General features: G+C 60.1%; 90 protein-coding genes and 1 riboswitch (2 of these 91 cut by a window edge). Of the genes, 43 read left to right on the plus strand and 47 right to left on the minus strand.

Going from position 1 to position 115,343, the window contains the following annotated elements; genetic code table 11:
- From HDF15_RS08145 to HDF15_RS08175, 7 genes are all read right to left on the minus strand, one after another.
- Positions 1–763, minus strand: the 5' portion of a protein-coding gene (locus HDF15_RS08145) for a TlpA disulfide reductase family protein (RefSeq protein ID WP_184254491.1). The gene continues 302 nt to the left of window position 1, outside the view; 763 of the gene's 1,065 nt are visible here — the first part of the coding sequence; the start codon lies at positions 761–763; its stop codon lies off the left edge, out of view.
- A gap of 492 nt (positions 764–1,255) precedes the next feature.
- Positions 1,256–1,621, minus strand: coding sequence for a cell division protein ZapA (locus HDF15_RS08150; protein ID WP_184254493.1), 366 nt, complete (start codon positions 1,619–1,621; stop codon positions 1,256–1,258).
- Positions 1,622–1,652: 31 nt separating this feature from the next.
- A complete protein-coding gene (locus HDF15_RS08155; RefSeq protein ID WP_014263637.1) occupies positions 1,653–1,919 on the minus strand; it encodes a hypothetical protein in 267 nt (88 codons plus the stop codon).
- 192 nt (positions 1,920–2,111) lie between these two features.
- Positions 2,112–4,232, minus strand: a complete 2,121-nt coding sequence (pheT, locus tag HDF15_RS08160) for a phenylalanine--tRNA ligase subunit beta (RefSeq protein ID WP_184254495.1) — start codon at positions 4,230–4,232, stop codon at positions 2,112–2,114.
- A gap of 34 nt (positions 4,233–4,266) precedes the next feature.
- Positions 4,267–4,605, minus strand: a complete 339-nt coding sequence (locus tag HDF15_RS08165; protein WP_409254870.1) for a four helix bundle protein — start codon at positions 4,603–4,605, stop codon at positions 4,267–4,269.
- 80 nt (positions 4,606–4,685) lie between these two features.
- On the minus strand, positions 4,686–5,789 hold the full coding sequence (pheS, locus tag HDF15_RS08170) for a phenylalanine--tRNA ligase subunit alpha (protein ID WP_184254499.1): 1,104 nt from the start codon (positions 5,787–5,789) through the stop codon (positions 4,686–4,688).
- 461 nt (positions 5,790–6,250) lie between these two features.
- The gene (locus tag HDF15_RS08175; RefSeq protein ID WP_311733060.1) at positions 6,251–7,765 is read right to left on the minus strand and encodes a UbiA family prenyltransferase; all 1,515 of its coding nucleotides are present in this window, start codon (positions 7,763–7,765) and stop codon (positions 6,251–6,253) included.
- 434 nt (positions 7,766–8,199) lie between these two features.
- Here HDF15_RS08175 and HDF15_RS08180 point away from each other — a divergent pair, with 434 nt between their 5' ends.
- Genes HDF15_RS08180 through HDF15_RS26425 form a run of 6 tightly spaced genes read left to right on the plus strand, consistent with a single transcriptional unit; the run spans position 8,200 to position 18,101 of the window.
- The gene (locus HDF15_RS08180) at positions 8,200–9,444 is read left to right on the plus strand and encodes an efflux RND transporter periplasmic adaptor subunit (protein ID WP_184254503.1); all 1,245 of its coding nucleotides are present in this window, start codon (positions 8,200–8,202) and stop codon (positions 9,442–9,444) included.
- On the plus strand, positions 9,441–12,770 hold the full coding sequence (locus HDF15_RS08185; protein ID WP_184254505.1) for an efflux RND transporter permease subunit: 3,330 nt from the start codon (positions 9,441–9,443) through the stop codon (positions 12,768–12,770). The genes HDF15_RS08180 and HDF15_RS08185 overlap by 4 nt, the downstream gene beginning before the upstream one ends.
- Positions 12,767–15,898 carry an efflux RND transporter permease subunit gene (locus tag HDF15_RS08190; protein WP_184254507.1) on the plus strand — a complete coding sequence of 1,044 codons (3,132 nt, stop codon included), beginning with the start codon at positions 12,767–12,769 and terminating at the stop codon, positions 15,896–15,898. The genes HDF15_RS08185 and HDF15_RS08190 overlap by 4 nt, the downstream gene beginning before the upstream one ends.
- Positions 15,899–15,933: 35 nt before the next feature.
- Positions 15,934–17,454 (plus strand): efflux transporter outer membrane subunit, encoded by a 1,521-nt coding sequence (locus tag HDF15_RS08195; protein ID WP_184254509.1) that lies wholly within the window; start codon positions 15,934–15,936, stop codon positions 17,452–17,454.
- A 47-nt stretch (positions 17,455–17,501) separates the two neighbouring features.
- Complete coding sequence (locus HDF15_RS08200; protein ID WP_184254511.1) at positions 17,502–17,786, plus strand: type II toxin-antitoxin system ParD family antitoxin; 285 nt, start codon at positions 17,502–17,504, stop codon at positions 17,784–17,786.
- 3 nt (positions 17,787–17,789) lie between these two features.
- Positions 17,790–18,101, plus strand: coding sequence for a type II toxin-antitoxin system RelE/ParE family toxin (locus tag HDF15_RS26425; RefSeq protein WP_184254514.1), 312 nt, complete (start codon positions 17,790–17,792; stop codon positions 18,099–18,101).
- 363 nt (positions 18,102–18,464) lie between these two features.
- Here the strand turns inward: HDF15_RS26425 and HDF15_RS08210 are convergent, their stop codons facing one another.
- On the minus strand, positions 18,465–19,397 hold the full coding sequence (locus HDF15_RS08210; RefSeq protein WP_184254516.1) for a glycerophosphodiester phosphodiesterase family protein: 933 nt from the start codon (positions 19,395–19,397) through the stop codon (positions 18,465–18,467).
- A gap of 131 nt (positions 19,398–19,528) precedes the next feature.
- On the opposite strand from HDF15_RS08210, the gene HDF15_RS08215 reads away from it, so the two are divergent.
- Positions 19,529–20,968, plus strand: coding sequence for a hypothetical protein (locus HDF15_RS08215; protein ID WP_184254517.1), 1,440 nt, complete (start codon positions 19,529–19,531; stop codon positions 20,966–20,968).
- Between the two features lie 23 nt (positions 20,969–20,991).
- Positions 20,992–22,089, plus strand: coding sequence for an ACP S-malonyltransferase (locus tag HDF15_RS08220; protein WP_184254519.1), 1,098 nt, complete (start codon positions 20,992–20,994; stop codon positions 22,087–22,089).
- Positions 22,090–22,243: 154 nt separating this feature from the next.
- Here HDF15_RS08220 and HDF15_RS08225 read toward each other — a convergent pair whose 3' ends face one another.
- A complete protein-coding gene (locus tag HDF15_RS08225) occupies positions 22,244–25,072 on the minus strand; it encodes a pitrilysin family protein (protein ID WP_184254521.1) in 2,829 nt (942 codons plus the stop codon).
- Between the two features lie 132 nt (positions 25,073–25,204).
- Complete coding sequence (locus tag HDF15_RS08230; RefSeq protein ID WP_184254523.1) at positions 25,205–25,840, minus strand: YceH family protein; 636 nt, start codon at positions 25,838–25,840, stop codon at positions 25,205–25,207.
- A 162-nt stretch (positions 25,841–26,002) separates the two neighbouring features.
- Between HDF15_RS08230 and mnmG the strand changes: the two genes are divergently transcribed.
- The 3 genes from mnmG (at position 26,003) to HDF15_RS08245 (ending at position 30,161) form a co-directional block, all read left to right on the plus strand.
- A complete protein-coding gene (gene mnmG / locus HDF15_RS08235) occupies positions 26,003–28,135 on the plus strand; it encodes a tRNA uridine-5-carboxymethylaminomethyl(34) synthesis enzyme MnmG (protein WP_184254525.1) in 2,133 nt (710 codons plus the stop codon).
- A 145-nt stretch (positions 28,136–28,280) separates the two neighbouring features.
- Positions 28,281–28,832 carry a peroxiredoxin gene (locus tag HDF15_RS08240; RefSeq protein ID WP_184254526.1) on the plus strand — a complete coding sequence of 184 codons (552 nt, stop codon included), beginning with the start codon at positions 28,281–28,283 and terminating at the stop codon, positions 28,830–28,832.
- Between the two features lie 327 nt (positions 28,833–29,159).
- Positions 29,160–30,161, plus strand: coding sequence for an SPFH domain-containing protein (locus tag HDF15_RS08245; RefSeq protein WP_184254527.1), 1,002 nt, complete (start codon positions 29,160–29,162; stop codon positions 30,159–30,161).
- A gap of 434 nt (positions 30,162–30,595) precedes the next feature.
- On the opposite strand, the gene HDF15_RS08250 is transcribed toward HDF15_RS08245, so the two are convergent.
- Complete coding sequence (locus tag HDF15_RS08250; protein WP_184254528.1) at positions 30,596–31,156, minus strand: TetR/AcrR family transcriptional regulator; 561 nt, start codon at positions 31,154–31,156, stop codon at positions 30,596–30,598.
- Positions 31,157–31,354: 198 nt separating this feature from the next.
- Between HDF15_RS08250 and HDF15_RS08255 the strand changes: the two genes are divergently transcribed.
- The gene (locus HDF15_RS08255; protein WP_184254529.1) at positions 31,355–31,900 is read left to right on the plus strand and encodes a carboxymuconolactone decarboxylase family protein; all 546 of its coding nucleotides are present in this window, start codon (positions 31,355–31,357) and stop codon (positions 31,898–31,900) included.
- 28 nt (positions 31,901–31,928) lie between these two features.
- Here HDF15_RS08255 and HDF15_RS08260 read toward each other — a convergent pair whose 3' ends face one another.
- Positions 31,929–32,126, minus strand: a complete 198-nt coding sequence (locus HDF15_RS08260) for a hypothetical protein (RefSeq protein ID WP_184254530.1) — start codon at positions 32,124–32,126, stop codon at positions 31,929–31,931.
- A 162-nt stretch (positions 32,127–32,288) separates the two neighbouring features.
- Positions 32,289–33,455: a response regulator gene (locus HDF15_RS08265; protein WP_184254531.1), complete on the minus strand. Its 1,167-nt coding sequence runs from the start codon at positions 33,453–33,455 to the stop codon at positions 32,289–32,291.
- Between the two features lie 1,695 nt (positions 33,456–35,150).
- Between HDF15_RS08265 and HDF15_RS08270 the strand changes: the two genes are divergently transcribed.
- Together HDF15_RS08270 and HDF15_RS08275 are read left to right on the plus strand one after the other, a co-directional pair.
- Entirely contained in the window at positions 35,151–35,810 is a 660-nt protein-coding gene (locus tag HDF15_RS08270) for an OmpH family outer membrane protein (protein ID WP_184254532.1), read from the plus strand.
- Positions 35,811–35,924: 114 nt separating this feature from the next.
- Positions 35,925–37,193, plus strand: coding sequence for an isoaspartyl peptidase/L-asparaginase (locus tag HDF15_RS08275; RefSeq protein WP_184254534.1), 1,269 nt, complete (start codon positions 35,925–35,927; stop codon positions 37,191–37,193).
- A 260-nt stretch (positions 37,194–37,453) separates the two neighbouring features.
- On the opposite strand, the gene lepA is transcribed toward HDF15_RS08275, so the two are convergent.
- The gene (gene lepA / locus HDF15_RS08280; RefSeq protein WP_184254536.1) at positions 37,454–39,256 is read right to left on the minus strand and encodes a translation elongation factor 4; all 1,803 of its coding nucleotides are present in this window, start codon (positions 39,254–39,256) and stop codon (positions 37,454–37,456) included.
- 192 nt (positions 39,257–39,448) lie between these two features.
- On the opposite strand from lepA, the gene HDF15_RS08285 reads away from it, so the two are divergent.
- Both HDF15_RS08285 and HDF15_RS08290 read left to right on the plus strand, forming a co-directional pair.
- Positions 39,449–41,257, plus strand: a complete 1,809-nt coding sequence (locus tag HDF15_RS08285) for a lytic transglycosylase domain-containing protein (RefSeq protein WP_260330933.1) — start codon at positions 39,449–39,451, stop codon at positions 41,255–41,257.
- 250 nt (positions 41,258–41,507) lie between these two features.
- The gene (locus tag HDF15_RS08290) at positions 41,508–42,317 is read left to right on the plus strand and encodes a hypothetical protein (protein WP_184254540.1); all 810 of its coding nucleotides are present in this window, start codon (positions 41,508–41,510) and stop codon (positions 42,315–42,317) included.
- Between the two features lie 203 nt (positions 42,318–42,520).
- On the opposite strand, the gene HDF15_RS08295 is transcribed toward HDF15_RS08290, so the two are convergent.
- The 10 genes from HDF15_RS08295 to HDF15_RS08340 all read right to left on the minus strand — a co-directional run bounded on the left by HDF15_RS08295 (position 42,521) and on the right by HDF15_RS08340 (position 48,396).
- A complete protein-coding gene (locus tag HDF15_RS08295) occupies positions 42,521–43,078 on the minus strand; it encodes a peroxiredoxin (RefSeq protein WP_184254542.1) in 558 nt (185 codons plus the stop codon).
- A 93-nt stretch (positions 43,079–43,171) separates the two neighbouring features.
- Positions 43,172–44,071 (minus strand): LpxI family protein, encoded by a 900-nt coding sequence (locus HDF15_RS08300; RefSeq protein ID WP_184254544.1) that lies wholly within the window; start codon positions 44,069–44,071, stop codon positions 43,172–43,174.
- Positions 44,068–44,367 (minus strand): helix-turn-helix transcriptional regulator, encoded by a 300-nt coding sequence (locus HDF15_RS08305; RefSeq protein ID WP_311733063.1) that lies wholly within the window; start codon positions 44,365–44,367, stop codon positions 44,068–44,070. The genes HDF15_RS08300 and HDF15_RS08305 overlap by 4 nt, the downstream gene beginning before the upstream one ends.
- Positions 44,364–44,555, minus strand: coding sequence for a type II toxin-antitoxin system RelE/ParE family toxin (locus tag HDF15_RS08310; protein ID WP_260330934.1), 192 nt, complete (start codon positions 44,553–44,555; stop codon positions 44,364–44,366). The genes HDF15_RS08305 and HDF15_RS08310 overlap by 4 nt, the downstream gene beginning before the upstream one ends.
- 24 nt (positions 44,556–44,579) lie before the next feature.
- Positions 44,580–44,957, minus strand: coding sequence for a DNA-binding transcriptional regulator (locus tag HDF15_RS08315; protein WP_260330935.1), 378 nt, complete (start codon positions 44,955–44,957; stop codon positions 44,580–44,582).
- Positions 44,890–45,264, minus strand: coding sequence for a type II toxin-antitoxin system RelE/ParE family toxin (locus HDF15_RS08320; RefSeq protein WP_184254546.1), 375 nt, complete (start codon positions 45,262–45,264; stop codon positions 44,890–44,892). The genes HDF15_RS08315 and HDF15_RS08320 overlap by 68 nt, the downstream gene beginning before the upstream one ends.
- 32 nt (positions 45,265–45,296) lie before the next feature.
- Entirely contained in the window at positions 45,297–46,082 is a 786-nt protein-coding gene (gene lpxA / locus HDF15_RS08325; protein ID WP_014263606.1) for an acyl-ACP--UDP-N-acetylglucosamine O-acyltransferase, read from the minus strand.
- A complete protein-coding gene (fabZ, locus tag HDF15_RS08330) occupies positions 46,079–46,618 on the minus strand; it encodes a 3-hydroxyacyl-ACP dehydratase FabZ (protein WP_260330936.1) in 540 nt (179 codons plus the stop codon). The genes lpxA and fabZ overlap by 4 nt, the downstream gene beginning before the upstream one ends.
- 113 nt (positions 46,619–46,731) lie before the next feature.
- Positions 46,732–47,574, minus strand: a complete 843-nt coding sequence (locus HDF15_RS08335; protein ID WP_184254550.1) for a hypothetical protein — start codon at positions 47,572–47,574, stop codon at positions 46,732–46,734.
- Positions 47,575–47,583: 9 nt separating this feature from the next.
- The gene (locus tag HDF15_RS08340; protein WP_184254551.1) at positions 47,584–48,396 is read right to left on the minus strand and encodes an SDR family NAD(P)-dependent oxidoreductase; all 813 of its coding nucleotides are present in this window, start codon (positions 48,394–48,396) and stop codon (positions 47,584–47,586) included.
- A gap of 70 nt (positions 48,397–48,466) precedes the next feature.
- Here HDF15_RS08340 and HDF15_RS08345 point away from each other — a divergent pair, with 70 nt between their 5' ends.
- On the plus strand, positions 48,467–48,868 hold the full coding sequence (locus tag HDF15_RS08345; protein ID WP_184254553.1) for a DoxX family protein: 402 nt from the start codon (positions 48,467–48,469) through the stop codon (positions 48,866–48,868).
- 453 nt (positions 48,869–49,321) lie between these two features.
- On the opposite strand, the gene HDF15_RS25805 is transcribed toward HDF15_RS08345, so the two are convergent.
- Genes HDF15_RS25805 through HDF15_RS08355 form a run of 3 tightly spaced genes read right to left on the minus strand, consistent with a single transcriptional unit; the run spans position 49,322 to position 50,792 of the window.
- Positions 49,322–49,564 carry a hypothetical protein gene (locus HDF15_RS25805; RefSeq protein ID WP_260330937.1) on the minus strand — a complete coding sequence of 81 codons (243 nt, stop codon included), beginning with the start codon at positions 49,562–49,564 and terminating at the stop codon, positions 49,322–49,324.
- Positions 49,515–49,829 carry an MmcQ/YjbR family DNA-binding protein gene (locus tag HDF15_RS25810; protein WP_260330938.1) on the minus strand — a complete coding sequence of 105 codons (315 nt, stop codon included), beginning with the start codon at positions 49,827–49,829 and terminating at the stop codon, positions 49,515–49,517. Before HDF15_RS25810 ends, HDF15_RS25805 begins: the two co-directional genes overlap by 50 nt.
- An 18-nt stretch (positions 49,830–49,847) precedes the next feature.
- Positions 49,848–50,792: an aldo/keto reductase gene (locus HDF15_RS08355; protein ID WP_184254554.1), complete on the minus strand. Its 945-nt coding sequence runs from the start codon at positions 50,790–50,792 to the stop codon at positions 49,848–49,850.
- A 117-nt stretch (positions 50,793–50,909) separates the two neighbouring features.
- On the opposite strand from HDF15_RS08355, the gene tyrS reads away from it, so the two are divergent.
- The 6 genes from tyrS to HDF15_RS08385 all read left to right on the plus strand — a co-directional run bounded on the left by tyrS (position 50,910) and on the right by HDF15_RS08385 (position 58,690).
- Entirely contained in the window at positions 50,910–52,202 is a 1,293-nt protein-coding gene (gene tyrS, locus HDF15_RS08360) for a tyrosine--tRNA ligase (protein WP_184254556.1), read from the plus strand.
- A gap of 519 nt (positions 52,203–52,721) precedes the next feature.
- Positions 52,722–53,438 (plus strand): YoaK family protein, encoded by a 717-nt coding sequence (locus HDF15_RS08365; RefSeq protein ID WP_184254558.1) that lies wholly within the window; start codon positions 52,722–52,724, stop codon positions 53,436–53,438.
- Between the two features lie 26 nt (positions 53,439–53,464).
- A complete protein-coding gene (locus tag HDF15_RS08370; protein WP_184254560.1) occupies positions 53,465–54,883 on the plus strand; it encodes an NAD(P)/FAD-dependent oxidoreductase in 1,419 nt (472 codons plus the stop codon).
- 55 nt (positions 54,884–54,938) lie between these two features.
- Positions 54,939–56,270 carry a hypothetical protein gene (locus HDF15_RS08375; RefSeq protein ID WP_184254562.1) on the plus strand — a complete coding sequence of 444 codons (1,332 nt, stop codon included), beginning with the start codon at positions 54,939–54,941 and terminating at the stop codon, positions 56,268–56,270.
- 66 nt (positions 56,271–56,336) lie between these two features.
- Positions 56,337–57,098, plus strand: coding sequence for a MerR family transcriptional regulator (locus tag HDF15_RS08380; RefSeq protein WP_260330939.1), 762 nt, complete (start codon positions 56,337–56,339; stop codon positions 57,096–57,098).
- On the plus strand, positions 57,095–58,690 hold the full coding sequence (locus HDF15_RS08385; protein WP_184254564.1) for a lipid II flippase MurJ: 1,596 nt from the start codon (positions 57,095–57,097) through the stop codon (positions 58,688–58,690). Before HDF15_RS08380 ends, HDF15_RS08385 begins: the two co-directional genes overlap by 4 nt.
- Here HDF15_RS08385 and iscX read toward each other — a convergent pair.
- The gene (gene iscX, locus HDF15_RS08390) at positions 58,687–58,908 is read right to left on the minus strand and encodes a Fe-S cluster assembly protein IscX (RefSeq protein ID WP_014263592.1); all 222 of its coding nucleotides are present in this window, start codon (positions 58,906–58,908) and stop codon (positions 58,687–58,689) included. The genes HDF15_RS08385 and iscX overlap by 4 nt on opposite strands.
- Positions 58,909–59,383: 475 nt before the next feature.
- On the opposite strand from iscX, the gene HDF15_RS08395 reads away from it, so the two are divergent.
- The gene (locus HDF15_RS08395) at positions 59,384–60,460 is read left to right on the plus strand and encodes a radical SAM protein (protein ID WP_260330940.1); all 1,077 of its coding nucleotides are present in this window, start codon (positions 59,384–59,386) and stop codon (positions 60,458–60,460) included.
- 91 nt (positions 60,461–60,551) lie between these two features.
- Here the strand turns inward: HDF15_RS08395 and HDF15_RS08400 are convergent, their stop codons facing one another.
- Together HDF15_RS08400 and HDF15_RS08405 are read right to left on the minus strand one after the other, a co-directional pair.
- Positions 60,552–61,226, minus strand: coding sequence for a DsbA family protein (locus HDF15_RS08400; RefSeq protein ID WP_260330941.1), 675 nt, complete (start codon positions 61,224–61,226; stop codon positions 60,552–60,554).
- Positions 61,227–61,276: 50 nt separating this feature from the next.
- Positions 61,277–61,426 (minus strand): hypothetical protein, encoded by a 150-nt coding sequence (locus HDF15_RS08405; protein ID WP_184254568.1) that lies wholly within the window; start codon positions 61,424–61,426, stop codon positions 61,277–61,279.
- Between HDF15_RS08405 and HDF15_RS08410 the strand changes: the two genes are divergently transcribed.
- The 6 genes from HDF15_RS08410 to HDF15_RS08435 all read left to right on the plus strand — a co-directional run bounded on the left by HDF15_RS08410 (position 61,419) and on the right by HDF15_RS08435 (position 67,547).
- Positions 61,419–62,909, plus strand: a complete 1,491-nt coding sequence (locus HDF15_RS08410) for a DNA recombination protein RmuC (RefSeq protein ID WP_184254570.1) — start codon at positions 61,419–61,421, stop codon at positions 62,907–62,909. The genes HDF15_RS08405 and HDF15_RS08410 overlap by 8 nt on opposite strands.
- A gap of 550 nt (positions 62,910–63,459) precedes the next feature.
- A complete protein-coding gene (locus HDF15_RS08415; RefSeq protein ID WP_014263586.1) occupies positions 63,460–63,702 on the plus strand; it encodes an acyl carrier protein in 243 nt (80 codons plus the stop codon).
- Positions 63,703–63,705: 3 nt separating this feature from the next.
- Positions 63,706–64,962, plus strand: a complete 1,257-nt coding sequence (fabF, locus tag HDF15_RS08420; RefSeq protein WP_184254572.1) for a beta-ketoacyl-ACP synthase II — start codon at positions 63,706–63,708, stop codon at positions 64,960–64,962.
- Between the two features lie 73 nt (positions 64,963–65,035).
- Positions 65,036–65,716 carry a hypothetical protein gene (locus tag HDF15_RS08425; protein ID WP_184254573.1) on the plus strand — a complete coding sequence of 227 codons (681 nt, stop codon included), beginning with the start codon at positions 65,036–65,038 and terminating at the stop codon, positions 65,714–65,716.
- Between the two features lie 82 nt (positions 65,717–65,798).
- On the plus strand, positions 65,799–66,728 hold the full coding sequence (locus tag HDF15_RS08430) for a hypothetical protein (RefSeq protein ID WP_184254574.1): 930 nt from the start codon (positions 65,799–65,801) through the stop codon (positions 66,726–66,728).
- A gap of 240 nt (positions 66,729–66,968) precedes the next feature.
- A complete protein-coding gene (locus HDF15_RS08435; RefSeq protein WP_184254575.1) occupies positions 66,969–67,547 on the plus strand; it encodes a BON domain-containing protein in 579 nt (192 codons plus the stop codon).
- Positions 67,548–67,584: 37 nt separating this feature from the next.
- On the opposite strand, the gene yiaK is transcribed toward HDF15_RS08435, so the two are convergent.
- Entirely contained in the window at positions 67,585–68,604 is a 1,020-nt protein-coding gene (gene yiaK, locus HDF15_RS08440) for a 3-dehydro-L-gulonate 2-dehydrogenase (RefSeq protein ID WP_184254576.1), read from the minus strand.
- 186 nt (positions 68,605–68,790) lie between these two features.
- Here yiaK and HDF15_RS08445 point away from each other — a divergent pair, with 186 nt between their 5' ends.
- The 8 genes from HDF15_RS08445 to HDF15_RS08480 all read left to right on the plus strand — a co-directional run bounded on the left by HDF15_RS08445 (position 68,791) and on the right by HDF15_RS08480 (position 87,669).
- On the plus strand, positions 68,791–70,236 hold the full coding sequence (locus HDF15_RS08445) for a metallophosphoesterase (RefSeq protein WP_184254577.1): 1,446 nt from the start codon (positions 68,791–68,793) through the stop codon (positions 70,234–70,236).
- Between the two features lie 52 nt (positions 70,237–70,288).
- Entirely contained in the window at positions 70,289–71,185 is an 897-nt protein-coding gene (gene prpB, locus HDF15_RS08450) for a methylisocitrate lyase (RefSeq protein WP_260330942.1), read from the plus strand.
- Positions 71,182–72,342, plus strand: a complete 1,161-nt coding sequence (prpC, locus tag HDF15_RS08455; protein WP_184254581.1) for a 2-methylcitrate synthase — start codon at positions 71,182–71,184, stop codon at positions 72,340–72,342. Before prpB ends, prpC begins: the two co-directional genes overlap by 4 nt.
- A gap of 276 nt (positions 72,343–72,618) precedes the next feature.
- Positions 72,619–74,067: a bifunctional 2-methylcitrate dehydratase/aconitate hydratase gene (locus HDF15_RS08460; RefSeq protein WP_184254583.1), complete on the plus strand. Its 1,449-nt coding sequence runs from the start codon at positions 72,619–72,621 to the stop codon at positions 74,065–74,067.
- 70 nt (positions 74,068–74,137) lie between these two features.
- Positions 74,138–76,111 carry a hypothetical protein gene (locus HDF15_RS08465; RefSeq protein WP_184254585.1) on the plus strand — a complete coding sequence of 658 codons (1,974 nt, stop codon included), beginning with the start codon at positions 74,138–74,140 and terminating at the stop codon, positions 76,109–76,111.
- 17 nt (positions 76,112–76,128) lie between these two features.
- Positions 76,129–78,528, plus strand: a complete 2,400-nt coding sequence (locus tag HDF15_RS08470; protein WP_260330943.1) for a VIT domain-containing protein — start codon at positions 76,129–76,131, stop codon at positions 78,526–78,528.
- The gene (locus tag HDF15_RS08475; RefSeq protein WP_184254589.1) at positions 78,512–85,933 is read left to right on the plus strand and encodes a hypothetical protein; all 7,422 of its coding nucleotides are present in this window, start codon (positions 78,512–78,514) and stop codon (positions 85,931–85,933) included. Before HDF15_RS08470 ends, HDF15_RS08475 begins: the two co-directional genes overlap by 17 nt.
- Complete coding sequence (locus tag HDF15_RS08480; protein WP_184254591.1) at positions 85,930–87,669, plus strand: hypothetical protein; 1,740 nt, start codon at positions 85,930–85,932, stop codon at positions 87,667–87,669. Before HDF15_RS08475 ends, HDF15_RS08480 begins: the two co-directional genes overlap by 4 nt.
- On the opposite strand, the gene HDF15_RS08485 is transcribed toward HDF15_RS08480, so the two are convergent.
- From HDF15_RS08485 to HDF15_RS08525, 9 genes are all read right to left on the minus strand, one after another.
- On the minus strand, positions 87,666–88,097 hold the full coding sequence (locus HDF15_RS08485; protein WP_184254593.1) for a hypothetical protein: 432 nt from the start codon (positions 88,095–88,097) through the stop codon (positions 87,666–87,668). The two genes, HDF15_RS08480 and HDF15_RS08485, sit on opposite strands and share 4 nt — an antisense overlap.
- A 72-nt stretch (positions 88,098–88,169) precedes the next feature.
- Complete coding sequence (gene kdpC / locus HDF15_RS08490) at positions 88,170–88,751, minus strand: potassium-transporting ATPase subunit KdpC (protein ID WP_184254595.1); 582 nt, start codon at positions 88,749–88,751, stop codon at positions 88,170–88,172.
- Between the two features lie 9 nt (positions 88,752–88,760).
- Positions 88,761–90,800 (minus strand): potassium-transporting ATPase subunit KdpB, encoded by a 2,040-nt coding sequence (kdpB, locus tag HDF15_RS08495; RefSeq protein WP_184254597.1) that lies wholly within the window; start codon positions 90,798–90,800, stop codon positions 88,761–88,763.
- 9 nt (positions 90,801–90,809) lie between these two features.
- On the minus strand, positions 90,810–92,597 hold the full coding sequence (gene kdpA, locus HDF15_RS08500) for a potassium-transporting ATPase subunit KdpA (RefSeq protein ID WP_184254599.1): 1,788 nt from the start codon (positions 92,595–92,597) through the stop codon (positions 90,810–90,812).
- 16 nt (positions 92,598–92,613) lie between these two features.
- Positions 92,614–92,700 (minus strand): K(+)-transporting ATPase subunit F, encoded by an 87-nt coding sequence (gene kdpF, locus HDF15_RS26430; protein ID WP_184254841.1) that lies wholly within the window; start codon positions 92,698–92,700, stop codon positions 92,614–92,616.
- A 231-nt stretch (positions 92,701–92,931) separates the two neighbouring features.
- Positions 92,932–94,296, minus strand: a complete 1,365-nt coding sequence (locus HDF15_RS08510; protein WP_184254601.1) for an outer membrane beta-barrel protein — start codon at positions 94,294–94,296, stop codon at positions 92,932–92,934.
- A 135-nt stretch (positions 94,297–94,431) separates the two neighbouring features.
- Entirely contained in the window at positions 94,432–95,523 is a 1,092-nt protein-coding gene (locus HDF15_RS08515) for a glycosyltransferase family 4 protein (RefSeq protein ID WP_184254604.1), read from the minus strand.
- A gap of 6 nt (positions 95,524–95,529) precedes the next feature.
- The gene (locus HDF15_RS08520) at positions 95,530–96,948 is read right to left on the minus strand and encodes a hypothetical protein (protein ID WP_184254606.1); all 1,419 of its coding nucleotides are present in this window, start codon (positions 96,946–96,948) and stop codon (positions 95,530–95,532) included.
- Positions 96,949–97,370: 422 nt separating this feature from the next.
- A complete protein-coding gene (locus tag HDF15_RS08525) occupies positions 97,371–98,513 on the minus strand; it encodes a histidine kinase (RefSeq protein WP_184254608.1) in 1,143 nt (380 codons plus the stop codon).
- 126 nt (positions 98,514–98,639) lie between these two features.
- Between HDF15_RS08525 and HDF15_RS08530 the strand changes: the two genes are divergently transcribed.
- Positions 98,640–100,088 (plus strand): ATP-binding protein, encoded by a 1,449-nt coding sequence (locus HDF15_RS08530; RefSeq protein ID WP_311733066.1) that lies wholly within the window; start codon positions 98,640–98,642, stop codon positions 100,086–100,088.
- A gap of 255 nt (positions 100,089–100,343) precedes the next feature.
- Here the strand turns inward: HDF15_RS08530 and HDF15_RS08535 are convergent, their stop codons facing one another.
- Positions 100,344–101,384 carry a ribonucleotide-diphosphate reductase subunit beta gene (locus HDF15_RS08535; RefSeq protein WP_184254610.1) on the minus strand — a complete coding sequence of 347 codons (1,041 nt, stop codon included), beginning with the start codon at positions 101,382–101,384 and terminating at the stop codon, positions 100,344–100,346.
- An 87-nt stretch (positions 101,385–101,471) separates the two neighbouring features.
- A complete protein-coding gene (locus HDF15_RS08540; protein WP_184254613.1) occupies positions 101,472–103,940 on the minus strand; it encodes a ribonucleoside-diphosphate reductase subunit alpha in 2,469 nt (822 codons plus the stop codon).
- Positions 103,941–104,043: 103 nt separating this feature from the next.
- A riboswitch (cobalamin riboswitch) is annotated at positions 104,044–104,235 on the minus strand.
- A gap of 212 nt (positions 104,236–104,447) precedes the next feature.
- Between HDF15_RS08540 and HDF15_RS08545 the strand changes: the two genes are divergently transcribed.
- The 4 genes from HDF15_RS08545 (at position 104,448) to HDF15_RS08560 (ending at position 111,338) form a co-directional block, all read left to right on the plus strand.
- On the plus strand, positions 104,448–105,098 hold the full coding sequence (locus HDF15_RS08545; RefSeq protein ID WP_221314340.1) for a TetR/AcrR family transcriptional regulator: 651 nt from the start codon (positions 104,448–104,450) through the stop codon (positions 105,096–105,098).
- A gap of 233 nt (positions 105,099–105,331) precedes the next feature.
- A complete protein-coding gene (locus HDF15_RS08550; protein WP_184254617.1) occupies positions 105,332–108,523 on the plus strand; it encodes an efflux RND transporter permease subunit in 3,192 nt (1,063 codons plus the stop codon).
- Positions 108,520–109,899 (plus strand): efflux RND transporter periplasmic adaptor subunit, encoded by a 1,380-nt coding sequence (locus HDF15_RS08555; RefSeq protein WP_184254619.1) that lies wholly within the window; start codon positions 108,520–108,522, stop codon positions 109,897–109,899. The genes HDF15_RS08550 and HDF15_RS08555 overlap by 4 nt, the downstream gene beginning before the upstream one ends.
- Positions 109,899–111,338 (plus strand): efflux transporter outer membrane subunit, encoded by a 1,440-nt coding sequence (locus tag HDF15_RS08560; RefSeq protein WP_184254621.1) that lies wholly within the window; start codon positions 109,899–109,901, stop codon positions 111,336–111,338. Before HDF15_RS08555 ends, HDF15_RS08560 begins: the two co-directional genes overlap by 1 nt.
- Before the next feature lie 96 nt (positions 111,339–111,434).
- Here the strand turns inward: HDF15_RS08560 and HDF15_RS08565 are convergent, their stop codons facing one another.
- From HDF15_RS08565 to lepB (HDF15_RS08585), 5 genes are all read right to left on the minus strand, one after another.
- The gene (locus HDF15_RS08565) at positions 111,435–111,743 is read right to left on the minus strand and encodes a type II toxin-antitoxin system RelE/ParE family toxin (protein ID WP_184254623.1); all 309 of its coding nucleotides are present in this window, start codon (positions 111,741–111,743) and stop codon (positions 111,435–111,437) included.
- Entirely contained in the window at positions 111,740–112,021 is a 282-nt protein-coding gene (locus HDF15_RS08570; RefSeq protein WP_184254625.1) for a type II toxin-antitoxin system ParD family antitoxin, read from the minus strand. Before HDF15_RS08570 ends, HDF15_RS08565 begins: the two co-directional genes overlap by 4 nt.
- 51 nt (positions 112,022–112,072) lie before the next feature.
- On the minus strand, positions 112,073–113,746 hold the full coding sequence (locus tag HDF15_RS08575; RefSeq protein WP_184254626.1) for an AsmA family protein: 1,674 nt from the start codon (positions 113,744–113,746) through the stop codon (positions 112,073–112,075).
- Positions 113,747–113,929: 183 nt separating this feature from the next.
- Positions 113,930–114,781 carry a signal peptidase I gene (lepB, locus tag HDF15_RS08580; RefSeq protein ID WP_184254628.1) on the minus strand — a complete coding sequence of 284 codons (852 nt, stop codon included), beginning with the start codon at positions 114,779–114,781 and terminating at the stop codon, positions 113,930–113,932.
- A gap of 89 nt (positions 114,782–114,870) precedes the next feature.
- Positions 114,871–115,343, minus strand: the 3' portion of a protein-coding gene (gene lepB / locus HDF15_RS08585) for a signal peptidase I (RefSeq protein ID WP_184254631.1). The gene runs 388 nt beyond the window's last position; only the last 473 of its 861 coding nucleotides appear in the window; its start codon lies off the right edge, out of view; it ends in the stop codon at positions 114,871–114,873.

A 115,343-nucleotide genomic window follows, 5' to 3' on the forward strand; every position in this document is an offset into this window, starting at 1 on the left:
CGAAGGAGTCGAGCATCGACTGGATGTAATCGGAGTCGCGTTTGCAGTAGGTGCACCACGTCGCCCAGAAGTCCACCAGGACGACCTTGCCCGCGAGCGAGTCGAGCGATACGGTCTTGCCGTCCATCGTCTTCGCTTCAAAGGCCGGGACAGGCTCGCCGCGGGCCAGCGATACGTCCTTCGCAAAGCGCTGGGCACGGGCGCACTCTTCCGGGCTGGTGCCGCTGGCGGCAGCGCAGGCCGTGAACTCGCGGCTTGCCTCTTCGTCGTGCTTCATCTCGGCCAGCACATGACCGTGCAGCATGCGCACGACCTCGTCGCCTGGATCGTCCGTCTCTCCCTGCTTCAATGCCGCTTCGGCCTGCTTCAAGGAGTTCGCCGCGTGTTTGGGATCTTTGTCGATTGCGCCCTCGCCCTCGGTCTGGGCAAAGTACAGCCGGAACCAGGCCAGACCTTCGCGAAACTCCGCTTCAGCCTTCGCCTTCGTATCCGGCGACTGCGCTGCGAGCTGCGCGGCTGTGCCCGCCGAATCCTTGTACAGCTCCATGTTCATCTGCACCCGTGCCAGCGCATCCAGGCACGGCAGGCAATGCCCTCCGGAGGCCTTCAAGGCAGTGTGATAGCTATCCATGGCAGCAGAGAGCTGCTTGCCCTGCTCGTACTTTCCGCCGTCGGCAAAGGATTTCTGCGCGGCATCCGGCACCTGCGCGGAGATCGTTCCAACCGCAAACGACAAGACAAGACCTTGCAACATCCGATTCATCACACACTCTCCGTGTGCGAGCATCATCCCGCGTTGGAACGCGGTTCGCAAGAACCTTTTTTGAATATCTGCGGAATAGGTGAGTGGCGAAGGATAAAGCTTGCAAAGGTTCAGCGTCAGAGGCCCGATTCATACCAGCCTGAAGCAATTTCTTTTGTCTTATTTCTCTATCGCCAGGGTGTGTCATCCCCATTGCGCATAGCGCGTTCCGTGACGCTTCAGCGTCACGGAGACGGAGGGAGCCGTAGCCTTTAGGCTACGGAATAAAGCCAGGCAAGAATTGGGCTTTAGCCCCGGGCCTTTTGTCCGCAGTCGAAAGAAGGCCCGGGCCTAAAGGCCAATTCTCGATTAGCCCTGAATTCAGGGGCCTAAAGGCCCCTGCTCCCTCCGTACCGCGACGCTAAAGCGTCACGGTTGGCGCTACGCGCTGTTGCGAGCTACTCCGCTCAGGATGACGATTCTGGGGTGATACGGGAGAGCGCAAAACCTGCTTTAGCCGGCCTTGCGCTCGGTCAGCACTTCATCCAGCATGCCCATCAGCGATCCCGCGCGGGTTCGCGTTGAGCTCTGCGCCTGGTTCAGGCTGCTGTTCAGGGTGTCGAACCGCGCGCGTAAGGCCACCAGTTCATCCGCGATGTTCAGCGCTGCCAGCACGGCCACGCGCAACGAATCGACCGTCGCGCCATGGGCGGAGACAGCGCGCATCTTGGCGTCGACGATTCCTGCAAGCTTCTCGATGTAAGCAGGGTCGGTGCCCCGCAGTTGATAGACCTGGTCGTAGATTTCAACCACGACCGCGCCTGCAGCCTGCGCCGCCAGCTCGGACCGTGAAACCTCCGCCGCACTTCTTTGTTGCATCTCCGCCAACGCTACTCCTAGCCCTTAGTTCCTAAAGAAGTTCATCCATCTGTGCGAGCATCTTCTCCACGCGCAGCTTCACAGCCTCACGCTCGCGATTCAGGCTCTCTACCTCTGCCTGCGCGCCGCTGGCAGTAGCCAGCTTTTCGCGGAGTGAAGCTGCCTCGGTACGCGCTGCGTCACGTTCGGATTCGGCAACAGCGCGAGCTTCGCGCTCTTTTTTGATGAGCTCGACGGTCTGCAGTACCTTCTGTTCCAGCGCCTGGAACTCGTCCACGCTGATGGTCGATGAACTCATCTTTTCCGTTGCCTCCGAACTTACAGTAAATCAGGTCGAAGTATAGCGATTTGCGTAGTGGATTTGAGGCATGGAATTTGAAGGGGAACCTTTTTGAATCCTCCCTGCGCCCGGCAAGGCGTCTGGGAGGAGGTAAAAGTGAGAAGTCACAAGTGGTAAGTGGCAAGGGAGCACTTACCACTTGCCACTGCACTATGCGCGTTGTACTCCGCCCAAACCAACCAGCGCGCTCACCGTCTTCTCCGACCAGCCCCCAAGATCTTCCTCGGTCAGCGTGCGTTCGTTCGACTGGAATACCACTCGCACCAGGGCCGAGTAGTGTCCGGCGGCAACCGCCTTGCCCTTGGCGTCTCGGAAGATCTCAACCGGCGCGGTGCGCTGCGTCTCGGAGATGCCCAGACCGCGCAAGGCTTCCGCAATCTGCTCCCAGCGCACGGCATCCGGGAAGACAAACGAGAAGTCCCGCTCGACAGCCTGGTAGCGCGAAATCTCCCGCGAGACCGGCTGGCGCAGCGTACGGAGCAACAGGAGTTCCGCTCGGACCTCGGCAAATACGCAGGTCTGACGCAGCTTGCGGCGCTGCGACTCAGCCGTGCTCAGTTCTCCGAAGACCGCGACGACTTCGCCCTCCAGCAGAGCTCGCGCTCCGCGGCCCGGCTCGATCCATGCCGGAAGCGATTCGGCGTCGAACCGAACAGATCCTGCAAACTTCGCGAGCAGACGCTCGAGGGCGCCCTTCATCTCGTAGAACAACGCATCCTGCGCGCTGTACAAAGAAGTGGCAACAGCCGCTCCGGTCGCACCCAGCGCGAGTCCTGTGTGTTCCTTCACTTCGGCGGTCGAGCCGGTAAAGACCGTGCCCATCTCGAACAAGCGCACGTCCGTTACGTCGCGATGCAGGTTGTGAGCCAGCATCGTCGCCATGCCCGGCACCAGCGACGGCCGCAGCATTCCGGCCTCTTCGCTGAGCGGATTGCCCATGGCCACCGCACCGGTCTTCGCGTCCCCGAACGTCGTGGCCTCTTCAGCGGAGGTGAACGTGCTGGAGATCGCCTCGCTGAAGCCCAGCGAGCGCAGGGTCTCGCGAATTGTCCGCTCCTGCTCCGCGTGCGGCTGTTCGACGACCGTACCGGCAAACGCGGGCAGCGTATCGGCGAATTTGTTGTAGCCGTAGACGCGCGCCACCTCTTCGATGAGGTCGATCTCGCGTTCGAGGTCGAGCCGCCAGCTCGGCAGTTGAACGCCGTACTCGCCTGCGACCGCACCCGTCGGCGTAAGCACGCAGCCCAAGGCTCCGAGGTATTGCTCGACGACGTTTTCACTTAGCCCCGAGGTGTTCTCACCACCGCTCCACGCCGCATCTTCGAGCGTCGTGCCCAGGTGCCGCTGCACCTCGCTGACGCGAAGCACAATCGGAGCGCGCTCGGCGGTCTTTGCCTGCAGCTCCGGGACGATCACATCCACAAGCGGGCCAACGACCTCGCCGCCTGCCTGCTCGACGACCAGGCGTGTAACCAGATGGTTTCCTAACGGCGCAGCATTGAAGTCCGCTCCGCGCTCAAAGCGATGGCTCGCGTCGGTATGAAGTCCATGGCGGCGCGAACTCGCGCGAATCGTCGCCGGATCGAACCAGGCAGCCTCGACGAGGATGTTCTTCGTGGTCTCGGTTACGCGCGAGTCCCATCCACCCATCACACCTGCCAGTCCCAGCGCCTTCTTTTCGTCGGCAACCACGAGATCATCCGTCACCAGCGTGCGCTCGGTGCCGTCGAGCAGCCGCAGCTTCTCGCCAGCCTTCGCACGGCGGACGACGATGCCGCCCTCAAGGGTGTCGAGATCGAACACGTGCGTGGGCTGTCCCATGGCGAGCCAGCCGAAGTTCGTCACATCGACCGGTGCGGAGATCGGCTTCTGTCCCAGCGCGGCGAAATACTCGGCGACCAGACCCTTTGCAGGGCCAACCGTAACACCACGAATCACCCGAGCGGTAAAGCGTCCGCACAGGTCGCGGGCTTCGATACGCACCGGGAAGCCTTCACCGGCAACAGCTTCAACGACCGGAGCAGCAATGCTTTCGCTCAAAGGAACAAACGGCACGTCATAGATCGCTGCGGCCTCGCGAGCGACACCGTAGTGATTCATCGCATCGACACGATTGGTCGTGATGTCCATCTCGTAGCGCGCACCGCCGCACGAGGCTTCGAACTCACCTTCAACCGCAATACCGCGTAGCGTAAGGTCTTCGGCGAGTTGCCGATCATCAACCGGAAGCTCGGGAAGATACGACCGCAACCACTTCGTCAGGATATTCATAAATAGCGAGTCAGCGAGTCAGCAAGTCAGCAAGTCAGCTGTTTGCGGCTGCGCCGTTTTCTTCCTCCAGTGTTTTCAGTAGCCCGTTGATAATGCGTGCCACTTCATTGCAGTCTGCAAGCAGGGCGGCGGCCACTTCCCGAACACAAAATTTCAAATCGATTGCGAGTTCCAACTGTGTCTCTAATTCAAACAAGGACCCACGCGCCTGCGCGAGGAAGAGTCGAAAACTGCGATCTGTCAAACGCCCGTGGCCTTCCGCGATATTACTTGGCACTGAGACAGCAGCTCGTCTCATCTGAGAGATGAGGCCGTATCGTTCAGAGTCCGGAAACACTGCGGTCAGCGTATAGACCTTCTTCGCGAGGGTCATAGCCTTCTGCCAGGTAATCAAGTCTCTGAAGTGCCGTGTCCTTCGCTGACTTGCTGACTCGCTGACTCGCTGACTCGCTCTCAAGCGAACTGCTCCAAAAAGCGCATGTCTCCGGAGTACAGGAGACCGATGTCTGAGATGCCGTACTTCATCATGGCGATACGATCGACGCCCATGCCAAAGGCGAAGCCGCTGATGCGGCGCGTGTCATAGACCGGATCGCGGCCCAGTTCGATGCGCCGCTGGTTCACCGCCTCGAACACCGCAGGGTCGACCATGCCGCAGCCCAGCAGCTCGATCCAGCCGGAGTGCTTGCACTTGCGGCAGCCCTTGCCGCCGCAGAAGATGCACGAGATCTGCACGTCCGCGCTGGGTTCGGTGAACGGAAAGAACGACGGGAAGAAGCGCGTCTTGACCGCGGAGCCGAAGAAGGCCTTCATCGCGTGATCGAGCGTGCCCTTCAGGTCGCTGAAGGTGATGTTCGTATCCACGCACAGACCTTCGACCTGGTGGAAGACCGGCGAGTGCGTGGCGTCAGCGGCATCGTTGCGATGCACCTTGCCGGGAATGACCAGCCGCAGCGGCGGAGCCTGCTCCAGCATGGAGCGGATCTGTACCGGGGAGGTGTGCGTGCGCATCAGCAGACGCTCGCGCAGCGGTTTGCCCTCCTGCTCGGCGACGACCAGCGTGTCCTGTGTGTCGCGGGCCGGATGGTTCGGCGGAAAGTTCAGGCTCTCGAAGTTGTAGAAGTCGCTCTCGACCTCCGGCCCCAGGCCCACGGAGTAGCCCATGCGCTGGAAGACGCTGACAATCTCGGCCATCGTCCTGACCAGCGGATGCTCGACCCCGAGGCGCTGTGCACTGCCGGGCAGAGTGACGTCCAGCCCCGCTGCCGTCGGCTTTGGGTCCAACTTGAGAATAGCGAATGTAAGAGAGCCTTCGATCTGCTCCTTGAGCGCGTTGAAGCGCTGGCCGATGAGCTTCTTCGCCTCGGGTGGCGCGGCTTTGAGCCAGGCATCCGAGATCGCCTTCAGGTGACCCTGCTTGCGGCCGAGCCATTCCAGACGGAACTGCTCGGCGTCGAAGCCGGGAGCGGCTACCGTGGCGTCAGCTTCGCTGCGAACGGCGGCGAAGGCGGCATCCAGAGATGCCTCAGTGAAATCTGTAAGTTGCGGAATATTCAACGGTTTTCCTTACGTCGAACTCTCATTCTAAACCGGCTCTAGGGCGTGCCATCAAAATTGCCGTTCGAGATAAAGATTGAGCCGTGCAAATCGCTTCTTGTGACTAGTTCCGGAAGGGCCCGGCTTCAGCCGGGCCGTAAGAATTGGGCATCGTCTTATTTCGATTCTGCCTAAGGCCGGAGCGAAGGCGAAGCCGGAGCGACTGAATTGCCTTCCTCATTAGCCGCCAAGAAGGTACAGGAATCACCAAGTATCCCGAGGCTGGGGCGGCTTGTTTCGCCACGACGAAAGAAAGCAATTCAGGTCGTTGCGGCTGCGCCTCCACTCCGGCCTTCGGCAGAAAGGTAGGCTCCTACGGAGCAGCCCTTGCGGCCTGGCTGAAGCCAGGCCCTTCCGGTTCGTGCTTCAACAAACTACTTGCACCGTTCGATTTCACGCCGAGGTCAGCGGGATGACACACCTTACAGTGCCCACCAGATGACGGCGGCCATCAGCACGCCCAGCAGCAGGCTTCTCTTGTCCGTAATCGCAAAAACCACGGGATCGTCGTGCATTTCGCCGCGGCTGGCGAGCATCCATACCTGGCTCAGCCAAAGCAGCAACACCGGAACCACCAGCCAGAGACGGATGGGATGGTTGTAGAGCAGCTTGCTCTCAGGATTGTTGATATATAGCGTCATGACGACAACCGCCGCATACGCCGCACCGGTTCCCAGGGCACGCAACTGCTCCAGATCACTGACGAAGTAGCCTCGCCCGTTGGGAACCATCTTCCCGCTGGCCTGCAGGCCTTCCAGTTCGCTGAAGCGCTTGACGAAGGCCAGCGACAGGAAGAAGAAGACACTGAATCCCGCCAACCAAGCCGAGACCGGAACTCCGGTCGCGCCGCTTCCGGCAAGAATGCGAATCGTATACAGCCCGCTCAGCACGAAGACGTCCCAGAGCAGCTTGCGCTTCAGATACAGGGAGTACGTCAGGGTCGTTGCCGTATAAAGAATCAGCCAACCCAGAAACCTGTAGGGCTGGGCCAACGCGTAAGGCCCGGGAGCCGCAGACACGATAAAAGGCAAGGCAATCGCCAGCGCCAGCCCTGCCGTCAGCATCAGCACGACCATCGCGGCGCCCGAGATCGCCGACAGATCGCCGGCCGCAAAGGGGCGACGGCGTTTGCGAGGATGCTTCCTGTCGGCCTCTATATCCAACAAATCATTGATGATGTATGTCGCCGAAGCACATAGGCCGAAGCTCAGGAAAGCGGTAACGGCCCCGGCGAAGGTGCTCGCGAAGTTATCCGCGTTCCAGGCGTGCGCCAGCAGCAGGGGGACGAAGATTAAGGTGTTCTTGGCCCACTGGTGCAACCGTATGGCCTTCAGCCAGCTCTTGAACCTGGGCGTGCGGTCATCAAAGACTGCCACAGGAACGGTTCCCGCTCGCCGCATCGCGGAGACCAGGGCGCTGTCCGGGTTGGCTACCATCGGCGACTCACAGGCCGCCAGCACCTCGGCGTCGGGCCGGGCGTTGCCGATGTAGCAAAAATGGCTGGCGAAGCTGTCACGAAACGCCGCCAGCTTGTTGCCGCCAGCGAGATTGGTCGCGCCGTCCGAAGCCAGGACGCCCCGGAAGATCCCGAGATGCGCTGCGACGCGATCGGCCAGGGCACGGTCGGCCGCCGTAGCCAGATAGAGCTCACGGCCTTCAGCCGCCTGCTGACGAAGCCACTCCAAGAGAGGAAGGTTGTAGGGCAGATGCTCGACATCCAGCTCCACCGCCGAGGTCACCTGCCGCTTGAAGGCGGCTTTTCCCTGGGCGATCCAGCCAGGAATACGCCATAGATCCTGAGGGCGCTGGCGCGCAATGGCCAGCACCGAGTCGACGAGCGTGTCGGACCTGACCAGCGTGCCGTCCAGATCGACGCACACCGGCAACCCGGCGGACAGAACCGGGGGCGTATCCCTGTTGCCTCCCTGATTCGTCACTTCTTCGCCACGCTCCCTGTCTTGAGGCATTGCCGCAGCCCGATTATCGATTTCCTGCAATTTCGCGTTGGAAACCTTCAGCTACCCCTCTGCGTCACTATACCTGCCAGTATGATCAAAGTGTTGCAGGCTGGCCCAAAACAGGCAACACTTGGAGCTTTTCGGCACTGGCTCAACCACAACCTGCTTCACCCCGCATTTTTAGAAATATCCACCGCAGTCGTGACGTACACGGAATGACCGTCCTTCGTTGTAACTCAACCCTATGAAGTAGTAGTCAGTGATAAAAGTTGCTTCCTGTCTCAGGTGTCTGGCAATCTCGGATTGAGACTGATTCAGGCTTTGCAACTGCTGAAAGGGCTCATTCGTCTTTCATATGAAAGACAAAACTGCGTAGTACGATATGATCCTTCGTCCTTGGTCAGGAGACACCGTTGCAATCTGATTCGAATGAGCGCCCGATTATCGGCACCGATCATCAACTACCCGCCCCCCCACCAGAAAAGCCCAAACAAAGCGGAGTGGTGAGGTTGATCGTATGGGTCCTTTTACTCCTCATCTTCGGTGTGGGATTCTTTCTGGTTCTGCGTCACCACGATGAGCCGAAGCCCGCAACCGGGCGCCACGCCGCCGGCGGAACCGCGACGATCACCACCGTCACGGCACAGCAGGGAAACATCGGGGTCTATCTCGATTCCATCGGAACCGTCACGCCCGTCTACACCTCCTCCATCACCAGCCAGGTGAACGGCATCGTCACGGCAGTGCACTATAAAGAGGGTCAGCTCGTGCGCAAGGGCGATCCGCTGATCGATATCGATTCGCGAATCTATCGCGCCAGCCTACTGGAAGCGCAAGGCACCCTGGAGAAGGACCAAGCCGTTCTCGCGCAGGCGCAGATGGACCTGGAGCGCTATCAGGCTGCCTGGGTCAGGAATGCCATTCCCAAGCAGACGCTGGACGATCAGGAAAAGATCGTTCTGCAGGATCAGGGAACCGTCAAGAACGATCAGGGAACCGTCCAGTTCGACCAGATCCAGGTGGACTACTGCCACATCGTCGCCCCCTTCACCGGGCGGGTTGGTTTGCGGCTGGTGGATCCGGGCAATGTCGTTCAATCGACCGGCGGCACGACCCTCGCGGTGATCACGCAGATTCAGCCGATCACCGTCATCTTTACCATCCCCGAAGACAACCTCGGACAGGTACAGCCTGCGCTGCGCAAGAAGGCCAAGCTGGACGTGGATGCCTATGACCGGACGGGCCTGAAGCAGATTACGAGCGGCAGCCTGCTGACCCTGGACAACCAGATCGACACGACGACCGGAACCGTAAAGGCCCGCGCTTCGTTCGACAACAAGGACTCTGTTCTCTATCCCAACGAGTTCGTGAATACCCGCCTGCTCGTAAACACCCTGCAGAACGCTACGCTGGTGCCGACCTCGGCCATTCAGCATAACGGCCAGGTGGCGTTTGTATACGTCATCCAGGACAACCTCGCCCACCTGAAGAACGTCAAGGCAGGTGTGACCGACGGCGATACCACCGAAGTCACCGGCATCAATCCGGGAGATGTTCTGGCTGACAGCAGCTTCGACAAGCTCCAGGACAAGGCCAAGGTCGTCATCTCCAAACAACCGGTTCCGACCAGCGGCGCCACTGGGAGTACCGCTCCTTGAGTCCTTCACGCCCATTTATTCTCCGTCCTGTTGCGACGGCGCTGCTGATGGCGGCAATTCTGCTGGTTGGCATTGTCGGTTATACGCAGCTCCCCGTCTCCGCGTTGCCGGAGGTCGATTATCCGACGATCCAGGTGCTCACGTTCTATCCGGGCGCAAGCCCGGACGTCATGGCGACCACGGTCACCGCTCCGCTTGAACGGCAGTTCGGCGAGATGCAGGGCCTGAGCCAGATGACCTCCACGAGCGCCGGCGGCAACTCGGTGATCGTGCTGCAGTTCAACCTGAGCCTGAACATCGATATCGCGGAAGAAGAGGTACAGTCGGCGATCAATGCCGCGCAGAGCTTCCTCCCCGCGAACCTGCCGGCACCGCCGATCTACAGCAAGACGAACCCCGCCGACGCTCCCGTACTGACCCTGGCGGTTACCTCCAACACAATTCCCCTCTCGCAGGTGGAAGATCTCGTCGACACCCGGCTGGCGCCTAAGATCTCGCAGCTTAGCGGCGTAGGCCTCGTCAGCATCAGCGGCGGCCAGAAGCCGGCCGTTCGTATCCAGGTCAATCCGACCGCGCTGTCTTCCTACGGAATCAACCTCGAAGACCTCCGCACGGCGGTCTCGCAGTCCAGCGTCAACGCCGCCAAGGGCAACTTCGATGGCCCCCGGCAGGATTACCAGATCGACGCGAACGACCAACTCGTTACCAGCGACGACTACAAGAAAGTTGTAGTGGCGTATCGCAATGGCGCACCGGTCATGCTGACCGACGTCGCCAGCATCATCGATGGCGTGGAAAACACTACGCAGGCAGCCTGGATGAACCAGACGCCGGCCATCATCCTCAATGTGCAGCGACAGCCCGGCGGCAACACCATCAGCGTCGTCAAGAGCATCAAGGCCCTGCTGCCACAACTGGAAGCGAACCTGCCCAAGGGCATACAGGTCACCACACTCACCGATTTGACGACTCCCATCCAGGCGTCCGTCGATGACGTTGAGTTTGAACTGATGCTGACGATCGGACTGGTCGTCCTCGTCATCTTCCTCTTCCTGCGCAATCTGTACGCCACGATCATCCCGAGCGTCGCCGTGCCCCTGTCGCTGGTCGGCACCTTCGCGGCGATGTACGCCCTGGGATACAGCCTCGACAACCTATCGCTGATGGCGTTGACCATCTCGACAGGTTTCGTCGTCGACGACGCGATCGTCATGGTGGAGAACATCTCGCGCTACCTGGAAGAGGGCGAATCGCCGATGCAGGCCGCGTTGAAGGGCGCCGAGCAGATCGGCTTCACCATTCTCTCGCTGACGGTCTCGCTGATCGCCGTGCTGATTCCGCTGCTCTTCATGGGCGATGTCGTTGGCCGTCTCTTCCGCGAGTTCGCCGTCACCCTGGCCGTCACCATCGTGATCTCCGCCGTGGTCTCGCTGACGCTCACGCCGATGATGGCTTCGCGCATCCTGAAACACGATCCCGAGGCTACCCAGGGACGCTTCTATCAGGCATCAGAGCGTGTCTTCGAGTGGATGATCGCGTTCTACGGACGCACGCTGAGCTTCGTTCTACGGTTTCAGACAATCACTCTTTTCGTTGCACTCGCGACGCTGCTGCTCACGGTCTACCTGTACATCATCATCCCCAAGGGCTTCTTCCCTGTACAGGACACCGGCGTCATCCAGGGCATCTCGCAGGCTCCTCCCACCATCGGCACGAAGGCCATGGCGAAGAAGCAGCAGGACCTGGCCAACATCATTCTTCAGGACCCCGCGGTTGAGAGCCTGTCTTCCTTTATCGGCCCCGACGGCACCAACACCACGCTCAACAGTGGTCGCATGTCGATCAACCTCAAGCCACTCGAGCAGCGCAGCCTGAGCGCTTCGGACGTCATCCGCAGACTCCAGTCGAGCCTGAGCAAGGTAGACGGCATTCAACTCTTCATGCAGCCGGTGCAGAACATCACGGTCGATGACCGCGTCAGCCGCACCCAGTATCAGTACACGCTGGAAGATCCCGACCAGAACGAACTCAACGACTGGACGGCCCGCTTCGTGACGAAGCTGAAGCAATTACCTGAGCTGGAAGATGTGGCTACCGATCAGCAGATGGGCGGCCTCGCCGTATCCCTCGTGCTGGATCGTCCCACGGCTTCCCGCATGGGCATCGCTCCTACGACCGTCGATAACACGCTTTACGACGCCTTCGGTCAGCGGCAGATCAACACGATGTACACGCAGTTGAATCAGTACCACGTGATTCTCGAGGCCCAGCCGCAGTTCCAACTCGACCCCAACAAGCTGAATCACCTGTACATCCAGTCCAACGCCTCTTCAGGGGCCAGCGGAGCGGGCGCTTCCACCTCTTCGGGGAACGGCTCCACTTCAGCCGGATCGAATGCCCTTACCGGCTCCGCGCTCTTCACGCCTTCCGCCAATACCCTCTCACCGGCAGTCAACGCTCTTACTTCGAGCACGGCGGCTTCCAGTGGCGGCGCGACCTCGGCCGGTACGACCAGCTCGTCCTTCGGCAGCCCCGTTCCGCTCAGCGCCTTCTCGCACTTCGAGACCACGACCGAAGCGCTCTCCATCGCGCACCAGGGACAGTTCCCGTCGATCACCGTCTCCTTCAACCTGGCTCCGAATGCCGCTCTCGGCGGCGCCATCGACGCCATTACCAAGGTACAGAAGGACATGCACATGCCGGCCAGCGTACAGGCCGACTTCCAGGGTACCGCCGCCTCTTTCAGGAACTCGCTCTCCAACGAGCCGCTTCTGATCCTTGCAGCCCTGGTGACCGTTTATATCGTTCTGGGTGTTCTGTATGAGAGCTTCATTCACCCCATCACGATTCTGTCGACACTTCCTTCGGCCGGTGTAGGAGCCTTCCTTTCGCTCATCCTCTTCCACCAGGATCTGAGCGTCGTGGCCATTATCGGTATCGTGCTGCTCATCGGTATCGTTAAGAAAAACGGCATTATGATGGTGGACTTCGCCCTGGAGGCGGAGCGGCACCACGGGAAGAACTCTACCGAAGCGATCTACGAGGCCTGCCTCCTGCGCTTCCGTCCGATCATGATGACGACGATGGCGGCGCTGCTCGGCGGCCTTCCGCTGGCGTTCGGGCACGGCATCGGATCCGAACTGCGCAGGCCTCTCGGTATTGCGATGGTGGGCGGCTTGATGCTCAGCCAGGTACTGACGCTCTACACGACCCCGGTTATCTATATCTTCTTCGACAACCTGGCGAAGCGCTTCTCGCGCAAGCCCAAGGAAGACCACGTTGAGCCCCACAACGGCGATGCCCCTCAACCGGCAGGCCTGTCATGAGTCTCTCCACTCCGTTCATCCATAGGCCGGTAGCCACAACGCTGCTCACGATTGCCGTGGCGATCGCCGGAGCCATCGCGTTCCAGGTGCTGCCGGTCTCCCCCTTGCCCCAGGTGGACTTCCCTACCATCTCTGTCGGTGCCAGCCTTCCGGGCGCCAGCGCCGACATCATGGCGTCGTCCATTGCGACCCCCCTCGAGCGGCAGTTCGGCCACATCGCCGGCGTGACGGAGATGACCTCGTCCAGCAGCCTGGGCGCGACCTCGATTACCATCCAGTTCGACCTGAGCCGCAATATCGATGGCGCGGCGCGCGATGTGGAGGCAGCCATTAATGCTGCCCGCACCTATCTGCCCACCAACCTGCCCAGCAACCCGACGTATCGCAAGGTCAATCCGGCCGATTCGCCGATCATGATTCTGGCCCTGACGTCCGACGTCTACGGCCCGGACAAGCTCTATGACGAAGCTTCCACCGTCATGGAGCAGAAGCTGTCGCAGATTGAGGGTGTGGGACAGGTGAGCGCCGGCGGCGGTGCCCTGCCCTCGGTCCGCGTCGAGGTCAATCCAACCAAGCTCGCCAGTTACGGCCTGGCCATGTCGGACTTGCAGTCTGTCCTGAGCCTGCAAAACACCAATCTCGCGCGTGGCCAGATCACCAATGGCGACGCCAGCGCCGACATCATAGTGAACGGCCAGATCTCGCATGCCGTGGAGTACCAGCCGCTCATTGTCGGGTACCACAACGGGACGGCGATCCACCTGTCCGATGTGGCCGATGTCGTCGACTCCGTGCAGAACGTGCGCGCCGGTGGCTACCTGAACGGCAAACGCGCCATCGTACTCATCGTCTTCCGGCAGCCGGGCGCCAATATCATCGATACGGTCGACCGTATCGATGCGCAGATGCCCTCGCTCCAGGCTACGATCCCGCGGGGCATCACCATCACGAAGGTCCTGGATCGCACCACAACGATTCGCGCCTCGGTCGATGACGTCGAACAGACGCTGATTCTGTCCGTCTGCCTGGTCATCGTGGTGGTGTTTATCTTCCTGCGCAACGGCCGGGCGACGCTCATTCCTGCCGTGGCGGTTCCGGTTTCGCTGATCGGCACCTTTGCGATCATGTACCTCTGCGGTTACAGCCTCGACAACCTGTCGCTAATGGCCCTGACCATTTCGACCGGGTTCGTGGTGGATGACGCGATCGTCGTGATGGAGAACATTACACGCCATATCGAAGACGGCGTGAAACCCTTCGCGGCAGCGCTGAAGGGGGCACAAGAGATCGGCTTTACCGTGGTGTCCATCAGCATCTCGCTCATTGCGGTCTTTATTCCACTGCTACTGATGGGCGGAATCGTGGGCCGTCTCTTCCGCGAGTTTGCCGTGACGCTCTCTACCGCCATCCTGGTATCGATGGCCGTCTCCCTGACCACAACGCCCATGATGTGCGCCTATCTCCTGAAGAGCGAGCACGACAAAAAACATGGCCGCCTCTATATGGCGATGGAGGGAGCTTTCGATTGGGTCCTGAACATCTATCGAAAGAGCCTGCATTGGGTGCTGGGAAATCCGGGGCTCACCCTCACCGTTCTGTTTTTGACCATCGCGCTCAATGTGGTCATCATCCTCAAGATCCCCAAGGGCTTCTTCCCGCAACAGGACACAGGTACGCTGTCGGGAGCCATTCGCGGACCCCAGGATGCTTCCTATCCGGTGATGAATGCCTCTCTGCTACAGGCTGAGGAAGTCATCAAGAAAGATTCATCCGTTCAGAACGTGATCGGCTTTACCGGGGGCCAGGGCGCGACCAACACCGGAAATATCTTCGTCATTCTCAAGCCGTTGAATATCCGGAAGATCGGCGCCCCGGACATCATCAACCGCCTGCGCGCGCCGCTGAACAAGCTGACCGGAGCCTCTACCTTTCTCCAGGCATCGCAGGATCTACGCATCGGTGGCCGCTCCAGTAATGCGCTCTATCAATACACGATCGAAGCCGACAATGTGACCGACCTCCAGACCTGGGGACCGAAGCTGCTGGAGCAGATGACGCATCTTCACGGCCTTCAGGATGTGAGCTCCGATCAACAGAACGGCGGTCTCGACGAGTTGCTGTCCTACGATCGCGTGACGGCGGCAAAGCTCGGCCAGACGGCCCAGTCGCTGGATAATGGCCTGTACGGAGCCTTTGGCCAGTCGGAAGTTTCGCTCATCTATACGCAGTTGAACCAGTACTATGTTGTGCTCGAAGTCGCCCCGCAATACTGGGCCCACCCAGAAGGGTTGGAGAATATCTACTTCCACGACGCCTCGAGCAGCAGCAAGACCGCAAGCGGCAACACGCCGCTCTTCACCATGGCCAGAGCCAGCGCCAATACGACTCCCCTGGCGCTCAACCATACCGGGCTCTTTCCTTCGGTGACGGTGTCGTTCAATCTCGCGCCGGGCGTTTCGCTCAGCGAGGCCACACTGGCCATCGAGCAGATGCAGCAGAAGCTCGGTACGCCCTCGTCGATTCAGGGCTTCTTTGCCGGAACGCTGCAGGCCTACCAACAGTCGCTCGGCACCGAGCCGGTGCTGGTGTTGACGGCCCTGATCGCGGTCTATATCGTTCTGGGCGTACTGTATGAGAGCCTGATGCACCCGCTCACCATCCTGTCCACCCTGCCTTCGGCCAGTGTGGGCGCCATGCTGGCGCTGATGCTCTTCAAGGAAGACCTGAACGTCATCTCGATCATAGGCATCGTTCTCTTAATCGGTATCGTTAAGAAGAATGCCATCATGATGATCGACTTCGCCCTGCAGCAGGAACGCGAAGGCGGAATGAATACGGAAGACGCCATCTTCGAAGCCTGCATGCTGCGTTTCCGCCCGATTCTGATGACCACCATGGCGGCCCTCTTCGGCGCTCTTCCCCTGGCCTTTGGAACAGGCACGGGATCCGAGCTTCGCCGGCCGCTGGGTATCACCATCGTCGGCGGCCTGATCGTCAGCCAACTGCTTACGCTCTACACGACTCCGGTCGTCTACCTCACACTCGACAAGCTGCGTCTTCGTATGTCGGGCAAAGAGCACGACGATTTTCATGCCACGGATGGCCTCGCGGCCTCCGCATCAGAGTAATTTGAAGAATCTGAAGAATTAATGGATAGGAAACTATGACTACCTTCCGTCAATATGCCGCTATTACCTCTGCTGCCGCAGTCCTGCTGCTGGCAGGCTGCAGGGTCGGCCCCAAGTATCACGCGCCGCCTGCGATCGCACAGGCCCCTCCGGCCACCTACAAAGAATCGCCAACGCAGTTTCCCGGCTCCGATGACTGGAAGGTCGCACAGCCGCAGGACGCCATGCTGCATGGCAAGTGGTGGGAGATCTACAACGACCCCGAACTCAATGCGCTTGAAGACAAGCTGAACATCGACAACCAGAACATCAAGCAGTTCTTCGAGAACTTCATGGAAGCGCGAACGCTGATCGCACAGGCCCGCTCCCAGCTCTATCCCACGGTCGGCACATCGCCGGCCTACACTCGTTCCGGCACTTCTGCGAACCTGACAACGGCAACAACAGCAGGCGCTGGGGTCAATCACACCTCAACCCTCGCATCCCTTCCCTTCGATGTCTCCTGGGCGCCGGACCTGTGGGGCAAGGTACGCAACACCATCAGCGAGCAGCAATATGCAGCCCAGCTAAGTGCTGCCGACCTGGAGAACGAACGTCTTACCGAGCAGGCCACGCTGGCGATCACCTTCTTTGAGATTCGCGGTCAGGACGCCTTGCAAGGCGTTCTGGACCAGACTGTAGAAGCCGATAAAAAGGCGCTGGACCTGACGCAGTCGCAGTACGACACTGGGGTTGGCGATAAGATCTCGGTCGTCGAGGCCAGGAACACGCTGCAGAACGCCCAGGCGGCGGCGACTAACGTCGGCCTACTGCGCGCGCAGTACGAGCATGCCATCGCCGTGCTGATCGGAACGAACCCGTCCAGCTTCTCCATCCCTGTAAAGGCCCTGGACGCCGCTACGCCCGCCATTCCTATCGGGGTTCCGACTCAGTTGCTGGAACGCAGGCCGGATATCGCCGCAGCAGAGCGGAATATGGCCTCGGCCAACGCCCAGATCGGGATAGCCTATGCCGCTTACTATCCCACGTTGACGCTTAGCGCTTCGGGAGGTCTTGAGAGTTCCGCCTGGAGCCATCTCTTCGACTGGTCAAGTCGCTTCTGGTCGGTTGGCCCAGCGGTATCCGAGACCATCTACGATGGCGGCCTGCGCCGCGCCACCGTCAACCAGTTCATCGCCACCTACAACGCGGACGTCGCCAGCTACCGCCAGACGGTTCTTACCGCGTTCCAACAGGTGGAGGACTCTCTATCTTCAACACGCATCCTGTCCCGCCAGATTCAACAGCAGCAGGACGCTGAAAAGTCAGCGCAGGAGTCTCTCAACCTGGAGATGGGACGCTACACCACGGGTATTGATCCTTACATCGATGTCGTGACAGCGCAGACCACGTTGCTATCGGACCAGCAGACCCTCGCCACGCTGCACACGCAGGTGATGACGTCCTCGGTGCAGTTGATCGAGGCTCTCGGCGGTGGATGGGATCGTTCGCAGTTGCCTACGCCTGCGGATGTGTCGAAGAAGTTGACCAAGGACGAGACGACGATTCAGAAGTAACTATGCGTGCTAACGAAGGCGCATAATTAATTCAGGAGACCTCCGCGATGGCTATGTTGCGCCAGTTGAACATCACGCTCCCTGAAGAGACCCTGCGTATGATCGAATCCAAAGTTGCGTCAGGCGAGTACAAAGATCCCAGTGATGTAGTTCTTGAAGGGCTCTCTCATCTGGAAGAGCATGACAAGGAACTTGAGCATTGGCTTCGTACTGAGATAGTCGCGCGATGCGAAAGCATGACTGCAGATCCCTCCCGAGGATTGACCCTTGAAGAGGTGCGTGCGGATCTCGCCGATGACGAAGTTTTTGAAGAATTCCGTAAGGCAAGTTGATTCTTGTATCGAATCATCTTTGCACCTGAAAGCCGTGATGATCTTCGAGAGCTTCGGCGCTACATTGCCAGGGAAGCTTCGCCGCGCATCGCGGCAAGGTACGTCGATAGGCTCTTAGTATTTTGCCAGGGATTATCGCTCGCACCACACCGTGGTGAACAAAGGATCAGCACGCGGCCAGAAATACGAACGATTGGTTTCGAACGCCGCGTGTCGATAGCATTCCTTGTCTCCGACGAACAGAAACTCGTAACGATCTTGGGTTTCTTTTATGGTGGTCGAAGCGCTGAGTCATTAGCGAGGAAAAAGCCCTAATGTCCCTACCCAAGCTTTTGCTAACAGAGGGCTGAAGGCCGGACATATCGGTAATACCACTGATAGATCGGGTCTTCAGCCCTTTATCTTTGGTATCTGAACCACCACAGAAATGTCATCCTGAGCGAAGCGTCCCTGCCTTTGGGGACGCGCAGTCGAAGGGCCCCGAAGGTTGCAATCTTGCCCATACCCTTCACACCTTTTAGATCTCAAGCGCTCGAGCCTGGACGTTCGTGCTGGAAAGGGTCTAGCAGCAAGGGCAAGATCGAGTCCCTCGGGGTCCTTCGACTTCGCGCCTCGCAAAAAGCGCGAGGCGCTACGCTCAGGATGACGTCTCTGTGGGAACGCTAACGAGACAGCTAGCTACGGGTGCAACGGCGGGTTCTGCGCGCGCAACCACCGCAGAAGACCCGCCGGATCGTCCGTGATGATGGCATCCACATGCGCGTCGGCCATCTTCTTCCAGCCCTCTTCCGTATTCACCGTATAGGGAGCGACCTGTACGCCTAGCTTGTGGGCTGTCGCAACTTCCTCGGGCGTTACCAGGCTCTGGTCCGGGCTCAGGATCTCCGCTCCGGTGATCCTGGCGATATGCGCGAAGCTCTTGTCCGAGTCCGTGATGCCCATCATCACGTCATACTTCGACTGCCCGAAGAGCGCCGACAGACGGATCTTCGGGTCCAGCTTTCGCATCGCTACCAGCGTCCGGAAGTCGAAGCTCTGCAGGATCACGCGCGACTCCAGATGATGCCGTTTCACAGCCTCGTCGATCATCTGCACGAACACCTCTGGAGAGGGGGTGATCTCCGGGCGGTTCGGGAAGATCTTCGTCTCGACGTTGTACTGGAAGTTCCCCTGCGAAGCGAGATTCAGCACCTCTTCAAAGGTAGGGATGGTCGTATGCGGAACCGCTACCTGATGCGGGAACGCCGGCAGCGTCTTCGATCCGCAGTCGTACTTCTTCAACTCGGCCAGCGTGAGCGAGTGAATCAAGGTTCCCGGAGGTACTGCGGGTCCGATGCACTGCCGTTCGTTCGCCAGGGCCTCCGCCATGCGCGGATCGTCCGAGTGCACCTGCGTCAGATAAGGCGAGTGCGAGACGACCAGGACGTTGTCCTTGGTCACGGCCAGGTCCAGCTCGAGGACATCGGCTCCCTGCTGGATGCCGTACTCAAACGACGGGATCGAGTTCTCCGGCCGCGCCGCGCGTCCTCCGCGATGGGCATGAACCAGGATGGTCTGAGCGGGCACAGGAATGACTCCAAGAAGCAAAAGGGCTGCAAATTTAGTGAACATGCGGAAAGCTTCAGCCCCTTCCGTTACAGGGTGATTAACCGTCTGTCTACAGCCTTCGGCAAAATCTATCATCCCGGCAGGACAATGGGCTACGATCTACGAAACGCCGTTTCCCGGCGTCCGATGAGAACATGCCCAGGCGACCTTATCTTCGCGGCCCGTCTCTGCTGGCGGTGCTCCTCGCCGTGCCGCTGTATGCGCAGACGCATCGCGTGGCGGCCCCGGAACGCGTAACGCGGGCCGTTGCAGTCTACGAGTGGACGGGCGATCTAGCCAAGCCCACGGCTGCCCGGCTTGTCCCGGTATCTCTGTTCATTGACGGCCATCTCGAAGATGCAGGAGTGTATCTCACGCGGCCTCTGCCCTTCGCGCTGCAGACAGGCACCGTGTATTCGGTCGAAGAGGCAGGCCGCTCCGAAGGCACCGTTGGACTCGACTACGCGCGCGACGTCGTCACACGGCGCTCTGCTACGGACGACAACCCGGTAAGCGCCTGGTTCGGATATGGCAGCTTTGTGCCGACACCTGCCGAGCCCAAGGCCCCTGCCCTGCATGCCTCTGCGCATCCTGTACCGGTTGTCAGCAGCTCAGACCCCGACCGGCCGCACTTTGTCACTAGATCTTCCTCGGGCAGTACGCCCGCCAGCACAGGTTCGGATACGTCAAAGCCGGCGGAGGACGATCCCGACAGACCACACATGAAGCGCCGAACGGACAGCACCTCCGACACTCCCGCTACAACCTCAACAGGCAATGTCCCCGCCGACGATCCCGACCGCCCCACCCTGCGTCATCGCGACCCCAAGCAGGACGCCCAGCGTCGCAAGGCAGACAGCGGTTCAAGCGTTACCGGCATGAACACCTCGCTGAACGACGACCCCAACCGCCCGACGATGCGCCGCGGGAAACCGGCAGGGATCACCCCACCGGCTGAACTCAACAACCTGCCGCCCAATCTGCACCAGGTCGCTGCCGTCTCCGATGCGGCGAACCGCGAGCCTCATCTCTTCACCCGCGAATGGACCGCTCCCACAGAGCGCGCCGAAACCACCCTTCAGTTCGAGGCGCTGGCCCAACCGCGCCTTGCAGCCTACATTGAAACCAATCACCTCAGCCTGCCTGCTCCCCCTGCCGTACCTGCGGCAGCGCCTAAACTATCGCCAAAGAAAAATCCTCGTCGCAGCGTGGCGAAGCCATCCACACCGCAACCGCCCCCGCCGATTGCGCTCTCCAGCGAGCAGCTCACGCCCTACACGCTGAGCTACGATGGCCTGCCCACGTTCGTCTATACGGCAGAGGCGACCCTCGCTACGGGTGGACCGGTCTATCTCACGCTGGTCGCGCAACGTCTGCCCTCGGGCGATCTGCAGATCGCCCTCAGCTCCGTCACCGATGCCGGGCATCTGGATCGAACGCCCTGGATGCGGCTGGTCGACGCCGTCGATCCCGACGCCGGACATCGCGCCAGCCTGCTCTTCGAGCTGCGGGCGCAATCGACACGGCAGTTCGCGCTCTACCGCCTGACCTCTGCCGAGGCTGAACAGCAGTTCGTCAGCGGCGTGATTCAGTAACGCCGAATCGCTACACTAAGAACATGACTGTCGAAACTCCCGCATCGCAGACCGAACGCAAGATCGCACTTCTCTTCCCCGGACAAGGCTCACAGACCGTCGGCATGGGCCGTGCACTGTACGACACCTTCCCCGCAGCTCGCGCGGTCTTCGAAGAGGCCGATGACGCCCTCGGCTTTGCGCTCTCGAAGGTCATCTTCGAAGGCCCGGAGGACGAGCTCAAGCGCACCGAGCACACCCAGCCCGGGATCCTGACCGTCTCGATCGCAGCCCTGCGCGTGCTGGAGCCGGAGTTGAAATCTCGCGGCCTGTCTATCGCATTCGCCGCAGGCCACTCCCTCGGGGAGTACTCCGCGCATGTGGCCGCAGGCACCTTCGGCTTCGACGACGCAGTGCGCACCGTGCGACTGCGCGGACAGTACATGCAGTCCGCCGTGCCTGCGGGCCAGGGAGCCATGGCCGCCATCCTCGGCCTGCCCGTGGAGCAGATCAACGACATCTGCGCGCGCGTCGCCGACGACCTGACGCAAGCTCCGCCCCAGGACCCCGGCAATCCCAGCACCCAGGCCGCTGCTGCGGTGGACGCCCTTGCCGATCCCAATAACCCGGCCAGCACCCCGGTCGAAGCGGCCTCACGCGTCAGCGCCGTCGTCGCCCCCGCCAATATCAACTCACCCGATCAGATCGTGATCTCCGGCACCACGGCGGCTGTCGAACGCGCCGCCGAGCTCTGCAAAGAAGCCGGAGCCAAGCGTACCGTGATGCTTTCGGTCAGCGGACCCTTCCACTCCGCGCTCATGCAGCCCGCGCAGGACGAACTCACCAGCCGTCTGGAATCCATCGCCTTCAACGATCCTGTCTTTCCTATCGCGGCGAATGTGGATGCCCGCCTGATGACTCGCGGTTCCGAAGTTCGCGACGCGCTCATCCGGCAGGTGACTGGAGCCGTGCGTTGGGTGGAGTGCATCCAGTTGCTCCAACAGAGCGGCGCGACGAACTACATCGAAGTCGGCCCGGGCAAGGTGCTCAGCGGCCTCAACCGTCAGATCGACCGTGCGCTCGCGACGACGAACGTCGAAGATCCTGCGAGTTTGGAAAAGACGCTGGCCGTGTTTGCTTAGCGCATTACGTTTTTCGTCGTCATCCTGAGCCTACGGCTCAGGATGACGACGAAAAACAAGATCTCGGACACATAACATCCTCTTCAAAACATGGTGCATTCAAACAGAGAGGCGCGCCCCGGGGGGCGCGCCTCTCTGTTTGCCGCAACGGCCGCTACTTCGCGTCCGTCACCAGCTTTCCATTGATATCCCGCACCTCGACCGGTCCGAGGCCTGCATCCTTCAACTGCGGTTCGATCTTGGCACGATCACCCGCAGCCACGATGATGAGTTCGTCCGGATGCACGTCCTCCTTCGCAACCCGCTCCACCTCCGCCGCCGTTACCGCGCGATACTTCTCGGGCAGCGTGGCGTAGTAGTCGAGAGGACGGTCATAGAGGAAGATCGAACCCATGGACGAGGCGATGGATCCGGTGGTTTCAAACTGCCCGGGCAGGGACTGGATGCGGGCCGTCTTGGCTTCGTTCAGTTCAGCTTCCGTCGGTGGTGTGGAGGGGAAACGCCTGATCTCGGTCATCAGCTCCTTGGCTGCCGGGCCCGTAACGTCGGTACGAACCAGACCGCCAGCCTGGAAGGGGCCGCCGCCGCGATACAACGAGTAATTGGAGCTGGCCCCATAGGTATAGCCATGGACCTCGCGCAGGTTCATGTTGATACGGCTGGCGAAGCTGCCACCGAGCACGTAGTTCATCACCTGCAGGGGCTGGAGATCCGGCGAGTTGCCCGGTACACCGAGACCATAGGCGATGAGCGCCGACTGCGGAGCACCCGGCTTATCCACGATGACGACATGCGTAGGCGTCAGGGTAGGCGCGGACGGCAGCGTAATGGCCGCTGTCGCCTTGCCCGTCCACTTGCCGAAGTACTGCTCGGCGAGCTTCCTGGCCTCGGCAGGCGTAACGTCTCCCACCAGGACCAGCGCGGAGTCGGCCGGGCCGTAGTGGTCCGCGTAGAAGCCGGTTACGTCATCACGCGTAAGTCCGGTGACACTCTCGTTCGTGCCGGTCTGGGAGTGGCCATAGGGCTGGTCTCCGTAGACCAGCTTGGGGCCGACGCGCTGCGCCATAGCCGAGACGGAGTCCGTCTCCTGCTGGATGCCGATCAGACGCTGCTTGCGCAGCCGATCCAGATCCTCGACCTTGAAGGCAGGATGCTCGACCACATCCGACAGGAGATCGAAGCCTTCGCGGGTGTGATTGGTGAGCACCGTCATCGAAGCAGTGGAGCCGTCCATCGAGGAGCCGACACCGATGCGCGTACCGATACGCTCCTGCGCATCCGCGAGCTGCTTGAGGTCACGCGTGGTTGTCGCCTCGCCCATGGTCTGGGAGGTCAGCGAGGCCAGGCCTTCCTTGCCGGACGGATTATTTTCACTGCCGGCACGCGCGACCAGGGTGGCCGAGAGCACAGGAAGCGATCTTTCCTCGACCACGTAGACCTTCAGGCCGTTAGCAAGGGTAAAGGTTTGCGGCACGGGCAGATGCACGGTGACCGGAGGACCAGCCTTGGGCACCGTCTTACGCCACTCCTGCGCCGTCTCGAATTCGGGCTTGTAGGGATTGGTGATCTTTACATTCGCATCGGTGTCTTCGGGGCTGCGCGGCACATCGTCGAGCACCTTTTTGCCGGGGACGCAGTAGACCACGACAGCGGTGTCCTTCGTAAGATACCGGGCTGCAGCCCCCTTGGTGCTGGCAACGGAGACCGCCTCAGCCGCGGCGATATCCTTCGGCAGATAGCCGGGATCGCCGGTGTACTGGTTGTACTCGTCCAGGGTGTCGGCAATGCCTCCGAAACCGCCCAAACGCTGCAGACCGTTGATCTTCTGCGTGAGGCTGCCGGCCTTCGCGGCCTCCACCTCGGCTGCTGTGGGACCTTCAGTCTGAAGCTTGGCGATCTCTGCCCAGACGGTGGCTTCAAGGTCTTCCAGCTTTACACCGGGCCTGGCCGTGACGGAGCACTCCGCGGTACCGTTGAGTTTGTTGGGGCGGCTGTAGCAGGTGACGCTCTGCGCAACCTGCGTCTTGTAAACCAGCGCCTCATCGAGACGGCTGGCCTTGGCGCCACCGAGCGCGAAGATGGCCGCCTCGACGTCATAGGAGCCAGGCGTATAGGCCGCAGGGGTGAGCCAGGCGATCGTGAGCTGCGGCAGCTTGACCGTATCGGTAACGGTCTCGCGACGCTGCGAGGTGATCGGCGGCGTCACCACGGTGACGGGATCGACCTTTGGACCCGCCGGAATCGGGCCGAAGTACTTCGTCAGCAGCTCCTTGAGCTTGGCGGGATCGAAGTCGCCGGCGATGGCGATCGAAGCGTTGTTCGGCGTATAGAACTGCTGGTGGAAGTCGCGGATGTCGGCGATGCGGGCGGCTTCGATGTCCGCATGCGAGCCGATCACGTCTCCGTAGTAAGGATGTCCCTTGGGATAGAGCAGGTGCGCGACAGCTTCGTCGGCAGCGGCGTAGGGACGGCCCTCACCCTGGCGACGTTCGTTGCGGACGACGTCGCGCTGGTTGCGCAGCAGATCGCGGTTCAGGCCCTCCATGAGGAAGCCCATGCGATCGCTCTCCAGCCATAGCCCGAGTTCAAGCTGGTTGGCCGGCAGCGTCTCGAAGTAGTTGGTGCGGTCGAAATCGGTGGTTCCGTTGACGTCCGTCGCACCCGCGCCCTGCACAAACTTGATATGGGCCTTCTCACCGACGTGCTCGGAGCCCTCGAACATCATGTGTTCGAAGAGGTGGGCAAACCCCGTGCGGCCGGGACGCTCATTCAACGGCCCCACGTGGTACCAAAGGTCTACCGCGACCAGCGGCAGCCGGTGATCTTCATGCGTGATGACCTTTAGCCCATTGGGCAGAGTGTAGGTCTCGTATTTGATCTCCGGCAGCTTGAGCTTGCTGTTTGTCTGCGAGATTGCAGACCCGCCTATCGCAAAGCACACGGCCATCGCCGCTGCCAGGCCCTTCTTTAAGTCCATTGACATCACGATTGCTCTCCTAGGAAAAATAGAACTCCACAGCCCAGACGTAGCAGACACCACGAAATGCGCGTTCTTCAGAATAAGCCGATAGCCAATAGACGGTCTTCAGCACAACAGGTCATGACAAAGAAAAGATTATTCCTGGCCAACCGTGCCGGAACCTTCAAGGGCCGTTAGCCGCTCCTCCAGCGAGCGCACCAGCTTCTCCAGCTCTTCCACGCGCTGCGAAAGATCTGCATGGGGAGCCTCGCTTTCGCGCGGTATGAACGCCGTAGCCTCACTAACCGCTCCCGACAACAGGTGCGCCCACCGTACTTCGCGTGCGCCGGGCTGCCGTTGCAGGCTGACCGTGAGTGGCTCCTCGCGTGTGGCCAGCCGCTCCAGTGTTGCAATCACTGCCGCGTTGTCGTCGAACGAGTACAGCCGCTCCGCCCGGGCGCGCAGCTCCGCCGAGGTCTGCGGCCCGCGCAACAACAGCAGGCAGATCACGGCAAACTCGTCGCGACGCAGGTTCAGGCCATCGCGCGTGCGGTTCTCAAACTTTGAAACGCGCGTATCCGCCAGAGTTCTGACCAGCCCCAGGCCCTCAAGATCGAACAGGGCCGTGCGCACGTCTGCCTCCCCGAGTTCCATGACCGGATCGCGACTGCTCTTCTGGTTGCAGGCGTTCACCAGCGCGTTCAAAGAGAGCGGATAGTACTCCGGCGTGGTGATCTCTTTTTCCATCAACGCGCCCAGCACACGTGCCTCGACTACATTCAGTTCGACCATGCCTCCATGCTACCGAAGCCAAGGCTTTAAACGCAGAGGGCTCAGGGGCCAGGGCTCAGGGGCCAGAATGCTTGCTGAACCCTGAACCCTGAACCCTGGGCCCTGGGCGTTTAAAGCCTCGGTACCGGAGAGACGGCATAAGTCCCGTAAAATAGAAGTGCTGTGAGTTTCTCGGAACAATTCGACGTTCTCGTCGTGGGCGCAGGCCATGCCGGCTGTGAAGCCGCGGTTGCTGCTGCCCGCATGGGCCTGCGCACGGCACTCTTTACCCTGAACCTCGACCTGATCGCGCAGATGTCCTGCAACCCCGCTATCGGCGGTGTTGCCAAGGGCCACCTGGTGCGCGAGGTCGACGCTCTCGGCGGCATCATGGGCGAGGTCGCCGATGCCTGCGGCATCCAGTTCCGTCTGCTCAACACCTCACGCGGCCCCGCCGTCTGGAGCCCCCGCGCCCAGTGCGACAAGGCCCTCTACCGCGTGAAGATGCGCGAGAAGCTCGAAAGCATTCCGAACCTGTTTATTAAGCAGGCGGAAGTGGTCGATCTGGTGATCGTCAGCGAGTCTGCGGACCAGCAAGTCAGCAAGTCAGCGAGTCAGCAAGTCAGCGAGTCAGCCTTGAAGGGGACGGGCTTCAGCCCGTCCGTTCAGGCCATTCCTGTCGTAGGGGCTTTAGCCCCGGAGGGAAGGCCCCGGATTACTGGGGTCAAGCTTCGTGACGGCCGCACCATTGCTGCGCGCTCGGTCATTGTTACCACCGGCACCTTTCTCAACGGCCTCATCCACTGCGGTGAACAACAGTACACCGCAGGACGCTCCGGCGAGCCCGCCAGCGTGCTCCTCGGCGAGTCGCTCAAGAAGCTGGGCCTGCGCGAGACTCGCCTGAAGACCGGCACGCCTCCGCGCCTCGATGGCCGCACCATCGACTGGGGCAAGTTCGAAGAGCAGCCCGGCGACACTGACCCCACGCCCTTCAGCTTCCGCAGCGCTCCTACGGATGGCGAACCTACGTGGACTCCCCCCCTGCGCCAGATCTCCTGCCACATCGCGACGACTACGCCTGAGACGCTGCAGCTCATCCGCGACAACGTGCACCGCTCGCCGATGTTTACCGGGCAGATCGAAGGCATCGGCCCGCGCTACTGCCCGTCGATCGAAGACAAGATCGTTCGCTTCCCCGATAAGACCTCACACCAGTTCTTCCTCGAACCCGAGGGCCTGAACACGCACGAGGTCTACATCAACGGCATGAGCACCTCGCTCCCGATGGAGGTGCAGGCCGCCATGGTGCACAGCATCCCCGGTCTCGAAAACGCCGAGATGCTTCGTCCCGGCTACGCCATCGAGTACGACGCCATCGACCCGACCGAGCTCGACCGCACGCTGCGCGTCAAGAAGTTCGAGGGCCTCTACCTCGCCGGACAGATCAACGGGACCTCCGGCTACGAAGAGGCTGCCTGCCAGGGACTGATGGCCGGCATCAACGCGGCGCTGCACGCCAAGGGCACTGCGGAGACCTTCACCCTCGACCGCACCGAGGCTTACACCGGCATCCTGATCGACGACCTGATCTCCAAGGGCACCGACGAACCCTACCGCATGTTCACCTCGCGCGCCGAGTTCCGCCTGCACCTGCGCATCGACAACGCCGACTCACGCCTGACCCCGCACGGCCGCCAGCTCGGCCTCATCGACGACACGGCCTGGGGCAACTTCGAAGCCAAGCAGGCTCGCGCCGCGGCCTTCACACGCCTGCTCGAGACCACCCGTCTGACCGACGGCGACCTGCAAGCCCTCGAAGCTCAAACCCTCGTAGCTCTTAGCTCCTCAGAGCCCTCCACGGCACAGACCTACACCCGTGGCGACCTCTTCTCGCAGCTCCTGAAGCGTCCGGCCATCACCATCGAGCAGCTCCTCCCCCTGCTGGTCACGCGCATGGGCACGGTCTCCGAGTTTGCTCCCTGGCTCTCCGCACTCACCGCGGCTAACTACCCGCAGACGCTTCCTGCCTGGGTTCGCAATGAGATGAAGACGGTTGAGACCGGCATCAAGTTCGCCGGCTACCTTGCACAGCAGCAGCGTTCGATGGAGCGCCTGCGCAAGGACGAGGCGCGCGCCATCCCCGACTGGTTCGACTACCGGGCCTGCTCCGGCCTCTCCCGCGAGATGGTCGAAAAGCTCAGCCGGGTTCGTCCCTCCACGCTCGGCCAGGCCAGCCGCATGTCCGGCGTCACCCCGGCGGCAGTCACACTCATCCAGTGCCTTCTCGAAATAGAACTCCGCGGCCGCACCGCCTGAACGCTACCCTTCCTGCGTTTGTGACAGTCTAAACGCAATCGACGCGGCTGACTGAACGGCGCGTAGATAGGGCCAAAGACTTTACAATTCCCCACTTATCACTTGCCGAGATGCGGTTCAAATAGGGTTTTCTATAGGAGTTCTTATGACGAGTTTTCGTTCGATTGCAGTATCTGCGTTTGCCTTGTTTCTAGTCGGTTCACCTGCCGGCTTGTCCCGAGCACAACATGCGCCCACGAGCGAAACGCTGCACGCACCAATATTAAAAAGTGAGGCAATCCAGGCTCCACGGTTCATATTTCGTGATATGGACGGCAAGACGCACCGCCTATCAGAGTTTCGGAACAAAGTAGTAGTGCTGAATTTCTGGGGCACATGGTGCCCGGGGTGCGTGCTGGAGATGCCGACGTTACAAGCGCTGTACGATCGTTATCACGCCGACCCCAAAGTGGCCTTCCTGATCGTTTCCGGGTTGGACGCCCCGCAGAAAGTTAAGACATTTCGGGAAACCAGGCAATACACACTGCCCATGTATATTTTGGAGAACGACCCGCGCCCCAAGGGACTGGATGGGGGTGCCTGGCCAGCGACGTATCTCATCTCGGGCGATGGGATCATCCGTGCTGAGTTGCAAGGTAGCGGCAATTGGGCTGATCCATCGGTGCCTAAGCTTATCGAGCGATTGAAGAAAATGTAAGGGCCAGGTCGATAGGAGCCAGCTCGTAAGGTCTAACCAGTTCCAAATGATCTGTTTCATTCAAGTGCCCTGGATGACACTTTGCCTTTCATCCAGGGCGCGCAGGTATAGATCACATTAAAGGATCGCGTAGCCGCATCGGCTCCCCCTGGCTCCTCCGCACACCAGTTTCATAAGATCGAGCTGAAAATCGCGCCCCGCTCCGGTCACTCTCGAATAAACCTCCTGTTACCTTTCAGTAACACTTCAAGTAGTCCTTGAGCGGGGTGTTAACTCTCCTGGTTCCTCCAGGGAGTATGCTTGGGCTCGTACCGAAAGGGTTCTTTCATGCCGCTCGTTGTGATCTTCTTCGCCATCATTGTGTTCTTCTTGCTGGTCACTCTTCTCAAGACCCTCTATACCGTCCGTACCGCGACCGCCGGCGTCGTCGAACGCTTCGGCAAATTCAATCGCATCACGCGACCGGGACTGCACTTCCTTATCCCGTTCGGCGAGCGCGTCTACTTCGTCGACCTGCAGGTCAAGCAGGCACAGTTCTCGGTTGAGACCAAGACTCGCGACAATGTCTTCGTACAGATCCCCGTCAGCGTGCAGTACGTCGTGCTCGACGACAAGATCTACGACGCGTTCTACAAGCTCAGCATGCCGCAGAAGCAGATCGAGAGCTTCGTCTTCAACTCGATCCTCGGCCACGTGCCCAAGCTCACGCTCGACGAGACCTTTGAGCAGCAGTCCGGCATCTCCGTCGCCGTCAAGGTCGAGCTCGACGCCATCATGTCCGGCTTCGGCTTCAACATTCTCACCGCGCTGGTCACCGACATCATCCCCGACGTCAAGGTGAAGGCCGCGATGAACGACATCAACGCCGCCCAGCGCGCGCAGGTCGCGGCACAGGCCCGCGGCGAAGCTGAAAAGATCCTCAAGGTAAAACAGGCCGAGGCCGAAGCGCAGTCGAAGGCGCTCCAGGGTCAGGGTATCGCCGCCGAACGTCAGGCCATCATCGACGGCCTCTCGGCTTCCATCGAACACTTCCAGCAGGGTGTTCCGGGCGCTACCTCCGAAGACGTCATGGCGCTCGTTCTGCTCACGCAGTACTTCGATACGCTGCGTGACATCGGCACCCGTGGCGGCACCAACACGCTCTTCCTGCCCAATAGCCCCGGCGCAGCCAGCGAGTTCCAGACGCAAATCCTGGCAGGGCTGCGTGGAGGCCACACACCCGCACCGGGTATCGACGCAGCGCGGGCTGTCCTTCCGCCACGTCCTACGAATCCGCCAGCCCCGCCGGTAGGGACTCCCGGGACGCCTGATCCTTATACCGGGCAGTAGTTCTCTCTACGCCACCGCTGTTTTGCCTCGCCTCTGTTTTGAAGGGGCGGGGTTGAACAGGCACGGAAAAGTCCGCATTTGATCTTTAGGGCCAAGGGCCCATTTCATACCAGCCTGGGGCAAAGCGAACCCAGGGTCACCACGCAATAGCGTGGTGGCTTGGGAGCGACGCCCCAGGTTAACGCCGGAGTAGAAGTTGAGGGCTGTAAGCCCGACTCATCTTTTGTGCAGACACGATGAATCGGGCTTACAGCCCTCTGCCTTCTTGAAGACCCTGCACCTGGGGCTACGCTTGCAGCGAGCTAGAAACCGCTCGCTGCTGCGCTCCACCCCAGGCTGGGATGAAACGGGCCCTTGGCCCTAAAGATCGAGACGCTCTTTCAAGCTAAGTGTTTTCCGCCGCCTCTGAAGCCCCGCCCTTTCAAAACAAAACATTAGGCTTCCGTCAAAAGATCCGGCAGGAGCTTGAGCGTCCGTTGAAACGGCGCGTTGTCGCCAAGGGCTCGCGCGACGACCAGCGAGCCTTCAATCCTTACGATGGCCTCTTCTGCGCGGAGACGAGCGAGGCTGAGCGACATACCGCTCTCCCGCGCGATCTCTGTAAAGGCCTTCAGCCATGCCTGCGTCACGTTGCGCAACATCGTCTTGAGATCTTCGCCGCCGCCTGCAATGGACAACATATTGATAGCGCATGGCTTGGAGCCATCGCAATAGAAGTCGCGCAGCTGCTCCACAACCACCGTGACACGCTTGCGTGGAGGGCCTTCAGCCTTGAGAGCGGGAAAGAGATGCTGTTCGAACCCCTGGACTACCCGAGTAGCCACCGCCATCACAATCTCTTCTTTGCCGCCGGGATACCGGTAATAGAGGCTGGCCTTTTCCAATCCGGTCGCTTCGGACAACCGGCTCAGGCTTACCCCCTCGTATCCATAGGTACGGAACAAGTCCAAAGCCCGGTCCAGGAACTCTTCGTCGCTGATCGTTCGGTGTGCCATGGCCCTTCCCCCAGTCTTTAATGTATTCCGATCGTTCGGTTGACACATTTAAACCTGTCAGGAATTTGATGGCACTCGCCACGAATCGGTTCTAATCCGCTCCCAAAAGAAAATGAGAAACTTTTGTAACTATACCGATCGTTCGGTATCTAAAGAGATGAAACATAGACCAGCCCACAGGGCTTCAGGAGAAACACCATGTCACGTCTCAATACAGTCGACCCGAACAACGCAACCGGAAAAGCAAAAGACCTGCTCGATGCCGTAAAGGGCAAGCTGGGAATCGTCCCCAATATGACCAAGGTGATGGTGAACTCGCCTGCCGTGCTGGAAAGTTATCTTGGATTCAGCGGAGCACTCAACGGCGGCCTGCTCGATGCGCAGACGCGTGAGCAACTTGCCCTGGCGGTCTCACAGGACAATCGGTGCGACTACTGCCTCTCCGCTCATACCGCGATTGGAAAGATGGTGGGACTGACCCCGCATCAAGTCCTCGAAAGCCGCAAGGGCAACGGAACTACGCCACGCATCACGGCGGCACTGGTCTTCGCCAAGCGCGTCCTTGAGACTCATGGTCAGATCGGCGAGAGCGACCTGACGGCCGTACGCGATGCCGGTTTCAATGACGGCGAGATCGCGGAGATCATCGCTCACGTGGCGCTCAATGTCTTTACCAACTACTTCAATATCGCTACCGAAGTGGACATCGATTTTCCGAAGGTCTCCTTCAACGAAGTCGCCTAAGGTCTGTGAAGGATAGAGGCAGGGGCGGCTACTTCGCCTCCCCTGCCTTCTCCTTCGCAATCTGCTCGGAGTGTTGGTGCGCTTCCATCGAGTACTCTTGCGCGCGCCTGGACTGCTCATGAGCGGCAAGATGGTCGTTCTGATTGTGCGAAGCGGCTGCGGCCTCGTGTGCGTGGGCGGCCTGCATATGGCGTTCGGCAGCCGCTGAGTGTTGGGTGGTTGGCATGGAAGAGTCTCCTTGCCTGCTTGGATGCCGTTCTATCAAGACGCGGTTTCTCCACTGCGAACAGGAAGCAGGTTCCCTTCGGGAATGACAACCAGAAAAGCAATAGCGCTTCATGCTGGCATCTCTGCCAGGCATGAAGCGCTGTTTGCTGTTTCTTAGTTCCTAGTAGTTGTAGTTAACTTCTTCGCCCTCTTCGACGCTGTATCTCCGCAGAAGATTCGGCAGGTTCTGCGAGAATGCTGCGCGAGGCATGACCGCATCGCAGCCAGCCTCTACGGCCTTGGCCTTGAGGTCGCCCTGCAGATGCGAAAGGAATCCTACGATCGACACCGAGCGCTTCAACTTGGTCTTGAGCTTCGGAATCAGCGTGAGCGGCTTCGCATTCGTGTTGTTCAGGTCGAAGACAATCAGAGCAGGCTTGTTCTCATCGCCGCCGCTGGTCAACGCTGCAATCGCCTCTTTGTCGTTCTTGAGGAAGGCAACCTTGACTCCCTGCTTGCGTGCCGTCTCCTGAATCTTGGCGATAAAGAAGAGCTCTTCGATGAAGAAGTAGATGTGCGTCTGTGCATCCTCAGGGATCGGGATTGGACGCGGCATCGAGTGATCGATGGGCTGCGAATCGCCCTGATGACGATGGCCTCCACGCCGGCCATTGGAGTGCATCTGAATGGTCGAAGGCGGGCCGTCTGCAAAGTTGCCATTCACTTCGCGGTAGCTGTGGTCCATCGGACCAACAAAGCCGCGCTCTTTGCGCTGCTGCTGACCGCCGCCACTCTTACCTTTGCGCTTGAAACCACCGCCATTGCCGAAGTTGTCCGGACGATAGCCGTTGCTCTGGCCGGTGCTGGCGGGGGCCTCTGCGCGAAAGTCGTTGCCGGGGTTTTCGCTGCGGCCTGGACGGCGTTCGCGATCACGGAACTTCTTCTTCCAGCGCTTGGCGCCAGGTCCCTGGCCCTGCGGCTGGCCAGCGCCCTGGCTTTGACTGCCCTGGCTGTTCTGGTTTTGCTTGCGAGGCTGCTGCGGTTGTTGTTGCGGCGCAACGGCGGCGGCGAGGGCAAGGCTCTCGCCTTCCATCACGATGGGAACGACCGGCACCGGCGAACCTTCGCCGTCGGCCGCGACCACGCCATCAACACCTGCAACTTTAATCTTCCGCTTGCGGCGGCGGCGGCGGCTGCTCTTGCTCAGTCCCATGCCGGGAGGGGCAGACGCTCCATTGTTACCGTTTTCGCTGCTGTCGTTGCTGTCGAAGTCGTTGCCGAAATCGCCACCGTCGAAGTCGTCCGCCGCCTGATGCGACGGAGCGTCCATTACATTCTGCTCTGACATGGTGCTGTTGGTTCCCCTTGCAATTGGGTGCTTGAAGCGAACTCTTCGGAGACAAAGCCCATGCACGATTCCGCGTATCCGGCATCCCGAAGAGGGAGCGGACGACAGACAGCCCGTGGGTAGTTCCTAGGAGACGGTCTCAAACGTTGACTCAAATTAAAGGCCTGAACATCGTTGCCGATCGGTGGTTTCCAGCGTCGGAATGCCTCAGACACTGCTCTCACCCGGCCCATTCGCCAGCCTTGGCGAACGGTTTTGTGCATTGCATCGCTGCTTCTCTGCCCTGTCTCAATTCAGGGCTGTGCGGCATCGAGAGGAGTCCGGCCAAATCCTGCCTGGACTCAAAATCCCTTACCTATTGTCCTTACCTGTCCCTATACCGTCTTTTGTATCCGGCTCAATCCAGCAAGCGCACAGCTCATTCCGGTTGATTTGCCAGAAGGCCAACCCGCATAACCCGAGGTGTAAAACCTCCGGCGTTTCGCTTCATCCTCCGGCGTAAACCGGCAACCCTCCGGATAAAGCCCCATCCGCGTGCCAAACATAGCGATACTACGCCCGGAACTCAAGATGCGCAAGCCTGTTCTGCCGATCAAACCTATCTTTTCGAGGAAAGTGCACTCCAGAAAGGTGTTAGGCCGCTTATTGGAGGCAAATCGCGGTACAACATTTGATGGGTTTAGGAGGTTGCAGGACGCAAGAACATCACTTCAACAACTTCATAAGGTGCAGAAAAAGTCCGTATTTTGATCTTTAGGGCCAAAGGCCCGTCTCATACCATCCTGGGGCAAAGCGAACCCAGGCCAACACGCGACAGCGTGGTGGTTCGGGGCGCGTCGCCCCAGGTTAGGTGCAGGAGAAAGAGTTGAGGGCTGTAAGCCCGGCTCAGCTTCTGTGCAGGGCACGATGAATCGGGCCTACAGCCCTCTGCCTTCTTGTTGATTCTGTACCTAGGGCTACGCTTGCAGCGAGCGAGAACCGCTCGCTGCTCCGCTCCACCCCAAGCTGGGATGAAACGGGCCCTTGGCCCTAAAGATCAGACATCTTCGGCACGGGTAACCTGTGCCCTTAATGAAACACTGATTTTGGTTCTTAAAGCCCTCGGGCCACCTCCCCTCCCCGGAAGATGGCCCTCAGCTTCTAACGGCCAGTCACTGGCCTCCCTAAAGTGGCTCCGCCTGAAGCAGAACCGGTTCGGAGGGTGGCGCATCTCTAATCATCATTAGGTGCGACTTCATGCCCTGATCCCGAACATCCAGCCTTACACTTTGCATCGGGAGGTAAAACCTTCCGTGCCGAAGTGCATGCTTCGAACACTGAGATATAAAGCAATCTTCGTGCCAAACCCGAATACCCTTTATTTCAAGGGAATTCGAGAATACCGGGAATGATTTCTATCCAAAATCCGGAGATAGCCCTACCCGTGCTCCGTTTTTCGGAAGAATTGCCTAAAAAGGCACGTCAACCTGGGTCTTTTCGGACGTTGACCATGCCAGAGGCCTCTCCTATAATCAGAGACGCTGAACTGGAACATTTGGACGGCAGCCAACGGCACTCTGCGCCCGCAACTCTCTCCTTTCAACAGTCAGAGATATTGAACCGAACTGCCGATTCCCGATCCAACGCTTTAGCCATCGATCTCTCGACGAATAAGCCAACCAATCTCTCCATCCTGTAAGGAGTCTCAAACACCGCATGAACCGCACCCTTGTTTTCGCTACCGCGCTGGCTGCAGGCCTGGCCACCACCAACCTCTTTGCGCAGGCTCCTGCTGCGCCCGCCGCCGCACCTGCTGCTGCCGCTGCTGCTCCCCAGGCTATTCCTGCCAAGGTTGCCATCATCGCCTTTGAGCAGGTCGTCGTCGCTACCAATGAAGGTCAGCGCGCCGTCGCTGAAGTTCAGAAGAAGTACGAGCCGAAGAAGAGCCAGATCGAGACCCAGGGTGCCGAAGTCGACTCCCTCAAGAAGCAGCTCCAGGCCCTGCCGGCAAGCGCTTCCGATGATCAGCGCGCTTCGCTGATCAAGAGCATCGACGTCAAGGACAAGGCCCTTCAGCGCGATGCCGAAGATGCTCAGAACTCTTACCAGAGCGACCTGCAAGAGGCCTTTGGCAAGGTAGAGCAGAAGGTTGGTCAGACCGCAGTGAAGTACGCGCAGGATAACGGCTTTACGCTGCTGCTGAACCGCTCCGGCAACCCCCAGGTTCCCGATCCCATCCTGTGGTTCGCACAGACCACCGATATCTCGCAGGCTGTCGTCAACGCCTACAACGTAAGCTCGGGTGTAGCCGCTCCTGCTCCGTCGGCTCCTTCGGCGGTTCACCACACGACACCAGCCGCCGCACCGAAGAAGTAGTTCGGCAGCAGCAAATAGGTAGCAAACAAGAACGGGGGCCTTCGGGCCTCCGTTCCTGTTTCTGCTCGGTGATACCCTTCTTCCTACATTCGAGAGATTTGGAGTCCTCCCCCTTTGACGACGCGACGTAATTTTCTTTCCCTTGGCGCCCTGAGTGCTGCCGGATTCTGTGCCTCTGAACGCGAAGGCCACGCCACTCCCGCAGAACAGGTCAAGCAACTCAAACCACCGGCAAAGCCGGTCATCATCACCCGTGTGACGGGAGACCAGACGATTCAGCAGGCGTATCAGATGCTGCTCGACGGCACCGACACATTGGATGCCGCGCACCACATCTGCCTTGGCCGGGAGAACGATCCGACCGATCACAGCGTCGGTCTCGGAGGCCTGCCGAACGAAGATGGGATTGTGGAGCTGGACTCCTGCTGCATGCACGGACCTTCACGACGCGCCGGTTCCGTGGGCGGCGTTCGCAATATCAGGAACGTCTGCCTGCTGGCGCGCAAGGTCTTCGAACATACCTCGCACGTCATGATGGTGGCCGAGGGCGCGGAGAAGTTCGGCCTCGACCTCGGGTTTGCCAAAGAGAATCTGCTGACCGAGGATGCCCGCAAGATCTGGATGCTCTGGAAGGAGAACCATTCGACGATGGACTGGTGGGGAGTCCCCATGGCCGATCCCGCGTGGAAAGATCCCTACGAGGGCCGCCCTGCTCCGAAGCCGACGATGGACCTGCACGGGCTCTCGCAACTGCGCCCCGGTCCCGTGCCGCGCCATCCTACGCCGGAGTGGCAGGCCACGATCCAGGCCCGCATGCGGCAGCTTACTGAAATGGCTGCCGACCTCAACATCGAGCCGGACAAACGCCTCTTCGCCGCCGAACAGATTCTTTGGCCAACGACCGGCACCATTCATGTGTCCACGATCAATACGAAGGGCGAGATGTCCGGCGCGACAACCACCTCGGGGTTGGCCTGGAAGCTGGCGGGCAGACTCGGCGACTCGCCCATCCTTGGAGCAGGAAGCTATACGGATCAGGATGTAGGCTCAGCCGGGGCCACCGGAACAGGCGAAGAGAACATCAAGGTTGCCGGAGCGCATACCATCGTCGAGCTGATGCGGCAGGGATGGAGCCCCAAGGAAGCGGGCCTGGAGACTCTGCGGCGCATCGTGCGCAACTACAACGGCGACATGAGCAAGGTGCGCTATCTCGACATGGAGTACTACATCCTGCGCAAGGATGGCGCCTATGCCGGGGTGTCGCTGTGGAGCACGGGAGCGACCGGGAAACCACGAGCCTTTGCCGTGCATGATGGCAGCTATCGTGTCGAACCCTGTGCTGCGCTGCTACAGGGATCGATTACGGAGTGGCCGCCGTTTTAGGAGGCCACCGATCAAGTGTTACAGAGATGAATCACCCCAGAATTGTCATCTCGACCGAAGCATGACGGCTTTATGTCATGCGCAGTGGAGAGACCTGCAGGCTTGCTCGAGCGGACGATCGGGCCTGTACAAGCAAACTGCAGGTCTCTCCACTTCGGCGCAAAAGCGCGCCTTCGGTCGAGATGACAAGGTATGGGCATGGTTGAAAGAACGCATTCACACGAAGGGTCGAAAGGTTCTAGCTCTTCGCCCTATCCCGCTTACTCTTCGCCGACCTTCAGCACCGCCAGGAAGGCCTCCTGCGGGATATCGACCTTGCCGATGCGCTTCATGCGCTTCTTGCCTTCCTTCTGTTTCTCGAGCAGCTTGCGCTTACGGCTGATGTCGCCGCCGTAGCACTTGGCGATCACGTTCTTGCGGATGGCCGTCACTGTCTCGCGCGCGATGACCTTCGCACCGATCGCAGCCTGGATCGCTACCTCGAACATCTGGCGCGGAATCAACTCGCGCATCTTCGAGACCAGCGCCTTGCCGCGTTCGTATGCGGAATCGCGGTGCACGATGATGCTCAGCGCGTCGACCGGGTCGCCGCCGATGAGGATGTCCATCTTCACCATGGGCGAGACCCACGAGCCGGCCAGATGGTAGTCGAGCGAAGCGTAGCCGCGGCTGACGGACTTGAGGCGATCGTAGAAGTCGAGAACGATCTCATTCAGCGGAAGCTCATAGGTAAGCATCACGCGCGTCTCCGAGACGTACTCGAAGTTCTGCTGGCGTCCACGCTTGTCTTCGACCAGCTTCAGAATGCCGCCGACATACTCTTCGTTGGTCAGGATCTTCGCCGTGATGACGGGCTCTTCGATCTGCTCGATCTCCGTGCTGTCGGGCCAGCGCGAGGGATTGTCCACATCGAGCACGCTGCCGTCAGTCAGGGTGATCTTGTAGCGCACACCGGGTGCGGTGGTGATGAGGTCGAGGTTGTACTCGCGCTCCAGGCGCTCCTGGATGATCTCCAGGTGCAGCAGGCCGAGGAAGCCGCAGCGGAAGCCAAAGCCCAGCGCAGCGGACGACTCCGGCTCGAAGTTGAAGCTCGCGTCGTTGAGGCGCAGCTTCTCGAGCGCATCGCGCAGCAGCGCGTGCTCGTGCGAGTCGACGGTGTAGAGGCCCGCAAAGACCATGCTCTTGATGTCTTCAAAGCCCGGCAGGGCCTCGGCGCAGGGTCTGTCAACGTGCGTAATGGTGTCGCCGACCTTGGTATCCGCGACGTTCTTGATGGTCGCGACAAAGAAACCGACTTCCCCGGCGCTGAGCTCTTCGAGCACCACCGGCTTGGGCGTCATGACGCCCATGGAGTCAACCTCAAACTGGCGACCGTTGGACATGATCTTGATCTTGTCGCCCTTGCGCAACCGGCCGTTGATGATGCGGGCCAGCACGATCACACCACGATAGGCGTCAAACCAGGAATCAAAGATCAGCGCCTGCAGCGGGGCCTCCGCATCGCCCTGCGGCGGCGGCAACAGCGTAACGACGGCTTCGAGGATGTCCTCCACATGGAGGCCGGTCTTGGCGCTGACGGCGACGGCGTCGCTGGCAGGAAGCCCGACGGACTTTTCGATCATCGCCTTGGTGCGCTCGATGTCGGCGCTAGGGAGATCAATCTTGTTGATGACCGGGATGATCTCCAGGCCACCGGCGATGGCGAGGTAGGCATTCGCAAGCGTCTGCGCTTCGACGCCCTGCGACGCGTCGACGACCAGCAGCGCGCCCTCGCAGCTGGCGAGCGAGCGTGAGACTTCATAGCTGAAGTCGACGTGGCCGGGCGTGTCGATGAGGTTGAGCTGATAGGTCTCGCCGTCCTGCGCCTTGTACATCATGCGCACGGTGTGGGCCTTGATCGTGATGCCACGCTCGCGCTCGAGGTCCATGGCGTCGAGTACCTGTGCCTGCATCTCGCGCGAGGTCAGCGAGCCGGTAAGCTCCAGCAGGCGGTCGGAGAGTGTCGATTTGCCGTGGTCGATGTGCGCGATGATCGCGAAGTTGCGGATGTACTTGGGGTCCATGCTGTCCAGAGAGGCAAAAAGCCTTGAACCTCTAGGCTAACATCGCGTGACCGCAATCAGGTCGTACTCTTTGCGCTATCGGCCCGTAAAGCGTCGTGGTGTCTTCGGTGCGCATAAAGAAAATGTATAACTTTCGACAACGGCTGAACCGAACGACTGTTGCCACGTCCAACCCGTACAATGAAAAGGTTGATGGCGATCGAGCGACACACCTCCTTTCTGCGGCGACGGACCCTCGCTCTGGCCTGCGCGCCCGTGCTGTTTGCGCTTGCCCATTCGTTGGCCGCACAGACTCCAGCCGCACAACCAACGGCGCAGCAGCAGGCCCAGGCTCAACAGCTCGCGGCCTCGCAACAGCATGCGCAGAAGGTGCAGGACATCATCGACCGCGCGGAGAAGAGCTACAAGTCCGGCGTGGACAACTACAACAACAATCGCCTCGACGCTGCGCGCCAGGACTTCGACTTTGCCGTCGACACCATGCTCTCCAGCGGCATGGACCTCAAAACCGACCCGCAGCTCTCCGACGAGTTCGACCAGCTGCTCTCGGCCATTAACTCCCTGGAGATTCTCGCGCTCAAGCAGGGCAACGGATTTTCGCCCACGCTCGACGCCGCGCCCATTGACGCTGCTTCGGATGTCACCTTTCCGCCGGCTGACCCCGCCCTCCTCGGCCGGGTGACCAATGAGCTCAAGACGACGACCTCCGATCTTCCGCTGGTACTCAACGACTACGTTGCAGGTTGGATCAGCGTCTTCAGCAATCAACCGAAGTACCACGGCTATCTGAAGCGCTCGCTGGAACGCGCGGGCAAGTACAAGGAGATGATCTCCAAGATCCTGCGCGACAACGGTGTTCCCCAGGATCTTATCTACCAGGCCATCACCGAATCCGGATTCCAGCCACAGGCTCTCAACCGCAGCTCCGGTGCCGGCGGCATGTGGCAGTTCATGCCCTTCGGCAGCGGCACCTATGGCCTGGTACGCAACGGCTACTTCGACGAGCGCTTCGATCCCGAGAAGTCCACCATCGCCTACGCGAAGTACATGAAGTACCTGTACGCGCAGTTCGGCGACTGGTACCTCGCGATGGCCGCCTACGACTGGGGCCCAGGACGCGTGCAGCACCTCGTCAGCCGTACCGGCTATGCCGATTACTGGGAGCTCTATCGCCGCGGCGGCCTGCCTGCGGAGACCAAAGCGTATATCCCCGGTCTCATCGCCTCCATCATCATGGCCAGAAACCCCGCGCAGTACGGACTCACCGATCTGGTGCCCGATGCGCCCGTGCTCTTCGACACGGTGACCACGAGCTATGCGATCGACCTGAGGCTCGTCGCCGACCTTACCGGTTCGACGGTGCCGGAGATCGTCGCGCTGAATCCTGCGCTGCTGCGCCTCACCACCCCGCGCGATATTCCCTACGACCTGCACCTGCCGCAGGGAACCCGCGACGCCTACCTCGATCGCCTCAAGGAAATTCCCGAAGACAATCGTGCAAGCTGGCGCTTCCATGTCGTGAAGGAAGGCGAGACACTCGACCAGATCGCGCTCTCACTGCACGCGCATTCCGCCGAGATTGCTACGGCCAACGACATCACCCCAGGCAAGCCGATTGAAGACGGTGACGAACTGGTTATCCCCATCTCTGCCTACAGCTCTTCGGCTGGACAGCAACACTACACCGTACGTCGCGGCGACACGCTGGTTACCGTTGCCGATCGTTTCGGCGTAACGGTCGAGCAGCTCCGCACCTGGAACCGCCTCTCGTCGAACAGCGTCACGCCGGGCCGTTCGATCAATGTCGCGGAGCCTGTGCGTCTGGCCCCAGGCTATTCCAGCCGCTCACGGCGCGGCCGCAACTCAACTCGTGCAACCCGCGGCGGCAGATCTTATGCCTCTACTCCCGCTCACGGAACGAGCTCGCGTTCTCATTCTCGAAGCTCCTCGGCTGCTGCTACGAGTTCCAGAACGAGCGCAAAGAAGAGGCATGCACGCTGATCCGCGACCTGTTTTTTGAACGCGGTGCGAGTGAATTGGAATGGCCACTTTGAAAAAAAATCACCTGCACCAAAAAAGGTGCTTGCTATTTCCCTACGCCGGGCGTAATCCTGTTGCTACGATTCGCGCGAAGGGAGTGGCAAGTTTAGCCTTCTCTCCGTTCGAGATAAAGCACGACGAGCAGTTCGAAATCTAGAGTCAAGCGGCAGAGGCGATGCACAACACACGCCATCAGCCAGGGAGAAAGACGATGTTGCCGGAAGAGGAAACGATCAAACTTTACGCCGCCGCCTACGACGAAGACGAAGACGAGAGCACACGCGACTTCGACGATCTCGATGATGAGGACGACGAGGAAGAAGAAGAGGAACTCAGCGCCTCCGTCGAAGTCGTCTTCGACGAACCGAACACGCACGCCGAAGAGGCCGAACTCTTCGCCCTGCCCTCTACGCCCGTCGCTCCCTACGAGCCGCCGACACATCTTTCGTTTGAACCGACACCTGCACCTGCCGAACCCGTGGTGAGCACGCCGAAGAAGGCTCCTGCCAAAAAGGCCGTGGCGAAGAAAGCCATCAAGAAATCCCCGGCAAAAAAGGCTGTTGTAAAGAAGGCTGTGAAGGCTCCCGCGAAGAAGGCCGTTGCAAAGAAAGCTCCCGCCAAAAAGGCAGCCCCCGCAAAGAAGGCTGCAAAGAAGGCCCCGGCCAAGAAAGTGGCCGCGAAAAAAGTTCCCGCAAAGAAAACCGCGGGCAAAAAGATTACAAGTTCTGCCGCGAAGTCATCACGTGCTCTGCGCGGCGGTAAGGCTGCCTTGAAAAAGGCAGTTGGCAACAAGAGCACAATCACCAAAAAATCAACTATGAGAGGTAAGACCTTGGCAACTGTAAAGAAAGCTGTAAAGAAAGCTGCAAAGAAAGCCGTCAAGAAGGCCCCCGCAAAGAAGGCCGTCAAGAAGGCTGTTGTAAAGAAGGCTGTGAAGGCTCCCGCGAAGAAGGCCGTCAAGAAGGCTGTGAAGGCTCCCGCGAAGAAAGCCGCAGCAAAGAAGACGGCTGTCAAGAAGTAAGCCGTCCCCAACCGCAGTACAGGCAAGCAAAAGCGCCCGGCAACCTCTCACGAGGCCCGGGCGTTTTTGCGTCTGTTGCTTAGAGCATTTTCACTGTTACGGGGAACCCCAAAACGGGCGTGCTGTGGCGCTTTCATTGGGGAAAACGCCCATGGCGGTCGAAGCCTCGCACGACACCTACAGTGAAATGCTCTAGGTGGAGCTTACTTGCTGGCCTGGATCGCCGCGAGAACTTCGTCGCTGTGTCCCTGGATGTCCTTCACTTCCCACTCCTTCACGATCTTGCCGCTGGGGGAGATGAGGAACGTATCGCGCATCGCGATCGACATCGGGCCGTCCTTGGTCTGGAAGGTCTTCACAGGTACGCCATAGGCGTCGACCACTTTGTGCGCGGGGTCGGCCAGCATCTTGAAGGTGAACGAGTCCTTCGTGCACCACACCCGGTGGCTGTCGACCGTGTCGAGCGAGACGCCCAGCACGACGGCGTGCAGCGCCTCGTACTTCGGCAAATCGCGCTGGAAGTTATGCGCTTCCAATGAGCAGCCGCTGGTCTGATCCTTCGGATAGAAGTACAGCACAACCCACTTGCCCTTGTAGTCCGCCAGCGAAACCGGCGAGGCATCCTGGGAAGGAAGGGTAAAGGAAGGGGCGGACGTACCAATCGCCACTGTGTCTTTTGCAAACGCGGTAGCCGTACCGAACGCCATCAGCGAGGCGAGCCCCATGGCAAGTCCCGTCACGATTCTTTTGGAACGAAGCATAATCAATCTCCTGAAGGGCGCGCCTCTTCACTCCGGATGCGCTGCCACCTTCAGTTTACTCGCCGGTCCCGAGGCCTCGCCTGCCTATCAATGTCATTCCTTTGTCATGGAGGACGTCTGCCCCGGACCTGAAGCACCGATGATCGCGATACCTGCTGCGTCCGCTGCCGCCACCATGGCCTCGCGGTCGAAGAGCAGGGTCCGCCCCGCCTCAATGCACAGGCAGGTTGCCCCAGCCGCCTGCATGGCCTGGATGGTCGGCAACCCGACGACCGGGACATCGAAGCGCATATCCTGCTTCGGCTTGGCGACCTTTACGACCGTCAGACGGCGGTCCAGCGTGCTGGCCTCATCTTCGAGCGTCCGGAAGAGCGCACCGGCACGTGCAATGGTCGCGTCCGTGCCCTCCATGGCCTCTACAGCGACGCAGGCCCCCGCGGCGATCACTACGGTCTGTCCCAGGTCAAAACCCGCGATACCGCGCGCTACGCGCAAGCCGTAGTCAATGTCACCGCGCTCCGTCTCATCGGGAGCACGTGAGGTAAGGACACTCTCAACCGCGAGCATGGGCTCCAGGAACGCCGTCGACGACATCAGCGTGATGCCCTCATCCTCCAGCACCTTCGCCACCGCGCCGAGCAGCATGTCCGTATTGCGCGTCCGCAGGTTCAGCAGCAGCTTCGCCAACCGCCAGTCGGGGCGGATGCTCGAAAAGATCTGCTTGTGCTTCACCTGGCCGGCCATCACAGCGCGCGACACGCCCTCGCGCTGAAACATCTCGATCAGCTTCGACAGTTCACCCAGAGAAAGCCAGTGCACACGCACGAACTCAGGCTCGCGCGCCGCGCGTTCGTTGATCTCGAGGTCGGTCTCTTCCTTGATGGCCGCGACAACGACGCGCAGGCCGTGGGCACGCGCGGCGTCGAGCAGCAGAAACGGGAAGCGTCCGTTGCCGGCGATGAGACCGAGGGTTTGGTCCTGTGCGGTACTCATGCTGCTTTCAGTTCGAAATCCACGCGACGGCCAAGGGCCGTTGCCATGTTTATCAATGCGTCGATCGAAAATTTGTCGATCTTGCCCCGCAATAGATCATTGATCCATGACTGGGAGACGCCGCAGCGTTTCGCAGCCACTACCTGCGTCCAGCCATGCTCCCGGATAATGGTTCGAAGCTGCAGCATGAGTTTAGATCGTGCCTGAAGATTCGCCGCCTCTTGGGGAGAGAACCCCAATGCATCCCAGACGGATTCGAACTCTTCGATCACAAGAGGCTCTTCAACTACCTTCACTCTCTCATTAGCTGTTCGAGTCGCGCGCGCGCCAACGCGAGATCTTTTTGGCTTGTCTGCTGCGTCTTTTTTTGAAAGGCGTGCAGCACGTACACCGCCTCGGCCAACTTCGCGAGGTAGATCACTCGATACGTTCCTGATTCGACCCATACTCGTATCTCCTCTACGCCTCTACCGATGGCAGGCATCGGTTTGGAGTCGCTAGACTGTGTTTACGCGACCCAATCAAGCCCATTCTTCTCGACCAGCGTCAGTAGCTTGAGAGATGCCCCTCTGGGTTTTTTCTCCCCACGCTCCCATTGCGAAATCAAGTTTGTCGACAGTCCGAGGTGATGCGCAAATACAGCCTGACTCGTATCTTCACGCTTCCGCAGCTTTTCAATCTCCTTCGGGGCAAACGGTTTGATCGGCGTAAGGCACGATATATCGAACTCGCGCATCGTCTTCTTCGACATCACGCCAGCCTTATGGAAGTCCTCTGCTGTCTGATGAACGGCAGCTGAAACCTTCGAACGATAGGTTTTATCGGCCGGAGCAGATCTCTTCGAGAGCGCCGGCTTCGAGGAGACGCCTGACTTCTTCTTCATCATATTGAAAGATCTCCTTTGCAAGTTTGCGAAACTGAACGAGTTCACTTCGGTCGATGTTGTCTCGCTCGTTTTTTGCGAAACCATACGCAAACGTCAGACGCTTCTCTCTACGAAGCAAAACGATCGTTCTGAACCCGCCAGATTTCCCTTGCCCCGGACGGCGCAAGCGCTGCTTAAAAACGCCGCCGCCCAAATCCGCGTCAATTGAGCCCAGAGACATATCATTCGCCACTTCACAAAGATCAGCATCTGCGATGCGGTTCTTCCGACAAAACTGCGCGAAGGTGCGACTCTTGAAGACGCGCATGATGGGACTATAGCACGGAGTGTTATAGCTAGCTACTTAATCACGCCGCGCTCGCTCGACGCCACAAACTCCGCCAGATACTTCACATGCTCGCCGCCCGCACCCTGCGCGAGCATGTCGTTGATGCTTTCGAGAGCCTGGGTTGTGTTGAGTTTGCCGCTGGTGAGCAGACGCATCGCCGTGGAGAGTTCGCGAAGCTGTTCCGGCGTAAAGCCACGCCGCTGCAAACCCACCTTGTTCAGGCCATAGGCATGATTGTTGCGCTCGATCGACGTCAGCGAGTACGGCAGGACATCCTGCGTGATCGTCGTTCCGCCGCCGATATACGCGTATTTGCCGATGCGGCAGAACTGGTGCACCGGTGCCATCGCGCTCAAGGTAACGTAGTCTTCGACCGTGACATGACCCGCCAGGGTTGCGCCATTGGGCAGGATGCAGCCGTTGCCGATCGACGAATCGTGCCCGATATGCACGTACGCCATGATCAGGCAGCCCGAGCCGATACGCGTTACGCCGCCGCCGCCGTTCGTGCCGCGCGAGATCGTCACGTACTCGCGAATCGTGTTGCCGTCGCCGATCTCCACGCGCGTTGGCTCACCCGCATACTTCAGGTCCTGCGGTGCAACACCCACGCAGGCGAAGGAGAAGATGCGATTGCCCTTGCCCAGCGTCGTGTGGCCGTCCAGCACGACGTGCGAGACAAGCTCACAGTCCTCGCCCAGCACGACGTTTGGCCCCACCGTGCAGTACGGCCCCACATGACAGCTCGCCGGGATGACGGCGCCTTCGGCAACGATCGCACTGGGATGAATGCTCAAGCGTTCGTTCCCTCGGACTTCTCCGCAGCCTTCGGTTTGCGCATACGCGGCACGAGCTGACAGGTAATCGTCGCGTCCGCGACAACTTTGCCATCGACGGTACAGACGCCCTGCATCTTCACCGCACGCGAGCGCCAGTTCAACACCTTGACCTCGATGCGAAGCTGATCGCCCGGCAGTACGGGGCGGCGGAAGTGCGCCTCTTCGATGCCGGTGAACACCATCAACTTGTCTCCGCGGTCGGGAATCTCGGTCAACAGCAGCGTGCCGCCAGCCTGCGCCATCGCTTCGATGGTCAACACACCAGGCATGATGGGATAGTCAGGAAAGTGGCCGACAAAGTGCGGCTCGTTCACCGTCACGTTCTTGATCGCAACGACGCGGGTTCTGCGCTCTATCTCGATCACGCGATCGATCAACAGAAACGGATAACGGTGCGGCAGGAGGGACATGATTTCGACGATGTCCATGGTCGTCTTTTCGGCTGCTGCGGGTACTGCGGTCTCGACCGTAGTCGACGTAGGGGAATCACTCATAGCGTCGCTCAGAATATCATTCATTCCTATGCCTTCACCTCTCGGAAGCTGCCATTTCAAGGCATTTAGCATGGAGGTGACGCTGGATCCCTGACTGCACAGCCATTTAACGCTTATTTCGCCTTCTTCTCCAAAGGCCTGTCCGGATCGAACAAATCCGCCGAGAGTTTGCTGTTGTAGACCACCTTGGTCAGAAAGCGCTGTGTCACCATGTCGCCGTTGTGCAGGCGTGTGATGATCAACGGCGTCATAATGCCCTGCACCGGTTGGTAGCCGTCATACTGCTCCTCATCGACGTCGTGGTCTCTGTAAGTCGCGTTGCGCCACTCGAAGGTGCGGCTCAGTGGCAGGTGCGTGGATTCGTCCATGTCTATCGTCACCGCATCGTTGCTGGCTGTCAGCACACTCACCTTATCAGCGAGCCGCCGACCCACCATGCTCGTTCCTTCATACGTGACCAATACGTCAGGTTGATGCAGCCAGTCCTTCACGACCACCTCGAGCTTGTGCCTGCGCCGCCGCTGGAAGTCTTCGACATCGTCCTTCGGCAGCTCTTTCTTGCCGCGAAAAGTGATCTCGTACCCGTTGTCCAGCGTCCACACCTCGGCGATATCGCGCTTGGAGGTCGGAATGAAGACACCCATCTTCGACACGATCACCACACGATCTCCAAACGGCTGCGCGCGTGTGTACTCTTCGAACTCCGAGACGTACGGGTTCGCCTGGCCCTTGTAGAACGTCGCGCCCTTGCCATAGGTGATCCAGTCCACGCGATTGAGCCAGGCATCGCCCCCCAGTGCCGTGACCATCTGATCGAGCAACTTGCGGCCTCGGTTCTCTCCCTGCGCCTCAGGTGCGGACTGTGCGCTGGGAATCGCCGAAGCCTGGGCATAGGCCTGCACGGGCAGGCTTCCGAGCATCAGCAGAGCGATTGCGATCCATCCAGGATTTTTCATAGGGCTAACCTACCCAACCAATACAGCACCACCGTTGACATTGAACACCTCTCCCGACACGAACCCGGCCCACGGCGTACACAGAAACAGGATCGGCCCGGCAATCTCCTCTGGTTCCGCGGCGCGGCCGAGCGGAATGAATCCCAATGCTTTCTGGGATGCAATGGGATCGCTCAGGGTTCCCGCCGACATCTCCGTCCGCACCCAGCCGGGAGCCACGCAGTTGCACAGGATTCCCTGCGGCGCGAGTTCGCTCGAAAGGCTCTTGGTCAGCGAGAGCAGCGCGCCCTTGCTCGCGGCGTAGTCCGCATGAAAGGCCTCGCCGCGCTGCGCTGCTGTGCTCGCGACCAGGACGATGTGCCCTCTCGCTGCGCCGGGCTGCGTGAGCGGCTGGGGAAGCATTTGGGCCACGCCCGCCTGCACCAATCCGAAGACGCTGTCGAGATTGATCCCCAGCGTCCCTCGCCACTGCGCCAGGCTCATCGTCGCAATCGGCTGATCGTGCGGAGGCCAGATGCCGTGGTTCACGATGAGGCAGTCCAGCCGCCCGAACAGGCCGCTGGCTGCGGCGATCAACGCCTGGCCATCCTCGACGGTGGCAAGCTCCTGCCGCACGGCACGGCATACGGTTTCGCCGCCGCACTCGGCCACCAACTCGGCGGCCTGCTTCTCTGCCGAACGATAGCTGAACACCACCCGCGCTCCGGCCTGCCGCAGCAGCCGCACGGTCGCCGCTCCAATGCCGCGCGACCCGCCTGTTACCAACGCCACTTTCCCTTCAAGAGAAAGCGCGACACCTTTGATTTCCTGTGAGAAACTCATCTGGCAGTTGTAGCAGGACAAGCCTGCGTCTTCAAAAAGCGTCAGAACTTCAATTCACAGGAGCTCGCCGATGAAGTACATCGTTCTCGTCTCACGCCTTCTGCTCGGCCTCGTCTTTGTCGTCTTCGGTGCCAACAGCGTTCTGCATTTCATGGGTGGTTCCTCCATGCCTCCGGGGGATGCCGGGGTCTGGACAGGCCTGATGATGGCCCACCACTACATGAACTTTGTGGGAGTCCTCATGATCGTCGGAGGCCTGCTCCTGCTGGTCGGACGCTTTGTCCCGCTGGGCCTGACGATCCTGGCGCCCATTCTCGTCAACATCCTGCTCTTTCACTTTCTCTTTATGAGGCAGGGGGTCTCCATAGCTCTGGTCTGCACGTTCCTGGAACTCATCCTGCTCGTCGCGTACCACCGCAGCTTCCACTCGCTGTTTGCGCCAAATCCTGAGATCGACACGAACAAGCTGTAAGGCTCGGAACTAACGATGCTAACCGCTGTCGGATCTACCGTGGCCCCTTCGACAGATCTCCAGGCGGGGTCATCCGAACTGATCTTCGAGCTAGAGATTGAGCCGTGCAAGTAGCTTTCTGAGTCAAGATCCGGAAGGGCCCGGCTTCAGCCGGGCCGTGAGAGTTGGGAACCCGTTTCTTTCCGCTCTGCCGAAGGCTGGAGTGGAGGCGCAGCCGGAGCGACTGAATTGCTTTCCTCAATGTCGCCAAGGATGTCCAAGGCTCACCAAGGATGTACCCCTTGCTGGAGCGGTTTGTTTCGCCACGACCAAAGAAGGCAATTCAGTCGCTCCGGCTGCGCCTCCGCTCCAGCCTTCGGCAGAGAAGTGCGGCCTTTGGCCGGCTACTTACGGCATGGCTGAAGCCATGCCCTTCCGATCCCTACCTAAACAAACTGTCTGCACGGTTCGACTTCACTTCAAAATAGTTTGATCTCTGGCCTTGCGCGTGCGTGATTTCTTGGGCTTGTCCGCCAGCAGTTTTCTCCGCTCGGCGATCAGCTTCTCCTGCTGTTTCGCCGGTAGCGCCATCACCTCGCGCGTGCGCTTTGGCAGTTTGGCGAAGGTAATGGCATGGGCCCCGCGCAGTTCGTCCTCCCACTCGGGGTTACGCAGGGCGCTCCACCGCTCTACCGCAAGCCAGTGAATGCGAGCCATGTAAGGGCGCGGGAAGAAGGCCCTCCCGCTCCAGCAGCTCGGCATAGCGTTCCGGCCCGGCGGAGTACATCGCCACACCTTTGGATAGACCCTCGCCAAGATCGATCAACGCGAACATCTTGCCGCCGATAGCCTTGTCTCCAACCCAGTAAACCAGGTTGTCGCCCCACTGCATCGTCTCGACGGCATGCGGCAGAGACAGCAGAAACTTGCGTGCGCGTTCGACATCCATGCGCAGAGTATAGAACTGGAGGACCTGAGGCATGTCATCCAGTTTCGGCTTTTATGTTGATTTAACTCGTGGAATAAAGCCCGGGGAGCCGGTATTCACCACGTCATTGAGTCTTTGCCGGGTCTGAATGCGATTGATCGCGTTAAATGCGTCTTCCGGAAGGGCGGAGACGTCAAAGTTCTCTCTTGCCCGGTCCGCAGTCTTGGGCGTAGTAAGCAAAGCCGTGCCGCGTTGCACCGCCCAGGCCAGCAACACCTGTGCGGGCGTCTTTCCAATTCGTGCAGCGATTGCCGTAATGACTGGATCTTCGATCAGCCCCGGCCTCATTCCATGGCCCAGAGGCGCGAAGGCCAAAAACACGATGCCCTTCTCCTTGCAGAATTCCAGAAGCTCCGTCTCCGGAAGATACGGATGGGCCTCGACCTGGACTACGGCCGGCTTGATCCTCGCTGCTTCGTAGAGGGGCAACAGTCCATCCAGAGTGATGTCGGACAGTCCGATGGCCCGGCATCTGCCGTGGTCCACAAGACTCTCCATCGCCTTCCAGGTGTCAAGCAACGTCACACCGCGGTCGTAGATGACGTTGCCGTTTTCATCCCGCGGGTCCTGCTCGTCTCCCGCCTGAAACGCAAAGGGAGTGTGGATGAGATAGAGATCCAGATAGTTGAGCCTGAGCCTGCCCAGACTCGCCTCGAAGGCCGGTTCCACACGCTCGGGCCGATGATTGGAGTTCCACAGCTTTGTCGTAACGAAGAGGTCTTCGCGCGTAATCCCTCCTGCGGCAAGTCCTGCCTGCAGGGCCTCGCCTACCTCACGCTCGTTCCGGTATCGCTCCGCACAATCGAAGTGCCGAAATCCCGCTTCCAGCGCATCTCTGGTAGCACTTATCGTCACGGCGGCATCGGGAATCAAGGTTCCAAACCCGAGTGCAGGCATGTTGCCGGCTCCGTGGTTGAGCGGCATTGTCCTATTCCGAAAATCAGAAGATTCGATCATGATGAACCTGCTCTCCCCGAGGCGCTAATGAACTAACTGATGTTACGCGGTCCGGCGCTACGGCGACCATCTGATAAACAGGCGCTGGAACAGATTCTCTATACTTAAAGCCACCTCATGCCGACCGAAACACAAATCGCCTTTCTACCTGTCCCCGAGCAACTCGACCTCATCACCAAGGGCGCAGCCGAGATCATCCCTCCCGTCGCCGCCTCTGCTCCGGATGCCCTCGCCGCACGGCTCGAAGAGTCTCGCAAGACCGGCGTGCCGCTGCGCATCAAGGCTGGGTTCGACCCCACGGCGCCCGATCTGCACCTCGGCCACACCGTGCTGATGCGCAAGCTGCGCCACTTTCAGCAGCTCGGCCACACGGTCATCTTCCTCATCGGCGACTCTACCGCTCTCATCGGCGACCCCACGGGCAAGAACCAGACGCGCAAGCCCCTGACCCGCGAAGAGATCGACGTCAACGCCGAGACCTACAAGGATCAGGTCTTCAAGATCCTCGACCGCGAGAAGACCGAGGTCCGCTACAACTCCGAGTGGCTGGACCAGCTCGGCTATGCGGGCATCGTCAAGCTGGCGGCGAAGTTCACCGTCTCGCAGATGCTTGAGCGCGAAGACTTCCACAAGCGCTTCCAGGAAGAACAGCCCATCCACGTGCATGAGTTGCTCTACCCGATGGCGCAGGGCTACGACTCGGTCGCGCTGAAGTGCGATGTCGAGCTCGGCGGCACCGACCAGAAGTTCAACCTGATGCGCGGCCGCGACCTGCAGCGCGACGCCGGCCAGAAGCCGCAGATCATCCTGATGACGCCGATCCTCGAAGGCCTGGATGGCGTACAGAAGATGTCCAAGTCGCTCGGGAACGCCATCGGCATCAAGGACCCCGCGCCCGACATGTACGGCAAGCTGATGAGCATCAACGATGAGCTCATGTGGCGCTACTGGACCTTCCTCACCGACCTGCCGCAGTCGCAGATCGACGCCATGCGGGAGTCTGTCGGGAAGGGCGAACTACATCCGATGCAGGCAAAGAAGAACCTCGCACACGCCATCACCGCCGACTTCCACACGGCCACTGAAGCCGATGCCGCCGCCGAAAGCTGGGCGACGCAGTTCCAGCAGAAGGGCGTCGCTGAGGACGTGCCGGAGGTTGCCGTATCGTTGAGCGCTGAAGGCCTGCACACGCCTCCCGTCGAGGGCACCAGTGAGTTGCGCATCGCGAAGCTGCTGCAGCTCGCAGGTCTCGCGGCCTCTGCCGGCGAAGCCACCCGCAAACTCGGCGAAAATGCCGTCTCGATCAACGGCGAGAAGTTCAACGGCAAGACGCTGGGCAAGGAATCGCTCGGCGAAGCTCCGACCCTGCGCCTCGGCAAGAAATCCGTACGGGTGAAGTGGGTCGCATAATTTAATTACTGGACCTTGCTTTTCTTTCCACCACTCCGCGTTAGCACGGAAGAAGAAAAGGTAAGCCTTTTGCACGAGCCGTGAAATACCACGGGTACAAGCCCCAAAGGGGCGGTATATCCCAGCCCAGGGTGGAGGCGGCTGGCGAGCGCTTTTGCTCGCCGTGTCGCCGGAACCCTGGGTCAAGCGGCAAAGGAGATCTAGCCCTGAAGGGGCGACCTATCGCGGCTGCATGATAGGTCGCCCCTTCAGGGCTCTACCTTTTCTGGGGCCCGTAACCCAGGGTTCCGGCTGGCGAGCAAAAGCGCTCGCCGCCTCCACCCTGGGCTGGGATATATCGCCCCTTCGGGGCTGGCTTCCGTGACCCTTAGGGGCTTGGTCCCGGGGTACTTCGCGGCTCTCACGTAGATCCTGCAAACCACAGGTCCTACAACTTCTCATGAAACAAACTTCACATGAAATGGCGTCACTGCACTCGCATGCTCCCTTCATAGCCGACGTATGATCGTGATGAACACCATGCCCTTGCGCAGACTCACAGGCCGTAACCGCTCCACCGCCGCCAACTGGCAGCTTGCGGCCCTGCTTGCCTTTACTGCCGGTACGGTCGATGTGAGCGGTTATCTGGCCCTGCGCCAGTTCACCTCGCATATGTCGGGCATCGTCGCCGCGATGGCTGCGGACATCGCCACGCGCGGCCTCGATATTCTCCTGCAGCCTGCGGTCGTGCTCGGTTGTTTCCTGGCCGGAGCAGCCTTCTGCGCCATCCTCGTCAACTGGGAGAGGAGGCGCAATCGCGAGAGCCTCTTCGCCGTCCCTGTGCTGCTCGAAGCGCTGCTGCTGGCCTCGCTCGCGTTTCCGCTCAAGGGACACCACATCCTCCTCACACTGTGCGTGCTCAGCTTCAGCATGGGCCTGCAGAACGCCATCATCACCAAGGTCTCGCACGCTGAGATCCGCACCACGCACATTACGGGAATGGTGACCGACATCGGCATTGAGCTTGGCAAAGCCCTCTACTGGAACCGGACGACCGGACGCGTTCCTGTGCACGCCGAGCGCTCTCGCCTGCTTCTGCTCACCATGCTGGTGACACTCTTCTTTACCGGCGGGACGCTGGGAGCCTTTGCCTACCCGCACGTCGGATTCCTGTTGATGCTCCCGCTGGCCGCCCTGTTGGCCGTGCCTACCATCCTCCCCATCGCCACCGACCTGCACCTTCTGTCTGCCAGCTAACAGACGTATGATCGTGGAGGAACACCATGCCTCTGCGGACGGCCAACATCATCGGCTCCGGACCCAACGGCCTCGCCGCGGCGATCACGCTGGCGCAAGCTGGAGTAGCCGTCACGGTCTACGAGCGCAACCAGCAGATCGGCGGCGCCTGCTCGACCGCTGAGGTCACGCTACCCGGCTTTCATCACGACCTCGGTTCGTCGGTCTATCCGCTCGGCATCTGCTCGCCGTTCTTTCGCAGCCTGCCACTTGGGCAGCATGGCCTGCGCTGGATCGAACCCGACGCCCCGCTGGCGCATCCCTTCGACGACGGCACCGCTCTCACGCTCGAGCACTCCCTCGACGCCACCGCCGCCCAGCTCGACCCGCACGACGCCCGCACCTGGCGGGCGCTGCTTGCCCCCACCGTGCGCGACTGGCCGAAGATCATCGACGACATCATGCAGCCGCTGCTGGGCCTTCCCAGCCACCCTGCCGCCATGGCCAACTTCGGTCTCGCCGCCGCACTGCCCGCGCAGGCGCTCGCCCGCAATGTCTTCCGCGGGGAGCAGACCCGTGCCCTCTTTGCCGGATGCGCCGCGCACTCCGTGCTGCCGCTGACGCGCGTCGCCAGCTCCGCGACAGCCCTCGTACTCGCAGCCGCAGCCCATGCCACGGGCTGGCCCATCGTGGCGGGCGGGGCACAGGCGCTCACCGGAGCACTTGCGGGCTACCTGCTCTCTCTCGGAGGCCGCATCGTCACCCAGGCCGAGATCAGGCATCTTGACGAGGTTGATGCAGCCGACACGACGCTCTTCGACACCTCGAGCGCGGCATTGGCCCGCATTGCGGGAACAGCGCTCTCCTCCAGCTTCCGTACCCGGCTGCGCCACTTTCGCCGTGGCCCAGGCATCTTCAAGGTCGATTGGGCGCTACGCGAACCCATCCCCTGGAGCGCAGCTGCCTGCCGTCGCTCGGCAACGGTGCACCTCGGCGGTTCGCTGAGCGAGATCGCCCGCTCCGAACATGGCGCCTTTTATGGCCGGAGCTACGATAAGCCTTTCGTGCTGCTGGTGCAGCCCAGCCTCTTCGATCCCACCCGCGCCCCTGCCGGTCAACATACGGCATGGGCGTACTGCCATGTGCCCAGCGGCGCGAACCTCGACCGCACCGAAGCCATCGAACGGCAGGTGGAGCGCTTCGCTCCGGGCTTCCGCGATATCGTTCTCGCACGCCGCTCCAGCAACTCCGAAGCTCTCGAGGCATGGAACCCGAACCTGGCCGGAGGCGACGTCTCAGGCGGGGCCATGACGCTCTCCGGCATGTTGACGCGGCCTACAGCAAAGCTCTACCGCACCAGCCATCCGAAGCTTTACCTCTGCAGTTCGTCCACGCCTCCGGGCGGCGGCGTGCATGGCATGTGTGGGCACCTCGCCGCGCTCGCCGCTCTTGCGGATCACACCTGACCCATTGACCTTCCGGCCCGCAGACGACAGAATCAGAAGCATCCTGAGGCCACCCTTGTCCGATCCCTCCACGACCGCAGATGCCGAGCCTGTCCGCTGGACGCCCCTGACGCGTCTCGCCTTTCGCCTCGTCTTCTGCTACTGCCTGCTGTACGTGTTCTGCTGTGGCAATGTGACGCTCTGGAAAGTAATTCCATTTGTCGGCGAGACCCTTGAGACGTGGCTGGCGAAGCCCTTCTGGCGACCCGCGCAGTGGCTCGGCCAGCACCTGTTCCACCTGCAGGGCGTCAGCGCTGTCCTGCACCAGAGCGGCTCCGGCGATAAACCTCTCGACTGGATCGCGTTCGGCCTCATGCTCATCGTGGCTGTCGCGGCAGCGCTGGTATGGACCGTGCTCGACCGCAACCGCACGGAGTATCGAACCCTGCTCCGCTGGTTCAGCTTCGTGCTGCGGCTCGCGATCAGCTACGACATGCTGGCCTATGGTCTGTCCAAGGTTTTCCCCCTGCAGATGACGCCGCCCTCGTTGGCCGTACTCAACGAGTCCGTCGGCAATACGTCGCCGATGATCATGCTCTGGACGCTCATCGGCCTCAGCCCGGTCTACGAGATCCTCTGCGGCGCCGTGGAGGTCTGTGCGGGCTTGCTGCTTCCCTTCCGCCGGACCGCTCTACTGGGCGCGCTCCTTGCGGCGCTCTCCATGGGCAATGTGGTGCTCTACAACTTCTGTTTCGATGTGCCCGTAAAGCTCTATGCCGTCCATCTGATGCTGCTGACGCTGGTCGTGCTTGCGCCGGATCTTGGCCCACTCTTCAACTTCCTGCTGTATCGCCGCACGTCCTCTCACGGCGAGAGCATGGTTCCCGTTACCCGGCTTGGCCGGCGCATCGAAGCGATCTGCATCGCTGCACTCCTGATCCTGGGCGCAGGGGTAATGGCGTATCAGGATGGAGAGGTCTACGCCCAGCAGAGGGCGAATCGGCTACATCCTTCAGCCATTACCGGCCAGTGGCATATCGACTCGGCCGAAATCACCGTGAATGGCATAGGCACTCCCGACCCTTTGCTCTCCGGCGGAGGCCTACCGATTACCGATATCTTCTTCGAACCCACCGGCCACGCCAATCTACGCGCGACAGACCGGGTCCTCTGGCGCGCCCGGACGAAGTATGACGAGACGAAGCACACGCTCTGGCTGACGTGGGTGGGCCAGGGCCCGGCAGACTACAACGTCAGCCAAACCGACCCCTCCCATCTCGTGCTCGCTTCGGCGGGGGACGAGAAGAACGGCTATGTTCTCCATCTGACCAGGGTTCCCCTTCCGCAGCACTACCCCCTGCTCGACCGCGGCTTTCATCTCGTCAACGAATGGCCCTTCGAACGTTAGAGAATCAAGCACGTTACCCCCTCAAGCACACTTCAGGCTCCAAACCTGATCCATCCACGGAAGTGGATGAATCAAGGGGAGTACCACAGAAAAGACTGGTTTTACGGGAATTTGCATCCTATACTTCAGACTCCGCTCCTTGTTGCGCTGCCGCACGGGCGCATCGACTTCGCGGATGCTGACAGCATGGGTTCACACCAGCCAATCCGCAAGATCGTTGCTCCGGAGATTCCGGACAAGCTTTACTTTCGCATCGGCGATGTTGCGAGGCTGTGCGAGGTCCCGGCCTACGTTCTGCGCTTCTGGGAGACCGAGTTTCCCCAACTGAAACCCAATAAAGGCGGTACAGGACAGCGGCTCTATCGCAAGCGCGACGTCGAAATGGCGCTGCGCATCAAGAGCCTGCTCTACGACCAGGGCTACACGATTCCCGGTGCCCGGCAGGTCTTCAAAACAGAGACGAAACCCAAAGAGACTCCCGCCATGGCCGCCGAAGCTGCAACGCTGCAAGCTGTTCCTCAGCCACCGGTAGCGGAAGCCGCCGCGTCTCTCTCCATGCCCTCGCTGGCCCAGCTTGTCTCCCTGCGGGACGAGATGCACTCCCTGCTCGACATCCTGAGTGCGCCTGTGGCCGTGTCCGATCCAGCCTCTTTCCCTACGGAAAAACGCGAGGAGAGCAAGGTACAGGCGATGCGTCCGCGCCTGGTATTGGAGCCGAAGCCTGAGCCGAGGCCGCTGCATGTCATCTCCGAACGCCCGAAGTTGCGGCTCGAACAACGTGGATTATTCAGCGAGGAATCTCCTGAGCCCACCGATCTCTCCGAATGACGACGCCGACCGGCGACACTCGCCCTGCCAATCAATCTGTATCCAAAAGCCACACGGTCGGTTCAGCCGCTTTGCTGCTGATGATCAGCGCCTTGCTGTCAGGACTGCTTGGCCTCGTACGCATCAAGTACATCAACTCCCTGTTCGGTGCAGGCCCGGAACAGGATGCCTATCGCGCGGCCTTCGCACTGCCCGATCTCCTGGCCTACTTCCTCATCGGCGGCGCGGCCTCCATCTCCCTCATCACCATTCTCAACCGCTACCGAGAGTCTGGCCTCAACGGACAGCCGGACGACGAAGGAGCCGATCACGCGCTCTCCGTCATTCTCAGCACCATGCTTGTCGTCCTGGGCATTGGGGTTCTGCTTGCCGAAATCTTCGCGCCACAATATGTCTGGCTCGCGAACAAGGGCTTCCGTCACGATGTGCTGCGTTCCTCGCTCTGCACGTCGATGACGCGCATTATCCTGCCTGCGCAGATCTTCTTCTTCATCGGAAGCGCCATGGGGTCGCGCCTGCAGGTGCGGAAGATCTTCATCTACCAGGCCTTTGCACCGCTCATCTATAACGGCGGCATCATCCTTGGCGCTTTCCTGTTTCACCGCTGGCTTGGCGTCACCTCACTCGCCGTTGGTGTGTTCGGTGGGATGTTCATCGGTTACGGGCTGCTCAACTCGATTGGCGCCTTCCGTACCGGCCTGCGCTATCGTTTCGTCGTCGGCTTCCGCGACCCTGCTTTTCTCGAGTGGCTCAAGCTTTCGCTGCCGCTGATGATCGGAGTCTCGCTCGTCATGTTCGACCGGCAGTTTCTGAACTACTTTGCCTCCACTCGCGAAGGCGGCATCACCTTTATCGGCAACGCCAAAGATCTCTTCAACGCGCCCTTCAACGTCATCGGCCCCGCCGCCGGAGCCGCATCGCTCCCGTTCTTCGCCTCTCTCTTCCAGCAAAAGCGCGCCTGGGACTTCTCATCTTCGGTAGGCCGTGCCGTCTCGCGGCTCTTCGCGGTAGGCATGCTCGTCTCCGCCTGGATGATTGCGCTCGCGCCCTGGCTCATGGATCTCTTCCGCGGCGGCAGGTTCAAACACGCGGATGCCGCGGCAACCACTCACCTTTTCGTCATCCTCTCGTTCACACTATCGATCTGGGCTATACAGGGGATCTACGCGCGAGCCTTCTACGCCGCGAGCGACACCAAAACACCCGCCATCATCGGCACCGTTATCACGGTGCTTTCGATTCCCATCTACTGGGCATTGTTCAACGGCATGGGGCTCGTCGGCCTGGCCGTGGCCTCGGACATCGGCATTCTCGCGCAGACAATAAGTCTCGCCATCCTGCTGCATAAGAAGCGGTTGGTAAGCCTCGCACACCTGGAATTCGGCGAGCTTGGCCGCGCGCTGCTGGCAGCGGCCATCGCACTTGCCGCTACGGGCGAAGCCGTTCAGCATATGCCCCCGGTATCAACGCACAAAGGCGATGTGCTGGTGATTGCCGCAGGAAGTATCGTCTGGGCGGTGGTGACAGGTCTTGTGTTGATCGCTACAAAATCAGCGCTGCCTGCGCAGATTCTTCGTCGCCGAAAGACTTAGGCGTCTTTCGCGTCCACGTACTCCTCATGCCACGCGGTCTGGATGGCTTCGAGGATGCCTTCCGTCGACTTCGTCGGATCCCCTACAAATCCCGGCAACTGTGTCACCCATTTGTGCAGGTCGGTGAAACGCACCGAGTAGGGGTCTGTGTCCGGAAACATCTCCTGTAGTTGAATCCCGATCTCGAGCGTGTCTGTCCAGTTAATTTCGCGCGGCATGTTGTCGTCTCCAGAGTCAGTGTAACGGCAATCAAAATATCAGCGACAACGCGCACGACTTTGCGAAGAGTAGTTCCATCGTTCCGGGCATATGACTATTCAACGCGATGTTCTCCTTTCCACTATGGACACAGCGCGAAGCGCAAACCGTGACGCTTTAGCGTCGCGGGGCGGAGGGAGCCGTAGCCTTTAGGCTACGGAATAAGGGCCAGGCTAGATTTGGGCTTCAGCCCCGGGCCTTTTGTTCGCAGCCGAAAGAAGGCCCGGGCCTAAAGGCCACACCTTGCTAAGCCTCTAATTCCGTAGCCTAAAGGCTACGGCTCCCTCCGTCTCCCTGACGCTAAAGCGTCAGGGTTTGCGCTTCGCGCCGCGTTTAAAGAACACGAAAAGAGTGCGCCCTACAAAACATAGCCGGGTATCGAAACTCGCACATTCGGTCGAGTTCACCCCCGCCGCGATAGAATAAAGACTGCACATGCCCACGGAAACAGCAGCAACGAAGGTAACCCCCAGCCCCACTCCCGTGGCGCGCCGCATGCCTGCGCGACGCCGCCTGATCGCCGCCGCGCGCAAGATGCGCGAGCTCGGCTCGATTGCGTCCGCCGTGGCCTCTACGAGCCACCCCTATATGGCGCACATCGTGCCCATGCGCCGCTGCAACCTGGCCTGCACCTATTGCAACGAGTTCGACGACGTCTCCAAGCCGGTCGACATCGAGGAGATGAAGCGCCGCGTCGATCATCTCGGACGACTCGGGACCTCGGTCATCACCATCTCCGGCGGCGAGCCTCTGCTGCATCCCGAGCTTGACGACGTCATCCGCCAGATTCGCAAGACCGGCGCCATCGCCGGCATGATCACCAACGGCTACCTGCTGATGCCCGACCGCATCGAGCGTCTGAATAAAGCCGGGCTCGATCATATGCAGATCTCCATCGACAACGTCATGCCCGATGACGTCTCAAAGAAATCGCTGAAGGTGCTGGATGCCAAGCTGCGCATGCTGGCCGAGCACGCCGACTTCCACGTGAACATCAACTCCGTCGTCGGCGGAGGCATCTCCAACCCCGAGGACGCGCTGACCATCAGTAAGCGCGCGCTGGCGCTGGGCTTCAGCTCGACCATCGGCATCATCCACGACGGCTCCGGCCAGTTGAAGCCACTCGGCGAACGCGAGCGCGGAGTGTGGGACGAAGTTCGCCGCCTCACCCGCCGCAGCTACTCCCGCTTCAATCACTTTCAGGAAGCCATCGCCAACGGCCTGCCGAACGACTGGCGCTGCCGCGCGGGTTCCCGCTATCTGTATGTCGACGAGCAAGGGATCGTCTCCTACTGCTCTCAGCAGCGTGGCTATCCTGGCATCCCAGTCGCCGAGTACACCACCGAGATCGTGAAGCGCGAGTTCCTGACGGAGAAATCCTGCGCTCCGAACTGCACGATCTCCTGCGTACACCAGGTGAGCTACATCGACCACTGGCGCGCGCCGCAGCACACGACCATCACACCGGGCGGAGCAGGCCACGGCGAAAACGATCTCGTACAGATTCAATAAGCAGTTTCAAAACAATACAACGAACAACACCCCATCCTTCGACCATGAACCATCGTGAGGATGGGGTGTTGAGTCTTTGTTGGTTTTGAAACTACTTCTTGGCAACCGTAGCGTGGTGCGCGGCGGGCGCGGCAGCAGATCCAGCGGTTGCGGCCTGAGCCTGATCGATGGCCGTGTAGAGCTGCATGACGTCCCGCACCTGGATCCAGTGCTTCGGCGTCACGACGATGATGGTCGGAGTCTCGCTGAGGCCGAGCTTTTCGCCCAGCGCCGAGTCGGCACGAACCTCTTTCTCGAACTCGCCGGTCGGGTCGACGACGAACGGCATCTGCTTGCCGTGCGTGGTCATGAACTTCTGCGTGAAGTTGTGCAGGTCGTCCTGGCTCGCGATCTGGTACTGCGAGGCGAAGACTTCACGGCGATACTCCGTGGCAAGATCGGGCGAAATCTTGTCCTGAATGTAGCGCGCATAGAGCGAAGCCTCATGGCTCCAGATGTGGCCGGGAATCTGGAAATCGTGGCGAATCAACGGAATCTTGTAGTGATTCAGGGCTTCATGCACGATGGGAAACGCATGCGCGCAGGCGGGGCACTCCAGGTCTTCCCACTCGATGATGGCTACGGGCACGCCCGGAGGCGGCTTGAGCATCGAGGTGTCCTTGAAGTTGACCACCTGGTTGGGCGGAACGGAGGTCTGCGCCGTAAGCGCGAGAGGAGCAACACCGGTCAGGGAGAGGAAAAGAGCGGCAGAGAGAAGTCGAGACATAGCTGTAGGACGCACGTGCAGACCCTTTGCGAGCAAAGTGTGCTCTGGAATCATTCAATCACTTCGCTGTGAGTTGCGCCAATCTCAGCATTGCAGCAAAGAAAACAAAGCGTCCAGCGGATCTGGTTTCCGGTCATTTTTGCAACGGTGCTGCAAGGCTGGATGCTATTCTCCAAGCGAAGGAAAATCGAAATGATCATTACCCTCCTTGCCATCCAAATCCTCACGCTTCTGGCGCTCGTGGTCCTGCTGCTGCGCAAGCCTGCCGGCCCTGCGGAAGCCGCCGATCCGCGCCTGGCGCAGCTTCTGGCCGCCGATCTTCCCGCCAAGCTTGCGCGGCTGGATACGCGTGCCGAGACCCAGGAGCAGCATCTGCGGGCCGAGCTGGCCCAGATGCGCAGCGACGCTGCCAGCGAGGCCACACGCACTCGCGAAGCCGCCGGAGCGGCCAATGCGGCGCTGCGTGGCGAGGTGCTCGCCAGCATCAGCACCCTGGGCGAGACCCAGCGGGTAGGGCTGGAAGGTTTTCGCACTGACAACACCGCTGCTGCCGAGCGTTTGCGGACAGCCGTCGACGGCCAGTTGAAGACACTGGGTGAGCGGCTCACCAGCTTTACCGCCGACACGACGCGACATCACAGCGAGAGTCGCGAGGCCCTGCACACGCGGCTGACGGAGCTCGGCACGGCGCAGACCTCCAACCAGGAGAAGCTGCGCGGCATCGTCGAAGACCAGTTGAATAAGCTCAACCAGAGCAATATCGTGAAGTTGGACGAGATGCGCGCGACGGTCGACGAAAAGCTGCAGAAGACCCTGCACTCGCGGCTCACCGAGAGCTTTGGCGCGGTAACCGACCAACTTACAAAGGTCCATGCGGGACTGGGCGAGATGAACACCTTGACGACCGGCGTCAACGATCTCAACCGCATCTTCTCCAACGTAAAGTCGCGCGGCGGCTTTGCCGAGGTCCAGCTTGGCAAGCTGCTCGACCAGGTGCTCGCTCCAGGGCAGTACGTCGAAAACGCGAATGTGCGGCCGGGCACCCAGGAGGTCGTGGAGTTCGCCGTGCGCTTCCCCGGGACCTCGGGCGAGGTGCTGCTGCCCATCGACGCCAAGTTCCCGCGCGAGGACTGGGAGCGGCTGGAATCGGCCTACGAATCGGGAGCTTCCGCCGAGGTGGAAACCGCGCGCAAGGCCTTCGACGCGGCGATCCGGGTGGAAGGCAAACGCATCTGCTCGAAGTACATCAACGAGCCGGTGACGACGCCCTACGCGATCATGTTCCTGCCGACCGAGGGCCTCTACGCCGAGGTGCTGCGCCGCGACGGGCTGCAGGCCGACCTGCACCAGAACTGCCGCGTGATGGTCGCCGGACCGGCGAACCTCTATGCCCTGCTGACCAGCTTCCAGCTTGGCTTCAAGATGCTCAACCTGCAGAAAAAGGGCGATGAGGTATGGAAGATTCTGGCCAAAACCCAGAATGAGTTCGGCAAATTTGAGGAGTTGATGGCGAAGATGGACGACCAGGTAAGCAAGGTCCAGAAGACGATTCAGGCAGTCGGTGTGCGTACCCGTGCCATCAACCGTACCCTGCGCGATGTGGGCGAGGTAGATCCAGGCGACGCCAAGGTTCTCAGCATCGAAAACGTGCTGCCGATGCTGACCGCCAACGAGGAGGAATAGGGGACGATTCGGCCGCTTATGACAACGAACCGCGTTCGGAGGGTCTGTGGCCCGCGTCCTGGAAGAACATCCGGCGACGGCACATCACGCACTCCCACGGATAGAAGCCAAACCAGGGCAAAAATACGCGCTGAATGAATCCATTGCGATTAATCCGGCGCATCGACGTACTTTTACAATACGAACAGACTTTGGTACTCAACGGGAACCCTTCGAATCAGATACAGCGTTTGTCGCCTTATTCTAGCGACGGAACGTGGTTTGACAAGCGGTTTAGACAGGGATAGAGCTCAACTACTGCTAGAAAAGATGTTGTATCGGAACAGGGATAACCCTGTCTACAAACAAACTGAACTTTTTCCGCAGCGTGTAAACCTGTACCCTTAACCTAACATTTAACGAATGTCGGATATCCTTGCATCCAGCATCGTCTTTACACCGCAAGACCGCGTGGGTATGCTTTCACACTGGGGCATGTCGTACGGATGCCCGGCCCAAGGGTCTGCGTTTCCCACAAGCTTATTACGCAATACACACAGGAGATCGAACGATGGCAGCAGTAGACGAGAAGGTAAAGCAGATTATTGTCGAGCAGCTTCAGGTGGATGAGGCCGAGGTTACCCCCGGCGCGAGCTTCCAGGAAGATCTCGGCGCAGACTCGCTCGATGTCGTCGAGCTCGTCATGCAGTTCGAAGAAGCCTTCGACATCCAGATCCCCGATGAAGACGCGGAGAAGATCAAGACCGTCAAGGATGCCGTCGATTACATCGAGAAGAACCAGAAGGGCAAGTAACGAATGCAGGAGTATCGTCGGGTAGTCGTCACGGGCATGGGCCTCCTTTGCGGGGTCGGCAACACCGCCCAGCAAGTTTGGGAAGGTCTGCTCGCAGGCAAGAGCGGCATGGCCGAGATCAAGGCTTACGATCTCGAAGGCCATTCCGTCCGTTTTGCTGCAGAGGTGAAGGACTTCGATCCGCATGTCTTCGTGGAGAAGAAAGAGGCCCGGAAGATGGGCCGCTTTATCCACTTCGCGATGGCGGCGGCGCAGGAGGCCATGGAGCACTCGGGCCTGAAGATTACACCTGAGAATGCCGATAACATCGGCGTCCATATCGGCTCGGGCATCGGTGGATTCGATGTCATCGAGCGCGAGCACACGGCATTGATGAACGGCGGGCCTCGCAAGATCTCGCCGTTCTTCATCCCTGCCTCGATCATCAACCTCGCCGCCGGTCATGTTTCGATCAAGTACGGCGCCAAAGGCCCGAACGAGGCCACGGCGACGGCTTGCACGAGCTCGGCCCACTCTATCGGCGATGCGTTCCGCACCATCCAGCGTGGGGATGCGGATGCAATGATCGCGGGCGGCGCTGAGGCTGCTATCACTCCCCTCAGCGTTGGGGGCTTTGCTGCGATGAAGGCCCTCTCCACCCGTAACGACGACCCGACGCACGCCTGCCGTCCCTTCGACAAAGACCGCGATGGTTTTGTCGTAGGCGAAGGCGCAGGCATTCTTATCCTCGAAGAACTTGAATTCGCCAAGGCACGCGGCGCGAACATCCTGGCCGAGATCGTCGGCTACGGCATGAGCGGCGACGCGTTCCACATGACCGGCATGGCTCCCGAGGGCGACGGTTGCCGTCGGGCGATGGCTGCGGCCCTCAAGGTAGCGGGCATCTCTCCGGACAAGATTGATTACGTGAACGCCCACGCCACGTCGACACCCCTCGGCGATGCGCTGGAGTCACAGGCCATCGAGAACGTCTTCGGTGATCGCGCCAAGAACCATACCCTGCTGGTCAGCTCGACCAAGTCCATGACCGGGCATCTGCTCGGCGGCGCGGGCGGGTTGGAGGCAGGCATCACGATCCTGGCGATGATGAACAGCATCGCTCCGCCGACGATGAACCTCTATGACCCCGACCCACGCTGCCGTTTGAACTATGTTCCCAACACACCGCAGGATCTGAAGATCGACTATGCGCTGTCGAACAGCTTCGGTTTCGGTGGAACGAACGGCTCGCTGGTATTCAAACGCTGGGGTGCGGAATAACGCCCCCAGCCGCATGATTGAAGTGCGCGGTTGAACTCATTCGCAGAGCTTGCAGCATTCCAAGGGGAGCAACATGCTGGACGTTCATCCGCCACACCATCGTCTTGAAGGCATAAAAGATTTTGTTATCCACCTGTTGACCATCACAGCAGGCCTGTTGATCGCTGTAGGCATTGAAGGCTGCGTGGAGCGCCACCATCAGCACGATCTCGCAATCGAAGCCCGTGAGAAGCTGCACAAAGAGATCGAGCAGAACGCCAAGAAGATGGCGGACGATGTAACCGACCTCACCGCAGAACAGGCAAAGGTCAAAGACGGCATCGCCGTCATTACACACCTTGCTGAACATCCCAAAGATAAGAACCAGCATGGATCCATCGCAGTCAACTATTCCCTCAAGGAGTGGGACAGTACGGCGTGGACGACAGCCCAGACGACAGGGGCTCTGGCCTTTATGCCGTATGACGAGGCTAACAAGTACTCCCGTATCTACGACGCCCAACATTCCGTGTCGATTGAACAGGGGAAGCTCGCGGAAGATGTAGCCCAATTCGGAGGGGCCTTGTACAGATCGAGCATCGGTAGTGACTCTTTTACCTCGGAAAAAGCAGGTCTACTCCTGGAAAGACTCGGAATTATGGAGACCCACGTTGCCACATTGAAGGGCATGGCGATGGAGTCTGCCGACATCGATAAGGCTTTTCTGGAGGGGAAAGAGTCCTCATTCAACTATCACGAAGACATCCAGCATTGATGCGTGGTGTCTGCGATAGCGGAGAATTTCGGGCCAAACGGATAGAATAGAAAGTGCAAAACATTCTGCCTGAAGGAACCCCATGAGCACCGCAATCAACGCGCCCGCAGCGCATCTCGAAGCCGCCGCCAAGGCAGCCGGACTAACCCTCACCGCCATCGAGCCAGGCACGGACTTCTCCGGCACCCCCACCACGCGGGCCACCGTCGCACTGGCCTCCGACCCGAGCAAGACCCAGACGGTCGAACTGAGCGAGGCCTTCGACGCCTCAAATCCGAAGTTTGCCGCCGAGCTTGCCAACTTCTTCGCCGAAGCCGCCCTCCGCCTGCGCAATCCTCACCCGGATGCCTATCTGACGCTGCATGGCCTGCCGCTGACCTTCCGCAAGTTCGCCTGGCCGTTCCACGGATCGACCTCCGGTGCCGATAGCTTCATCGTGCATGGCGAGATTCACCTGGCCGATGGCAAGGAGAGCCTGCTGCACGCGAAGGTCTCAGCCGCGCTCACACAGACCTTTGCCGAAGTCGTCGCAGCCCTGGAGCAGCCGTTCGCCGAGGGCTTCATCACCAACGCCGTGCGCAAGACGCTTGACCAGGGCCAGTTGGAGCTCGTGAAGAGCGGCAACCGCCAGCCCGTGCCCGTGACCACACGCTACTACTCGATGAAGCAGCAGCGCTTCATCTTCAACGACACCAACGAGAAGCAGCGCCACGACTATCTGGCAGCCAAGGTCTTCTGGCTGAGCCACGTGCTCGGAGGCGGCGCTCCCGTGTGGATCGCCGATCCGCGCGATGCCCAGTACCTGAACACCACCGCGGCTGAGCTGAAGAAGACCGCTGCCCTGCTGGTGCAGGAAGGCCTGGTTCTGCTCGAAGGCGATGGAGAGTGGGCCACAGCGACCGACACTCTGCGCAACCAGGAAGACAAGTATCGCGCTGGTCTTGAGGAAGCGCTGACCTTCATCAAGCCCAGCTTCAACGAAGACATGCGCGCCGGCCATACGAATATGTAGTTCAGGTCCCAACTCAAAAGCCAAATCCGGCCCTCTCCGTTGCAACGGAGGGGGCCGGATTTGTTTTCACTCCTTGCTATCAACCACCCCTTTGCCCACCAGAAAGGCAAAAACCTAAAAAATCTATTGAATGACACTCCTTAGCCCTCCAAAAAGAAACTTCCGCAATCGATACGGGTCGTAACTAAAGAAGGCATGGTGAAGATTTCACCAGAACTGCGGGAAACACGGAGAGGTTCAATGCAAATACCTGGAAAGCTTACAACTCTTATGCTGGCGAGCATCCTGCTGACTGTCACCGGCTGTAAGCAGACGCAACATGCTGCATCTGCTCGCACTGACCAGCAGATCGCAAGCGACATTCAAGCAAAGTTGGTGTCGGAAAGCACGCTGCGGGGTCAGAACATCCATCCTGCCGTAGCCAACAGAGTTGCCACGCTGAGCGGCATCGTCAGCAACAACGATGTGCGCACCCTTGCGGGCTCTGACGCCGGATCGATTGACGGAGTAAAAACGGTTGTCAACGACCTTGTCCTCCCATCCGATCAGGCGGAACTATGCACCCCCGCTCCTGTTCGAGTGCATCACGCTATCAGGCATACCAGGAGACAGCCGGTCATGACCGCCTCTGTTGCGGAACCCCTGCCGCCTGCGCCCCCACCGCCAGCCCGGCCAATGTTTGCCCGGCCAGTCCCGGTTGTTGTCGTGCCTCCACCGCCTGTGTTTTATCCAGGGCCGGGAATCTATCCGTATCACCGAGCCTGGCGCAGGGGATGGGGGCGTCCGGGCCCGCGGGTCGTCTACGCAAGACCGTACTAGAGATTTTGCCGCAATGGCAATGGATCACCAGCCACCGCTAATCTCCAGCCTCCAGCTCCTGAACCCGTTTCCACTGCGCTTCCTCCACGACAACGCCAAGCCGCAAACTCTCTTCTCTGGTAGCCAGCGTGCCTTCCCCCGGATACCGCGCAGGCTTACCCAGCTCGATCGGCGTTGCGGCATGCAAAGCCTCGATAGCTCCCTGCGCGATAGTGCTCAGCTCCTCCATCGAAGACATCAATTGTGGGGCAATGGCGAGGAAGACCTGAGACTGCCCCACCTCTTTGAGAGGATCGGTGTCGATCTGGTGGGCCGACCTGCCACCCGCCAGCATCGCCGCCAGAACATCCAGCACAAACGACAACCCCGACCCTTTCCAGAGACCGATAGGCAGGGACCGCTGCGAGCGCTCGATCGCGGCAGGATCGCGGGTCAGCACCCCGTGTTCGTCGAAGCCACCGTCAAAGGGCAGTTGCGCGCCGCGTTCGCGATACGCAGCCAGCGTTCCGTAGGAATACTGTGACATCGCCATGTCGAGCACGATGGTGCCCGCCGGCGTACGCGGAACCGCCAGCACCAGGGGATTGTTGCCGAGCGCGGGCGTGGTCGCGCCCCACGGAGGCAGGTTCGGCAGCGTATTGGTCCAGCAGAGCGCCGCCAATCCGGCCTCGGCGGCCTGCCAGCCAAAGGCCCCTCCGCGCTGCCAATGCGTTGTATCGCCGAGCGCAACGGCCCCAAGGCCGTGCTCCGTGGCAAGCTCCATCGCGCGGGCCATGGCCGCGTGTGCGGCAAGATTGCCCGGCCCTCGATGCCCCGCCCATCGTTCCATTGCGCCAAAGCTGGCAATACACTCCGGCTGCGCCAGCGGGTCGATGCTGCCGTTGCGCACCATCTCCGCGAAACGCGGCAGCCGTGCAATGCCATGGGTCCGCACGCCATCGCGGTCGGTCTCAGCGGTAAGCCGCGCGGAGAGAGCGGCGCGTTCGGGTTCCAGACCGAGATGCAGCAAGACACGCTCGAGGGTGTCGCGAAGTTCGTCGAAAGGAATGCGGATCATGGGTTTATTAGAGCAGTTTCGCCATGGATGCAGAACGGCCGCGAAGGTGTTTCCATAGCGCCAACGGCTCAGGCCACGACCAGCGATAGACTTGAAACAAGCACGCGATAGCGCGGAACAGCCGCGACTTGAAGAGGTACTGTTGTGATTCGAACAAGACTGGCGGCATGGCCGCTCAGGTTAGTGATGGCTCTCCTTCCCCTGTCCTGCATTACGGCTTCACTGAGCGCACAGACGAAGACACCGTCCACCCTGCCTGTCGTGATGCTCAGCGATATTCATTTCGATCCGTTTCACGATCCCGCCAAGCTCGCGGAACTGCGCGCGACCCCGACCAAAGAGTGGCCCGGCGTGTTGAACGCACCCGACTCCCCTACCCTGGCCGCCGATGAGGCCGCACTGCAAAAGACCTGTCCAGTCCGTGGCATCGACACACCGTGGACACTGCTGCAGTCGAGTCTGAAAGAGGCCTATCAACGCCAACACGAACCGCTGTTTGTGACGGTGAGCGGTGACCTGATCTCGCACAGCTTCGATTGCCGACTGCACTATCTCGCACCGGGAATCAGTGGGAAGGAGTACAGCGAGTTCACGGCAAAGACTGTCGAGTTCGTTGCGCTGGAGCTGCGCTGGGCCTTTCCCGGCACACCGGTCTACATCGCGCTCGGCAATAACGATTCCGGTTGCACCGACTATCACGAGACACAGGACAGCGCGTTCCTGAAGAGTACAGCCCAGAGCTTTGCGACAGACGTGATCGATCCCGCCAACGGCAAGAAGTTGCTGAGCGAGTTTTCCCGCGAAGGCGACTACAGCGTTACGCTGCCAAAACCGATGCAGCATACGCGGCTGATCGTGCTGCAGGATCTCTTCGAATCGAAGAAGTATGAGACCTGCGGCGACAAGCCGGATGACGCAGCTTCGGACACCCAGGTCCAGTGGTTGCACGCACAACTGGCCGCAGCCCGCGCCGCGCACGAGAACGTCTGGGTCATGGCCCACATCCCTCCCGGAATCGATCCCTACGCCACCTTCTCGAAGGACCGTGACGTATGCGCGGGGCAGAAGCCGGAGACGTTTCTCAGCTCCGGGAAGCTTGCCGATACCCTCAAGGAATTCCCCGACACGGTCAAGCTGGCGATCTTCGCACACACCCACATGGACGAGATGCGCCTCCTGCGCTCGGCCACGGAGGGTTCCAACGGAGCTGTTCCCGCCAAGCTCGTTCCCTCCATCTCGCCGGTCAATGGCAACAATCCGGCCTTCACCGTGGCGCAGGTAGAACCGCGCACGGCCATCCTCAAGGACTACGCCGTCTACGCCGCGGACAATCAGACCGGCATCGCGACAAACTGGAACGAGGAGTACCGTTACTCCTCGACCTACGGCCTGCCGGACTTCTCAGCAAAGTCTGCCGAGACACTGACCTCCGAGTTTCTCGCCGACAAACAAGGAAGCTCGGCGCATAGCAGTGCTTACCAGAACTTCTTCTTTGTCGGACTCTCCAGCTCCGGCGTTAGTGCCAGCCTGAAAGCCGCAGCTCTGCATCACCTCTGGCCCGCCTATGCCTGTTCCATGACGCAGGATGGCGAGGCAGGGTTCCGCGCCTGCCTATGCCCGGCGAAGCCCTGACCGGCCTTGGCTCAAGCTGCTAGCATTGCAGATTCGTATGGAGTGCGATTCCTTGACAGAGAATACAAACACTTCCGCAGGTACAAGGCTCCGTGAGGCCGTTGCAGCCGAACGGCCCTTGCAGATCGTCGGCGCCATCAACGCGTACCACGCACGCATGGCCGAGCGCGTGGGGTATCGCGCGCTGTATCTCTCCGGCGGAGGCGTCGCCGCCGGTTCGCTGGGCATGCCCGATCTTGGTATCTCCACCATCGACGACGTGCTGACCGACGTGCGCCGCATCACCGATGTATGCTCGCTGCCGCTGCTGGTCGATATCGATACAGGCTTCGGCGGGGCCTTCAACCTCGCGCGCTCCCTCCGTGCGTTGATCAAGGCCGGGGCCGGGGGCTGCCACATCGAAGACCAGGTGCAGGCCAAGCGCTGCGGACACCGTCCGGGCAAGGCCATCGTCCCGGGCGAAGAGATGGTCGACCGCATCAAGGCCGCGGTCGATGCCCGCACCGATGCGAGCTTCGTCATCATGGCGCGCACGGACGCCCTGGCGAGTGAAGGCCTGAATGCCGCTCTCGATCGCGCCGCAGCCTGCGTCGAAGCCGGGGCGGACATGGTCTTTCCCGAAGCCGTCACGGAGCTAACCCAGTACCGGGCGTTTGCGGAGCGCACACGGGTTCCGGTGCTGGCCAACATCACGGAGTTTGGCTCTACGCCCCTGTTCACGCTGGACGAACTGCGCAGCGCGGACGTGTCGCTCGCGCTCTATCCGCTCTCTGCCTTTCGCGCGATGAATGCCGCCGCGCTCAACGTGTACCAGCACATCCGCAAGGACGGCACACAAAAGAATGTGCTCGACACCATGCAGACGCGCGCGGAGCTCTACGATTTCCTGGGCTATCACGCGTACGAACAAAAGCTTGACGAACTATTCAGCAAGGAAAAGAAAGCATGAGCACCGAAGCTACTCCAGCTCCAGCATTCAAGCCAAAGAAGTCCGTAGCGCTTTCGGGCGTGCCTGCGGGCAATACTGCACTCTGCACCGTGGGCCGCAATGGCAACGACCTGCACTATCGCGGCTATGACATCCTCGAACTGGCCGCAAAATGCGAGTTCGAAGAGATCGCCTACCTGCTGCTTTACGGCAAGCTGCCAACTGCGTCAGAGCTCACAAGCTACAAACAACGGCTGCGCGGAATGCGCGGGTTGCCGCAAGGCGTAAAGACGGCTCTCGAACAACTTCCTGCGAGCGCGCACCCGATGGATGTGCAGCGTGTAGGCGTCTCCGTGCTCGCGACGCTGGAACCCGAGCCACAGCCCCATACCCCCGAGAGCGCGCTACGTATCGCCGATCGCCTGATGGCGTCGCTCGGCTCCATGCTGCTGTACTGGTATCACTTCGCGAAGAGCGGCAAACGCATTGAAGTAGAGACCGACGACGACTCCATCGGCGGACACTTCCTGCATCTGCTCCACGGCAAGCCGGCCAGTGCGGAGTGGGTGCAGGCCATGCACGTATCGCTGATTCTCTACGCGGAGCACGAGTTCAACGCGTCCACCTTTACGGCCCGCGTGATCGCAGGTACCGGCTCAGACATGTTCTCGGCCATCGCCGGAGCTATCGGCGCACTGAAGGGACCGAAGCACGGCGGAGCGAATGAAGTCGCGCTGGAGATTCAGCAGCGCTATAGCTCGCCTGACGAAGCCGAGCAGGATATTCGTGCGCGGGTTGCAAACAAGGAAGTCATCATCGGCTTCGGGCATCCCGTCTATACGATCAGCGATCCTCGCAATGTGGTGATCAAGAAGGTCGCACATGATCTCTCGGCAACCGCGGGAGATCTCGCGATGTACAACATTGCGGAACGGCTTGAGACGGTGATGTTCGAGGTGAAGAAGATGTTCCCGAACCTCGACTGGTTCTCCGCGGTGGCTTATCACGTGATGAGGATACCGACGGCGATGTTCACGCCGATCTTTACTATCGCGCGGACCAGCGGGTGGTCGGCCCATGTGATGGAGCAGCGTGCGGATGGCAAGATTATTCGGCCGAGTGCGAATTACACGGGGCCGGAGGATGTGAAGTTTGTGCCTCTGGCGGAACGCGGTTAGTTGTCGTTGCTGTTGTTTGTTTTTCGTCGTCATCCTGAGCCGCAGGCGAAGGACCCCCGCATTGGGCACCCCCACGGTATCCTTGCAGCGGCAAGCGTACAGGGCTAATGGGTCACCCACTAGATGCGTGGCCCCACTCAATGCGGGGGTCCTTCGCGTACCGCTCAGGATGACGGCGAAAAACAGGCAACGGCAAGAGTAGTGGCAACGGGAACAGCAGCAGGATCACCAGCAGCTTCAGAAGCAGAAAGAAAAGCAGAGGCGCAAACACCTTCCATGTCCAGCCATATCTCCAACGTCCGCCCCGAGTTCGACCAGCCGCTCATCGACATCGTCGACTACGTCCTGAATTACAAGATCGAAAGCCCGCTCGCCTACGAGACCGCGCGTTACTGCCTGCTCGACACGCTCGGCTGCGGCCTGCAGGCGCTCGACTTCCCAGCCTGCACCAAGCTGCTTGGCCCGCTGGTGCCGGGGCTTACGATGACCAACGGCGCGCGCGTTCCAGGCACCAGCTACGAGCTCGATCCCGTGCAGGCGGCCTTCAATATCGGCACCATCATCCGCTGGCTCGACTTCAACGACACATGGCTTGCAGCCGAGTGGGGACACCCTTCCGACAACCTCGGCGGCATCCTTGCGGTCGCCGACTGGCTCTCGCGTAACGGCAGGCAGCTCACAATGCGCGACGTGTTGACGGCCATGATCAAGGCCCACGAGATTCAAGGCTGCCTCGCGCTCGAGAACTCTTTCAACAAGGTCGGTCTCGATCATGTGGTGCTGGTGAAGGTCGCCTCTACCGCAGTGGTTGCGCAGATGCTGGGCCTACCCCGCGAGCAGATTCTCAATGCTGTCTCCCTGGCCTGGGTCGACGGCCAATCGTTGCGCACCTATCGCCATGCTCCCAACGCAGGCTCGCGCAAGAGCTGGGCCGCAGGCGATGCGACCTCGCGGGCGGTGCGGCTCGCCCTGATCGCGCAGACCGGGGAGATGGGTTATCCCTCCGTGCTGAGCGCAAAGACCTGGGGATTCTACGACGTCAGCTTCAAGGGCCAGCCCTTCAAATTTCAGCGCCCGTACGGCAGCTACGTCATGGAGAACGTGCTCTTCAAGATCTCGTTCCCCGCCGAGTTCCATTCTCAGACTGCCGTGGAAGCAGCCATGACCCTGCACGCTCAGTTGGCAGCCATGGGTAAGACCGCAGCGGACATCGAGCGGGTCACCATCCGCACCCATGAGGCCTGTATCCGCATCATCGACAAGCAGGGGCCGCTGAATAATCCCGCGGACCGCGACCACTGCATTCAGTACATGGTGGCCGTGCCGTTGATCTTCGGCCGTCTCACCGCCGAGGACTACGAAGACGCCGTCGCACGGGACACGACCTGGGGACCGCGCATCGATGCCGTGCGGGCGCGGATCGTCTGCGCCGAAGACCCGCAGTACACCGCCGACTACCACGCCCCCGAGAAGCGTTCGATCGCCAATGCGCTCACCGTTGAGTTGAGTGACGGAACGGTCCTGCCCGAAGTAGCCGTCGAGTACCCCATCGGACACCGGTTGCGGCGCGGCGACGGCATTCCGCTGCTGCTCGACAAGTTTCGGCAAAACCTCGAGCGCCGGCTCTCGCCCGAGGCCCAGCAGAAGATCCTCGCCGCTTCATCCGAACAGGCAAAGCTTGAGGCCATGCCGGTGGATGAGTACGTAGGACTCTATACCGTCTGAACAGACTGAATTTTCAACGGTATTCACTGCGAATCATGCTAGTTTGAATTCCGGGAGCCCCTCGAAGTCCATGCGCAAGGCCACAATCGGTATCTCTGCCGCTCTTCTCATCCTTGTGATCGGCGGCGCGGGCTTTGCTCTCTTCAGAATCAACTTAACCCTGCGGAGTACCCGCGAGCGAGTGGACACCGAGGGCAACCTGGCCTTCGATCTGCTGGCACTGGATAGCTCTTCCTCAGGTGCACAAGGCCCCAAAAGCGGCTTCGAATCTCTTCCCTCCCCTAACAACGCCGTCGCTGGCGCGTCCTTCCGCGGCAAGCTTTACCTGGCTGGACCGGGAGGGCTGGCCGACTACTACAAGCCGGATGCACCACCTGAGCTGCTTCAGGCCGGCCGGGATCTTCCCTCCGCGGCGATCACCGCCCTCGCCACAGGCAGGCTGCACGGCGGCGGGACCGCAAAGTACCTATTCGCGGCTACGCAGGGGGAAGGCCTGCTCCTGCTCCCCGACGATACAACGAAGCCTATCCGGCAACTTCGGGCCTCAGACCCCACAGAGCGGGACATCACCGCGGTATTGTCCCTCGCCTCGGGCGATCTGTTGATCGGCACACGCAGGGCGGGACTACTCCTCTACAACGGCAAGACGTTGCGGCTGTTCAAACCCGAGTTCGCAGGACTCCCCATCACCGCACTCGCCGGAGACGAAAGCGACTTCTGGGTGGGAACGCGCACCAGGGGCGTATGGCACTGGCATGCCGGCCAACTGGATACCTTCAACCAGAATGCGGGATTACCCGACCCGGAGGTGGAAGACATCGTCGTCGGCGCGGCGGGAGTCTTCGTCGGCACACCGCTGGGGGTCGCCGAGTTCACGAATGGACGTCCTGCCAGGGTGCTCGCACAGGGTTTGTTCGCGCATTCTGTGGCGCTGGATGAAAACATCCTGATGGTTGCGACCATCGACCAGGGCCTGCATGAGATCGACTTGAGGCCGCGCCAGCCTCTGCATCAGCCATCGGCAGACGAGGGCCTGAATCATGCGCACCTCTTCACGGCGGACGGAGCCTTGTTTGCGGTGGGCGACGGCAAGGTGCTACGCCACGGACGCGGCGGCATCAATGGAGACTGGCAAACAATTATCTCCGCGCCGCCGCAATCGCTCACCGACCGCAACGTCACCTCGTTGAACTTCGCGCCGGATGGCCGCCTCTGGATCGGCTACTTCGACCGTGGCGTCGACGTCTTGAACCTGCAGAACGGCCACGCCGAACACGTGGAGGACGACCATGTCTTCTGCGTGAACCGCATCGTCACCGATCCTCTGCGGCAGACGATGGATGTCGCCACGGCGAACGGCCTGGTACTCTTCGACCCCTCCAGGACCACACCAACAGAACGGCAGGTGCTGCTGCGCCGCGACGGCCTGATCGCCGACCAGGTAACCGACATCGCCTTTACCCATGAGGGCATGACACTCGCCACCCCGGCCGGGATCACGTTCTTTACCCCGTCCGGCGCGCAGAGCCTCTATGCCTTCCAGGGGCTGGTCAACAACCACGTCTACACGCTGGCCGCGGACCGGACCAATGGACACCTGCTGGCCGGGACGCTGGGTGGGATCTCGATCCTCGACGACGAAGCCGTGCGCCAGAACGTGACCCTGAAGAACTCCGGGCTGAAGCGCAACTGGATTACCGCGATTCTGCGGGTGCCGGAGGCGGGCACAGCCGACACCTGGTTCGTCGGCACGTACGGCGGAGGCATCGTGCAGATGGACGCTGCCGGACACATCACAGCCATGGACGGCGCAACGACCTCCGCGGTGATCAACCCCAACGCGATGCTTGCAACAGCGCAACACGTCTTCGCGGGCAGCCTCGACAACGGCCTGCTGATCTACAACCGCGCCTCGCGCCGCTGGTCGCAGATTACGGCAGGATTGCCCTCAAAAAATGTAACAGCCTTCGCAGAAAACGGAGGTGAGCTTTACATTGGTACGGACAATGGAATCGTACGGATCGCCGAAGCGAGGCTGCCATGAAGGATCAGCACACAAGCTTGACCTCTCGACCGAAGCAGCGCGGCACAGCAGCTTTCCTACTGGCTCTGTTGTTTGCGGCGCCTGCCTTCGGCCAGTCTGGGGTGCTGCTCCCGAGGGACAAAGACAAGCCGGACCCGGCGGTGCTCTCGCTCGAGGAGATGACCGTCAACGTCGTCATCGACAATGGCGACGCCCGCGTCTCCGTGACGCAGATCTTCGCCAACCACTCGAAGGAGATTGAAGAAGGGACCTACGTCTTTGCCCTGCCTACCGGCAGCACCGTATCGGACTTCGCGACGTGGGATGGGCCGGTTCGCATTCCCGCAGTGGTCCTGGAACGCAAGCGCGCCGAAGAGGTCTATCAGCAGGCCCGCGCGCAGGCCATCGATCCCGGACTGCTGGAAGCGGGCGAGCGCGATGGCAACGACCCAAAGGAAGACTCCACCTTTACGGCGAAGATCACGCCGATCCCCGCGTTCGGCACGAAGCGGCTGGAGCTGGAATACCACCAGGTGCTGCCGGTCGATCGCTACATGCAAGGCTTTGTGCTGCCGCTAAAGCCTGCGCAGTATCAGGTGCAGACGACGGCACATCTCAAGCTGCGGTTCGAGATGCACTCCACCCAGGCGTTCGATCACTTCGCGCTGGAGAGCAAGGCCTTTCCGCTGCAGTTCAGCCAGCAGGACACCCATACGGTCGTCGGCACGTGGGAAGGCTCCAACGTCTCTCTCGGAGAAGACTTCCACGCAGCGTGGCAGCTCGACGCGCGCTCCTCCGACAACCTCTCCGTGATTGCCTTCCGCAATCCCAATCCGGGGCTGCCGTCCCCGGACGAGACCTCGCCCAAACCACGCCAAGCGGAGCCCGGCTTCTTCCTGGCGCAGACACTGATCGCTCCGCCTGCGGAGGCGGCACCTACACAGACGGCTCCACGCGACGTCGTGCTCCTGCTCGATACCTCCCTCTCGATGCAGTGGGACAACCTCGAACGCAGCTTCGCGGCGCTACAGGCCGTGCTGTTGAGTTTGAAGCCCGCCGATCATTTCTCGCTGTTGCTCTTCAACCAGGACGTCACCTTATTCAAGCCCGAGCCTCTCGCAGCAACTCCCGAGGCTGAGCAGCAGGCCTTGGATTTCGTGCGCGCCAGCAAGCTGCGCGGCGGCACGGACCTGGGCAAGGCGTTGACGGCAGGACTGGCACTGGCGAAGCTGCCGAACTCCAGCCTGTTCCTGCTGACGGACGGCAACTCGGATCGCGGGACTACCGTGATCACGGGCAAGATTGCCACAGCCTATGCGCAGCAGTGGAAACAGTCTCCGACGCATCCACGCACCAACATCTTCGCCGTAGGAGATAACGCCAACCTGCCCTTGCTGAAGCTGCTGGCACAGAATGACGGTGTGCTGGAGAACGTGCTCGCGACCGAGCCTGTCGAAGCCAAGCTCAGCACCTTCCTCGCGCATAGCACCTCGCACCCGGTCGGCGGTCTGCACCTCGACATCTCGCCGTCGAGTGCAATTCATACCGTCTATCCGCTCGATGACTCGGTCTATGCGGGCTCCATCGCAGCATGGGTTGGCGACTATACGGCGCCCGTAAAACAGGTCAGCTTTACAGCGCATGCGGACCGGGGCGACAAGCCTTTGAACGCCGCAGCGAAGATCGACCTGCCCGTCGAATCGCTCGACCACCCGCAGCTTCCGAGGCTTTGGGCCCAGGCACGCGTGAATGCGCTGCTCGACCAGATTGCGCGCGATGGAGAGACACGCGCGGTGATCGACGAGATCATCGAGCTCTCGCGCCGCTACAAGTTCGTCACGCCGTATACCTCGTTTCTTGCGGTGCCTCGCTCCCTGCTGCGTCCGCGTGTCATACGGCCCGGCGATCCGGTGCTCCGCGTCCATACCGATCCGGCGATCACCTCGGTCATCGCGCTGTTTCCCTTCGGGCTGACGCAGCCGCTGCGGCACATCGCCTCGGAAGACCAGCAGAAGGGCCCTGACAGCAATCGACTATGGGAGACACGCTTTCTCGCGCCGACTGATATGCAGGACGGCACCTACACGGTGCGGCTCATTCTGCGTGACCTGAAGGGCAACACCTACGCCGAGCAGAAGACCTTCGTCATCGCCTCGACCCCACCAGCCGTACGCGTGAAGCTGGACCACACGAGATTTCATCGCGGCGATGCGATGCTCATCAAGGCCGGTGCCACCGCCACGACACGCACCCTGACAGCACGGCTGCAGGGCGCGATGCCGGTCGATCTCCGCTGGAACAGTGCCGCAGCCGCCAGCACGGGAGAGATGCGCATCCCGGATACGCTCGCTCCCGGCTCCTACACGCTTTCGGTAACGGCTGAGGACATCGCCCATAACGTTGGCTCGCAGGAGGTGCAGATTGAAGTGGTCCCGTAATCGCGGAGTCTGCACAACGGCCGTGCTGGGCCTCGTTACCGTAAGCTTTTACGCGCGAGCCGAGCTGGCTCCGTGGCTGCAAAGCGTTGTCTCCGGTTCGGACATCGAAGCCGCGCTCTATCGCGCGATGGACCTGCCCGGGGTACGAACGCTCTATCTCCGGCCGCCGACTGAGGCACGCAATGAGTTGAACGGCCTGCTCAAGAGCAAATCGGACGCCGCACAGCTTTATGCTTTGCGCGCGCATACCGAAGAGCAGGCGCTCGACTTCAGCGCCGCCGAACAGGATTGGAAGACCTTCGTCGCACATGCAACCGGCAAGCAGGCAGCAGAGCTCGAGCTCGCTGACTTCTACCATCGCCGCGTCCAAGGCCCGCAGGAGATTGCGGCACTGGAGCAGGCTGCTACTTCTCCCGCTGCCGCTGGAGAAAAGTTCATCGCAGCCGACAAGCAGCAGGCCTGGCAGGCATTCGCGCGAGCCCTCACCGTCGCTCAGGAACAGGCGCTTGGCGATGAGGCCACCACGAACATCTACAAAGCGTGGATGGCCCGCTATCCCGCTGAACCCGCCGTACGAGCGGCCTTCGTCAACTCGCTGATGAAGAGACAGCGCTATGACGAGGCCGAGCAGGCCATCACCGAGTACCGGACGGCCTTCCCGCAGGACCAGATCTTTCCAATCAAGGCTTCGGCTCTGGTGGCGCTGCAACAGGGCGACACCGCCGCAACCACCAAGGCGCTCGCGCTCTTCGACAAGGCCTATCAGCCCCTCTGGCCCACGGAGTTGGTGCAAAGCTACTTCCAGTTGCTCGCAGCGACCCACACGCAGCACACCATGCTCGCCGACACACGCGCGCGACTGCTACGGAACCCCGATGACTACAACGCAGCCACGCGCCTCTTTCACTACTACCAGCAGCAGGGCCGCAGTGACGCGGCAGCAAACGCACTGGCCGAGTACGGTGCCAGTAAAGAGAGCCGCCATGCGGCCTGGTCCGCCGACGAACTCTTCACCTTCGCCGCGCTGCTCGATAACGCGACACAGTATGAAGAGGCGGCGCGCTACTACTTCGCACTCGCGGGTACACAGGGACATCTGACGGCCACAACTCAGACGCCTGAAGAGGTTGGCCTCAGCGGCCTCATCCGCATTCTGCTGACCGCGCCGGAGCGCCCCATCGATCTGGGCTCAGGCAATCTCTCGATCTATCGCGATCTCGCGACCGTCGACCAGGGCCCCGGCTATCTTAATGGCGTGCTCTCCCTATGGTTCAACTCCGCTAATCCCTCTACGGAGTTTCACGACGAAGAAGTAAAGGCCACGCCCTACTTTCATCGCGCGAAAGCAGCCGAACTGCTCGCCATACTCGACCAGCGCTTTCCTGCATCGACCGCGAGGCCTGCACTGCATGCCGCCCTGATTCGCGCCTACACCAGCTACGGCGAAGACGCTGCGATCCAGAAAGCCGGGCAGCAGTTTCTCGCGGACTTCCCGCACGCCGGCGAACGGCTCGAAGTTGCATTAGAAGTAGCCGACGCCGATGCCCGGCAGAACGACACGAAGGCGGAGTTCGGGCTGTACGACAATCTGCTCACCGAACTCGCCGGCAATCTTCAAGGCATGCCGCTAACGGCAGCAGGCGCGGTAGCAACACCTGCGCCCGAAGCTCCAACAGACAGCAGCGACACGACAGACAGCGCGACAGCCTCCGCAGCTACCGCCCCGGCGAGTGCTGTACTGAAGCCATCGCTCGCTATGCCCGTGGCTGCCCCTGCAGCTACCGCCACGGCAGAAGCTTATCGCCAGATTCTTGATCGCTATCTCGGGCGGCTCACGACGGCTAACCAACTGCCCGCAGCCCTTGCGGTCCTGCGGCACGAGCTTGACCGCAATCCGAACGATCCCCTGCTCTACGCAAAGCTCGCAGACTTTCTGCAGCAGAACAACCTCGCAGCGGAACAGGAAGCGGTCTACCAGCAGGCGCTGGCACGTTTCAACGACACGACCTTCTACGACAAGCTCGCGCGCTTCTACCTGCGCCAGAAACGGCAGGAGGACTTCGACACGCTTACGCGCAAGGTCGTCGATATCTTTCAAGGCACAGAGCTTGAACAATACTTCGGCAATGTCACGAACAGCTGGCCCCAGGCCTACCTGCAACTCAACCTGTATGCGCACAAGCGCTTCCCGCACGATCTGACCTTCACGCGCAATCTCCTCACTGCCTATGTCTCGAAAGACACCGCCGATTCTGCCGCATGGGAACAGTTGATCCGCGAGCATTGGCAGGAGTCGCCCGAGCTGCAGGCGGAGTTCTTCGATTACCTCAGCCGAACAGACAAGCTCACGGCGGAGATGACGGCACTGCAAGCGCTTGTGCCTGCGGCTGCCGCGCAGCAGCAAAACCCCGCGGCGACACGCGAGTTGGCGCAGTTACAGCTTTGGCAGTCGCACTTCGAGCAGAGCGCTCCGTTATTAGATGAGTTAGCCCACGCCTATCCCGCCGACGCCTCAGTCGGCGAAGATGCGGCCAGCGTCTTCCGTTCCCTGGCCTACTACGATCCCTCGCAGATTGAGCGTGCTGTTGCCATCGAGAAGCATCTCTCGGAGGCAGATCCCACAAACCTCGACAGGCTTGCAACCATCGGCGATATTTACGCCGACAGCACCTCCTCCAGCCTGAATCTCCCCGTAGACCATCAGCTCGCGCAGGCCGCGCCCTACTGGAAGCGGATGAGTGCCGTACATCCGGGCGTCTCCGACGGGTACCTGCAATCCGCGACCGTCTTCTGGGACTACTTCCAGTTCGACGAGGCCATCGCGCAGATCGAAGCCGCGCGCAAACAGTTCAACCATTCTGCGCTCTATGGCTATGAAGCAGGCGCAATCTACGAGAACAAGCGCGACTTTACGCGAGCGATTGCGGAGTACGTGCGCTCGGCAACAGCGCAGAGCACCGATCAGTCGTCAGCGGACGAGTCAGGTTTCAGCGCACGCGGGAGGCTGCTGACACTGGCCACGCGCCCCGAGACAGCAGATCTCGTCGACCAGGAGACAGAGCGCAGCGCCACACAACATCCCACGCTGGAAGCGCTGAAGCTGCGCATCGATATCCTGCAAGCCCGGCAACAGACCTCCAGCATCGATGCCCTGGTACAGGCCGCTATTCAGCGAGCGGCCAACGTGGACGATGCGGCGCAGCTCGTGGAGCTTAGCCAGAGCAGCCATCTTCCGCAGGCCTACCAGGCGGCGCTCAAGCGCGAGATCGCGCTGGCTGTCGATCCCGTGCAGCGCATCGAGCTGCAGTATCAGCTGGTGCGCGCCTATGAGGACCAGAACGATATCGCGAATGCACAGCGCCTCATCGAGGCTGTCTACAAGGACAACGCGAAGATCCTGGGAGTGGTTCGCGCGACGACCGACTTCTACTGGAACAACAAGCAGCCGCCGCGCGCCGTGGCTACGCTGATACAGGCCTCCCACGAGGCTAATCCAGCACTGGCGCATAACTTCACGCTGGAGGCTATCGCCAGGTCGAACCAGAGCGGCGACTTCGCAGGCGCACGAACTTTGCTGAAACCGTTGCTCGCCAACGATCCCTACAACGCGCAGTACCTCGCGCTCACTGCGGACAGTTACGCACTCGCGCATGATGCCACAGGACTGCGCGACTTCTATGCAGCTACCCTTGCCTCGCTCAAGAGCGCTCCGTTGAACGCGCAACTGAGTGCACTGGAGAAGCGCGACAAGATCGCACTCGTGCGCCAGGGCATGATCCTCGCCCTGACCGACCTCAAGGATTATAGCGGCGCCCTCGAGCAGCATATCGCCCTGATCAGTGCCTTCCCCGAAGACACAAACATCCTGCAGAACGCGGCATCCTATGCTCGCCTGCATAGCCGCGAACAGCAGCTTGTCGCCTTCCTCAACAAAGCAGTAACCGATTCGCCGCGCGACTCGCGTTTTGCCATCGACCTCGGCCGCGTGGACGTGCTCTTCGAGGACTACGACGGCGCGCTGGCTGCCTACTCCAAGGCGATTGCGATTCGCAAAGACCGGCCAGACCTCTACATCGCCCGCGTCGATATCGAAGAACATCAACAGTCTTACGAGGCCGCCTGTGCGGACTACGACAGGCTCTACCTGCTGACCTACAAAGACCCGCAGTGGATGGAGAAGGCCGCGCTAGCACGCGCTCGCCAGGGACGCGCCGACCTGGCCGTGAAGGCGCTGCAGACCGCATGGATCGAAGGCCATCCCCCGTCTGCGGCCAATAACTTCCGTGTCGCCACCCAACTCGCCGATTGGGACATGCTGGCCGAAGCGCGCAAGTTCGCTGATGAGGGAGTGAAACTCGCCGGCGATAACCTGCTCACCAGCGCCCAGAACGCAGACGGCGCTGTGCAATATGCAAGCCTGCTCGGTCGTCAACGACAGGCTCAAGAAGCATTGACGTTGCTGAAGAGTGCCCGTGCGGCAGCAGAGATGTCTCCCTCCTCACCGGCACTCATCGTCAAGCAGGTGGAAGAAAAGGGCATCGCCTCCGTCACAGATGCGGATTGGCGCAAACAGCAGGTAGAACAACGCAGGCAATTTGCGCAGAACACCTTCCGCCGCGCGGTACAGGAGTTGAGCACAACCGTAGGAGACTTCTACACCCCGGAAGAGAAGCTGGCCTATGCTCGGCTGCTGGACACTGAACGCTTGAATCGTCCGCTGAAAGAAGTAGCCGATGTCTGGATTCCTGCAGCACAGGCCGCCGGATTGAAGGACCGTGAGGCTGCCTGGCGTCGAGATATATTGCTCGGAGTCAACAGGAAACTCGCCGAGATACAACTCGAACCCTTCGACACGCTGGAAGCGCAGCGCATGGACAACCTCACACGCGCGCAGACGCTGGATACGTATGCTGCAACGCTCAAGAGCGAAGAGCAGCCGTCCGTGCTCGCCCTGGCTGCAACCGCGTGGCGTGGTGCTGGAAACTTCGAGTCGGAGGTGCGAGATCTCCGCAAGCTGGTCCTCAGCCATCAGGAAGAAGAACAGCAGCAGCGGTTGTTTGCCGTGCTGCTGCAGCACAGTCCTGCCGCACTGGTTCGATTGGCTGCCGCAAAGGGTAACTACGCCGATGCTGCAGCAAACTATGTAGTAACCAATGGCTCCAGAGCCTTGGCCTACCAGGTAGTGGATGCGCGCACCGCAGCCAATCCGCCGGTATGGCCCACGGCCATGAACGCGCTGCTGGGCCTGTACTTCGGCGACACTTCACTGCGCACCGACGCAGCCTTCCAGACTGTGCTCGCTAACGGAACAATCGGCGAGCACTTGAAGGTGGAACCGGATGAAGCGAAACGGATCACCGGCGATCCGTGGTTCTACTACGCCATGCGCTATGGCGTGTGGCGCACCCTTGCAGCGAAGCCTGACGCCGACCCGGAAGATTACCTGCCTGCCGGACTGGAGATCAGCCCGCAGAGCAGCAATAGCTATATCGCGCTCGCACAGGCGTACGTCGACGCGCACAAGTACGACGCCGCGCTCACCGAGTATCGCCACGTAGAAGAGCTTGCCCCGGACGACCCTGAACCCAACCGGGCGATGGCGGAGATCCTCTGGACGGAGGGACATCACGACGAAGCCCTCGCCCAATGGAAGCAGGCGCTTGCGAAGCTGCGCGCCATGGTGGAAGAACAATCTGTGCCGGAGAGCTTCTGGACAAACTTCACCAGCATCGCAAACGATGCTGGTGACTACCAGATCGGCCCCAGGCTGAAGTCCGAAATGGACGCGGTCCTCGAGCCCTACATCCGCAAAAACGGAAGCTATCGCTCGACCGAACTATTGCACGCGGCGTATGTCGCGTTGGAAAAAGTAAGCGCCACCGAAGCCGCCGATTGGGTGCTGGCCCTGGCGGCAAACACAACCGACCAGCGCGCAATTCTTTCCAGTCTGACGGATGAGACCTGGTTCCCTCGCGCGCAGTTCGGAGACATCTATCGTCACGAGCTGGTACTGACTCAGGCCGAAGCCGCAAAAGCGAAGACCACCGAAGACGATGGCGCACAGAGCGTGCTCACCTCCATCCAACTCAAGTACCTCAAGTGGCTCCTGCAACAGGGACAGACCGCAGAGGCGCAGCGCCTGCTCGATAGCATTCCTGCAGCCCAGAGGCAAAGCGAAGAGATGCAGACGGTCACCCTGCTGCTGGCGGCGCGCCAGTCGCGGCTCGCGCAATGGATTGCGGACTACCAGAACGATCCATCCCATGTACCTGCGCTGGCTACGCTCTCCAGCGTGGCGAATCAGCTTCGCCTGAAACAGGACAGCGCCAACAGCCGCCTGCTGCTCGAGTATGTCTTTCAGCAGAAGACCGCACTGCAAGAGCTTGCGGCACCAGACTATCTCGCACTGGCAGAAGCACGGCTCGCAACCAACGACGTACCCGGCGCTCTCGACCTGCTGCACAGGCTCACGCTGCAGGGAGACCTGTACGAAAACCTCGACACTGCCGCCGCTTTGTTGATGCGCACAGGCCATGTGGCCGAGGCGCTGCCTTTGCTGACGAAACTCGCAAACGGCAGCCCCTGGGACTTCGACTATCGACGGCGGCTTGGCGAAGCACAGCTTGCGAGCAAGCAGGATGCGGCAGCCGAAGCGACACTGAAGGCAGTGGCGGCAAGCGACAACTCTCCTTACGACGACAGAGCCAAAGCCGCTGAGGCAATGCGTGCAATCCCCGGAACACGCAGCTTCAGCAGCGCGGAGCTGACACAACTGGCGAACGCCGCACCAGGCACTCCACAGGCAGACCAGCCCTACTTTCTCTATGCACGCATGAGTGAGGCCGCGGCCCTGCCCACGGCGCAGCGCGGCACATTGCTGCGTGCGGCCATCATGGATGCACCGGCGTCTCTGCTCGACAAGTTGCGGCTCGATCTCTTCACCGCCGAAGTCGCCGCAAATCAATATGAGAGGGCCAACACTGCCGTTGCGCCTCTCCTCTCGGAGAACCCTTCTCTACGCACAGCACCGTCGGAGGAAAGTACAGAGGGGACCTCCTCAGATATCTCGGAGGCAACGACGGAAGATTCGGACGCGCAAGAGACGCAGGCTGCGACCATCCTCACCCAACCGCAGGACAAGCGTGATTTCCTTCTCGCGCTGGCGACGATGGAAGAGCATCTCTCCGAAGAACAGCAGGCCATCGAAGATCTGCAGACGGCCTCGCAACTGACCGAGGACAAGGTCCAACAGTCGAAGATTGCGCTCCGCATCAGCTCGCTTCAAGAACGCCTGAACGTGAGACAAGAGAACGCTACCCGCCGGCCAGTCATTCAGACCTCCACTCAACAGGCTGTACTCGTAAGGCCGCGACTCACGGCCAGCGCAACGAAGGTGCACCCATGATGAAGCGATTCTATTTCGCACTCGCAACCATGTTGCTCCTCGGAGTCCTGGGAGTCTGCGGAGCCGCGGTTTACACGGCACTTCAATCATCCCCTCCCGTCAACCTGTCCCTGGCTTCTTTCGCTCCGCAGGGTGCCCTTCTGTCGATCGAGTCTCCCGACTTCAAGGCCCTGCTCAAATCCTGGTCGAGCTCGCAAGAGGAGCAGCGCTGGCTGAAGAGCGATAACTACGCAAGCTTTTCGCACTCTCGTCTATTCTCCCGCCTGGGCGAAGCGCAGGATCAATTCGCGGCCACCGCGGGGTTTCCGCCTGACGCACAGTTCCTGCAACAGGCCGCCGGTGGCCAAAGCCTCTTCGCCTGGTATGACATCGGCAACCTGGAGTTCCTCTACATCACGCGCATGCCCAGTGGAGAAGCAGCCAAAACCCCGCTGCTGCAAATGCGCGACAAGTTTGAAGAGCGCAAGGCAGGAGATGCCTCCTTCTTCGTCCGCACCGAGGGCGACCCCGCGCATACCGTGGCCTTCGCCGTGCATGGCGATTATCTGCTGCTTGCCACACGGGAAGACCTGATTGCCAACGCGTTGCAGTTGATGCAGCAACCGGTGGACGCAACGTTGCTGCACGAACGCTGGTATGCGGAGGCCATCGCTGCCGCGAAAGAACAACCCGGCAACCTGCGCATGGCTTTGAACATGGCGAAGATCGTGCCCTCACCCTACTTCCGCAGCTATTGGATACAGCAGAACATCACGGAACTCAAGCAATACAGCTCAGCGCTGAGCGATCTCTACCTTACTCCCGAGAGCTTTCGCGAAGAGCGCGTATTGATCGCCTCAAACCCTGACAAAGAAGCAACCAGCGCAGACCTTGCCCCCGTGCTGGGATATCTTCCTCAGAACATCGGCGTCTACCGCGCACAGGCTCAGCCCACCACGGCTTCGATCCTTCATCAGTTTGAAGACAAGCTACTCTCGCGCAATACCAGCGCCTATCGCGACACCCACATCGCGCCGGTAGCCGATCTCTCCACTCCCATTGCTGGAGATACGTCGAACTTTGAAGAACGCATCGACGAGACATCGGTCGTCGTGCAACCGCGTGCAGCTTCTCTTTCGCAATTGCAGGACCTGCTCATCGCCGCACATCCCGAGGCGATGCTCGTCTTTTCTTCAGCAAACCAGCCTAAGACTCAGGCCAACGAAACAGCCTTCTTCCCCATTCATACAGCGGTCGTCCTCTCCTCCTCCGCCGGATGGAACCAGGCTGCATGGCAACAGGCTCTCAGCGCCGCGCTGGCACCGCGACTTACCATCGGCAAGGCTGGGCTCGCCTGGCAGGAGCATCACCATGACAATGTGAGCTGGGTAGAGCTGAGTGGAATACACGGTCTCGTGCTGGCGATTCAGGGTAACGTCTGCGTGGTTGCTTCTGATGAAGCGACCTTGCTGCTTCTTTTCGAAGCCTCGCATCATGCAGCTTCCACGCCGAAGCCTGCAAAGATCATCGCGGGCTTCGACCATCGCTCCGAGCGGGAGAGCTTTGTGCGATTGACCCCTCTGCTGGATGGCTCCGGCAGCTCGCAGTCAGGCGGTGGTGACACCCCACCGTTCTTCTCCAGGAACATGGCCAGCCTGAGCAGCACGTTCCAGGATCTCGATGCCGAGACCTTCACAGAATCCCCCATGGGCAGCGGAACGACGCACCAGACTGTTCTCTATCAATGGCGGCACTAGTGATGTGTGGCGAGCACCTGGTCGCGGTATTTAGTCCAGGAACCAGCGTCTACGCCCAGCAACTGCCCCAGGTGCTCCGCCGAAGAACAAGGTACTGGGTGCGAACCTACACCTTCCGGCAACTCTCGTGACTGAGCCTCATCCGTAAGAATCACTAATGGATTCGAGGCATCGTCTGCGATGCCCTGCATGTTGAAGATGACTAAATCCGCCGCCTTGGCGATGTCATACACAAAGGTAATCACGGTAGGCGAGAAGCTGCGCAGATTGAAGAAGCAGGTGCTGAAGTCCTCATCGCTCTCCAGCCCTTTCGCCCGGATCTCGACACAAGACTGATCGGGAAAGGTTGCGAAGTAGGTTGCGAACTTATCGCAACCATCCTTGCAATGCTGTTGCAACAACGACAGTACGACCTTTTTGTTAGCCAAAGCCTCTTTCCCGGCCTTGAATCGAAAAAGATAGAGATCAAAACTCACGGAAAACCATCCTGCCAATCGGCGTTACTTCATGGTTCCCTGAGGCGCCGCGTGATCGAGATCCAGGTTGAGCTCCAGAACGTTGACGCGGGGCTCGCCCAACACACCGAACTGGCGGGCCTGCGTGTGCTTTGCTACCAAATCATGCACAGCACTCTCCGAGAGATGCCGCTCCTTCGCCACACGAGCCACCTGGTACTCCGCTGCTGCCGGTGTAATGTCAGGGTCAAGTCCCGAGCCGGACGCTGTGACCAGATCGACAGGAACCTCGGTGCCCGGATGATCTGTATTCGCAGCAGTGACATCCGTCTTCATACGATCGATAAGCTTCTGACTGGTCGGCGCATAGTTCGAGCCGCCCGAGTTGGCCGCGTCATACCCACTCCCTGCCTGTGACGGGCGCGAATGAAAGTATGCCGGCGTGGTGAAGGACTGACCCAGGAGATGGGAGCCTACAACGGTTCCATTCTCTGAGATGAGCTGTCCGTTCGCCTTGTCCTTGAACAGAAGCTGCGCGGCGCCGGTGACCAGGAGAGGATACGCTACGCCAAAGATGATCGTCGTAACAAGTGTGTAGAGGATAGCGGTGACAACATTGCGTCGCATAACTGCCCCTTATGCCAGATGGATGGCGGTAATGATTAAGTCGATGATCTTGATACCCAGGAACGGCGCGATCAAACCTCCGACGCCGTAGATGAGCAGGTTGCGGCGCAGCAGCGCCTCGGCCGACATAGCTTTGTAGCTCACGCCACGCAGTGCCAGCGGAATCAACCCGACGATGATAAGCGCATTGAAGATCACGGCGGAGAGAATCGCGGACTGCGGCGTCTTCAGGTGCATGATGTTGAGTGCGCCGAGCACCGGGAACGTCGCCGCAAACATCGCCGGAATAATGGCGAAGTACTTCGCGACGTCGTTGGCAATCGAGAACGTCGTGAGCGCGCCACGCGTCATCAGAAGCTGCTTGCCGATCTCAACGATCTCGATGAGCTTGGTGGGGTTGGAGTCCAGGTCCACCATGTTGCCGGCTTCCTTGGCAGCTTGCGTACCGGTGTTCATCGCGACGCCTACGTCGGCCTGTGCGAGCGCGGGAGCGTCGTTGGTGCCGTCGCCCGTCATCGCGACGAGCTTGCCTTCGGCCTGCTCACGCTTGATGAGGTCCATCTTGTCCTTGGGCTTGGCCTCGGCAAGAAAGTCGTCGACGCCGGCTTCGCGAGCGATTGCCGCCGCGGTCAGCGGATTGTCGCCGGTGATCATGATGGTCTTGATGCCCATCGCACGAAGCTGCGCGAAGCGCTCCTTCATGCCGCCCTTGACGATGTCCTTCAGATGAATCACACCGAGCGCCTGGCGGTTCTCCGCAACTACAAGCGGTGTGCCACCGGAGCGTGCCACGGTTTCGACGTCGATGCGGACCTGGTCGGGCAGCGAGCCGCCGCGTTCCTGCAGGAAGCGCGCGATGGCGTCCGTGGAACCCTTGCGGATGATGCGGCCTTCCATGTTCACGCCGGACATGCGGGTCGTGGCGGAGAACGGAACGAACTCCGCCTGCAGATCGTGGAGCTCGCGGCCACGCAGACCGTAGAGCTCCTTGGCGAGCACAACGATGCTGCGGCCTTCGGGAGTCTCATCCGGCAGCGAAGAGAACTGCGCGGCATCGGCGAGCTGATCTTTGCTGACGCCCGGAGCCGGGATAAACGCCGCCGCCTGGCGATTGCCGAGTGTGATGGTTCCGGTCTTGTCGAGCAGCAGCGTATTGACGTCGCCTGCCGCTTCGACAGCGCGGCCCGACATCGCCAGCACGTTGTACTGCACCAGGCGATCCATGCCCGCGATACCTATGGCCGAGAGCAGGCCGCCGATGGTCGTCGGGATCAGGCAGATAAGCAGCGAGATCAGAACGAAGACAGACTGAGGTGCCGTGGAGTAGATTGCGATCGGCTGCAGCGTAACCACCGCGAGCAGGAAGATGATCGTGAGACCTGCGAGAAGAATGTTCAACGCAATCTCGTTGGGGGTCTTCTGACGCTCGGCGCCTTCTACGAGCGCGATCATGCGATCGAGGAAGGTCTCGCCGGGATTCGACGTAATGCGGACCTTGATCTCGTCCGACAACACGCGCGTGCCACCGGTCACAGCCGAGCGGTCGCCGCCAGCCTCACGAATGACCGGCGCAGACTCACCCGTAATCGCCGACTCATCGACAGAGGCAACGCCCTCAATGATCTCGCCGTCACCGGGAATCATCGAGCCCGCCGCGATGAGGCAGACATCGCCCGAACGGAGGTTGAGGCTTGGGACCTCTTCCGTCGTGCCATCGGCACGCAGGCGGATCGCGATGGTATCGGACTTCGCCTTGCGCAGCGCATCGGCCTGGGCCTTGCCGCGACCTTCGGCCATCGCCTCGGCGAAGTTGGCGAAGAGCACGGTGAACCACAGCCAGAGAGTGATCTGCAGATCGAAGCGAAGGGCGTGATGCGCCTGGATGAGGTCGCGGACGGTGTAGATCGTCGTGATCACACTGCCGATCTCAACGACGAACATCACCGGATTTTTCATCATCGTGCGGGGATTCAATTTGACGAAGGCGTCGTGAAGAGCGCGGCCGACGATCTTTGTATCCCAGAGTGAACGCTTACGGGTATTTGCCATGGTGTTTCCTTAGTAGGCCTTGCCAGCGTGAAGGAGAAGGTGCTCGAGAACCGGGCCAAGCGAAAGCGCCGGGAAGAAGGTCAACGCGCCAACGATCAGGATCGTGCCGATCAGCAGGATCGTGAACAGCGGCGTATGCACCGGAAAGGTTCCAGGAGAAGGCGGAACAAGCTTCTTGCGCGCCAGGTTGCCGGCGATCGCCAGCACCGGAATAGCCATCAGGAAGCGGCCGATCAACATCGCAAATCCCAGCGAGAGGTTGTACCAGTGCGTGTTGGCGCTCAGACCCGCAAAGGCTGAACCGTTGTTACCAGTCGCCGAGGTGAAGGCGTACAGGATCTCCGAAAGTCCGTGAGGACCGCCGTTTGCCAGCGCACTCAGACCGAGGTTCGGCATCATCAGCGTCACAGCCGAGAAGCCGAGGATCGAAAGCGGGAAGATGAGCGTATAGAGCATCGCCATCTTCACGTCGTACGATTCGATCTTCTTGCCGAGATATTCGGGTGTGCGTCCGACCATGAGGCCTGCGATAAACACCGCCAGCACCACGAAGATCAGCATGCCGTACAGCCCGGCCCCGACGCCTCCGAAGATCACCTCACCCAGCATGATGTTGACGAGAGGAACGAGGCCGCCAAGCGGCATATAGGAGTCATGCATGCTATTGACCGCGCCGCAGCTTGCGTCTGTCGTAACGGTGGCGAAGAGCGCGGAGTTGGCGATACCGAAGCGGACCTCCTTGCCCTCCATATTGCCGCCAGGCTGCGCTGCTGTGGTGTGCTGGTCGACATGCAGGGCGGCCGTATGCATCAGCGGATTCGGCTGGGCCTCCGCATAATATGCGACGAGGACACCCGCGAAGAAGAGTGCGCCCATTGCGGCGAACACCGCCCATCCATGGGCCGGCGACTTCGTCATCCTGCCGAGCATGACCGTTAAGCCGCCGGGGATTACAAAGATGGAGAACATCTCCAGGAGATTGGAAAACGGTGTCGGATTTTCAAACGGATGCGCGCTGTTGGCATTGAAGAAGCCGCCGCCGTTGGTGCCCAGCATCTTGATAGCTTCCTGCGAAGCGACCGGCCCCTGCGCGATGTTCTGTGTCGTCACGGTTTGCGTCGTGGCCTTGCCATCAGCGCCGGTCGTCGTTACCGTCATCGGTTGTATGAGCTTCGCCTGGTCATAGGGGCGAAAGTTCTGCACCACACCCTGCGAGACAAGCAGCAGCGCATAGACAAAACAGGCAGGCAGCAGAACCCAGAGAGAAGCGCGCGTCGTATCAACCCAGAAGTTGCCGAGCGTCTTCGACTCGCGCCGAGCAATGCCGCGGACCAGCGCTACAGCCAACGCTATACCCACAGCCGCCGAGAAGAAGTTGTGATATGCGAGCGTGAGCATCTGGGTGAGATAACTCATCGTCGTCTCGGGTGTATAGGCCTGCCAGTTGGTATTGGTCGTGAACGAGACTGCGGTATTCCAGGCCAGGTCGGCCGGAACGCCTGCGAGATGCTGCGGATTAAGCGGCAGAAAATACTGCAGGCGCTCGATCGCATAGGTAACGACCAATGTGACGAGGCTGAAGACGAGCATCGCAATCGCGTACTCAGTCCAGCGCATCTCGCGCGTCTCATCGACGCCGGTCAGCTTGTAAATAAGACGCTCGAGGGGACGAAAGACAACGTCGAGAAAGGTCTTCTCACGCTCGAAGACGCGCGCCATGTACACGCCGACAGGTTTTGCGCATACGAGTACAAGGGCGAAGAAGAGGAGTATCTGAAACCAGCCGTTGGCGGTCATGTTCTAAGGTGTCCTGTTAAAACTTTTCTGGCTGTAGAAGCGCGTAGACGAGATAGACGAGAAGGCCAAGAATGACCAGGCCAAGCAAAATCGTTTCGATCATTACTTGCCTGCTTTCGTGGCAAGGCGTTCACATCCGGCCGTGTAAGCCACGGCAATGGCGAAAAACGCGATGCTGGCTACAATACATCCGATGTCCCACATAAGTGTTTGCTCCTGAACCTCAGGCCCGGCAAAGCCACACGGACCATCATGAAAACTTGCGCTCCATGACCATCTGCAAGTCTCTGCCCGGGCTAATAAGGAAAGCATAAAGATGCCCTTTACGAGAGCGTCAGAAATGGAATATCAGGTCACTGGCTACAGTAAACTGGCTCTGCCGGGTTCCACGGTCGTAGGCGTCACGATCCCACGCGTGGTCGAATCGAATCTCCGGACGGATCTGGATCGTTGAGCCGATCCAGTGGCTCAGCATCAGGGTATTCTCGGTGTACTTGGTGTTCACACCTGTACGCTGGCCCTTCTTATCGTTGAGAAGGTCACTGCGCAGCGAAATGAAATCATGCCCCGATAGCTGCTTGTTCACGTAGTTGACGACGGCATACTCCGGAGCAAAACAGGTCTGTTGGTCCGGCCTGCAGATCGCTCCATTCGCGTTGGTCTCCGGCGCGATCGGTCCACCTACTCTCGGCACATCGCGCTCATACATGACATAGGCTTCCGTCGCCATATGCCAGGTCTTCGAGAAGCGGTGGTACCAGGTGCCGTCGTACTGCTGCAAGTTGTTATAAGCGTACTTGCCGCCATTGATGCCGTTGGCGCAGAGATAGAAGTTGTCATCGACAGAAGCCGTGGTGTAGCTGACGCAGGCCGTCGCCGAGGGCTGTGCATCCTTCGTCCATAGCGCAACATCGTGACTGCCGGTGATGCCTGCCTGTACAAGCCACTGGTCCGTCAACTGCACCGTTGCCAGAACACCAGTGTCCGTAAAGGGATCGATCGCGTACAACAGCGAGTGGCTGAACATATAGTTGTTCGGCGTAAGCTGGGCCTCAATACCAGGAATAGAGATATAGCGTCCCGCACGAATATTCATGCCCTTCGCAACCTTCGGGATATACACATCGATGTACTCGAGAACCGGATCGAAACCATACTGGTGGTTGTGATCGACCAACTGGCTGCTCAGGTATCCTTTGTTGGTCGTGTACCTGTAGTCCGTGCCATAGAGAGCGGTCAGGTGATAGCCCACGTCCACATGCTCTCGCTGCACGGAGTTGGGCAGCCGCTCGACATAGACGACCAACTGATTCAACTCGAAGCGGTTCGAATACGCGTCATTCGCCTCAGGCGAATTGCTGTTCGCCGAGGTGCTGAAGTTCACCGTGGGCTCAACCCAGCCATAGACCTTGGTCCGGCTCTGCGCGCCGTTGATGGCCGTCATCAGCGGATAGCTGTTCGTATCCGCCTCGCCGATCACCGGAGAACCGCCATACGACCAATCCGAGTTTGGGAAAGGCGGCGACGAAAGAGGCGAGGGCAGCCCTCGCCGCGGTGGCGCAGGGCTCTCAGGAGCCGTTCCATGCCAGTCTTCGACGTAGAACTGATCGAGCCGTCCCCAGAAAGATTGCGGCACAGCCTGAACCTGCTTCGAAGAAGGGTTCTCCGGTAATGGAGCCGGTTGTTCCTGAGCTGACATACAAGCTCCGCGAACGGTGCACCACACGAAGAGCCAGAAAAAACCAGAAAGGCGGGGAGGCATGGTTGTCCTTACCTTCTCACCCAGGACATAAAGAACCAATAAAGAATCCATAAAGATGGACCCCATCAGAAATCAACCCATTACGGAAACGAGATCAAGTTCTGGCGCTTCTAGGTCTCTTTGCCCTTCTTTCCTGCGACCTAGAACCTTCTCGTACATCCGTACATAGTCGGCCGCCATCCTCTTTGCCCGAAAGCGGGCTTCAAACATCGCTCTACAGCCTTCGCGGCGGATGTTCGCGAGCCTGGGCACGCAGCGTACAGCCTCCTCAACGCTGTCGACGATGAAACCTGTCACACCGTCCTGGATAACCTCCGGCACAGAACCGCATCTCCACGCAATGACAGGAGTACCGCAGGCCAGCGCTTCGATCATAACCAGGCCGAACGGTTCGGGCCAGTTCACCGGAAAGAGCAACGCCTTGGCATGCCCGAGAAACTCGTTCTTCGCCTCGCCGCCGATCTCGCCTACAAACTCCACGAAGGACGCACTCTTTTGCAGCAGGGGCTGAATCACCTGTTCAAAGTAATTACGGTCTTCGTCATAGATCTTCGCTGCAATCTTCAATCGAACTCCGGAGAGTCTGGCGATCTCGACAGCGCGCTCCAGCCCTTTATCGGGAGAGGTTCTACCGAGGAACGCAAAGTATTCTCCGGGCTGCGATTGAAACGGATGCAGCGTCTCAGGAAGACCGTGATACACCGTTCCCAGCCAGTTGGCATTGGGAACAGGCTCCTGCTGGCTGTTGGAGATAGCGACCAGCGGAACGTCGCGATATTCCTCGAGCAGCTCACGCAGATCGTGCGCGTGGACAAAGCCATGCAGCGTAGTCACCGAGGGACAACCGTAGCGGCGGACCAGCGGGAAATGAATGTAGTCGCTATGAAAGTGAATCATGTCGAAGCGGGATAGATCCCGAAAGACAAGCTCCATCATGCGCACGTGATGCGGCAAGGTTTCGCGGCAATCTTTGTCACGCCACAAGGCCTTCTCGCATACCGGCACAAGATGTGCTGAGGTCTGCGAGTCGCCGCTGGCAAACAGCGTGACCTCGTGGCCCAACTGAACCAGCTCTTCTGTAAGCCACGAGACCACGCGCTCCGAACCGCCATAGAGACCCGGGGGAACACTTTCAAAAAGTGGTGCTACCTGTGCAATTCGCATAAAGTCCTATCGTGCCGCCCGTCCGAGATGCATCATCGGAAGGCCATTGCGCAGTTTCTGGAAGTAGCAGATCTCCACCAGCGTCGGCCAAAGCTCGATGGAAGCCTTGATGACGGCTATCGCATCGTCGACGATACGCAGCAGGTTGTGCTGGAAGAAATCCGGCTCAAAGCCATAGAACGCCTTCTCGAGATTGGCTGCAAAGAGCCGCAGCGCATCGATACGATCCTGGCTCTTTGCTGTCTCTGCTGCACGTAGCGCGCGGGTGTGGAGGCTGGTGATCTTCTCCAGAATCTCCTCAGCATCCTGTGCTGTGACCTCTCCCGTGTAGCCGAAGGTAATACCGAGTTCATCCACACTGGTGAGAGAGTCCTTAATCTTTCTCTTGAGCAGGTTGGCAATCTCTTCGTTCAACACCTCGGAGGCCGGAGGATTCCGCATGTAGTTGCTCTTGGTATGGTGCTGCGCCGCATCGACATGCGCCGCTACGATACCCTCCTGCTGGATCCAGAGCCGATAGATGTAATCCTCAAAGCGCAGTCTTGTCGGGAAGAACGGCGGCAGGCCAAACGTATTGTCATAGCCGGCTACGCCACAGTCCATGCGCCAGTTCTTATTCGTTACCGCCGGACGGAAGTTCACCAGGACGTAGAGATCGTTCAGGCTGTCCAGGCTGGTCTGGTCTTCATCGTTCAGGAACATGTCGACAAAATCGATAGCGTCGATATCGTTCGTACCGGAACGGAAGGTCTGCGCCATCTTGACGACCGCATCGTCCGAGACCCGTCCTCTTTGCAGGAGGGTGGCATTGTCTTCGATCAGTCCCTTGGTGACGTTGGTCTCCAGGTCCATCGCGGTGTCGATCAGGAAATCGCCATGCTCATAGTTTTCCGGAATCTCGGAGACAGGCTTGCCGAGTACATCGGAGAAAGCCGACATGATGTCGAATGACTTTCTTGCATAACCGTTCTTGCCGACCTTATGCAGACGCCCGCGACTGATCTGGTTGTTCTCCAGTGACTCGGGACTATCCTCCATGAGGGAATAGGGCCGCATGTCATCGTCGGAGCTAACCATCAGTCCGCCGAGAGAGTACATCAAGGTGTAGTTTCGATTGCCGCCATAGCTGGGCCTGAAGAGATTTTTCACCAGCGGCTCCAACCGCTTATTGCGCAGGCGAGAGTTGATATAAGCAAGGAACTCTTCTTTTTCGCGGGGGCCTACGTAGAACAGGTCGGAGTTGGTTTTCAGCTGTTCTAAGTTACTGAAGTACTTCTCCACGTTGGTGGGAGTGGAGTCATCGAAGACGATCATTTGTGGAGAGTGACCGTTCTTCCAAAAGTGCTCGTCGTATTCATGCACTGTTTGACTTACATCGCGTAGCCGATGTGTCGGAACTACAAAGTACGTCTCTGGATCATTCATAATATTTTGGGATTATCCGAAGGGATGTCGTCCGGCGATAACGCCGATCTGCAGCCGTACAAGAAAGATCGGCAGCTAAATGGCACTAATTGGGCACGACGAATCATCACGCTTTTAATCGTAGAGCGCCGAGCATAAGGGTTTCATAAGGGTTTTAAAAGGGCTTTTTGCTGTTACTGGTGCTTGTTTTTCGTCGTTGTTTGTTTTTCGCCGTCATCCTGAGCCGTAGGCGAAGGACCCCAGCATTTAGGATCACCACCTAGTCTCAGGTTCACATAAAGGCCCCAGCGACTGCGTGCCAGCTTAGCGGTATCTACTTCTCGATCATCGTGCAAGATGCGGGGGTCCTTCAGCTACGCTTCAGGATGACGACGAAAAACAGACAACGGCAAAAACAAACAACGACAAAAGATGCCGACAACTCACTGACTCTTCTGCGTAATGATATGCAAGTCCGTATGCGGGGCCGCCGCTGCGAATTGCTGGATCGCAAGAAAGTAGAGGTACTTCTTAATCCCCGTCAGTGCCGAGCGTCCGAACAGCACCTGTGTAATGCGATTCTGCTGCGCGAACTCTGCCGTAGCACTTGCAACATTCGAACCCTTGAGGCGCACGATGGTCGCTCCCAGGTTTCGCGCGAACTGCAGGTTATCGTCGAGCGCGCGTGCCGCCTCCGGTTCGCGATCGCGTTCCGTATCGAGATGCAGCACATAGAACTCCGCATCCATACCCTGCGAAAGACGCGCGCCACGTGCAATCAAATCGCGCGCCGCAGGACTGGCACTAATGCAGACCGCAACCTTCTCGGCAACCGTCCAATGCCCGCCTAGTTGCTTGCGCTTCACATAGTCGTCGAGCGTGCGATCGACAGCGCGAGTCACCCGCTGCAGTGCCATCTCGCGCAGGGCAATCAGATTGCCGCGACGAAAGAAGTTCGAGAGAGCGCGCTCCACCCGTTCCATCGGATAGATATCACCGCGCCGCATGCGCGTCGCCAGGGCCTCAGGGGTCAGATCGCTGATGACGATCTCATCCGCCCGATCGAGCACCCAGTCCGGCACGGTCTCGCGCACCGTGATGCCGGTAAGCGACTGCACCCGCGGCGTAATGCTTTCGACGTGTTGGATGTTCACCGTGGTCACCACATCGATGCCGGCATCCAGCAGTGCAAAGACATCTTCATAGCGCTTCTGAAATCGGCTGCCCTCCACATTCGTGTGCGCGAGTTCGTCAATCAGCGCTACCTGTGGCTGTCGTGCCAGGATGGCGTCCACATCCATCTCCGAAAAGAGCGTCCCCTTGTAGTCGATCTCGCGGCGCGGAACGGTCTCGATCTTCGCGGCCACCTCGGAGGTCCCGATGCGGCCATGCGTTTCCACGATCCCAATCACGACGTCTTCGCCACGGCTCTGCCGGCGGATACCCTCGCTCAGCATGCTGAAGGTCTTGCCTACTCCGGGCGCATAGCCGAGAAAGACCTTGAAGCGCCCACGCTTCTTCTCTACGTTTTCCGCGGACTCAAGCCAGTCTTCGGGTCGTTTCCTTGGCGTGTCGCATGCACCCATAGAGCAGTTCTCCTGTTTCTACATAACGGACAAGTTAACGAGAGCCGCTTTCTTTAAAAACGACATATGGAACCTCCCCGTCGGAATACCTCTGCAGGAGAACCGATCGAGTCGTAGAATCTCACAGTGAACTCGAAACGGCTTATTACCATTATGCGTTGCATCGGCGCCGCAGCCTGTCTCGCGGGAATTGTAACGTTCTACAGGCTCGTCGTGCATGCCAACCAGACGACCGTCGCTCTGACCTTACTGCTGCTTATCCTGTTCATCGCAGCCAGATGGGGTTTGCGTTTCTCCATCGGGGCCTCACTCGTCGCCACTGCCTGCTACAACTTTTTCTTTCTTCCGCCGCTCTACAAGTTCACGGTCTCCGATCCACAAAACCTCGTGGCCCTTGCCGTATTCCTCATCACCGCCGTCTTTGCCAGCCGCCTATCGCATCGCATCCGCGCCGAGTCGAGCGATGCCCGTGCCCGGCAATCGGAGCTGGAGATCCTCTATAGCCTCAGCCGCGACCTGCTGCAGAGCGAGGAGCTGACCCAGCTAACCAACTCTATTCCGGCATCAGTCACGCTTGCCACCGGTTCGAATTCGGTCCTCTTCTATCTGCTGGAGGGCAATCGGAGCTACCGGTCGGGCCTTGACACCAGCATCGCCTGGCCCCCCACCATCGACACCACGGAGTTGCATGAACTGGCCCACGCCCCCGGCGTCTCCATCACCTCGGACGGCGCGGCCATCGTGCCGCTGCGGACCGGCGTAAAGCCTCGTGGCCTTCTGATTCTGCGCGGCGTCAAACTCTCTACCCAAACTCTCGAGGCCCTCGGAGGCCTGGTCTCCGTGGCACTGGATCGCGTGCGCGCAGTGGAAGAGGTCGCCCACGTCGAAGCCGCGCAGGAGAGCGAACGCCTGCGGTCGATGATCCTGGATTCGATCACGCATGAACTGCGAACGCCGGTAGCATCGATCAAAACTTCCATCGACAAACTCCTGGAGGCCAACTCCGAGTCCGCCGATTCCCATGAGCTTCTGACGGAGATTGCCGAACAGAACGACCGGCTCGATCAACTGGTCACGGAAGCCGTCGAGATGGCCCAGCTCGATACGCAACAGGTCAGCATGGACGTTAGTCCGCAACAGCTCAGTGACATGATCGACGCGGCCATCGAAACGGCTGGTGCCAGACTCGCCGGTCACGAAGTCATCAAAAGAATTCCCGAGGATCTACCGTGTGTCGTCGCCGACCCACTCCGTATTGAGAAGGTGATCTACAACCTGCTTGAGAATGCGGCGAAGTACTCCACCTCCGGCCAGCCGATCTATATCAGCGTAGAGGTGCGTGGACAGTGTGCCTCGTGCAGCATCGCGGACCGTGGCATCGGTATCGATCCAGCCGAGCAGCCCCTGGTCTTCGACAAGCTCTACAGGTCACGCAAACGAACAGCACATATTCCTGGGACCGGAATGGGACTGGCGATCTGCCGCGCCATCGTAGAAGCGCATAACGGGACGATCTCGGTTACCAGTCAGCCTGGGCAGGGATCGGTGTTTACGTTTACCTTGCCGTTGGCGTAGATGTGACTGTAGCTGTTGCTTGTTTTTCGTCGTCATCCTGAAGCGTAGCTGAAGGACCCCCGTATTATTGCTGTCACAAACGTTTCGCGTTGATGAGTCTGGTTTGGCGAATGTATGCCAATCCAAACGATATTTATTTCCTCTGGCATTGTGCAAAATACGGGGGTCCTTCGCCTACGGCTCAGGATGACGACGAAAGACAAGCAACGGCAAAGACATTTCAGACGTGACACTCACACAAGTGCAGATACACACCTAGAAATCTTCCTCAAACCCAACTTCCCCCACCACCGCGCTCTGATAAGCCGAGACGCGGCGCTCAAAGAAGTTCGTAAGCTCCTGCACATCCTGAAGGTCCATAAAGCTGAACGGATTCTTCGCGTTGAAGACCGGTGCAATACCGAGACGCTGCAAGCGCGAATCCGCAACATATCCCAGGTACTGGCGCATATCCCGCAGTGAGAGACCAGCCACACCGCCACTCAGCAAGTCTTCGGCAAACTGCGCTTCGGCGTCGACGGCCTCGTGCAGCATGGTGACGATGTCCTTCTCCAGCTGTGCATCCCAGAGATCCGGCTCTTGCGCGCGGACGACGTTGACAACCTCGAACGCGAACTCGAGATGGCAGCTCTCATCGCGGAAGACCCAGTTGGTGCCCGCCGCCAGGCCATGCAGCAGGCCCTTCGAGCGGAAGAAGTAGACATAAGCAAACGCCGCGAAGAAGAAGAGTCCTTCGATGCAGGCAGCAAAGCAGATCAGGTTGAGCAGGAACTGGCGGCGATGTTCGCGCGTCTCCAGTTGATCCAACTGCTGAATGGAATCCATCCACTTCATACAGAAGTCAGCCTTCTTACTGATCGAGGGGATGTTCTCGACGGCAGCGAAGGCGGCGGCGCGTTCATCAGGATCAGGCACGTAGTTATCGAGAAGTGTGAGATAGAACTGCACATGCACCGCCTCCTCAAACAACTGCCGCGAAAGATACAGACGGGCCTCCGGCGAGTTGATGTGCTTGTAGAGATTGAGCACGAGGTTGTTCGACACGATGCTGTCACCCGTAGCGAAGAACGCCACCAGGCGCTGGATGACATGGACTTCGGCAGGAGTAATGCGCTGCTTCAGATCGATGAGGTCAGTCTGAAAATCGACTTCTTCGACCGTCCAGGTATTTTTGATGCCATCGCGAAACATGTCGTAGAAGACCGGGAAGCGCATGGGGCGCAGCGTGAGGCAGAGACCGGGGTCGAGGATGTGCGCAGGTGCCGCGACGGAGGAGTGGGTGGTGTGTTCGGACATAGTGGCTCGCTTTCGATGGAGAGCAGGGGTAACCCGAGCGGGAAGCAGATTCCCTCCGGGAATGACAACAAGAAAAACAAAAGCTGGTTACTGGCAGGCTTCGCAGGACTCGGGATTTTCCAGGGAGCACGCGATAGCAGCTTCGGTGGAGACAGCGGGCTTCGCAGGAAGAGCATTCGACACCGCAGCGCCGGCACGAGCGCTGGTGTTTGTCACCGTAGCCTTCGAGATCTTCGTAGCGGGCCGCGAGCGCAGGTAGTAGGTCGTCTTCAACCCCTTCTTCCACGCGTACATATACATCGAGGAGAGCTTGCCGATATTAGGAGATTCGGCGAAGAGGTTCAAGGACTGCGACTGATCGATATACGCGTTGCGCGCAGCGGCCATGTCGATCAGAGCGCGCATAGGAATCTCCCACACCGTGCGATAGAGCAGCTTGAGATCGTCCGGAAGCTCGTCGATGTTCTGCACGGAACCCTCGGAGAGCTTGAGGCGCATACGCATCTCCTCGGTCCAGAGATTGCGCAGCTTCAACTCGTCGATCAGGTAGCGATTCACCTGGAGGAACTCGCCGGAGAGAGTCTCGCGTTTGAAGAGGTTGGAGATCTGCGGCTCAATGCACTCATAGCAGCCGACGATAGAGGCAATCGTCGCCGTCGGCGCAATGGCGATGACCAGTGAGTTGCGCACGCCAAACTGCGCGATGCGCGCACGCAGCGCGTCCCAGCGTTCGGTGTCGGCGGGCGTCACGTTCCAGAGATCGAACTGAAGCTGGCCCTGCGCAAGACGAGTGTCGTTGAAGGTCGGATGCGGCCCAGCCTTTTCGGCAAGCGTACACGAAGCTGTGAGCGCGTGGAAGTAGATCTCTTCCTGGATCTTCGTCGAGAGAGCCTGTGCCTCTGCTGAATCGAACGGCAGATGCAGTTGGAAGAAGACATCCTGAAGGCCCATCAACCCGAGGCCGACTGGACGCCACTGCGCATTGGAGCTGGCAGCCTGCGCCACGGGATAGTAGTTGATGTCGATCACGCGATCGAGCATCGGGACCGCTGTGCGAACCGTTGCGCCGAGCTTCTCGAAGTCAAAGCTGGCCTTGCCGGTCTCGTCCGCGATGACGTGCCGCGCAAGATTGATGGAGCCGAGGTTGCAGACCGCAGTCTGGTCCTTGGAAGTAACTTCCGTGATCTCGGTGCAGAGGTTCGAGAGGTGCACCACATTCCCCGGCTTGCCGGTCTGGTTGCACTTCAGGTTGGTGGCGTCCTTGAACGTCATCCAGCCGTTGCCGGTCTCGGCAAGTGAGCGCATCATGCGCGCGTACAGGTCGCGAGCCTTGATCTGGCGATGGTAGAGCTTATCCGCCTCAGCCTTCTCGTAAGCCTCGGTGAAGGCATCGCCGAAGAGGTCGGGGAGTTGAGGGACATCCTTCGGATCGAACAGCGACCACATACCGTCGGCTTCGGCGCGCTGCATGAAGAGGTCAGGAATCCAGTTCGCCAGATTGAGGTTGTACGTGCGGCGTGCGCCATCGCCCGTGTTCTCGCGTAGTTCGAGGAACGACTCGATATCGGCATGCCAGGGCTCGAGATACACGCAGCACGCGCCCTTGCGCTTGCCGCCCTGGTTGACAGCCGCAACAGAACTGTCGAGCGTACGCAGCCACGGAATGATCCCGTTGCTGAGTCCGTTCGTAGCGCGGATGAGCGACCCCTCCGAGCGCACGCGGTGAAACGCCAGCCCGATGCCGCCCGAGAACTTCGAGAGCATCGCCACATTCTTATAGGTGTCGTAGATGCTCTCCAGCGAATCGAGCGGAGAGTCGTGCAGATAGCACGACGACATCTGCGCGTGCTTGGTGCCGGAGTTGAAGAGCGTCGGCGACGACGGCATGTAGTCGAGCGACGCAATCAGCCGATAGAACTCGATAGCCTCATGCGGTGTTCCCGCCAGCCCGCAGGCGACACGCAGGAAGAAGTGCTGCGGCGTCTCGATGATGCTGCGCGAGATCGGGTCACGCAACAGGTAGCGGTCATACACGGTACGCAGGCCGAAGTACTCGAAGCGATCGGAGAAGTTATCGTCGATGGCGTGGTTTAGCTTGCGAGCATGCGTCAGCACGAACTCGGCGGTCGCCTTGCTGACGACGCCCTCCTGGTGCCCATAGGCGATGGCCTGCGAGAACGAGTGCAGGTTGAGCGCCGAGACCTCCTTCACGATGGTCGCCAGCAGCAGCCGTGCCGCCAGCCGCGAGTACTGCGGCTCCTCCGCGATGAGAGAGGCCGCCGTGTCGATGGAGATCGTGTCCAGCTCGCGCGTCGTGGCGCCATCGTAGAGGCCGCCGATGGTCTTCGACGCGACGCGGATGGCGTCGACGTGGGTCAACCCATCCGACGACCGCTGTACCGCGCGGACGATCTTGTTGACGTCCACCGGCTCCAGGGCGCCGTTACGCTTGCGGACGTGCATCACCGGCGTCTCTTCCCGCACGGGAAAGCCGGGATTGATATCGGAGAGGCTGGTTTGGACGCTGACTGGGGCGTTGTTTGCGGTCGTGGCCATCGGATAGATCTCCTTGGCCTCAGAAGCGTGCGAAGAAACAACGGAAGCACCTCGCCCGAAGACGAAGAGGAGAACCGTTGCCACCTCGCCTCCCCTCGGAGGCGCGAGCGAATATTTCCAGGGCAGGTCTTCGGACTTTGCAGGTTCGAACCTAATCGCCGGACTTCCCGGAGTCTTGCGGCTCCAGTGTCATCGTGGGCTTTCGTACCTGCTTACCGCTGCGGGGCAGCTCCGGATTTTCACCGGATTCCCTTTTGATTCTCCTTGCGGAGAAACCTCGGAGTAGCCACTATATCTTGAGGTATATCCCGGTGCAATCCCATCCCTTGTGGATATATCCTTCTTTATAAGGGAGGTGCCCAAGGAGTGACTTTCCCTTGTTTCGGGGATATACTGAACGTTGAGTTCAGTATTAGAAAGCTCACGGTAATAGAACGATTATCGCCAGATCTTCCAGGAGTACGATTCGTGCTTGGAACCATTGTAAGCAGGAGCGGCCGCGTAAAGATGTTGCAAGAGATGCCGCTCCCCGACGAGCCAAAGTCGCGCGGACGGCAGCGCAGCATCGAAGCCGAAGTCGCTATTCTTAAGGCAACGCTCTATCTGCTGGAGCGCAAGCCGCTCCGCAAGGTAACCGCCGACGCCATCGCCAAACGGGCCGGCGTCAGTAAAGCCACCATCTATAAATGGTGGCCCAACAAAAGCTTAGTGGCACTCGACGCTTATCTTGCCGGCATGACGGAGCGGGTCATCATGCCGAATACCGGATCGGCCGAGAAGGATTTCACGGAACAACTGCAGTCTGTAATGACCTTTTACAAGTCGCCGCTGGGCAGGCTGTTCGGGCAGTTCATCGCGGAGGGGCAGAGTGATCCGGGTTTTCTGGCCCTCTTCCGGGAGCGCTTTCTGTATGCCAGGAGGGACGCGGCGCGCATCATGTGGCGGCGCGGCGTAGACCGCGGAGAGATTCGAGAAGACATTGATACGGAGATCGTTCTCGACCTGATCTACGGCCCCATGATCTTTCGCCTGCTTGCCGGACATGGCTCGCTCAGCGACCGGGAGTCGGAGTTCATGGTGGAGGCCATCTTCGGTGGTATACGGAGACCTGGGTACCAGGCCTCTACGAAAACCGAACAGGATTCAAAACATCTTTGAGTCCTTCCCGGAGGCGTTATCGTCTAAATAACGAGCCAATACTAAACTATAGGTTTAGTATCATGATTCACACAACGTACACAGAATCAAAGATTTCGTACAGAATCAAAGATTTCTGACTCGACGAGCTGAAGTGGCCGGAGCAGCTTTATCCAGCCAACGCAGAGGCCACCGGGCCAGTACCGGTAAAGATGCCGGATAGCTACCGGCGAAGGAAGTTATAAGGAGTCCCGATGTGGATCGTCCGTCTCGCACTTAAGAGACCATACACATTCGTCGTTTTGTCGCTGCTGCTTTTCATCATTGGCCCCGTGGTCATGCTGCAGACGCCGGTCGACATCTTCCCCAATATCGATATTCCCGTCGTCTCCGTAGTCTGGAACTACGCGGGCATGTCACCACAGGAGTTGAGCGACCGTATCGTACTGCCCTTTGAGCGCAGCCTTACGACAACCGTCAACGACATCGAGCACTCCGAGTCGCAGACACTGAACGGCGTCTCCGTCGTCAAGATCTTCTTCCGGCCGCAGGTCAACATCTCGCAGGCCGTGGCGCAGGTTACGGCGATCTCGCAGACCGCGCTGCGCCAGTATCCACAGGGCACCACCCCCCCGCTGGTTATTCAATACAGCGCGTCGAGCGTGCCGGTACTGCAACTGGGACTCTCCGGAAACGGCCTGACCGAGCAGCAGCTGAACGACTTCGGACAGAACTTTGTGCGTACGCAGCTTGCGACCGTGCAGGGTGCGGCGCTGGCGTTCCCCTATGGCGGCAAGCAGCGCCAGGTACAGGTAGACATCAATACGCAGAAGCTGCAGGCGTATGGGCTCTCCGCTTCGGACGTGGTGAACTCCTTCAACGCGCAGAACATCATTCTGCCCGGCGGCGATGTCAAGATGGGCCACATCGACTACCCGGTGGAGACCAACAGCGCACCGACCTCGATTAAAGACCTGAACGATCTGCCGATCAAGACCGTGAACGGCGCTACGGTCTACATTCGCGACATCGGAAACGTCCGCGACGGATTCCCGCCGCAGACGAACATCGTTCGCGTCGATGGGCAGCGCTCCTCGCTGCTGAGCATCCAGAAGACAGGTAACTCCTCGACGCTGGACATCATTGCGAACGTACGCGCTCAACTGCCGTCGATCCTCTCCCAGTTGCCCCCGGCACTGCGGTTGACTCCCATTGCGGATCAATCCATCTTCGTGCGCGCCGCGATCAGCGGTGTAGTCCGTGAGGCCCTGATCGCCGCCTGCCTGACTGCGGCGATGATCCTGATCTTCCTCGGAAGCTGGCGTTCGACAGTCATCATTGCGGTGTCGATTCCGCTCTCGGTCATCTGCTCGCTGCTGATGCTGGCAGCGCTGGGCGAGACGATCAACATTATGACGCTCGGCGGTCTCGCGCTGGCGGTCGGCATCCTGGTCGACGACGCAACCGTCGAAATCGAGAACATCAACCGTAACCTCGAAGAAGGCAAAGAGGTTGAAGACGCGATTCTGACCGGCGCCGCGCAGATCGCCGTGCCGGCCTTCGTCTCGACGATCTCCATCTGCATCGTGTTCGTGCCGATGTTCTTCCTCACCGGCGTCGCGAAGTACCTGTTCGTTCCTCTCGCCGAAGCCGTCGTCTTCGCCATGCTCGCGTCGTACTTCCTCTCGCGAACCATTGTGCCTACGATGGCGAAGTACCTGCTGAAGGGCCATGAGCACGACCGGGAAGAACAGGCGAAGAAGAGTAAGAACCCCTTCGTCCGCTTCCAGATCACCTTCGAGCACTACTTCGAGAAGCTGCGGCAGTGGTACTACGGCGTGCTGGGCTTCTGCATGCAGTACCGCGCGGTCTTCCTGATCGCTATCGTCGCGTTCTGGGTGGGATCGATCACTCTTCTGTATCCGTGGCTGGGGCAGGACTTCTTCCCCTCCGTGGACGGCGGTCAGTTCAAACTGCATGTGCGTGCTCATACCGGAACGCGCATTGAAGATACGGCCCGGCTCTGCGACGAGATCGAAGCCGAGATTCGTCAGGAGATCCCGCAGTCGGAGATGGGAACCGTCATCGACAACATCGGCATCCCCTACTCCGGCCTGAATCTCTCCTACTCCAACTCGGCCACGGTCGGTACCGCCGACGCGGACATCCTGGTCACGCTGGCGGAAAAGCATCGTCCTACCGACGAGTACACGCACTCCCTGCGCGACAGGCTGACGAAGCAGTTCCCCGGCACGGAATTCTATTACCTGCCGACGGACATGGTGAGCCAGATCCTGAACTTTGGCTTGCCGGCACCGATCGACATCCAGTTGGTCGGCCAGGCCATCGATCAGAACCACGCGCTGGCTGAGCAGATGATGGAGCAGATCAGCCAGATCCCCGGCACGACGGACCTGCGCATTCAGCAGCCCTTCAACCTGCCGAGCTGGACGGTCAACGTGGACCGCACCCGGGCGCAGCAGGTCGGCTTCAGTCAGCACGACGTGGCCAACGACGTGCTGACCAGCTTGAGCGGTAGCTTCCAGACCTCGCCGACGTTCTATCTCAACCCACAGAACCACGTGAGCTACAACATTGCGGTGCAGACGCCGCAGTATGATGTCCAAAACCTGCAGCAGCTTCAGAACTTCCCCATTGCCACCATCGGCTCAAACAGGACCCCGCAGATTCTCGGTAATATCGCATCGATCGATCGCGGCACCGAGCAGGGTACCGTGAGCCACTACAACGCACGCTCGGTCATCGATATCTACGGGTCCGTCGAAGGGACTGACCTGGCCAGTGTCGCCACCAAGATCGATCAGATCGTGAAGAACAATAAAGGCAAGCTGCCGCGCGGAACCGAGGTTATCGTGCGCGGTCAGATCCAGACGATGCGCACGTCCTTTGTCGGACTGGTGGCCGGCCTGCTGTTCTCGATCATCCTGGTCTACGCTCTGATCGTGGTGAACTTCCAGAGCTGGCTCGACCCGTTCATCATCATCGCGGCGCTGCCGGGTGCGCTGGCCGGTATCGTCTGGCTGCTGTTCCTTACCGGAACGCACATCAGCGTTCCCGCCCTGACCGGCGCTATCATGTGCGTAGGTGTGGCAACGGCGAACTCGATCCTTGTGGTCAGCTTCGCGAAGGAGCAGATGGAGGCCGGGCTGAATGCTGCCGAGGCGGCACTCTCCGCGGGCTTCACGCGCTTCCGTCCGGTCATCATGACGGCGCTGGCGATGATGATCGGCATGGTGCCGATGGCACTGGGCCTCGGCGATGGCGGCGAGCAGAATGCGCCTCTCGGTCGTGCCGTTATCGGCGGCCTGCTGCTGGCGACGTTCGGTACCCTGACCTTCGTCCCTGTCTTCTTCTCCTTCATGCACCGCAAGGATAAGCCGCATGCCAACCCTCCTGCGGAACACGGGAATGAGGCACACGCATGAGCGACGAGAAACTGACGAATTCCGCCGAACGACTTCCACAGAACAACGCGCCACAAGGCGCACATGGAGACAAGGCAATGAGTGCCCAGAATCAATCGGATCAATCGAATCAACAGCACCCGGCACAGGCGAACCAGGCGGCCTCTCACGGAGAAGGCCACCACCCCGAGGTGATCAAGCATGAACCGCCACCGAAGGTCTCCCGTGCGTCCGTACTGGTGCCGGTGCTCATCGTCTTCGTTGTAACGGTTATCCTGGCGATCGCCGGCATCCTCCGGCGCGAACACGCGAGCACGGTGCTCGCGAAGTACACCGATACCGTAGCCGCGCCGCCGGTCTCTATCCAGCAGCCGGTGATGCAGCAGAACGCCCAGGAGATCGTGATCCCGGGTAACATGCAGGCCTTCACCCTCGCTCCGATCTACGCGCGAACCACGGGCTACGTAAAGGCCTGGTACCGCGACATCGGTTCGCATGTGAGCAAGGGCGAGCTGCTGGCCATCATCGAGACTCCGGAACTGGACCAGCAACTGGCACAGGCGAAGGCCGACCTCGCGACAGCACAGAGCAACGCCGCGCTGGCGAAGACAACAGCCGAGCGCTACGTAGACCTGATCGGTAAAAACGCCGTCTCGCAGCAGGACACGGACAACGCCACCACCCAGTTGGAGTCACAGACCACCATGGTGAACTCCGCACAGGCCAACGTGCACCGGTTGGAGGAGCTCCAGTCCTTCGAACGCATCGTAGCTCCCTTCGATGGTGTGATCACCCAGCGCAACATCGACGTCGGTCAGTTGATTACAGCGGAAGGCAGCACTACGACAGCCGGAGCAGGAACCATTACAGGAAGCAAGGAGACCTTCGACATCTCCGCCGTCCGCACCCTGCGCGTCTTCATCAATGTGCCGCAGATCTATTCGCCCGATGCGAAGAACGGCGCGATCGCTACCCTGACGCTGCCGCAGTATCCGGGCCGCAAGTTCGAAGGCAAGCTGGTACGGTCGTCGAACTCGGTCGATCCGGCCTCACGCACCCTGCTTGCCGAAGTAGACGTCGAGAACCCGACCGGTGAGCTTCTGCCGGGCAGCTATACCGAAGTCCACCTGCATACCTCCAACCCCGCGCCCGCACTGATCGTGCCGGTAAGCGCGCTGATCCTGGAGACGGATGGGCTGCGTGTGGCCACCGTCGACGGAAACAACATCGCTCACCTGGTGCATATAACGGTAGGCCGCGACTTCGGTACCTCGGTTGAAGTTCTGAACGGCCTCGAGAAGGGACAAGGGGTCATCGCGAATCCGCCGGACTCGTTGACCGATGGCGAGAAAGTTCGCGTCGTAACCCCGAAACAGGCGGGAGCGGAGGCGAAGTAATGAGAACCCATAGTCTTCCCACAGCAGCAGCGTTGATTGCAACGCTGGCGCTGAGCGGATGCAAGGTCGGCCCGAACTACAAGGCTCCGGCTATGCCTGCCCCGCCCGCGTATAGCGATAACGGCCACAATGGCAACTGGACTACAGCCACTCCCGCAGACGGAACGCTCCGGGGCGATTGGTGGACCGTGTACCAGGACTCGACATTGAATGACTTCGAGCAGCGCTGCGCGAAGTCCAACCAGACCATCGAAGCTGCCCTGCATTCCTACGAACAGGCGCACGATATCGTTCGAGAGAACAGGGCAGCTTTATTCCCCACCGTGTCCATCGGCGCTTCGGCTTCCCGAAACCTTATCTCCGACACCAAGCCTTTACACGTACCAGGCGAAGCCACGAATTATTGGGACTTTCTGATTCCGTTGAGCATCTCCTGGGAGCCTGACTTCTGGGGTGCTATTCGCAGGCAGATCGAATCGAGCGCGGCCAGTGCGCAGGCCTCGGCGGCCGATCTCGCCAACACCCGCCTGAGCCTGCAAGGCATGCTGGCCGTCTCTTACGTCCAACTGCGCGGCGTTGACCTGCAGGCTCAACTCCTGCGCTCGACGCTCGATTCCTTTCAGCAGACTCTGCAACTCACAAAGGACCGGCTAAAGGGCGGCCTGGCGTCGCAGAGCGATGTGGAGCAGGCCCAGACGCAGCTCGAGCAGACACAGGCTCAACTCATCGACCTCGGCGTGCAGCGCGCGCAGCTCGAGCACGCGATTGCAGTGCTCGTCGGCGAAGCTGCCACGAACTTCCATATCGAGGAGAAGCCGCTCGTCGGCGATCCGCCCAGCGTGCCGACCGGTATCCCTTCGGAGCTGCTCCAGCGCCGGCCTGATATTGCAAGCGCGGAACGCCATGTCGCCTCGGCGAACGCCCTGATCGGCGTTGCGAAGGCCGCCTATTATCCCAGCATTGTGCTGGGAGCGAGCGGTGGCGTGGAGACCGATCAGATCGGACAGCTCTTCAACTCAAGCAGCGCGATGTGGAACGCCGGACCGGGGATCAACGAGACCATCTACGACGCCGGCCGCAGAAAGGCGCAAGTCGACTTCGCGATCGCCCAGCGTGCGCAGGCCACCGCGCTCTACCGCGAACAGGTGCTCTCTGCCTTCCGCGATGTCGAAGACCAACTCTCCGCGTTGCGCGTGTTGGAGCAGGAGGCGACCGTAACCGATCGTGCCGTCGCTTCAGCAAAACGCAGCACAGAGCTTTCAACGCTGCGCTACAAGCGTGGACTGGCAACGTATCTCGAAGTGCTGACCGCCCAGACCATCGAGTTGGCCAACGAGCGGACGGCAGCTTCGCTGGTAACGCAGCGCATCGTAGCCAGCGCGCAGCTCCAGTTAGCGCTGGGTGGCGGTTGGGATGCGGCGCAACTCCCTAAGAACTAATCGCACTTCCAGACGAAACAAACCCCATCCTCGTGGCAGCTTTATCGCCGCAGGATGGGGTTTTTGTTGGTGCCCGTTAGGTCTTGACGGCTTGCCTTAGATCTCGTCTAAAGCAGCATCGAGATTGCGGCCTCCATACAGAATTCGGAGGATTGTTACGGTGTCCTGTCCAACATGAAAAGCAACGGTAGCCCGACGCTCAAAACCCGCGACTCTGATGCCTGGTTGAATATCTTTGTGATCCGCACCACGCATTGGAAGCATACCGAGTTCATGGCACCAGGTCTCAATTCGCGCGATGTAATTCATTGCACGCTCGTAGCTGGAATGATCTGCGATATAAATCGCAAGATCGAGCAGGTCGTTTTCTGCGTTGGGTGAAAAAACGACGCGATATACCTTCACGCAATCTTCTTCCTGCGTTGCGCAAGCTGATCGCGAATCCCAGCAAAGACTTTTTCAGCCGGAATAGCACGAGACGGATCAGCCTGTAATTCTTTGTACGACTGAAGAACATCATTGCGCAGCCAGTGTTCGACGATCGTATCGCGCTCTTCAAGCGCACGCAGACCGGCACGAACGACCTCACTTACCGAAGCATAAGCACCAGAATCGACTAATTTGTCGATGTATTGGCTCTGCTGAACAGGCAAGCTAACCGTACGTTTTTCCGTAGCAGGCATGGAAAATCTCCTCTCGACGACAGTATGATTATTTCATACCGCTCCGTAGATTTACCGTCTCTTGCCGGACCGCTTCTTCTTCAGTGGCACATCCGCCGCAGTAGACACACATCTCTGCACCCCGCCCCAGGACCGTGAACAAGACACAGACAGGTCACGCGATGTCTCGGGCGCAGCCTTTCCGGGAAGAGCTTCCTCCAGACCATCGCCCAGTGGAGGCAGGAATCCTGCAAGCGTCTTCACCTGGGCCAGGCTGGCATTGCCGGAGAGATGCAGCACGTAGCCCGCAGGATCGGCATCGCCCGACAGGGTAACCTGTGACGCTGTACCGAGCCGAAGCACGGTGGGCTGCAGTTGAAGACTCGCAGAAGGATTGCCTCGCGCAGAGACAGTGGGCAGTGCTACCTGCCCGTTGAAGACGGTAGGCGCGGGCGGAGCAATCGTGCGCGCACTGCTATTCGAAGGAGCTGCGGGGAGCAATGTCGCGCGAAGGTTACCCAGCAAAGAGGCAGAAGAACGGCCGGCCACACGTTGGATGTGTCCGTCGATCCTGCCATCCGGCTGCAGCTCAGGCGAGATCCGCTGCGAAAACAGCTTTGCCCAGTCGAGCGCCCAAGACAGCGGAACGGCATTGATCTCAAGGCTGCCAGCGGCTTCATCCGGACGTTGCAGATCGATCAGCGGCGAAGTCAACACGATAGGCTGCGGTCCGGACGTCGGCAGCGTGCAGGTAGCCTGCATCGCCGTGATCGTCACCACCTCGGCCTGTGCCGTGCAGTGCGCGGAGACATCCAACTGCTTTGCGGGGACGAAGTCCGCGCGGCGCAGGTCGGTCAGGTGCACGTCCGTGGTCAGGTTCGCCGCGCCAAGCCGCCCTGTCAGGGTCGCCCCCATCTCCATCGTGCCGCGCCAACCGGCGTCGTGCCCGGCGATCAGGAGGCTGGCCTCGCCCATCTGCGCATGGGCCCAGCTCGCGGTCAGATTCAAAGGGACATCCGCAAACCGTGCAGCGCGTTCCAGTGTCCCCTCAAGCCGCATCTCGCCCGTATCGGAGGCGTTAGTGTCCGTACGCGCCGGGGTGCCCTGCAACCGCACACTCCACTGCTGCGGCGAGGACAACCACAGGGCGAAATCCGTATCGGTCAGGGAGAACGGCATCTTCTCCTCTCCGAGCTTGATATTCACCCGGGCGCTGGTGGCTTCGATGTAAGGAAAGCGCGGTAACGAGCCCGCTTTGCGCTGGGCGGTGGGGGCCGTGTTCGCGTGTGCGGCCTGCATCAGAATGTCTTCAAGGTTCCAGCGGCCCTGGGCGTTGCGCACGATGTTCAGGCTGGGATGATTGCCATCGCTCTCAATGAAACGGATGGTCGAGAACTCCACCTGCCGCCGCCACAGGGAGCTGAAGCGCAGCCGGGCTTCTACCTGGTTGGCGCGGATCACCGGCTCGGAGCCGAACGCCGGATCTTCACTGACGACGAGATTGTTCAGCGTAAAGCCGGGCATGGGCAGCAGATGCAGCGTGACGCTGTCGAGATGAACCGGCCGGCCCAGGCTCTCGCTCATGCTGGTGGCAATGCGGTGCCGCAGACGGTTGACGTTGAGCAGTGGCGGCGTAACTACCAGCACCAGCAGCACGAGTACGACGACAGCGGCGAACACGAGCCGCCGTCGCGCTACAGAACGCGGCGGCAAGTCATCTTCGATGTCGGAGGTGTGCTCGGTCATGGGAGTTACTAAAGCCTGCTGAAGACTTGGACGTGTACAGAATACGGTTCATTTTGAGGAGTACGGCTCTTCGACCGTACTCCAACAAGAGGGCTGCGGGTTTCGTCGCTGGTGTCCTGGAGTTCCATGGGGCTCACAAGACCATGCCCTTCAGAACTCCGAATTGTCCATTGAACCACGCCTCTAGCGAATGACATGCAAGGTGCGGTTCCAGCGGGTTCCATCGAAGATATGCAGCATCACGTGGAAGACGAAGCCGATACGGTCGCCCATGCTGGTCTTATCTTCCTGGTCAGCCGGCGTCTTGAACGACCAGTAGACAAATAGGGGCCGGCCCATGATGTTCTCCTGCGGAACGAAGCCCCAGTAACGGCCATCGAGGCTCTCCGTGCGGTTGTCACCCATCGCGAAGACGGTGCCCGGCGGAACGACAAGGTCGTCGCCCTGGATATGGCTGGGCAGCTCAACGGCCCATAGGGACGCATGGTTGTTGATCGCCTGCTCGCTGATCCCGGCCACGTCGGAGGGGAAATCGTCACGGTAGGGGATATAGCCGTGCTCATAGACGCCGTCGTTCGTGGGCATCCCCGCATAGGGTTCGTTCTGCGCCACGCCATTGAGATAGACGATGCCTTTGCGCAGGTGAATGCGGTCGCCGGGGAGTCCAATGGCGCGCTTGACCAGGATCAGGTCCGGCGTCTCCGGGTTCGGCTTGAGGAAGACGATGATGTCGCCACGCTGTACCGGGCGATAGTGCACAAAGGGAGCCCATTTGGTCTGCGGAGCCAGCGTAGCGCGGTCGACGACGACATGATCGCCGATGAGCAGCGTCTTCTCCATCGAGGCCGAAGGGATCTCAAAGTTTTGAAAGATAAAGGACATCACGAAGAGCCCGACGACCAGCACCGTGCTGATGGAAGCCAACGCCTCGAGCGGCGTCTCGGTGCGCTCCTGATTCTGTTTCGTGTCCTTCGACTTTCCGGCGGCAGCGTCGTTGCGCTCTTCGGCGACCGGTTCCTCTGCGCTCTTGTTCAACTCGGTGAGTCTCCTCGTAGCAAATAGCTCTGTCAGTGTAACCTGCGAGGCTAGGGACGGCGCATACTTCCCTTCTCCATGGAATCGCCCTAGCGAACAACGTGCAGCGTACGGTTCCAGCGAGTCCCATCGAAGAAGTGCGTCACGGTATGGAAGATAAAGCCGATGCGGTCCCCCATGCCGGTCTTATTCTCCTGATCCTCGGGTGTTTTGAACGACCAGAAGACGAACAGCGGGCGCCCCATGATGTTCTCCTGCGGCACAAATCCCCAGAAACGGCCATCGAGGCTATTGGCGCGGTTATCCCCCATCACAAAGACGTTGCCCGGCGGGACCACAAGATCGTCTCCCTGAATAAAAGCAGGCAGTTCATCAACCCAGGAGATCGTTCTGTTGGCCCACGCTCTTTCATTGATGCACGCCTGCTCCTCGCAGCCCTCAAGAGCCTTCAGGTTATTGCTCGCCTGTCGGCTGAGACCTGCAAGATCCGACGGAAAATCATCGCGGAACGAAGCATAATTGTCGTCGCCGGGCTGGATGGCATAGGGTTCGCTTTGGGCGA

Origin of the sequence: Granulicella mallensis (assembly GCF_014203225.1) — a bacterium.
In the GTDB taxonomy this organism is placed as follows: Bacteria; Acidobacteriota; Terriglobia; order Terriglobales; family Acidobacteriaceae; genus Granulicella; species Granulicella mallensis_A.

Coding starts and splice junctions, on each gene's coding strand:
- HDF15_RS08315 (WP_260330935.1), bottom strand. CDS start 44,957: ATGATGAAGAAGAAGTCAGGCGTCTCCTCGAAGCCGGCGCTCTCGAAG.
- HDF15_RS08460 (WP_184254583.1), top strand. CDS start 72,619: ATGTCCAGCCATATCTCCAACGTCCGCCCCGAGTTCGACCAGCCGCTC.
- HDF15_RS08525 (WP_184254608.1), bottom strand. CDS start 98,513: ATGGGTGCATGCGACACGCCAAGGAAACGACCCGAAGACTGGCTTGAG.
- HDF15_RS08395 (WP_260330940.1), top strand. CDS start 59,384: ATGCCCACGGAAACAGCAGCAACGAAGGTAACCCCCAGCCCCACTCCC.
- HDF15_RS08200 (WP_184254511.1), top strand. CDS start 17,502: ATGGCTATGTTGCGCCAGTTGAACATCACGCTCCCTGAAGAGACCCTG.
- HDF15_RS08570 (WP_184254625.1), bottom strand. CDS start 112,021: ATGCCTGCTACGGAAAAACGTACGGTTAGCTTGCCTGTTCAGCAGAGC.
- HDF15_RS08465 (WP_184254585.1), top strand. CDS start 74,138: ATGCGCAAGGCCACAATCGGTATCTCTGCCGCTCTTCTCATCCTTGTG.
- HDF15_RS08165 (WP_409254870.1), bottom strand. CDS start 4,605: ATGACCCTCGCGAAGAAGGTCTATACGCTGACCGCAGTGTTTCCGGAC.
- HDF15_RS08480 (WP_184254591.1), top strand. CDS start 85,930: ATGATGAAGCGATTCTATTTCGCACTCGCAACCATGTTGCTCCTCGGA.
- HDF15_RS08150 (WP_184254493.1), bottom strand. CDS start 1,621: ATGCAACAAAGAAGTGCGGCGGAGGTTTCACGGTCCGAGCTGGCGGCG.
- HDF15_RS08320 (WP_184254546.1), bottom strand. CDS start 45,264: ATGCGCGTCTTCAAGAGTCGCACCTTCGCGCAGTTTTGTCGGAAGAAC.
- HDF15_RS08285 (WP_260330933.1), top strand. CDS start 39,449: ATGGCGATCGAGCGACACACCTCCTTTCTGCGGCGACGGACCCTCGCT.
- HDF15_RS08355 (WP_184254554.1), bottom strand. CDS start 50,792: ATGATCGAATCTTCTGATTTTCGGAATAGGACAATGCCGCTCAACCAC.
- HDF15_RS08385 (WP_184254564.1), top strand. CDS start 57,095: ATGACGACGCCGACCGGCGACACTCGCCCTGCCAATCAATCTGTATCC.
- HDF15_RS08250 (WP_184254528.1), bottom strand. CDS start 31,156: ATGGCACACCGAACGATCAGCGACGAAGAGTTCCTGGACCGGGCTTTG.
- HDF15_RS08430 (WP_184254574.1), top strand. CDS start 65,799: ATGAGCACCGCAATCAACGCGCCCGCAGCGCATCTCGAAGCCGCCGCC.
- fabZ (WP_260330936.1), bottom strand. CDS start 46,618: ATGAGTGATTCCCCTACGTCGACTACGGTCGAGACCGCAGTACCCGCA.
- fabF (WP_184254572.1), top strand. CDS start 63,706: ATGCAGGAGTATCGTCGGGTAGTCGTCACGGGCATGGGCCTCCTTTGC.
- HDF15_RS08515 (WP_184254604.1), bottom strand. CDS start 95,523: ATGCGAATTGCACAGGTAGCACCACTTTTTGAAAGTGTTCCCCCGGGT.
- HDF15_RS08215 (WP_184254517.1), top strand. CDS start 19,529: ATGCCCAGGCGACCTTATCTTCGCGGCCCGTCTCTGCTGGCGGTGCTC.
- HDF15_RS08400 (WP_260330941.1), bottom strand. CDS start 61,226: ATGTCTCGACTTCTCTCTGCCGCTCTTTTCCTCTCCCTGACCGGTGTT.
- pheT (WP_184254495.1), bottom strand. CDS start 4,232: ATGAATATCCTGACGAAGTGGTTGCGGTCGTATCTTCCCGAGCTTCCG.
- HDF15_RS08230 (WP_184254523.1), bottom strand. CDS start 25,840: ATGGTCGAACTGAATGTAGTCGAGGCACGTGTGCTGGGCGCGTTGATG.
- HDF15_RS08535 (WP_184254610.1), bottom strand. CDS start 101,384: ATGTCCGAACACACCACCCACTCCTCCGTCGCGGCACCTGCGCACATC.
- HDF15_RS08255 (WP_184254529.1), top strand. CDS start 31,355: ATGTCACGTCTCAATACAGTCGACCCGAACAACGCAACCGGAAAAGCA.
- yiaK (WP_184254576.1), bottom strand. CDS start 68,604: ATGATCCGCATTCCTTTCGACGAACTTCGCGACACCCTCGAGCGTGTC.
- lepA (WP_184254536.1), bottom strand. CDS start 39,256: ATGGACCCCAAGTACATCCGCAACTTCGCGATCATCGCGCACATCGAC.
- HDF15_RS08290 (WP_184254540.1), top strand. CDS start 41,508: ATGTTGCCGGAAGAGGAAACGATCAAACTTTACGCCGCCGCCTACGAC.
- HDF15_RS08435 (WP_184254575.1), top strand. CDS start 66,969: ATGCAAATACCTGGAAAGCTTACAACTCTTATGCTGGCGAGCATCCTG.
- HDF15_RS08240 (WP_184254526.1), top strand. CDS start 28,281: ATGACGAGTTTTCGTTCGATTGCAGTATCTGCGTTTGCCTTGTTTCTA.
- HDF15_RS08270 (WP_184254532.1), top strand. CDS start 35,151: ATGAACCGCACCCTTGTTTTCGCTACCGCGCTGGCTGCAGGCCTGGCC.
- HDF15_RS08335 (WP_184254550.1), bottom strand. CDS start 47,574: ATGAAAAATCCTGGATGGATCGCAATCGCTCTGCTGATGCTCGGAAGC.
- kdpC (WP_184254595.1), bottom strand. CDS start 88,751: ATGCGACGCAATGTTGTCACCGCTATCCTCTACACACTTGTTACGACG.
- kdpF (WP_184254841.1), bottom strand. CDS start 92,700: ATGATCGAAACGATTTTGCTTGGCCTGGTCATTCTTGGCCTTCTCGTC.
- HDF15_RS25810 (WP_260330938.1), bottom strand. CDS start 49,829: ATGCCTCAGGTCCTCCAGTTCTATACTCTGCGCATGGATGTCGAACGC.
- HDF15_RS08540 (WP_184254613.1), bottom strand. CDS start 103,940: ATGGCCACGACCGCAAACAACGCCCCAGTCAGCGTCCAAACCAGCCTC.
- HDF15_RS08545 (WP_221314340.1), top strand. CDS start 104,448: ATGTTGCAAGAGATGCCGCTCCCCGACGAGCCAAAGTCGCGCGGACGG.
- HDF15_RS08220 (WP_184254519.1), top strand. CDS start 20,992: ATGACTGTCGAAACTCCCGCATCGCAGACCGAACGCAAGATCGCACTT.
- HDF15_RS08405 (WP_184254568.1), bottom strand. CDS start 61,426: ATGATCATTTCGATTTTCCTTCGCTTGGAGAATAGCATCCAGCCTTGC.
- HDF15_RS08310 (WP_260330934.1), bottom strand. CDS start 44,555: ATGCCTGCCATCGGTAGAGGCGTAGAGGAGATACGAGTATGGGTCGAA.
- HDF15_RS25805 (WP_260330937.1), bottom strand. CDS start 49,564: ATGGCTCGCATTCACTGGCTTGCGGTAGAGCGGTGGAGCGCCCTGCGT.
- HDF15_RS08155 (WP_014263637.1), bottom strand. CDS start 1,919: ATGAGTTCATCGACCATCAGCGTGGACGAGTTCCAGGCGCTGGAACAG.
- HDF15_RS08445 (WP_184254577.1), top strand. CDS start 68,791: ATGGCTCTCCTTCCCCTGTCCTGCATTACGGCTTCACTGAGCGCACAG.
- HDF15_RS08300 (WP_184254544.1), bottom strand. CDS start 44,071: ATGAGTACCGCACAGGACCAAACCCTCGGTCTCATCGCCGGCAACGGA.
- HDF15_RS08210 (WP_184254516.1), bottom strand. CDS start 19,397: ATGTTCACTAAATTTGCAGCCCTTTTGCTTCTTGGAGTCATTCCTGTG.
- kdpB (WP_184254597.1), bottom strand. CDS start 90,800: ATGGCAAATACCCGTAAGCGTTCACTCTGGGATACAAAGATCGTCGGC.
- HDF15_RS08345 (WP_184254553.1), top strand. CDS start 48,467: ATGAAGTACATCGTTCTCGTCTCACGCCTTCTGCTCGGCCTCGTCTTT.
- HDF15_RS08245 (WP_184254527.1), top strand. CDS start 29,160: ATGCCGCTCGTTGTGATCTTCTTCGCCATCATTGTGTTCTTCTTGCTG.
- HDF15_RS08190 (WP_184254507.1), top strand. CDS start 12,767: ATGAGTCTCTCCACTCCGTTCATCCATAGGCCGGTAGCCACAACGCTG.
- HDF15_RS08425 (WP_184254573.1), top strand. CDS start 65,036: ATGCTGGACGTTCATCCGCCACACCATCGTCTTGAAGGCATAAAAGAT.
- HDF15_RS08380 (WP_260330939.1), top strand. CDS start 56,337: ATGAATCAAGGGGAGTACCACAGAAAAGACTGGTTTTACGGGAATTTG.
- HDF15_RS08550 (WP_184254617.1), top strand. CDS start 105,332: ATGTGGATCGTCCGTCTCGCACTTAAGAGACCATACACATTCGTCGTT.
- HDF15_RS08265 (WP_184254531.1), bottom strand. CDS start 33,455: ATGTCAGAGCAGAATGTAATGGACGCTCCGTCGCATCAGGCGGCGGAC.
- HDF15_RS08510 (WP_184254601.1), bottom strand. CDS start 94,296: ATGTCAGCTCAGGAACAACCGGCTCCATTACCGGAGAACCCTTCTTCG.
- tyrS (WP_184254556.1), top strand. CDS start 50,910: ATGCCGACCGAAACACAAATCGCCTTTCTACCTGTCCCCGAGCAACTC.
- HDF15_RS08575 (WP_184254626.1), bottom strand. CDS start 113,746: ATGACCGAGCACACCTCCGACATCGAAGATGACTTGCCGCCGCGTTCT.
- HDF15_RS08260 (WP_184254530.1), bottom strand. CDS start 32,126: ATGCCAACCACCCAACACTCAGCGGCTGCCGAACGCCATATGCAGGCC.
- HDF15_RS08410 (WP_184254570.1), top strand. CDS start 61,419: ATGATCATTACCCTCCTTGCCATCCAAATCCTCACGCTTCTGGCGCTC.
- HDF15_RS08415 (WP_014263586.1), top strand. CDS start 63,460: ATGGCAGCAGTAGACGAGAAGGTAAAGCAGATTATTGTCGAGCAGCTT.
- HDF15_RS08370 (WP_184254560.1), top strand. CDS start 53,465: ATGCCTCTGCGGACGGCCAACATCATCGGCTCCGGACCCAACGGCCTC.
- HDF15_RS08340 (WP_184254551.1), bottom strand. CDS start 48,396: ATGAGTTTCTCACAGGAAATCAAAGGTGTCGCGCTTTCTCTTGAAGGG.
- HDF15_RS08560 (WP_184254621.1), top strand. CDS start 109,899: ATGAGAACCCATAGTCTTCCCACAGCAGCAGCGTTGATTGCAACGCTG.
- iscX (WP_014263592.1), bottom strand. CDS start 58,908: ATGCCGCGCGAAATTAACTGGACAGACACGCTCGAGATCGGGATTCAA.
- HDF15_RS08520 (WP_184254606.1), bottom strand. CDS start 96,948: ATGAATGATCCAGAGACGTACTTTGTAGTTCCGACACATCGGCTACGC.
- HDF15_RS08555 (WP_184254619.1), top strand. CDS start 108,520: ATGAGCGACGAGAAACTGACGAATTCCGCCGAACGACTTCCACAGAAC.
- HDF15_RS08195 (WP_184254509.1), top strand. CDS start 15,934: ATGACTACCTTCCGTCAATATGCCGCTATTACCTCTGCTGCCGCAGTC.
- HDF15_RS08225 (WP_184254521.1), bottom strand. CDS start 25,072: ATGTCAATGGACTTAAAGAAGGGCCTGGCAGCGGCGATGGCCGTGTGC.
- HDF15_RS08365 (WP_184254558.1), top strand. CDS start 52,722: ATGCCCTTGCGCAGACTCACAGGCCGTAACCGCTCCACCGCCGCCAAC.
- prpC (WP_184254581.1), top strand. CDS start 71,182: ATGAGCACCGAAGCTACTCCAGCTCCAGCATTCAAGCCAAAGAAGTCC.
- HDF15_RS08295 (WP_184254542.1), bottom strand. CDS start 43,078: ATGCTTCGTTCCAAAAGAATCGTGACGGGACTTGCCATGGGGCTCGCC.
- kdpA (WP_184254599.1), bottom strand. CDS start 92,597: ATGACCGCCAACGGCTGGTTTCAGATACTCCTCTTCTTCGCCCTTGTA.